This is a genomic window from Cryobacterium sp. TMT2-4, assembly GCF_004402575.1.
GTDB lineage: Bacteria > Actinomycetota > Actinomycetes > Actinomycetales > Microbacteriaceae > Cryobacterium > Cryobacterium sandaracinum.
This window is the reverse complement of record NZ_SOGE01000029.1, coordinates 1-112,566: the sequence shown is the minus strand read 5'-3', so window position 1 is coordinate 112,566 and position 112,566 is coordinate 1. Positions and strand designations below refer to the sequence as shown.

General features: G+C 68.0%; 105 protein-coding genes, 4 tRNA genes and 3 pseudogenes (1 of these 112 only partly in view). 64 read left to right on the top strand and 48 right to left on the bottom strand.

Annotated elements, in window-relative coordinates; all coding sequences use genetic code 11:
- Positions 1-243: the 5' end (the start) of a galactokinase gene (gene galK / locus E3O54_RS08985; RefSeq protein ID WP_134401431.1), read on the bottom strand. The gene continues 918 nt to the left of window position 1, outside the view; the window shows 243 of its 1,161 coding nt (coding positions 1-243); its start codon is at positions 241-243; its stop codon lies off the left edge, out of view.
- Positions 240-1,454, bottom strand: coding sequence for a galactose-1-phosphate uridylyltransferase (galT, locus tag E3O54_RS08980; RefSeq protein ID WP_134401430.1), 1,215 nt, complete (start codon positions 1,452-1,454; stop codon positions 240-242). Before galT ends, galK begins: the two co-directional genes overlap by 4 nt.
- 84 nt (positions 1,455-1,538) lie before the next feature.
- Between galT and E3O54_RS08975 the strand changes: the two genes are divergently transcribed.
- Together E3O54_RS08975 and E3O54_RS08970 are read left to right on the top strand one after the other, a co-directional pair.
- Positions 1,539-2,462 carry a DeoR/GlpR family DNA-binding transcription regulator gene (locus E3O54_RS08975; RefSeq protein ID WP_134401429.1) on the top strand — a complete coding sequence of 308 codons (924 nt, stop codon included), beginning with the start codon at positions 1,539-1,541 and terminating at the stop codon, positions 2,460-2,462.
- 9 nt (positions 2,463-2,471) lie between these two features.
- Positions 2,472-3,455, top strand: coding sequence for an aldose 1-epimerase family protein (locus E3O54_RS08970; RefSeq protein WP_134401428.1), 984 nt, complete (start codon positions 2,472-2,474; stop codon positions 3,453-3,455).
- Between the two features lie 88 nt (positions 3,456-3,543).
- Here E3O54_RS08970 and E3O54_RS08965 read toward each other — a convergent pair whose 3' ends face one another.
- The 3 genes and pseudogenes from E3O54_RS08965 to E3O54_RS08960 all read right to left on the bottom strand — a co-directional run bounded on the left by E3O54_RS08965 (position 3,544) and on the right by E3O54_RS08960 (position 5,898).
- A complete protein-coding gene (locus tag E3O54_RS08965; RefSeq protein ID WP_241976824.1) occupies positions 3,544-4,596 on the bottom strand; it encodes an APC family permease in 1,053 nt (350 codons plus the stop codon).
- Complete coding sequence (locus tag E3O54_RS16905; protein ID WP_241976823.1) at positions 4,557-5,000, bottom strand: hypothetical protein; 444 nt, start codon at positions 4,998-5,000, stop codon at positions 4,557-4,559. The genes E3O54_RS08965 and E3O54_RS16905 overlap by 40 nt, the downstream gene beginning before the upstream one ends.
- A 4-nt stretch (positions 5,001-5,004) precedes the next feature.
- Positions 5,005-5,898: pseudogene (locus tag E3O54_RS08960) on the bottom strand (aldehyde dehydrogenase).
- Here E3O54_RS08960 and E3O54_RS08955 point away from each other — a divergent pair.
- The 3 genes and pseudogenes from E3O54_RS08955 to E3O54_RS08945 form a co-directional block, all read left to right on the top strand.
- A pseudogene (locus tag E3O54_RS08955) lies at positions 5,803-6,057 on the top strand (histamine oxidase); the annotation flags it as partial. The pseudogenes E3O54_RS08960 and E3O54_RS08955 sit on opposite strands and share 96 nt — an antisense overlap.
- A 69-nt stretch (positions 6,058-6,126) precedes the next feature.
- A complete protein-coding gene (locus tag E3O54_RS08950; RefSeq protein ID WP_241976822.1) occupies positions 6,127-7,461 on the top strand; it encodes a DUF445 domain-containing protein in 1,335 nt (444 codons plus the stop codon).
- A 123-nt stretch (positions 7,462-7,584) separates the two neighbouring features.
- Positions 7,585-8,781 (top strand): GAF domain-containing protein, encoded by a 1,197-nt coding sequence (locus E3O54_RS08945; protein ID WP_134401427.1) that lies wholly within the window; start codon positions 7,585-7,587, stop codon positions 8,779-8,781.
- Positions 8,782-8,828: 47 nt separating this feature from the next.
- Here E3O54_RS08945 and E3O54_RS08940 read toward each other — a convergent pair whose 3' ends face one another.
- Together E3O54_RS08940 and E3O54_RS08935 are read right to left on the bottom strand one after the other, a co-directional pair.
- Positions 8,829-9,266, bottom strand: a complete 438-nt coding sequence (locus tag E3O54_RS08940) for a hypothetical protein (RefSeq protein WP_104100163.1) — start codon at positions 9,264-9,266, stop codon at positions 8,829-8,831.
- Between the two features lie 169 nt (positions 9,267-9,435).
- Positions 9,436-9,508, bottom strand: a tRNA-Lys gene (locus E3O54_RS08935).
- A 119-nt stretch (positions 9,509-9,627) separates the two neighbouring features.
- Here E3O54_RS08935 and E3O54_RS08930 point away from each other — a divergent pair.
- The 4 genes from E3O54_RS08930 to E3O54_RS08915 all read left to right on the top strand — a co-directional run bounded on the left by E3O54_RS08930 (position 9,628) and on the right by E3O54_RS08915 (position 12,923).
- Positions 9,628-10,257, top strand: coding sequence for a DNA-directed RNA polymerase subunit beta (locus E3O54_RS08930; protein WP_134401426.1), 630 nt, complete (start codon positions 9,628-9,630; stop codon positions 10,255-10,257).
- A 246-nt stretch (positions 10,258-10,503) separates the two neighbouring features.
- Positions 10,504-11,088: an ECF RNA polymerase sigma factor SigK gene (gene sigK / locus E3O54_RS08925; protein ID WP_104100197.1), complete on the top strand. Its 585-nt coding sequence runs from the start codon at positions 10,504-10,506 to the stop codon at positions 11,086-11,088.
- Positions 11,085-11,951, top strand: a complete 867-nt coding sequence (locus E3O54_RS08920) for an anti-sigma factor domain-containing protein (protein WP_134401425.1) — start codon at positions 11,085-11,087, stop codon at positions 11,949-11,951. The genes sigK and E3O54_RS08920 overlap by 4 nt, the downstream gene beginning before the upstream one ends.
- A gap of 69 nt (positions 11,952-12,020) precedes the next feature.
- Positions 12,021-12,923 (top strand): aminodeoxychorismate lyase, encoded by a 903-nt coding sequence (locus E3O54_RS08915; protein WP_134373871.1) that lies wholly within the window; start codon positions 12,021-12,023, stop codon positions 12,921-12,923.
- A gap of 177 nt (positions 12,924-13,100) precedes the next feature.
- On the opposite strand, the gene pstB is transcribed toward E3O54_RS08915, so the two are convergent.
- The 8 genes from pstB to E3O54_RS08875 form a co-directional block, all read right to left on the bottom strand.
- Positions 13,101-13,880, bottom strand: a complete 780-nt coding sequence (pstB, locus tag E3O54_RS08910) for a phosphate ABC transporter ATP-binding protein PstB (protein WP_104100159.1) — start codon at positions 13,878-13,880, stop codon at positions 13,101-13,103.
- A 41-nt stretch (positions 13,881-13,921) separates the two neighbouring features.
- Positions 13,922-15,028 carry a phosphate ABC transporter permease PstA gene (gene pstA, locus E3O54_RS08905; protein WP_134401424.1) on the bottom strand — a complete coding sequence of 369 codons (1,107 nt, stop codon included), beginning with the start codon at positions 15,026-15,028 and terminating at the stop codon, positions 13,922-13,924.
- Positions 15,028-15,972, bottom strand: a complete 945-nt coding sequence (pstC, locus tag E3O54_RS08900; RefSeq protein ID WP_104100157.1) for a phosphate ABC transporter permease subunit PstC — start codon at positions 15,970-15,972, stop codon at positions 15,028-15,030. The genes pstA and pstC overlap by 1 nt, the downstream gene beginning before the upstream one ends.
- 144 nt (positions 15,973-16,116) lie before the next feature.
- The gene (gene pstS / locus E3O54_RS08895) at positions 16,117-17,205 is read right to left on the bottom strand and encodes a phosphate ABC transporter substrate-binding protein PstS (protein ID WP_370247629.1); all 1,089 of its coding nucleotides are present in this window, start codon (positions 17,203-17,205) and stop codon (positions 16,117-16,119) included.
- A 176-nt stretch (positions 17,206-17,381) separates the two neighbouring features.
- The gene (locus E3O54_RS08890; protein ID WP_104100156.1) at positions 17,382-18,320 is read right to left on the bottom strand and encodes an NUDIX hydrolase; all 939 of its coding nucleotides are present in this window, start codon (positions 18,318-18,320) and stop codon (positions 17,382-17,384) included.
- Positions 18,317-20,491 (bottom strand): RNA degradosome polyphosphate kinase, encoded by a 2,175-nt coding sequence (locus E3O54_RS08885; protein ID WP_134401423.1) that lies wholly within the window; start codon positions 20,489-20,491, stop codon positions 18,317-18,319. The genes E3O54_RS08890 and E3O54_RS08885 overlap by 4 nt, the downstream gene beginning before the upstream one ends.
- Positions 20,492-20,547: 56 nt before the next feature.
- Positions 20,548-21,468 (bottom strand): mycothiol synthase, encoded by a 921-nt coding sequence (gene mshD, locus E3O54_RS08880; protein WP_241976821.1) that lies wholly within the window; start codon positions 21,466-21,468, stop codon positions 20,548-20,550.
- Positions 21,443-22,135 carry a response regulator transcription factor gene (locus tag E3O54_RS08875; protein ID WP_104100153.1) on the bottom strand — a complete coding sequence of 231 codons (693 nt, stop codon included), beginning with the start codon at positions 22,133-22,135 and terminating at the stop codon, positions 21,443-21,445. Before E3O54_RS08875 ends, mshD begins: the two co-directional genes overlap by 26 nt.
- A gap of 74 nt (positions 22,136-22,209) precedes the next feature.
- Here E3O54_RS08875 and E3O54_RS08870 point away from each other — a divergent pair, with 74 nt between their 5' ends.
- The 4 genes from E3O54_RS08870 to E3O54_RS08855 all read left to right on the top strand — a co-directional run bounded on the left by E3O54_RS08870 (position 22,210) and on the right by E3O54_RS08855 (position 25,381).
- Positions 22,210-22,473: a hypothetical protein gene (locus E3O54_RS08870; RefSeq protein ID WP_104100152.1), complete on the top strand. Its 264-nt coding sequence runs from the start codon at positions 22,210-22,212 to the stop codon at positions 22,471-22,473.
- 206 nt (positions 22,474-22,679) lie between these two features.
- Entirely contained in the window at positions 22,680-23,294 is a 615-nt protein-coding gene (locus E3O54_RS08865; RefSeq protein WP_104100151.1) for an FABP family protein, read from the top strand.
- Positions 23,295-23,360: 66 nt separating this feature from the next.
- Positions 23,361-24,548, top strand: coding sequence for a folate-binding protein YgfZ (locus E3O54_RS08860; RefSeq protein ID WP_104100150.1), 1,188 nt, complete (start codon positions 23,361-23,363; stop codon positions 24,546-24,548).
- 80 nt (positions 24,549-24,628) lie between these two features.
- Complete coding sequence (locus tag E3O54_RS08855) at positions 24,629-25,381, top strand: phosphoglyceromutase (protein WP_134401421.1); 753 nt, start codon at positions 24,629-24,631, stop codon at positions 25,379-25,381.
- Positions 25,382-25,467: 86 nt separating this feature from the next.
- Here E3O54_RS08855 and phoU read toward each other — a convergent pair whose 3' ends face one another.
- Positions 25,468-26,124, bottom strand: a complete 657-nt coding sequence (gene phoU, locus E3O54_RS08850; protein ID WP_104100148.1) for a phosphate signaling complex protein PhoU — start codon at positions 26,122-26,124, stop codon at positions 25,468-25,470.
- Positions 26,125-26,304: 180 nt separating this feature from the next.
- Here phoU and E3O54_RS08845 point away from each other — a divergent pair, with 180 nt between their 5' ends.
- Both E3O54_RS08845 and E3O54_RS08840 read left to right on the top strand, forming a co-directional pair.
- Positions 26,305-27,459, top strand: coding sequence for a cell wall metabolism sensor histidine kinase WalK (locus tag E3O54_RS08845; RefSeq protein ID WP_104100147.1), 1,155 nt, complete (start codon positions 26,305-26,307; stop codon positions 27,457-27,459).
- Positions 27,456-28,136, top strand: coding sequence for a response regulator transcription factor (locus E3O54_RS08840; RefSeq protein WP_104100146.1), 681 nt, complete (start codon positions 27,456-27,458; stop codon positions 28,134-28,136). The genes E3O54_RS08845 and E3O54_RS08840 overlap by 4 nt, the downstream gene beginning before the upstream one ends.
- Positions 28,137-28,206: 70 nt before the next feature.
- Here the strand turns inward: E3O54_RS08840 and E3O54_RS08835 are convergent, their stop codons facing one another.
- Positions 28,207-28,683 carry a hypothetical protein gene (locus E3O54_RS08835; protein ID WP_104100145.1) on the bottom strand — a complete coding sequence of 159 codons (477 nt, stop codon included), beginning with the start codon at positions 28,681-28,683 and terminating at the stop codon, positions 28,207-28,209.
- A 165-nt stretch (positions 28,684-28,848) separates the two neighbouring features.
- Here E3O54_RS08835 and E3O54_RS08830 point away from each other — a divergent pair, with 165 nt between their 5' ends.
- The 4 genes from E3O54_RS08830 to rlmB all read left to right on the top strand — a co-directional run bounded on the left by E3O54_RS08830 (position 28,849) and on the right by rlmB (position 33,299).
- On the top strand, positions 28,849-29,331 hold the full coding sequence (locus tag E3O54_RS08830; RefSeq protein ID WP_104100144.1) for a CarD family transcriptional regulator: 483 nt from the start codon (positions 28,849-28,851) through the stop codon (positions 29,329-29,331).
- Positions 29,332-29,536: 205 nt separating this feature from the next.
- Positions 29,537-30,775 (top strand): 2-C-methyl-D-erythritol 4-phosphate cytidylyltransferase, encoded by a 1,239-nt coding sequence (ispD, locus tag E3O54_RS08825; protein ID WP_104100143.1) that lies wholly within the window; start codon positions 29,537-29,539, stop codon positions 30,773-30,775.
- Positions 30,772-32,187, top strand: coding sequence for a cysteine--tRNA ligase (cysS, locus tag E3O54_RS08820; protein ID WP_104100142.1), 1,416 nt, complete (start codon positions 30,772-30,774; stop codon positions 32,185-32,187). The genes ispD and cysS overlap by 4 nt, the downstream gene beginning before the upstream one ends.
- Positions 32,187-33,299 (top strand): 23S rRNA (guanosine(2251)-2'-O)-methyltransferase RlmB, encoded by a 1,113-nt coding sequence (rlmB, locus tag E3O54_RS08815; protein ID WP_104100141.1) that lies wholly within the window; start codon positions 32,187-32,189, stop codon positions 33,297-33,299. The genes cysS and rlmB overlap by 1 nt, the downstream gene beginning before the upstream one ends.
- A 125-nt stretch (positions 33,300-33,424) precedes the next feature.
- Here the strand turns inward: rlmB and E3O54_RS08810 are convergent, their stop codons facing one another.
- Together E3O54_RS08810 and E3O54_RS08805 are read right to left on the bottom strand one after the other, a co-directional pair.
- Positions 33,425-34,753, bottom strand: coding sequence for a DUF4032 domain-containing protein (locus E3O54_RS08810; protein ID WP_104100140.1), 1,329 nt, complete (start codon positions 34,751-34,753; stop codon positions 33,425-33,427).
- Positions 34,754-34,846: 93 nt separating this feature from the next.
- On the bottom strand, positions 34,847-35,944 hold the full coding sequence (locus tag E3O54_RS08805; RefSeq protein ID WP_104100139.1) for an ABC transporter ATP-binding protein: 1,098 nt from the start codon (positions 35,942-35,944) through the stop codon (positions 34,847-34,849).
- 252 nt (positions 35,945-36,196) lie between these two features.
- Between E3O54_RS08805 and E3O54_RS08800 the strand changes: the two genes are divergently transcribed.
- The gene (locus E3O54_RS08800) at positions 36,197-37,111 is read left to right on the top strand and encodes a thioredoxin domain-containing protein (protein ID WP_104100138.1); all 915 of its coding nucleotides are present in this window, start codon (positions 36,197-36,199) and stop codon (positions 37,109-37,111) included.
- 73 nt (positions 37,112-37,184) lie between these two features.
- Positions 37,185-37,257: transfer RNA gene (locus E3O54_RS08795), tRNA-Thr, on the top strand.
- Between the two features lie 16 nt (positions 37,258-37,273).
- On the opposite strand, the gene E3O54_RS08790 is transcribed toward E3O54_RS08795, so the two are convergent.
- Both E3O54_RS08790 and msrB read right to left on the bottom strand, forming a co-directional pair.
- Positions 37,274-37,852 (bottom strand): nitroreductase family protein, encoded by a 579-nt coding sequence (locus tag E3O54_RS08790; RefSeq protein ID WP_134401420.1) that lies wholly within the window; start codon positions 37,850-37,852, stop codon positions 37,274-37,276.
- Positions 37,853-37,855: 3 nt separating this feature from the next.
- On the bottom strand, positions 37,856-38,257 hold the full coding sequence (gene msrB / locus E3O54_RS08785; protein ID WP_104100136.1) for a peptide-methionine (R)-S-oxide reductase MsrB: 402 nt from the start codon (positions 38,255-38,257) through the stop codon (positions 37,856-37,858).
- A gap of 190 nt (positions 38,258-38,447) precedes the next feature.
- Here msrB and E3O54_RS08780 point away from each other — a divergent pair, with 190 nt between their 5' ends.
- From E3O54_RS08780 to groL, 5 genes are all read left to right on the top strand, one after another.
- The gene (locus E3O54_RS08780; protein ID WP_134342235.1) at positions 38,448-38,759 is read left to right on the top strand and encodes a DUF3263 domain-containing protein; all 312 of its coding nucleotides are present in this window, start codon (positions 38,448-38,450) and stop codon (positions 38,757-38,759) included.
- A 62-nt stretch (positions 38,760-38,821) separates the two neighbouring features.
- Positions 38,822-39,400, top strand: a complete 579-nt coding sequence (locus E3O54_RS08775) for a LytR C-terminal domain-containing protein (protein ID WP_134401419.1) — start codon at positions 38,822-38,824, stop codon at positions 39,398-39,400.
- 212 nt (positions 39,401-39,612) lie between these two features.
- Positions 39,613-39,816 carry a cold-shock protein gene (locus tag E3O54_RS08770; protein WP_104100133.1) on the top strand — a complete coding sequence of 68 codons (204 nt, stop codon included), beginning with the start codon at positions 39,613-39,615 and terminating at the stop codon, positions 39,814-39,816.
- 157 nt (positions 39,817-39,973) lie between these two features.
- On the top strand, positions 39,974-40,987 hold the full coding sequence (locus E3O54_RS08765) for a DUF3048 domain-containing protein (protein ID WP_166805235.1): 1,014 nt from the start codon (positions 39,974-39,976) through the stop codon (positions 40,985-40,987).
- Between the two features lie 131 nt (positions 40,988-41,118).
- Positions 41,119-42,738, top strand: a complete 1,620-nt coding sequence (groL, locus tag E3O54_RS08760) for a chaperonin GroEL (RefSeq protein WP_104100131.1) — start codon at positions 41,119-41,121, stop codon at positions 42,736-42,738.
- A 12-nt stretch (positions 42,739-42,750) separates the two neighbouring features.
- Here groL and E3O54_RS17345 read toward each other — a convergent pair whose 3' ends face one another.
- The 4 genes from E3O54_RS17345 to E3O54_RS08740 form a co-directional block, all read right to left on the bottom strand.
- The gene (locus E3O54_RS17345; RefSeq protein WP_370247647.1) at positions 42,751-42,954 is read right to left on the bottom strand and encodes a pentapeptide repeat-containing protein; all 204 of its coding nucleotides are present in this window, start codon (positions 42,952-42,954) and stop codon (positions 42,751-42,753) included.
- Positions 42,955-42,970: 16 nt separating this feature from the next.
- Entirely contained in the window at positions 42,971-43,261 is a 291-nt protein-coding gene (locus E3O54_RS08750; RefSeq protein ID WP_104100130.1) for a WXG100 family type VII secretion target, read from the bottom strand.
- Between the two features lie 142 nt (positions 43,262-43,403).
- On the bottom strand, positions 43,404-45,119 hold the full coding sequence (locus E3O54_RS08745; protein WP_134342238.1) for a cell wall metabolism sensor histidine kinase WalK: 1,716 nt from the start codon (positions 45,117-45,119) through the stop codon (positions 43,404-43,406).
- Between the two features lie 30 nt (positions 45,120-45,149).
- Positions 45,150-45,842 (bottom strand): response regulator transcription factor, encoded by a 693-nt coding sequence (locus E3O54_RS08740; RefSeq protein ID WP_104100128.1) that lies wholly within the window; start codon positions 45,840-45,842, stop codon positions 45,150-45,152.
- Between the two features lie 108 nt (positions 45,843-45,950).
- Here E3O54_RS08740 and E3O54_RS08735 point away from each other — a divergent pair, with 108 nt between their 5' ends.
- The 3 genes from E3O54_RS08735 to E3O54_RS08725 are packed head-to-tail and all read left to right on the top strand — an operon-like array spanning position 45,951 to position 48,842.
- Positions 45,951-47,195 (top strand): NAD(P)/FAD-dependent oxidoreductase, encoded by a 1,245-nt coding sequence (locus E3O54_RS08735; RefSeq protein ID WP_104100127.1) that lies wholly within the window; start codon positions 45,951-45,953, stop codon positions 47,193-47,195.
- A 10-nt stretch (positions 47,196-47,205) separates the two neighbouring features.
- Positions 47,206-48,114 carry a dihydropteroate synthase gene (gene folP / locus E3O54_RS08730; protein ID WP_134373903.1) on the top strand — a complete coding sequence of 303 codons (909 nt, stop codon included), beginning with the start codon at positions 47,206-47,208 and terminating at the stop codon, positions 48,112-48,114.
- The gene (locus E3O54_RS08725) at positions 48,114-48,842 is read left to right on the top strand and encodes a pyrimidine reductase family protein (protein ID WP_134373905.1); all 729 of its coding nucleotides are present in this window, start codon (positions 48,114-48,116) and stop codon (positions 48,840-48,842) included. Before folP ends, E3O54_RS08725 begins: the two co-directional genes overlap by 1 nt.
- Before the next feature lie 19 nt (positions 48,843-48,861).
- Here E3O54_RS08725 and E3O54_RS08720 read toward each other — a convergent pair whose 3' ends face one another.
- Genes E3O54_RS08720 through E3O54_RS08710 form a run of 3 tightly spaced genes read right to left on the bottom strand, consistent with a single transcriptional unit; the run spans position 48,862 to position 52,710 of the window.
- Positions 48,862-50,517, bottom strand: a complete 1,656-nt coding sequence (locus E3O54_RS08720; protein WP_104100124.1) for a DNA repair helicase XPB — start codon at positions 50,515-50,517, stop codon at positions 48,862-48,864.
- 40 nt (positions 50,518-50,557) lie between these two features.
- On the bottom strand, positions 50,558-52,432 hold the full coding sequence (locus E3O54_RS08715) for a helicase-associated domain-containing protein (RefSeq protein WP_134342240.1): 1,875 nt from the start codon (positions 52,430-52,432) through the stop codon (positions 50,558-50,560).
- A gap of 2 nt (positions 52,433-52,434) precedes the next feature.
- Positions 52,435-52,710 (bottom strand): hypothetical protein, encoded by a 276-nt coding sequence (locus E3O54_RS08710; protein WP_134342241.1) that lies wholly within the window; start codon positions 52,708-52,710, stop codon positions 52,435-52,437.
- Between the two features lie 93 nt (positions 52,711-52,803).
- Here E3O54_RS08710 and E3O54_RS08705 point away from each other — a divergent pair, with 93 nt between their 5' ends.
- A complete protein-coding gene (locus tag E3O54_RS08705; RefSeq protein WP_104171911.1) occupies positions 52,804-53,184 on the top strand; it encodes a cold-shock protein in 381 nt (126 codons plus the stop codon).
- Positions 53,177-53,818 (top strand): DUF3027 domain-containing protein, encoded by a 642-nt coding sequence (locus E3O54_RS08700; protein ID WP_134342243.1) that lies wholly within the window; start codon positions 53,177-53,179, stop codon positions 53,816-53,818. Before E3O54_RS08705 ends, E3O54_RS08700 begins: the two co-directional genes overlap by 8 nt.
- Here the strand turns inward: E3O54_RS08700 and E3O54_RS16560 are convergent.
- Positions 53,744-53,914 (bottom strand): annotated as a pseudogene (locus E3O54_RS16560) (DUF2530 domain-containing protein); the annotation flags it as partial. The gene E3O54_RS08700 and the pseudogene E3O54_RS16560 overlap by 75 nt on opposite strands.
- An 8-nt stretch (positions 53,915-53,922) precedes the next feature.
- Positions 53,923-55,041: a phosphoserine transaminase gene (serC, locus tag E3O54_RS08695; protein ID WP_104100120.1), complete on the bottom strand. Its 1,119-nt coding sequence runs from the start codon at positions 55,039-55,041 to the stop codon at positions 53,923-53,925.
- A gap of 73 nt (positions 55,042-55,114) precedes the next feature.
- On the opposite strand from serC, the gene E3O54_RS08690 reads away from it, so the two are divergent.
- The 7 genes from E3O54_RS08690 (at position 55,115) to E3O54_RS08665 (ending at position 60,101) form a co-directional block, all read left to right on the top strand.
- Entirely contained in the window at positions 55,115-55,822 is a 708-nt protein-coding gene (locus E3O54_RS08690; protein ID WP_134342244.1) for a metal-dependent transcriptional regulator, read from the top strand.
- 263 nt (positions 55,823-56,085) lie between these two features.
- Positions 56,086-56,976 (top strand): C40 family peptidase, encoded by an 891-nt coding sequence (locus E3O54_RS16630; protein WP_241976819.1) that lies wholly within the window; start codon positions 56,086-56,088, stop codon positions 56,974-56,976.
- A 363-nt stretch (positions 56,977-57,339) separates the two neighbouring features.
- Complete coding sequence (locus tag E3O54_RS08680) at positions 57,340-57,837, top strand: HNH endonuclease (protein WP_104100118.1); 498 nt, start codon at positions 57,340-57,342, stop codon at positions 57,835-57,837.
- A gap of 242 nt (positions 57,838-58,079) precedes the next feature.
- On the top strand, positions 58,080-58,973 hold the full coding sequence (locus E3O54_RS08675) for a CHAP domain-containing protein (protein WP_241976817.1): 894 nt from the start codon (positions 58,080-58,082) through the stop codon (positions 58,971-58,973).
- 57 nt (positions 58,974-59,030) lie between these two features.
- Positions 59,031-59,105 (top strand) — tRNA-Arg (locus E3O54_RS08670).
- A gap of 116 nt (positions 59,106-59,221) precedes the next feature.
- Positions 59,222-59,533 carry a hypothetical protein gene (locus E3O54_RS16900; RefSeq protein WP_241976812.1) on the top strand — a complete coding sequence of 104 codons (312 nt, stop codon included), beginning with the start codon at positions 59,222-59,224 and terminating at the stop codon, positions 59,531-59,533.
- On the top strand, positions 59,523-60,101 hold the full coding sequence (locus E3O54_RS08665) for a YihY/virulence factor BrkB family protein (RefSeq protein ID WP_370247645.1): 579 nt from the start codon (positions 59,523-59,525) through the stop codon (positions 60,099-60,101). Before E3O54_RS16900 ends, E3O54_RS08665 begins: the two co-directional genes overlap by 11 nt.
- Positions 60,102-60,239: 138 nt before the next feature.
- On the opposite strand, the gene E3O54_RS08660 is transcribed toward E3O54_RS08665, so the two are convergent.
- Positions 60,240-61,025 carry an acetoin reductase gene (locus E3O54_RS08660; RefSeq protein ID WP_134401416.1) on the bottom strand — a complete coding sequence of 262 codons (786 nt, stop codon included), beginning with the start codon at positions 61,023-61,025 and terminating at the stop codon, positions 60,240-60,242.
- A 250-nt stretch (positions 61,026-61,275) separates the two neighbouring features.
- On the opposite strand from E3O54_RS08660, the gene E3O54_RS08655 reads away from it, so the two are divergent.
- From E3O54_RS08655 to E3O54_RS08645, 3 genes are all read left to right on the top strand, one after another.
- Positions 61,276-62,133, top strand: a complete 858-nt coding sequence (locus E3O54_RS08655) for a Cof-type HAD-IIB family hydrolase (RefSeq protein ID WP_166805234.1) — start codon at positions 61,276-61,278, stop codon at positions 62,131-62,133.
- A gap of 114 nt (positions 62,134-62,247) precedes the next feature.
- The gene (locus E3O54_RS08650; protein ID WP_370247614.1) at positions 62,248-66,180 is read left to right on the top strand and encodes a Pls/PosA family non-ribosomal peptide synthetase; all 3,933 of its coding nucleotides are present in this window, start codon (positions 62,248-62,250) and stop codon (positions 66,178-66,180) included.
- An 8-nt stretch (positions 66,181-66,188) separates the two neighbouring features.
- Complete coding sequence (locus tag E3O54_RS08645) at positions 66,189-67,607, top strand: M1 family metallopeptidase (protein WP_134401414.1); 1,419 nt, start codon at positions 66,189-66,191, stop codon at positions 67,605-67,607.
- Positions 67,608-67,776: 169 nt separating this feature from the next.
- Here E3O54_RS08645 and E3O54_RS08640 read toward each other — a convergent pair whose 3' ends face one another.
- The gene (locus E3O54_RS08640) at positions 67,777-68,586 is read right to left on the bottom strand and encodes a 4'-phosphopantetheinyl transferase superfamily protein (protein WP_166805233.1); all 810 of its coding nucleotides are present in this window, start codon (positions 68,584-68,586) and stop codon (positions 67,777-67,779) included.
- Positions 68,587-68,709: 123 nt separating this feature from the next.
- Between E3O54_RS08640 and E3O54_RS08635 the strand changes: the two genes are divergently transcribed.
- Complete coding sequence (locus tag E3O54_RS08635) at positions 68,710-69,726, top strand: magnesium and cobalt transport protein CorA (RefSeq protein ID WP_104099581.1); 1,017 nt, start codon at positions 68,710-68,712, stop codon at positions 69,724-69,726.
- Here the strand turns inward: E3O54_RS08635 and E3O54_RS08630 are convergent.
- Positions 69,704-70,723, bottom strand: coding sequence for an adenosine deaminase (locus tag E3O54_RS08630; protein ID WP_134342416.1), 1,020 nt, complete (start codon positions 70,721-70,723; stop codon positions 69,704-69,706). The genes E3O54_RS08635 and E3O54_RS08630 overlap by 23 nt on opposite strands.
- A gap of 133 nt (positions 70,724-70,856) precedes the next feature.
- Between E3O54_RS08630 and E3O54_RS08625 the strand changes: the two genes are divergently transcribed.
- A complete protein-coding gene (locus E3O54_RS08625; protein WP_241976811.1) occupies positions 70,857-74,708 on the top strand; it encodes an AAA family ATPase in 3,852 nt (1,283 codons plus the stop codon).
- The gene (locus E3O54_RS08620) at positions 74,701-74,982 is read left to right on the top strand and encodes a hypothetical protein (protein ID WP_104099579.1); all 282 of its coding nucleotides are present in this window, start codon (positions 74,701-74,703) and stop codon (positions 74,980-74,982) included. Before E3O54_RS08625 ends, E3O54_RS08620 begins: the two co-directional genes overlap by 8 nt.
- 444 nt (positions 74,983-75,426) lie before the next feature.
- Here E3O54_RS08620 and mscL read toward each other — a convergent pair whose 3' ends face one another.
- The 3 genes from mscL to E3O54_RS08605 form a co-directional block, all read right to left on the bottom strand.
- On the bottom strand, positions 75,427-75,864 hold the full coding sequence (gene mscL / locus E3O54_RS08615; RefSeq protein ID WP_104099578.1) for a large conductance mechanosensitive channel protein MscL: 438 nt from the start codon (positions 75,862-75,864) through the stop codon (positions 75,427-75,429).
- A gap of 86 nt (positions 75,865-75,950) precedes the next feature.
- Entirely contained in the window at positions 75,951-76,340 is a 390-nt protein-coding gene (locus E3O54_RS08610; protein WP_104099577.1) for an FmdB family zinc ribbon protein, read from the bottom strand.
- An 87-nt stretch (positions 76,341-76,427) separates the two neighbouring features.
- Positions 76,428-77,006, bottom strand: a complete 579-nt coding sequence (locus E3O54_RS08605) for a 5-formyltetrahydrofolate cyclo-ligase (RefSeq protein ID WP_104099576.1) — start codon at positions 77,004-77,006, stop codon at positions 76,428-76,430.
- Between the two features lie 34 nt (positions 77,007-77,040).
- On the opposite strand from E3O54_RS08605, the gene galU reads away from it, so the two are divergent.
- The 4 genes from galU to E3O54_RS08585 all read left to right on the top strand — a co-directional run bounded on the left by galU (position 77,041) and on the right by E3O54_RS08585 (position 79,899).
- Positions 77,041-77,934, top strand: a complete 894-nt coding sequence (gene galU / locus E3O54_RS08600) for a UTP--glucose-1-phosphate uridylyltransferase GalU (protein WP_104099575.1) — start codon at positions 77,041-77,043, stop codon at positions 77,932-77,934.
- Between the two features lie 56 nt (positions 77,935-77,990).
- Entirely contained in the window at positions 77,991-78,650 is a 660-nt protein-coding gene (locus tag E3O54_RS08595; protein ID WP_104099574.1) for a GNAT family N-acetyltransferase, read from the top strand.
- 72 nt (positions 78,651-78,722) lie between these two features.
- Positions 78,723-79,745, top strand: coding sequence for a hypothetical protein (locus E3O54_RS08590; RefSeq protein ID WP_104099573.1), 1,023 nt, complete (start codon positions 78,723-78,725; stop codon positions 79,743-79,745).
- 81 nt (positions 79,746-79,826) lie between these two features.
- Positions 79,827-79,899: transfer RNA gene (locus E3O54_RS08585), tRNA-Ala, on the top strand.
- A 214-nt stretch (positions 79,900-80,113) separates the two neighbouring features.
- Here the strand turns inward: E3O54_RS08585 and E3O54_RS08580 are convergent.
- Together E3O54_RS08580 and E3O54_RS17150 are read right to left on the bottom strand one after the other, a co-directional pair.
- Complete coding sequence (locus tag E3O54_RS08580) at positions 80,114-81,001, bottom strand: metal-dependent hydrolase (protein ID WP_134401412.1); 888 nt, start codon at positions 80,999-81,001, stop codon at positions 80,114-80,116.
- A 79-nt stretch (positions 81,002-81,080) separates the two neighbouring features.
- Positions 81,081-81,203, bottom strand: a complete 123-nt coding sequence (locus tag E3O54_RS17150) for a hypothetical protein (RefSeq protein ID WP_255408599.1) — start codon at positions 81,201-81,203, stop codon at positions 81,081-81,083.
- Positions 81,204-81,389: 186 nt separating this feature from the next.
- On the opposite strand from E3O54_RS17150, the gene E3O54_RS08575 reads away from it, so the two are divergent.
- Positions 81,390-81,635, top strand: a complete 246-nt coding sequence (locus E3O54_RS08575) for a hypothetical protein (RefSeq protein WP_134401411.1) — start codon at positions 81,390-81,392, stop codon at positions 81,633-81,635.
- A gap of 27 nt (positions 81,636-81,662) precedes the next feature.
- Here E3O54_RS08575 and E3O54_RS08570 read toward each other — a convergent pair whose 3' ends face one another.
- The 3 genes from E3O54_RS08570 to E3O54_RS08560 are packed head-to-tail and all read right to left on the bottom strand — an operon-like array spanning position 81,663 to position 85,074.
- Positions 81,663-83,009, bottom strand: a complete 1,347-nt coding sequence (locus tag E3O54_RS08570) for a threonine/serine exporter ThrE family protein (protein WP_104099570.1) — start codon at positions 83,007-83,009, stop codon at positions 81,663-81,665.
- Positions 83,002-84,168, bottom strand: a complete 1,167-nt coding sequence (locus tag E3O54_RS08565; RefSeq protein ID WP_233191164.1) for an acyl-CoA dehydrogenase family protein — start codon at positions 84,166-84,168, stop codon at positions 83,002-83,004. Before E3O54_RS08565 ends, E3O54_RS08570 begins: the two co-directional genes overlap by 8 nt.
- Positions 84,169-84,177: 9 nt before the next feature.
- A complete protein-coding gene (locus E3O54_RS08560; RefSeq protein WP_134401410.1) occupies positions 84,178-85,074 on the bottom strand; it encodes a DUF4349 domain-containing protein in 897 nt (298 codons plus the stop codon).
- 137 nt (positions 85,075-85,211) lie between these two features.
- Between E3O54_RS08560 and E3O54_RS08555 the strand changes: the two genes are divergently transcribed.
- Both E3O54_RS08555 and E3O54_RS08550 read left to right on the top strand, forming a co-directional pair.
- Positions 85,212-86,159: an alpha/beta fold hydrolase gene (locus E3O54_RS08555; protein WP_134401442.1), complete on the top strand. Its 948-nt coding sequence runs from the start codon at positions 85,212-85,214 to the stop codon at positions 86,157-86,159.
- Complete coding sequence (locus E3O54_RS08550; RefSeq protein ID WP_104099566.1) at positions 86,114-87,109, top strand: aldo/keto reductase; 996 nt, start codon at positions 86,114-86,116, stop codon at positions 87,107-87,109. Before E3O54_RS08555 ends, E3O54_RS08550 begins: the two co-directional genes overlap by 46 nt.
- A gap of 276 nt (positions 87,110-87,385) precedes the next feature.
- On the opposite strand, the gene E3O54_RS08545 is transcribed toward E3O54_RS08550, so the two are convergent.
- Entirely contained in the window at positions 87,386-88,210 is an 825-nt protein-coding gene (locus tag E3O54_RS08545) for an aldo/keto reductase (protein ID WP_104171888.1), read from the bottom strand.
- A 114-nt stretch (positions 88,211-88,324) separates the two neighbouring features.
- On the bottom strand, positions 88,325-89,533 hold the full coding sequence (locus tag E3O54_RS08540; RefSeq protein ID WP_104099564.1) for an MFS transporter: 1,209 nt from the start codon (positions 89,531-89,533) through the stop codon (positions 88,325-88,327).
- A 37-nt stretch (positions 89,534-89,570) separates the two neighbouring features.
- On the opposite strand from E3O54_RS08540, the gene E3O54_RS08535 reads away from it, so the two are divergent.
- The 4 genes from E3O54_RS08535 to E3O54_RS08520 all read left to right on the top strand — a co-directional run bounded on the left by E3O54_RS08535 (position 89,571) and on the right by E3O54_RS08520 (position 93,364).
- Positions 89,571-90,434, top strand: a complete 864-nt coding sequence (locus tag E3O54_RS08535; RefSeq protein WP_104099563.1) for a sulfurtransferase — start codon at positions 89,571-89,573, stop codon at positions 90,432-90,434.
- A 195-nt stretch (positions 90,435-90,629) separates the two neighbouring features.
- Positions 90,630-91,529, top strand: a complete 900-nt coding sequence (locus E3O54_RS08530; RefSeq protein WP_104099562.1) for an ABC transporter substrate-binding protein — start codon at positions 90,630-90,632, stop codon at positions 91,527-91,529.
- Between the two features lie 3 nt (positions 91,530-91,532).
- A complete protein-coding gene (locus tag E3O54_RS08525; protein WP_104099561.1) occupies positions 91,533-92,567 on the top strand; it encodes an amino acid ABC transporter permease in 1,035 nt (344 codons plus the stop codon).
- On the top strand, positions 92,564-93,364 hold the full coding sequence (locus tag E3O54_RS08520; RefSeq protein ID WP_369827922.1) for an amino acid ABC transporter ATP-binding protein: 801 nt from the start codon (positions 92,564-92,566) through the stop codon (positions 93,362-93,364). The genes E3O54_RS08525 and E3O54_RS08520 overlap by 4 nt, the downstream gene beginning before the upstream one ends.
- Positions 93,365-93,503: 139 nt before the next feature.
- On the opposite strand, the gene E3O54_RS08515 is transcribed toward E3O54_RS08520, so the two are convergent.
- The 4 genes from E3O54_RS08515 to hrpA form a co-directional block, all read right to left on the bottom strand.
- Complete coding sequence (locus E3O54_RS08515) at positions 93,504-94,514, bottom strand: aldo/keto reductase family protein (protein WP_104099560.1); 1,011 nt, start codon at positions 94,512-94,514, stop codon at positions 93,504-93,506.
- A gap of 98 nt (positions 94,515-94,612) precedes the next feature.
- Positions 94,613-95,218, bottom strand: coding sequence for an HNH endonuclease signature motif containing protein (locus E3O54_RS08510; protein ID WP_166805232.1), 606 nt, complete (start codon positions 95,216-95,218; stop codon positions 94,613-94,615).
- 53 nt (positions 95,219-95,271) lie between these two features.
- A complete protein-coding gene (locus E3O54_RS08505; RefSeq protein WP_134401408.1) occupies positions 95,272-95,841 on the bottom strand; it encodes a hypothetical protein in 570 nt (189 codons plus the stop codon).
- A gap of 236 nt (positions 95,842-96,077) precedes the next feature.
- Positions 96,078-99,989, bottom strand: coding sequence for an ATP-dependent RNA helicase HrpA (gene hrpA, locus E3O54_RS08500; protein ID WP_134401407.1), 3,912 nt, complete (start codon positions 99,987-99,989; stop codon positions 96,078-96,080).
- Between the two features lie 120 nt (positions 99,990-100,109).
- Here hrpA and E3O54_RS08495 point away from each other — a divergent pair, with 120 nt between their 5' ends.
- The 6 genes from E3O54_RS08495 to E3O54_RS08470 all read left to right on the top strand — a co-directional run bounded on the left by E3O54_RS08495 (position 100,110) and on the right by E3O54_RS08470 (position 106,433).
- On the top strand, positions 100,110-100,865 hold the full coding sequence (locus tag E3O54_RS08495) for a metalloregulator ArsR/SmtB family transcription factor (protein ID WP_134342430.1): 756 nt from the start codon (positions 100,110-100,112) through the stop codon (positions 100,863-100,865).
- Positions 100,866-101,001: 136 nt separating this feature from the next.
- Positions 101,002-101,685, top strand: a complete 684-nt coding sequence (gene pnuC, locus E3O54_RS08490) for a nicotinamide riboside transporter PnuC (RefSeq protein WP_134342431.1) — start codon at positions 101,002-101,004, stop codon at positions 101,683-101,685.
- 81 nt (positions 101,686-101,766) lie between these two features.
- Complete coding sequence (locus tag E3O54_RS08485; protein ID WP_134401406.1) at positions 101,767-103,779, top strand: thioredoxin domain-containing protein; 2,013 nt, start codon at positions 101,767-101,769, stop codon at positions 103,777-103,779.
- A gap of 52 nt (positions 103,780-103,831) precedes the next feature.
- Positions 103,832-104,206: a DUF488 domain-containing protein gene (locus E3O54_RS08480; RefSeq protein WP_104099553.1), complete on the top strand. Its 375-nt coding sequence runs from the start codon at positions 103,832-103,834 to the stop codon at positions 104,204-104,206.
- Between the two features lie 143 nt (positions 104,207-104,349).
- The gene (locus E3O54_RS16895) at positions 104,350-104,553 is read left to right on the top strand and encodes a DUF1761 domain-containing protein (protein WP_134342433.1); all 204 of its coding nucleotides are present in this window, start codon (positions 104,350-104,352) and stop codon (positions 104,551-104,553) included.
- Positions 104,554-104,702: 149 nt separating this feature from the next.
- Positions 104,703-106,433, top strand: coding sequence for a stealth family protein (locus tag E3O54_RS08470; protein ID WP_104099552.1), 1,731 nt, complete (start codon positions 104,703-104,705; stop codon positions 106,431-106,433).
- On the opposite strand, the gene E3O54_RS08465 is transcribed toward E3O54_RS08470, so the two are convergent.
- Positions 106,363-107,301 carry a phosphodiesterase gene (locus E3O54_RS08465; protein WP_174720204.1) on the bottom strand — a complete coding sequence of 313 codons (939 nt, stop codon included), beginning with the start codon at positions 107,299-107,301 and terminating at the stop codon, positions 106,363-106,365. The two genes, E3O54_RS08470 and E3O54_RS08465, sit on opposite strands and share 71 nt — an antisense overlap.
- 283 nt (positions 107,302-107,584) lie before the next feature.
- Here E3O54_RS08465 and E3O54_RS08460 point away from each other — a divergent pair, with 283 nt between their 5' ends.
- From E3O54_RS08460 to E3O54_RS08445, 3 genes are read left to right on the top strand one after another with little or no spacing between them, the layout of a single operon-like run.
- Positions 107,585-108,436 (top strand): phosphatase PAP2 family protein, encoded by an 852-nt coding sequence (locus E3O54_RS08460; RefSeq protein WP_134342434.1) that lies wholly within the window; start codon positions 107,585-107,587, stop codon positions 108,434-108,436.
- 55 nt (positions 108,437-108,491) lie between these two features.
- On the top strand, positions 108,492-109,745 hold the full coding sequence (locus E3O54_RS08455; RefSeq protein WP_233191158.1) for a type III polyketide synthase: 1,254 nt from the start codon (positions 108,492-108,494) through the stop codon (positions 109,743-109,745).
- 20 nt (positions 109,746-109,765) lie between these two features.
- The gene (locus E3O54_RS08445) at positions 109,766-111,955 is read left to right on the top strand and encodes an FAD-dependent monooxygenase (RefSeq protein WP_370247599.1); all 2,190 of its coding nucleotides are present in this window, start codon (positions 109,766-109,768) and stop codon (positions 111,953-111,955) included.
- The last annotated feature ends 611 nt before the right edge of the window (positions 111,956-112,566 follow it).

Here is a 112,566-nt window from a genome sequence, read left to right as displayed (position 1 = left end):
GTCAAGGGAGAGCTCCACCGTTTCCGCGGCGAACGAGCTCGCCACCCGCAGCTGGCGGTCGCCGCGCAGGCCGAGCCCGACGAGCGTGCGCCGGTTGATCGCGAAGGGAAACACGAACCCGTCGTTGTAGTCGGTGTGCTCGCCGATCAGGTTGACGCGGCCGGGGGCCGACCAGAGTCCGGCCGGGGCCGCGTCGAAGCGGCTCGTGAAGCCATCCGTCACGGTCTGGATGAGATCGGTCATGCGTGGGCCTGCCCTTCGGGTCTGGTGCTGATAGCGGGAACGGATGCCGCGGCGCCGGCCGCCGCTTCGGTCGCGTCCGTCCCGGCGGAGCGTTCGACCGCGCGGCGAATGTTGTCGGCCGCCTGCTCGGGCGTGACGTCTCCGATCCAGGCGCCCATGGCGGCCTCCGACCCGGCCAGGAACTTCAGCTTGTCTGCGGCCCGGCGAGGACTCGTCACCTGCAGCATCAGCCGGATCTCGTCGCGGCGCACCGAGACCGGGGCCTGGTGCCAGGCCGCGATGTACGGCGTCGGGGTGTCGTAGAGGGCATCGATGCCGCGCAACAGCCGCCGGAAGAGCACGGCGAGCTCATCGCGCTCAGCCAGGCTGGTCGCCGCGAAGTCGGGCACGTGCCGGTGCGGCAGCATGTGCACCTCGATGGGCCAGCGCGCGGCGAACGGCACGAAGGCGGTCCAGTGCTCGCCGGTCAGAATGACCCGGCCCCCGGCCTGCTCGCTGGCGAGGATGTCCGCGAACAGGTTTGGTCCGTACTGGTCGAGGGAGGCGATCACGCGCTGGGTGCGCGGCGTGACGTAGGGGTAGGAGTAGATCTGGCCGTGCGGGTGGTGCAGCGTGACGCCGATCGCCTCGCCGCAGTTTTCAAACGGGAAGACCTGTTCCACGCCGGGTAGCTGTGACAGGGCGTACGTGCGCTCGGCCCAGGCCTCGATCACCGTGCGGGCGCGCACGACCGACAGGCTCGCGAACGAGCCCTCGTTCTCGGGGCTGAAGCAGACGACCTCGCAGCGGCCGACCGAGGTGCGGACGCGGTTCAGTCCGATGGTGTTCAGGTCGTCGAGCCCGGCGGGGGCGTCGGCGTCGGTGAGGAGGGGCCCGAACGAGGGCGACTTGTTCTCGAACACGGCCACGTCGTAGTTGCTGGGCACCTCTGACGGGTTCCCCGGCGTCGACGGGGCGAGCGGGTCCAAGTGCGCGGGCGGCAGGAACACGCGGTTCTGGCGGGCGGCGGCGATCGAGACCCATTCGCCGCTGAGCGGGTCCTGGCGCATCCGGGCGGTGGCCGGGCGCGGGTCGAGTTCGCGCAGGTCGGCCGCCCGATCCGGTGGCAAGCTGGACTGCGGGTCATCGAAGTAGATGAGGTCCCGGCCATCGGCGAGGGTGTGGCGGTGACGGATGATGCCGGTGTCGGCTACGAAGTCTGGTGTGTTCATGGCGAAAACAACGTTATCTGATTTGCACATGTGAAACCAGGTCTTTCAAGTTGATAACCAAAGTAAACTAAGTGAAGATTGGGTATGGCTTCTCGCGAATCGACCGAATCGACCGAATCGACCGAATCGACCGAATCGACCGAATCGACCGAATCGACCGCATCGACCGCCACGGCCGACCTCATCGACGTGAGCGACCGGCCCGGCGACCGCGACACGCTCCCGGCCCACCAGCGGCGGGAGCAGATCCAGCGCCTCGTCGGGGAGCGCGGTTTCGTACGAGTGCGCGAGTTGCGCGAGGCGTTCGGAGTGTCCGGCGTCACGGCGCGGGCCGACCTCGACGTGCTTGAGTCCGCCGGGACGGTGCAGCGCGTGCACGGCGGGGCGGTTCCGGCCGCGCCACTCAGCGGCCGCCCGCTGCGGGAGTTCTCCTTCGAGGAGGCCCTCGCGTCATCCGTGCTGCCCAAGCAGCAGATCGGCGTGCTCGCCGCGGCCCTCGTCACGAGCGGGCAGAGCATCCTCCTCGACGTCGGCACGACCACCCTCTCTATCGCCCACGCGCTGCTGGCCCGCACCGATCTGACCGACGTCGTCATCATCACGAACGGGCTCAGCATCGCCCTCGCCCTCGAGCCGGCCATCCCTCGGTTCACCGTGATCGTCACGGGCGGTTCGCTCCGCCCGCTGCAGCACTCCCTGGTCGAGCCACTCGCACGGACGGTGCTCAGCCAGGTTCACGCCGATTTGGCTTTCATCGGCTGCAACGGCGTCGATGCCGGCTACGGGGTCACGAACATCAACCTCCCCGAGGCTGGGGTCAAAACGCTCATGCTGGCCGCCGCGACCCGGGCGGTCGTCGTGGCCGACGCCTCCAAGCTCGGCCAGGTGCACCTCGGGCAGGTCGGCCCGCTGCGCGCGTTCGACACCCTGGTGACGGATGCCGCGGCCGACGAGGTCATGCTCGCGCCCCTCCGCGAGGCCGGCCTGACCGTTCTGCAGCCGGAGTAGGTTGACACTATGCGCGCTGCAACGGGTTTCCAGTATGAGTTGAGGGTAGCCACGCCGAGTGGGCCTGCGCTGGCGATCGTCACCGAGGTGGCCGCCGGCCTCCGGCTGTATTCCGTGGACGGCATAGACCTCGTCGAGCCGTTCGCGGCCGAGGCCACCCCGCCGTGGGGCGCCGGCATCGTGCTGATGCCGTGGCCCAACCGCATCCGGGACGGCCTCTGGCGGCACCAGGGCGTCGTGCAGCGGCTGCCGCTCACCGAGCCGGAACAGCAAAACGCGATCCACGGCCTGCTTCGATATTCGCCCTATCGCATGCTCGACCGCAGCCCGAGTTCGGTCACTCTGGCCGCCACGGTCTTTCCGCAGGCCGGATACCCGTTCCTGCTCGACACGACCGTGCGGTATGCGCTCACCGACAACGGTCTTGCGGTCACCCACACGGTGCGGAACGTAGGCCGGGACGCGGCCCCGGTAGCGCTCGGCGCGCATCCGTACCCGAAGATCGGCGGCGTTCCCACCGAGGACCTCGTGCTCACGATCGCGGCGCGCACCCATATCGACGTCGACGACCGGCAAAACCCCGTCGGGGAATCTTCCGTCGTCGGCACCAGGTTCGACCTGCGCACGGGGTGCCGGGTGGGCGACGTCGATCTCGACGACGGCTTCGGCGGGGTGGGGCCTGAGGCTCCCGAGGTGCGGTCCGACGTGACCGGCGAGGAGTCCGGCACCGCCAGCGTGGCCTCGGTGACCGCGCCTGACGGCCGCAGCGTCACGATCTGGGGCGACCGGAACATCCGCAACGTTCAGGTCTTCACGCCGCGCAACTTCCCCTTCCCGGGGCCGGGCGGCCCGTTCCTGGGCCTGGCGGTGGCGATCGAGCCGATGACGGCCCCTGCGAATGCCTTCAATTCGGGCGCGGGGCTGCGCTGGGTCGAACCAGGGGAGTCCTGGTCTGTGCGCTGGGGCATCCGCCACCAGGGATTCCGCCTCTGACCCGGCATCACCGCGCCCATCACGGTCCGCCGGGCAGAGAGACGGGGTGTCCGCCTCGCGGCGGTCACCCCGTTTCACGGCTTGCCGGCTACGAAAGGACGTCCTTGACCAGGGCCTCGTTCTCGGTGTGCGACCAGAGCGAGTGCAGGTAGCCGACGAGCAGGAGCACGAAGGGCAGGGACACGAGCACCCAGCCGATCGGGCTCAGGCCCCACGATGACATCGTCGGGTCCACGCCCTCGGCCACCGTGCCGGCGAGGAGCCCGAAGCGGCTCATCAGCAGGTACTCGCCGAGGATCAGACCGATGGTGGCCAGCACCGGGGCGATGATGGGCTGGACCACGTTCTCGCTGCCCGCATTGCGGCGGAAGAACGCGATCACCGCGATGCAGACGAGGATCTCGATCAGCACGATCGCCACCACGGCGAGACCGCTGAACCAGTAGAACATGTTGAGCACCGGGTCGAGCCGGAAGACGGCGAAGGTGACGATGACGAGATCCGTGAGGACCGACGTGGCGAGGGAGGCGGTGCTCGGGGCGCCGCGACCGTTGACGTGGCTGAGCGGCGCGGGCAGCGCGCCGCCGCGGCCGAGGGCGAAGAGGTACCGGCTGGCCGCGTTCTGAAAGGCCAGCAGTCCGGCGAACAGGCTCGAGATCACCAGGACGCCCATCACGGTGGCCATCCACGGTGCCACGTACTGGGTCGCGAGGGAGAAGAGCACCGCGGCCGGGTCGGCCAGGGGAACCCCGTCGAGACTCGACAGCTCCACGGTCTTCTCGACGACCGAGGATGCACCCATTCCCGTGACCATGGCGAACGCCGTCAGGGCGAACAGCGCCGTGATCACTCCGACCGCCAGGTAGGTGGCGCGGGGGACCACCGTCTTCGGGTCCTTGGATTCCTCGCCGTAGATTGCGGTGGCCTCGAAGCCGATGAAGGACGCGAACGCGAAGGCGAACGCGATGCCCGCCGAGCCGGCCAGCCCGCCGGCGAGGATCGCGGCCGGGTTGAACGAGGCCCAGAAGTTCAGGCCCTCCGGCCCGCCGTCGGCCAGGATGGCGACCGAGGTGACGACCAGTGCCAGGAGTTCGAGCAGCATCAGCACGCCGAGCACCTTGGCGCCGACGTCCACGCCCACCAAGGGAGCAGGCCGACCTGGGCGCCGAGCAGTCCGCCGAAGAACCCGTAGATCGCGAGCTGGATGGTGAGGTAGGCGAGGATCGAGACGAAGGCCGACGCGCTGCCGAGCTGGTGGCCGAGGCCTCGGCCGATATAGGCGAAGAAGGCTCCGGCATTGGTGACGCGCTGGCTCATCGCGGCATAGCCGACGCTGAACAGCAGCAGGGTGACGCCCACCACGAGGTAGGCGCCCGGGGCGGCCGCGCCGTTACCGAGAACGATCGCGACCGGGACCGCACCGGTCATGCCCACGAGCGGTGCGGCCACCGCGACCACGAAGAAGACGATGCCGATCACACCGAGGCGTCCCGTGCGTAGGGTGGTCTGGGAGTCGGACTGAGGGGTACTGCGAGTGGTCGTCATGGGTTTACTCCTCAGTGAGTTGACGAGTGAGTGAGTCGACGAGTGAGTGAGTCGACGAGTGCGTGAAAACGAACGGATGCCGCGAAAAACCCGTGCGGCTAGCTGCCGTAGTGCATCCCACGCCCTTGACCTGCGTGTACGCGTCGATCGAATCCGGACCCATCTCGTTGCCCCAGCCGCCGGTCTCGAACCCGCCCCACGGCGCGGCCATATCCGGCACCGGTGGCATGTTCACGAAGATCGCACCGGCACGGATGCCGTTGGCCAGGCGGTGTGCCTTCTCGAGGTCCTTCGTTCAGACCGTGGCGGCGAGCCCATAGTCGGTGTCGTTGGCCCGGTTGATGAGCTCCTGCAGGTCGTCGTCATCGTCGTAGGACATGATCGAGAGCACCGGCCCGAAGACCTCGTCGGTCGCGATGGCCATGTCGTCGCGCACACCGGCGAACACCGTCGGCTGGAAGAAGAAGCCGACCTCGCCGGCCCGGGCGCCACCGGTCACGAGTTCCGCGCCCTCGGCACGGCCGACCGTGACCATCCGTTCGACGTGGTCGAGGTGTCTTTGAGAGACCAGAGGACCCAGCTGGGTGCTGAGGTCCATCCCGGCGCCAAGCTTCATGCCGGAGACCCCGGCCGCCATTTTCTCGACGAATTCGGCCTCGCGCTTCTTGTTGACATAGAACCGCGTGTAGGCCGCGCAGACCTGCCCGGAATTGAGCATGACGCCCGCCAAGTTGCCGCCGACGGCCGCGTCGATGTCGGCGTCCGCAGTGATGATGAAGGGGGCCTTGCCCCCGAGTTCGACGGTGATCCTCTTGAGGTTCGAGGCGGCGGCGCCGGCCTGCCTGCCTACATCGAAGCCGACCGCGACATCGACGGCCAGGACATCGTGCTCTGGCACACGTTCGGCCTCACCCACTATCCGCGCATCGAGGACTGGCCGATCATGCCCGTGGACACCGCTGGTTTCAAGCTGAAGCCCGATGGCTTCTTCGACCGCAGCCCGGTGCTCGATGTGCCGCCGTCGACGCCCGTCGAAGAGGGACACTGCCACTGCTGAGTATGCAGCGCGCCGGGGTCGAGGGAAGACGGGTTTCCCTCCCCGGCCCCGATCCGGCAGTCTGGGAGGATGGCCGAGAAGATGAGGCAGAAAGACCAGACCGAGACCGGTCCACGTGCAGCACGGGCGGCAGCCGCCGCCCGGCCGCCGCTGAGCCTGCCGGACGCCGTGCGCCTGACGGCCCTGATCCGCATGAAGCGGCTCGCCATCGGCCTGCTCCTCCTGATGGCGGTAGTGTTCGCCACCTCGTTCGCGCTGCAGGAGAGCTATCCGTGGCTGCAGTACGTGCGCGCCGCGGCCGAGGGCGGCATGGTCGGCGCCATAGCGGACTGGTTCGCCGTGACGGCCCTGTTCCGGTACCCGCTGGGCCTGCGCATTCCGCACACGAACATCATCGCCAGCCGCAAGGACGAGATCGGGGCCAGCCTGGGTGAATTCGTCGAGACGAATTTCCTCTCCGAGGCGGTCATCCGTGGCAAGCTCGAATCGCTGGGCGCGTCCCGTCGGCTCGGCGCGTGGCTCTCCCAGGAGGAGAACGCGCGCCGGCTCACCGACGAGGTCGCGGTGGCGGGCGCCGGCCTGCTCAACCTGCTCAGCGACGACGCGATCCAGGAGCTGATCGAAACCGTGGCCCGCGAGAACCTGCTGAAGCCGGAGTGGGGTCCGACAATCGGGCACGTGGGGGCGCGGCTGGTCGAGTCGGGGCAGCAGCACGCCGCCGTCGACCTGCTGCTGGAACGGGCCGAGGGCTGGCTGTTGGAGCATCCGGAGGCCTTCGGGCGGGCCGTGTCCCAGCGCCTGCCGACCTGGCTCCCCGGTTTCGTCGACAAGCTGGTCGACGACAAGGCGCACCGGGAGGTGCTCGCCTTCGTGGCCACCGCGCGTGCGGATGCCGCGCATCCGCTCCGCCAGGCCATCGATCGTTACCTCGTCGAGGTGATCGACGACCTGCAGCACGAGCCGGCGATGATCGAACGGGTGGAGGCGCTCAAGCTCGAACTGCTCGACAGCGCCCGGCTGCGCGATTTCGCGAGCAAAACCTGGGAGGCCGTGAAGGTCTCCCTGACGGCGGCGCTGAACGACCCCTCGAGCGGGTTGCGCACGGGCATCCGCTCGACCGTCATGGAGGTCGGCGGGAGACTGTCGACCGACCCGGCCCTCGGCGCCCGCGTCGACCGGTGGCTGGCCGACAGTGCAAGCTACATCGTGCGCCGGTACCGGCACGAGATCGCCGAGGTGATCACCGAAACCGTCGCGCGGTGGGACGCGGCCGAGACGGCCGAGAAGATCGAACTGCAGATCGGAAAGGACCTCCAGTTCATCCGCATCAACGGCACCGTGGTGGGCGCGCTCGCCGGCCTGGTCATTTTCGCGCTCGCCCAAGCCGTTGTGGCACTGGTGTGACGCGGCCCTGGACCCTCGCCCCGAATGGGGGATACTTGAAATTCGGTCTTGGATACACCCTTGTGTCTTAGCAACAAAGGGGCATCTGTGCGGGAACTCATACGATGGGCGCTGGCTCCCGCCATGCGCACCTGGGCCGCCGCGTCCGAGCGCGGCTTCGGCGATGTCCCCATGCCCACGGATGCTCCGCAAGCGCACTCCGCGGGCATTGATCCCGACCGGATCCTCATCCTCGGTTCGGGGCTGGCGGTCGGCCGCGGGGTCGTGAGCCACAACCTGGCCCTGCCCGGCTCGCTCGCCCGCGCCCTGTCCGCGCAGACCGGCCGCGGGGTCGACGTCGACCTCATCGCGAATTCCCGCATGACCGTCGCCACGGCCCTCCTCGAGCTGACCGGGGTGCGGCTCACCCGTTTCGAAGCGATCGTGCTGGTCCTGGGCGTGAACGAGGCCGTGAACTTGGTCTCCGCCCGGGCCTGGCGGCGCGATCTGGCGAATCTGCTCCGGTTCCTCACGGCGTCATCGCCCCGCAGCACCCGCATCATCGTGGCGGGAATCCAGCCCATCCGGTCGATCCCGGTGTTCGATTCCAGGCTCGGAAATCTGGCGGACCACCACGGCCGGCTCCTGAACCGGGTGACGGTACGACTCGTCGCCGACAGCAGCGACGGGGTCGCGTTCGTACCGTCCAGTGCGGCGCCGACGCCGCCGCCGGGCCGATACCGGTCCACGGATACGTATGCGCACTGGGCCGACGTTCTCGCCTCCCGGATGGCGCCGCTCCTCGGCGCCGACCGGGTCGCGACCCCTGACGCCGAACCGGTGCCCTCCGACGACCAGGCGAGGGCGAAGGAGGCGCGGCGCCAGCTCGCGGTCGACCAGCTCGGGATCGTCGACACCCCGCCCGAGGAGCGCTTCGACCGCATCGCGGCACTGGCGCGCACCCTGTTCGGCACCCAGTCCGCGGCGCTCACGGTGATCGATGGCGATCGCCAGTGGCATAAGGCCCGCATCTGCGTGGCCGATGCCGAGTCGCCGCGGTCCAATTCGTTCTGCGAGGTAACCATCACGGGCACCGCGGCTATGGTGATACCGGATGCCCTCCTCGACGACCGCTTCCGAGACAATCCACTCGTGGTGGGCGAGCCGAAGATCAGGTTCTACGCCGGATTCCCGATCGAGTCGCCGTCGGGGGAGCTCATCGGGGCCCTCTGCGTGTTCGACTCGGAGCCGAGGGCGGCAGGAACCATCGACCTCGTGCTGTTGCGCGAGTTGGCGCTGATGGTGCAGCGAGAACTCGCAAGCCCGTTCACCGCCGAGTAGCGGACGCGCCCGTAGACGCGCCCGTAGACGCACCCGTAGACGCACCCCTAGGCGGCGTGGGCGACACCGGCGGGTGCCGATCCGGGCGACAGGCGCGTGCGCGGGGCCGCGCCGATCACGGCGTTGTCCGGAACCCGCAGATCGCGTTCGACGACCGCTCCGGGGCTGAGCCGTGCCCCGCGACCGATCCGCACATAGCTGCCCAGCCGCGCTGCGCTGCCGACGACGGCGTCCGCGCCGACGTGCACGTTCTGGCCGATGAACACGTGAGAACCGATGACCGCGTCCTGGTCGATCCAACTGCCGGGGCCGATCCACGCCTCCGCCCCGACCCGCGCGCCGCTCTCCACGTAGGCGGTTCGGGAGACGAACGCCTCGGGGTGCACGCGTGCGCTGGGGGACACCAGTCCGCGTCCGTTGGGGTGACGCCGGTACCGGGTGATGATCCCGGTCTCGATTTCAACTTCTTCATTCACTCTGCCCACGGGGCCTCCTTCTCAGGTCGCCGGCATCGGGCATGCCGGCACCATGTCAGAGAAGTATGGAGGAGCTACCCGAACGCCGCCCGAATCATCGCTGGGTGCTCGCCGGGAGTCCGGAGTCGATGCTGGGCCCACGCGAGACCCGGGTCTGCACCGACGCTGATCCTGTGAGTGGGCCCCGTCGGGCTCGAACCGACGACCCAAGGATTAAAAGTCCTTTGCTCTACCAACTGAGCTAGAGGCCCGCGGTTAATAATGTACAGGGGATTTCGGATCCGTTTTTCTAGGTACCGTGGGAGAGGGTTTTCTGCAGACGAGACGGATGTGCCCACAGCGAACACGAAACCGAGCCCAGGAGGATGCCATGGCCGAGAATTTCCACAAGCCGACCCAGTTCTCCGGCAGCAAATTCGAGTCCTTCCAGGGGGGCGAAGACCCGGCACTGATCAGCCGGGTGGCGCATGAAACCGCGCACGCGCTTCTGGCCCGCGTGCGCAGCGACCCTGACCCCGACATCGTCGAGCGGCTCGTGACCTACACCGACGAGAACGGCGTCGACGCGGTGGCCGAACTCTGGTCGCGGGCAACGCCGCGCAGCCTGCCCGGGGCGCTCTGGCGGATCTACCTGGTGCGGTTGCTCATCCGCCAGGATCCCGAGGGCACGGCGTTCCTCTACCAGCGCGGAACCGAAGTCACGGTGGCGATCGACCCGGTCATTGCCGGGGCCGCGGTGCCCACGGGCACGGCGGAGATCATCGTCCTGGCCGACCAGATCCTGCGGGGGATCTTCACCGGGGATTTCGCCGTGGCACTCGACCGCGCGGCGGCGTTCTGCCGCGTCATCTCCGTCGGCTGCACCAGCGTCGCGGACGACCTGGAGACGACCGAACCGCTCCGGTCCACCGAACTGACCACCCGCGCCCTCCGGTTCTCCACCACCGCCCAGGAGTTCGGCTCCTGCGCCCGGCTCTGGCGCAATGACTCGCTGGACTGACCTGTCTAACTGATCGGCCGCGAGCCGTCCCGCCGGGTGCGCGATCCGCATCCGGGTCGTTTACACTAGAGTCTGGTCGGGCCGCAGTAACCCCGGGCTCCAATATTCGCCGCTGTGAGCGGCCTCGCGCCGAGAGGCGTTCTGCGGTCCGGCCTTCACTCCTTTTCTGCCTGGCGTGACACACCAATCCGATTCGGTCTCCGCGCCGAACCATGGACGTGGACAAGACCTGAGATGCTTGTTCTCATGAGTGCTGAATTCAACGTCAACCGGGAGGGGACTGTTCCTGTCTCCCATGAGGAATTGCTGGGCCGGGTGGCGCAGGGAGACGAAGGAGCATTTGGAGAGCTGTATGACCGGATGGCCTCGCGTGTTCTCGGTCTCGTTCGACGTCTTCTGGTTGACCCCTCGCAGTCGGAGGAAGTGACGCAGGAGATCTTCCTGGAGATCTGGCAGACGGCGACGAGGTACGAGGCCCAGCGCGGCGGGGCGGCGACCTGGATCCTGACCATGGCGCACCGCCGCGCGATCGACCGAATTCGGTCGTCGCAGGCCAGCCGCGACCGGGATATCAAAATCGGCATCCGTGATCTTGCGGTTGCCTACGACGAGGTGTCCGAAACGGTCGGAGTACGAATCGAGCACGAAAGAGTGGAAAAGGCGATGTCCAGATTGACGGAACTGCAACGCCAGGCGATCAGCCTCGCCTACTACGGCGGCCTCAGCCAGAGTGAAGTCGCCGAGCGGTTGCAGATCCCTCTCGGAACTGTGAAAACGAGGCTGCGCGACGGCATGATCCGCCTGCGCGACGAGTTGGGAGTGGCGTCATGAGCGACAACACCCGGAATGACGACACCCGCAACGCCGCCGGGCAGAACCCGGGCGAGCTCGCCGGCGCCTACGCCCTCCACGCCCTGGTCGCGGAAGAGGCCGCCGTCTATGAGGAACACCTCAAGGCGTCCGAGCCGGCCCGCATCGAGGCGGCCGAGCTGAGTGACACCGCGGTGGCGCTGGGCCTTGCCGCCACCCCCGTGCAGCCCTCGGCCGGACTCAGGGCCTCCCTGATGGCCAAACTTGCGGCCACGCCGCAGCTCGCGCCCCTGCCGGCCGATCAGACGGCACCGGCCACCCCCGCGCCGCGCGTCGATCCCGCTCCGATCCGAGGCGCCACTGCAGCGGGCAGCGCCTCCGAGCGCGCCCGCCTGCGCTGGTTCCAGCGGCCCGTCGGCGTTCTCGCGGCGGCCGCCGCGGCCGTCGCCCTCTTCGCGGGCGGCACCTTCGTCGGCCAGTCCCTGGAGTCCGACCAATTCGAACAGGACCAGGCGGCCGGTCTCGTGCAAATCACGGCGGCCGCTGACATCCAGCGCGCGTCGGCGACCACCGCCGACGGTCAGGAAGCCACCCTGGTCTGGTCCGAAGAGAGCGGACTCTCAGCGCTCCTGGTCGACGACCTGCCGGACTTGCCGTCCGACCGGGACTACCAGCTCTGGTACATCGGCGGCTCCGGCCCGGTTCCCGCCGGAATCTTCGACTCGTCCGGCACCGGCACCGGCACCGGCACCGGCACCGGCACCGTCTGGCGCGTGCTCGACGGCAGCCTCACCGCCGGCGACACGATCGGCGTCACGGTCGAGCCTAAGGGCGGCTCGGAGCAGCCCACCAGCGACCCGATCCTCGCCATCCAGAGCTCCTGAGCTGCTTGATCTGAGTCGATCCCGACCTGATCCTGACCTGCTCCTGACCCGATCCTCTATGCTCGTCAAATGACTGTTCGGCGAACGACGCTGCCCTTCACCCTGCTCCTCGACCCGGTTCCCGCCGACGCGCCGCAGACGGAATTCGACGACACGTTCCACGAGGTGGACTCGGATGCCCCGGCGTTGCGGGTGGGGGAGTTGAGCGCCCAGCGGGGCGACGGCGTCTTCGAGACACTTGGCGTGGTCGGCGGCCACCCTCAGGCGGTCGGCCCACACCTTGCCCGGCTGGGCACCTCGGCCGCGACCTGTGAGCTGCCCGAGCCGAACACGGCTCAGTGGCTGGCCGCGATCGCGCACGTGGTCGATCGCGTCCCGCACGAGGGCGAAGTTGTGCTCAAACTCGTCTACAGCCGCGGCGTCGACTCCGGCCCGGCACCCACGGCCTGGCTTCACGCGACCCCCGCGCCCGACTTCGCCGTCGTCCGCGAGGACGGCATCCGGGCGGTCACCCTGGACCGCGGCTACCCGCACGGCGTCGCAGAGCAGGCGCCCTGGCTCCTGATGGGCGCGAAGACGCTCAGCTATGCGGTCAACATGGCCGCCCTCAGGGAGGCCCGCCGCCGCGGCGCCGACGACGCGATCTTCCTCACCCACGACGGCTTCGTGCTCGAGGGGCCCACCTCGACCGTGATGCTCTGCAGGGGCGACGTCTACGTCTCTCCCCTGCCGAGCGGAGCAATCCTGCACGGCACCACCCAACAGAGCGCGTTCGAGCACCTTCGGGCGGCAGGGGAGCGCACGGAATACCGCGACATGAGCGTCGACGAGCTACGGTCGGCGGATGCCGTGTGGCTGCTCTCCAGCCTGCGCCTGGCCGTGCACGTGACCGAACTCGATGGCAGACCAATGCCCGTCGACTCCGAGCGCACCCGCACCCTCAACGCCGCCCTGCTCGCCCGCACCGTCTGACGCCCCACCGCAGCGCGTCGCCCCGCAGCCCGCTTGCTAACCAGTTCGACGGAGATTCTGCTCTAATCGTGCCGTTTCACGCGTAATCGGCGCGTTCAGGGCAGAATCTCCGTCGAATTCGTTCGGGGCGCGGAGCGAGGGCGCACTGCTGTCCGCGCGCCAGGCACGGAACCGGGCTTAGCCGAAGCGGCCGGAGACGTAGTCCTCGGTGGCCTGCTCGCTCGGGTTGGAAAAGATCGTGGTCGTGTCGTCGTACTCGATCAGCTTGCCGGGCTTGCCGGTGCCGGCGATGTTGAAGAATCCGGTGCGGTCGGAGACCCGGGATGCCTGCTGCATGTTGTGAGTGACGATCACAATCGTGTAGTCGGCCTTCATCTCCTCGATCAGGTCCTCGATCGCCAGCGTCGAGATCGGGTCGAGGGCCGAGCACGGCTCGTCCATCAGGATGACGTCGGGGTGCACCGCGATCGCGCGTGCGATGCAGAGGCGCTGCTGCTGCCCTCCGGAGAGGCTCGAGCCGGGCTTGTCGAGGCGATCCTTGACCTCTTTCCAGAGGTTCGCGCCCTGCAGCGACTTCTCGATCAGGTCGTCGGCGTCGGACTTGGCCATCCGGCGGTTGTTGAGCTTCACGCCGGCCAGTACGTTGTCGCCGATCGACATGGTCGGGAACGGGTTCGGGCGCTGGAACACCATGCCCACCTGGCGCCGCACGAGCACCGGGTCGACTCCCTGACCATAGAGGTTGTTGCCGTCGATGAGTACATCGCCCGTGACGTACGCCCCGGGGATGACCTCGTGCATGCGGTTCAGCGTGCGCAGGAACGTGGACTTGCCGCATCCGCTGGGCCCGATCAGGGCCGTCACGGTTCGAGGCTCGATCACCAACGACACGTCTTCGACAGCCAGAAACTTGCTGTAGTAGACGTTGAGGTCGTTGACTTCAATGCGCTTGGACATGCATTCCTTTGGATCAGACGGCCGAGGCCGGGAGGTGGAGCCTAGCGGCCGAGCTTGGGGGAGAAGATCTTGGCGATGACGCGCGCGCCCAGGTTCAATAGCATCACGATCAAGATGAGCGTCAGGGCGCCGGCCCAGGCACGGTCGAGGTAGGACTGGGTGTCTGCGCCCTGGTTGGCGTACTGGGTGTAGACGAACACGGGCAGGGTCATCATGCGCTCGTTGAACAGGTCGTAGTTCATGCTGGCCGTGAACCCGGAGATGATCAGCAGCGGCGCCGTCTCACCGATCACGCGGGAGATCGAGATCATGATCCCGGTCACGATCCCGGCGAGGGATGTCGGCAGCACGACCTTGACGATGGTCAGCCATTTCGGCACACCGAGCGCGTACGCCGCCTCGCGAAGCTCGTTGGGAACAAGCTTGAGCATTTCCTCGCTCGAACGAACGACGACGGGGATCATCAACACTGTGAGGGCGATGGCGCCGCCGAATCCGAAGCGGATGCCGGGGTCGTCGAACAGAAGAGAGAACAGGGCGAACGCGAAGAGTCCCGCGACGATCGACGGGATGCCGGTCATGACGTCGACGAAGAACGTGATCGCCCGAGCCAGCCGACCTCGGCCGTACTCGGTGAGGTAGATCGCTGCCAGGAGGCCGATCGGCACCGAAATGAGCGTGGCCACACCGGTGATCAGCAGCGTGCCGATGACGGCGTGCAAGGCGCCGCCGCCCTCGCCCACGACGTTGCGCTGGGATTGGGTGAAAAAGCTCGGGGTGAGGAACGCCGGCAGTCCGTTGACCAGGGTGGTTATGACGAGCGAGAAGAGCGGCAGAAGGGCGACCGCGAAGGCCACGGTCACGAGGGCGGTGACCAGGCGGTCCTTGGCCTTGCGCACGCCCTCGACGAAGTACGAGAGCAGGTAGATGGCGACGCAGTAGACGACGGTGCCGAAGAAGAGCGTTCCGACGATGTTGAATCCCTCGGCAGCGCCGGAGAGCATCACCACGAAGAAGAACGCGCCTGTGACCAGCCAGCTGGCCAGGAGCACGGCCAGAGAGGTGTGCCGAGGAAGCTTGCCCGCGGTGAGGGAGTTCGTCAGAGGCGCGGCCGTGTTCGAGGTCGTGGTCGTGGTCGTCAGGCTCATCAGTTCGCTCCGGAGAATGCCTTGCGGCGGTTGATGATGACGCGGGCGATCATGTTCACCACGAGCGTGATGACGAAGAGAATGAGACCCGTCGCGAGCAGAATATTGACGCCGACGCCGTGCGCCTCCGGAAAGTTGAGGGCGATGTTCGCGGCGATTGTGGTGGGGTTCTGCGAGGTCAGGAGCTGGAAGATGACGTCCCGGCTCGGTGAGAGCACCATGGCGACGGCCATGGTTTCACCCAGGGCCCGGCCGAGGCCGAGCATCGAGGCGGAGATGATCCCGGCACGGCCGAAGGGCAGCACGGCCATGGCGATCATTTCCCAGCGGGTTGCGCCGAGGGCCAGTGATGCCTCCTCGTATAGCACGGGGGTCTGCAGGAAGATCTCCCGGGACAACGCCGTGATGATCGGCAAGACCATGACAGCCAGCACGATGGCGACCGTGAGCGTCGTGCGCCCGGTGCCGGAAACCGGGCCGGCAAAGAGGGGGATCCAGCCGAACCACTCGACCAGGTTCGTGTAGAACGGCTGCACGAGCGGCGCGAGCACGCCGATGCCCCACAGCCCGAAGACGACGGAGGGCACGGCGGCGAGAAGGTCGATCAGGTAGCCCAGGCCCTGCGCGAGCTTGCGGGGGGCATAGTGCGAGATGAAGAGCGCGATGCCGATGGCGACGGGCACGGCCATGATCAGCGCGAGGAACGCCGCCCAGAGTGTGCCGAACGCGAGCGGCCAGACATACGACCAGAAGTTGGTGGTGTCGCCCTTGAACTCCTCCGGGTCGGCGAGGAAGGCCGGCAGGCTCTGCACAAGCAGAAAGGCCGCTACGGCGGCGAGAATTGCCAGGATGAGGCTGCCGGCCACAATCGTGCTCGTGGCGAAGATGCGGTCGCCGGGGCGTTCCTTGGCCTTGAGCGAGGGTCGCTCTACTGCGGTCGTCATGCCGGGTATCTCCCTGGGAGGGTTGGGGCAAAAGCTAAGAAAGAGAGGTTCAGGTCACAGGCCACGAACCCCAGTCTGCCCGACCCGGTGCTCGCAAGCCATGCGAGTCCCGGATCGGGCAGCTGAGGAACGGCGAAACAGGAGCTACTTGATGGTCTCGAGAACCGCTGCGACCTTGTCCTGGAGTTCGGTCGTCATCGATGCCGCGCCGGCGGATGCTACCGCTTCGGCCTGGCCCTCGGCGCTGGCCATGTAGCCGACGTAGGCCTTGACGAGCTCAGCCTGGGCGGGGTCGGCGTACTCGGTGCAAACGATCGCGTAGCTGACCAGGACCAGCGGGTACTCGGCCGGGTTGTCGGTCATGCGGTTGAGGTCGAACGCGAGGTCGTTGGCTTCGCGGCCCTCGACGAGAGGAGAACCGTCGACGACGGCGGCGGCGGCTTCGGCGCTGTACGCGACGAACTCGTCGCCGACCTTGAGCTTGGCGACCCCGAGGTCTCCGGCGCGCGACGCGTCGGCGTAGCCGATCGTGCCCACGCCGTTGGTGACGGCGTCGACGACGCCCGAGGTGCCCTGCGCACCCTCACCGGTCTGGAACGGGAAGGTGTCGGAAGCCTTCTCGGTCCACACGTCCGGGGCGTTCTGGCCGAGGTAGTCCGCAAAGTTCTTCGTGGTGCCCGAGTCATCCGAGCGGTGCACGGCGGTGATCGCGGTCGACGGGAGCGAGACGCCCTCGTTCAGTGCGACCAGGGCCGGATCGTTCCAGGTGGTGATGGCGCCGGAGAAGATCTTGGCCAGCGTGTCGGCGTCGACGTTGAGGTCGTCGACCCCATCGACGTTGAAGATCACGGCGATGGGGGAGATGTAGACGGGCAGGTCGACCGCGGTGGTGTCCGCTGCGCAAGAACCGAAGGTGCCGGCGAGCTCGTCGTCGCTCAGGTAGGAGTCGGAGCCTGCGAAGTCGGAGCCACCGGCGATGAACGCCTCCCGACCTGCGCCGGAACCGGACGGGTCGTAGTTGATGGTGACGTCCGGGTTCGCGGTCTGGAACGCTGAGATCCAGGCTTCCTGGGCTGAGCCCTGGGAGGACGCGCCACCGGCGTTGATCGTGCCGGTGAGGGCGCTGGCGGAGTCGGACTCCGGTGCAGCGCCCTCGTTCGCGGCGCAGGAAGACAGTGCCAGTGCGGCGACGACGGCGATGACCGCGGGTCGGCCAAAACGCATGAAATTCACAGATATCCCTTTCGAGGGTTGACTTCATAACAAGTGACTGCAGGTTCGAGGCCGGTGCTGGCCTCACCGTGACCATATTCCGCCTGGTTAACGACACCCCTGCGAAAAGGTTAACGGAAGGTGAACGCGGCGGGGCAGGCCGAAAGAAGCAGCGGGGCATTCACCGAATACCGTGGTCAGAGGGCAGGCGAGTGTGTTTCGATCGCGACGATTCCCGCGCTCGGATTGTCGGCGGAGAGGTGCACCACCGAGAACGACCCGGTTTCGAGGGCCGCCGCGTCGGAGATGTACGCACCGTGGGTGGTGCCGGTGGCCAGGGCGATCTCGTGCAGGATCTCGGGGAGAACCGGCCCGTGGCTACAGATCACAGCAGTCTTTCGCGACCGCACCCGCTTGCCGATGCCGGAACGGACATCCGCCAGGCCCTGCTCGAACGCGTCCTGGCTGTAGCGTTCGGTGCGCTTGATCTGGATGCCGGTGGCCGCCGCGAGCGGGGCCACGGTGGTCACGCAGCGGGTCGCCGTGCTCGACACGATCCGCAGGGGCTGCCAGGCGGTGATCGTGGGCACAATGGCGGCGGCCTGCTTGACGCCGCGCTCGGTCAGCGGCCGGCTGCAGTCGGGGCCGTCCCAGTTGCCGGGCTGCACGGTCTTGCCGTGGCGGAGCGCGATCAGGGCGAAGGTGCGGGTGACACCGGTGTCGACGAGCTTGGCGAATGCGTCGATGATCTCCACGTCGGGCGTGTAACTGAGGTAGGTGCGGGCCTTCTTGATGGTGACCCACTCGATCGCCGCGACCTCGCCGTTGGGCACGAAGGTCGAGTGCTGGATGGCCGCGGGCGTGATCTCTGCGGCCCAGTAGTGAACGATCTTCTCGCGGCCGTTGAGCAGCGAGTAGGCGGAGATGCCCAGTGGCACGCCGAGGGCCACGGCCAGGCCGGTCTCCTCCCCGATCTCGCGCACGGCCGTCTGCGGCAGGGTCTCGCCTGGGTCGACCTTCCCTTTGGGAATGGTCACGTCGCCGTACACGGTGCGATGGATCAGGAGAACGTGGATCTTGCCGTCGATCAGGCGCCAGCAGACGGCGCCCGCAGCGTAGATGGCAGGGTCGCTCATCGGCGCCCCGCCGGGCGCTTGCGGAGGGAGATTTGTTGCATGAGCCTGTTCTGCATGTCGTCGAGCGGATGGCCGGAACCGTCCAGGTGGTGGCGCGTCCATTCGCCCGAGCTGTCCAGCCACCACGATGAGGTTCGGTCGTCCATGGCCCGGGTGAAGAGGGCGTCGATTTCGGTCAGGTGGTCAGGGTCGACGAGGCGCACCAGCGCCTCGACCCGGCGGTCGAGGTTGCGGTGCATCATGTCGGCGCTGCCGATGTAGACCTGCGGGTCACCGTTGGTGTGGAACGAGAAGATCCGGGAGTGCTCCAGGTATCGCCCGAGAATCGAGCGCACCTTGATGGTCTCGCTCATCCCGGGGACCCCGGGCTTCAGGCTGCAGATGCCGCGCACCCAGATCTCGATCGGCACGCGCGCCTGGCTGGCCCGATACAGTGCGTCGATGATGGCCTCGTCGACCATGGAGTTCACCTTGATCCGGATGCCCGACGGCTTGCCGGCCTGGGCGGCCGCGGTTTCCGTCGCGATGCTCTTGAGCAGGGCGCGGCGCAGGTGCAGCGGCGCCACCAGCAGGCGCTTGAACTTCTTCTCGATCGCGTAGCCGGAGAGTTCGTTGAACAGACGGGTGAGGTCCTTGCCCACCTGCGGGTCCGCGGTCAGGAGCCCGAGGTCTTCGTAGAGACGGCTGGTCTTGGGGTTGTAGTTGCCGGTGCCGATGTGGCTGTAGTGGCGCAAAACGCCGTCTTCGTTCCGCACCACGAGCGCGAGTTTGCAGTGCGTCTTCAGGCCCACGAGGCCGTAGACCACGTGCACGCCGGCCTTCTCGAGCTTGCGGGCCCAGGTGATGTTGGCCTGTTCGTCGAAGCGGGCCTTGATCTCCACCAGGGCGAGCACCTGCTTGCCCGACTCGGCGGCTGCGATCAGCGCCTCGACGATGGGGCTGTCGCCCGAGGTACGGTACAGGGTCTGCTTGATGGCGAGCACGTCCGGGTCGGCCGCGGCCTGCTCGAGGAACGCTTGCACGCTGGTCGCGAACGACTCGTACGGGTGGTGCAGCAGGATGTCCCGGCGCGAGATGGCGCTGAAGATGTCCGGTTCCGCGTTCGGTTCCGGGGCGAGCAGCTGAACGGCCGTCGTCGGCACGTGCTTTATGTAGCGCAGGTCCGGGCGGTCGATCCGCAGGTCGAACAGGCCGCCCAGGTCGAGCGGGGCCGGCAGGCGGTACACCTCCTGATCGGTGACGTCCAGCTCGCGCACGAGCAGGCCGAGGGTGACCTCGTCCATGTCTTCGGTGATCTCGAGACGGATGGGCGGGCCGAACCGGCGGCGCAGCAGCTCCTTCTCGAGGGCCTTGATCAGATTCTCGGTCTCGTCCTCTTCGATCTCGACGTCTTCGTTGCGGGTGACCCGGAAGACGTGGTGCTCGAGGATGTCCATGCCCGGGAACAGATCTCCGAGATGGTTCGCGATCAGGTCCTCGAGCGTGATGAAGCGTACGCTGTCTGCCTTCTCGCGTCGGTCCACGCGCACGAAGCGGGGGAGCATGGTGGGCACCTTGAGCCGGGCGAACTCCTGCTTGCCGGTTTTGGAGTTGCGAACCCGGACCGCGAGGTTCAGCGAGAGCCCGGAGATGTAGGGGAATGGATGCACCGGGTCGACCGCGAGGGGCATCAGCACCGGGAAGATCTGGTTCGAGAAGTAGTCGCGCAGGGAACGGCGGTCGGCATCGTCCAGGGTGTCCCAGTTGACGATGTCGATCCCGGCTTCGGCGAGGGCCGGGCTGACGAGGTCCTGGAAGGCGTGGGCGTGCCGGGCCTGCAGAACGTGGGCCGTGGTGGAGATGTCGGAGAGGGCGTCCTGCGGGGCGCGCCCGATGTTGGTCGGCACGGCCAGCCCGGTGAGGATGCGGCGCTTCAGGCCGGCGACCCGCACCATGAAGAATTCGTCGAGGTTGCTGGCGAAGATGGCCAGGAAGTTCGCCCGTTCCAGAGCCGGGAGATCGGGGTCCTCCGCGAGCTCGAGCACCCGCTGGTTGAAGGCCAGCCAGCTCAGTTCCCGGTCGAGGTAGCGCTCGGTGAGGAGCGCCGGATCGTTCACGCCGATCAGGGGATCGAAATCATCGTCAAAGTCGCTGCCCAGGCCCGAGTCGGTCTGAATGTTATCGCCGTCCATTCAACCATCTTGACACTGCGGACCGCGCGAATGCGACGATCTTGGATGAACACTGGTCAACGCGGGCTGCGGCGGTACTGCACATCGATCGTTCGCTCGGTGAACCCGAGCGAACGATACAGGGCCACCGCGGCGGCGCTGTCGGCCTCCACATACAGGTCCGCGGTACGGCACCCGCGTTCGCGGAGGCGGTCGAGCCCGGCCAGCATGAGGCGGCGGCCGACGCCGCGACCGGCGGCATCCGGGTGCACGCCGACGACGTAGATCTCGCCCACCGGGGAGCCCGACTCGATCTTCAACCAGTTGTAGCCGACCATCCGACCGGTGCCAGTGCCGGCGTCGCGGGCCACCAGGAAATCACCGGCCGAGAACCACGGTTCGGCACAGCGGGCGGCCAGATCGCTCGCGGTCAGAGCCCCCTGCTCCGGGTGCGCGGCGAACACCAGCGCGTTCAGCGCCACCCATTCCGCGTCGTCCGGCCCGGGCCGGAACGCGTCGATCTGGACGGCGGCACGGATGCCGGTGCGGGCAGGGGCTCCGGGCTCGGCCGGCGCGCTGCCGGCTGTCTCCTTCGACAGGTCCAGCCGCAGCTGCAGCAGGGTGCGCTCGGCCGTGAAAGCGAACCGATCGGCGAGCGCCCGGGCAGCGGGGTGGTCGCCGTGCGACCAGATCGTCAGCTCCCCGGGCGCGTCGGCCAGGATTTCGGCCAGGGCGGCCGCGCCGTACCCGTGCCGGCGTCGGGCCGGGTCGACGACGAGGTCGAGTTCGCCGGCGCCGAGGATGCCCGCACCCACGACGACGTTCCCGTCCTTCTCCACGACCAGGAACGGGGCGCGGTGCCCCGCGGCCACGTCAAAAAGGGACTGTTCGTTGAACGGCGCGTAGCCGTCGCCCTGGGTAGCGGTGGCGCTGACCCGGTGGAACTCGGCCGCGAAGGCGGCATCCGTCAGATCAGGCGCAAACCGGATGAATGCCACGGGTGCCGTCCTGTTCCTGCACATTGAAGCGGTAGCCCACGTTGCGCACGGTGCCGATCAGGGATTCCTGGTCGCCGAGCTTGGCCCGCAGTCGCCGCACGTGCACGTCCACCGTGCGGGTGCCGCCGAAGTAGTCGTAGCCCCAGACCTCGCTGAGTAGCTGTTCCCGGGTGAAGACCCGCGACGGATGCGCGGTGAGAAAGCGCAGGAGCTCGAATTCCTTGTAGGTGAGGTCCAGCGGCCGGCCGTGCACCTTGGCGGAATAGCTGGCCTCGTCGATGATGACCCCGGCGGCGCGGATGGTGGCGGATTCCTCCGTGCGGGGCACGCGCCCGACGGCGAGGCGGATGCGCGCATCCACCTCGGCCGGCCCGGCCGTCTCGAGGATGACGTCGTCGACGCCCCAGTCCGGGCTCACCGCGGCCAGGCCGCCCTCCGTGATCACGAGCAGCAGCGGAACGGTGTTTCCCGTGGTGCGCAGAATCTGGCAGAGCGACTTGGCCGCCATCAGATTGGAGCGGGCATCGACGAGCATGAGGTCGGCGTCGGGCGCCGTCACGAGCTGGTCCGGCTGGGCGGGGATGGTGCGCGTGCCGTGTGACAGCAGGGCGAGGGCGGGAAGAACGTCACTGTTGACCGCCGAGGTCAGGATCAACAACTGGGCCACACTCACCCTCCAAGGATTGTGCGCCCCATCCTAGCGTGCCGCGGAAAGGGTCCCGGGCAGGGCAGAATGAGAGGGTGAGCTGGCAGTGGAAGAGCGTCGTCGTGGTGTGGTTGTTCGCGTTCGCGTGCGCCGTGCTGGCCGGATGGCTGTCCCTGCCCGGCCAGCATCTGATCTGGATGAGCCTCTCCTTCGCCGGCTGCACGATCGGAACCCTGAGCGTACAGCTCGCGACCGGACGCAAGGAAGGTTACGTGGACCGGGTGACGACCAGCCTCGTCGGTGCCGTGGCCGTGCTCGCCGCCGCCACCGGAATCTTCGCTCTCGCCGGGCTCCTCTGACTCTGATCTGAGTCAGCCCGTGCTCGTGTGGTTCTGCTAAGGCGTGCCGAGGGGTTATCGCGCGCGAGCGGGCTAGAGTAAGACGTATGTCTATTCTCGCTATCGAAATCTTCTTCCTGGGGCTGCTCGCGCTGGCGAGCCTGTCGATCGCCTGGGTGTCCGGCTTGGTTCTGTTCAAGCTGTACCGGGGGCAGCGGTAGCCCTCGATGTTTGAGCTGCCCCCTCAGCTCCCCTCCGAACTGGTGCCGCTGTCGTGGCTCCTCGGGGTGTGGGAAGGTTCGGGAATCATCGACTATCAGATCGGCGAAGAGTCCGTCAGCCGGGAGTTCGGTCACCGGTTGAGCTTCAGCCACGACGGCCTGCCGCACCTGAATTACAGCTCCTACACCTGGCTCGAGCCGACGCCCGACTCCGACGGCGGTGAGTCGACGCCGCTGATGACGGAAACCGGGTACTGGCGGCTGAGCCGTGCCCAAGGGCTCGGCGATCCCGGTCCGGGTCTGCTGCCGGCCGTGGGTGAGCATCCGTTCGTCACCGCTGCGGCGGTCGAAACCCTCCGCAACGCCGACAACGGCTTCGATATCGACGTGACCATCGTGCACCCCGGCGGAGTCGCGGAAATCTACCTCGGCCAGGTCAAGGGTCCGCGCATCGACCTGGCGACGGATGCCGTGATGCGCACCCAGGGTGCCAAACCCTACTCGGCGGCGACGAGGCTCTATGGTCTGGTCGACGGCCATCTGCTCTGGGCCTGGGACATGGCCGCCTTAGGTCAGAGCCTGCGCACCCACGCGTCCGGCCGCCTCAAGCGCGTCGAATAAACCGGGCATCCCTGCGCGTCACATCCAGGCGCCCCGGCGCCGAACCGTCCGTTGGAAAGAGTTCCCATGACCGATGCACCCGTGTCCCCTCTCCCGTCCTCGCCGCTCAGATCCCCGCTGCTCGAACTCGACGGCGCGGTGCAGGCCGAGGGCATCGACGCCGGCGTGGCCGCGCACTACGGCGGACCTCTCACGGAGCAGCGCCGGCTCCTCGCCGGCGGAGCCGTCGTCGACCTGTCCCACCACGGCGTGCTGAGCGTCGCCGGACCGGACCGGTTGACCTGGCTCAACTCCATCTCCAGCCAGGAGCTGCGCCGCCTGGCGCCGGGGGAGTCCACCGAGACGCTCCTGCTCGACCCGAACGGCCACGTCGAATACGCCATGGCGGTCATCGACGACGGGGTGGAGACCTGGCTGCTGGTCGAGGCAGCCCAACTGCCCGGGTTGCACGCGTGGCTCGACACGATGCGCTTCACACTGCGGGTGCAGGTCGTCGACCACACTCTCGCCTACGCCGTGATCGGGTCGATGGGTGACCCGTCGGTGTTGCCGCTCACACCGGCCGCGCCGAGCGGAGTGCCTCTGGTGTGGCACGACCCCTGGACCCAGGTCTCCGCGGGCGGATACCAGTACGCGCCTGGACCGGCGCACCCGGCCGCCGCGTGGCACTGGACCGAGACCCTCGTCCCCCGCGCGTCCCTGCCGGCTCTGCGCGACGCCGTGCGGAACGGAGGGGTCGCCGCGGCCGGCCTTCTCGCCGTCGAGGCCCTCAGGATCGCGGCGTGGCGCCCGCGCCGGGCCACGGAGGTCGACGAGAAGAGCCTGCCGCACGAACTCGACTGGCTGCGCAGCGCCGTGCACCTGAACAAGGGCTGCTACCGCGGCCAGGAGACCGTGGCCAAGGTACACAACCTCGGGCATCCGCCCCGCCGCCTGGTGCTGCTGCACCTGGACGGCTCCGACGCGGTGCTCCCCGTGCACGGGGACGAAGTGCAGGCCGTGAAGCAGCTGGCCGACGGAACCACCGAGCACCGCGGGATCGGCCGGATCACCTCCAGCGCCATCCATTACGAGCTGGGCCCGATCGCGCTCGCCACGGTGAAGCGCACCGTTCCCGCCACGGTCACCCTTTACGTGGCCTCCCAGGACATCCTCGTCGCGGCCGCGCAGGAGGTCATCGTGCCTCAGTCGGCGGGCTCGGTGGCCGATATCCCGCGCCTGCCCCGGCTCGGCATCCGCACGCCCGGCCACTGACGCCGGTCACTGACCCCGGCCACTGACCCGGGCCGCCGACCCAGCCCCGGCGCGCTCGCCACGTCGGTAGAGTTGGACTCATGTCAGATGCATACAATCTCATCCTTCTCCGTCACGGCCAAAGCCTATGGAACCAGGAAAACCTTTTCACCGGCTGGGTGGATGTCAGGCTGAGCGAGCAGGGCGCGGGCGAAGCCAAGCGCGCCGGCGAGCTTCTCGCCGAGTCGGGCCTGCTGCCCGACATCCTGCACACCTCATTACTTACCCGCGCCATCCAGACCGCGAATATCGCTCTGGAAGAAGTTGACCGGCTGTGGATCGACGTCAAGCGCTCCTGGCGGCTCAACGAGCGCCACTACGGCGCACTGCAGGGCCTCGACAAGGCGGAGACCCTCGCCAAGTTCGGGCCCGAGCAGTTCCAGCTGTGGCGCCGCTCCTTCGACGTTCCGCCGCCCGTGCTGGCCGACGAGTCCCGCTGGTCTCAGGCGCACGACCCGCGTTACGCGGCGCTCGGCGACGACCTGCCCCGCACCGAGTGCCTCAGCGACGTCGTCGACCGGATGCTGCCCTACTGGGAATCCGACATCACCCCCGACCTGCGTGCGGGCAAGACGGTTCTCGTCACCGCCCATGGCAACTCGCTGCGCGCGCTGGTCAAGCACCTCGATGGCATCAGCGACGCGGACATCGCCGAGCTGAACATCCCCACCGGCATCCCGCTGGTCTACCGCCTCGGCGCGGACATGATGCCGCTTGGCCCCGGCCGCTACCTTGACCCCGAGGCTGCCGCCGCCGGTGCTGCCGCCGTCGCGGCCCAGGGAAACAAGAAGTAGCGTCCAACCCACCAGGAACGAGAAAGCCCCGGAAGCGACTGCTTCCGGGGCTTTCTCGTTCCTGGTGACGCCGGAGCGCCTGGACTCTAGGCGTTCGTGTTCTGCTGCCAGGCGCCGGTGCCGAGGTACTGCACCTTCTTCGCGATCGAGACCGCGTGGTCGGCGAAGCGCTCATGGTAGCGGCTGGCGAGGGTGGAGTCGACCGTGTCGGCCGCCTGGCCCTTCCAGGTCGCCCCGAGCACGGCGTCGAACACGCTGAGGTGCAGCGCGTCGACCTTGTCGTCTTCGTTGCGGATGGTTTCGGCCAGCTTCATGTCCTCATTGGTCAGAAGCGCGGTGAGCATGTGCGCGATTGCCGTGACGAGCGTGCCCATCTCGGCGAAGGTGGCGCGCAGGCTTTTCGGCACGACCTTGTCGGGGAACCGGTAACGGGCCAGCTGGGCGATGTGCGTGGACAGATCGCCCATCCGTTCGAGCGACGCGCTGATGCGCAGGGCGCTGACGACGATGCGCAGGTCGCGTGCGACCGGCTGCTGGCGGGCCAGGATCGTGATGGCCAGCTCATCGAGTTCGATGGTCAGCTCGTCGATCTTCTCGTCTTCGGAAATCGCTTCTTCCGCCAGACCGACGTCGGACTCGTTGAAGGCGCGCGTCGCCTTGTCGATGGAGATCGCCACGAGTCGGGAGATCTCGACAAGGCGATCCTGCACTTCGGCGAGTTCCTGCTGGAATACTTCACGCATGGTGTGTGGTCCTTCCTGGGCGCGCGTAACACGCAGACGCGTGAGACCCACCTGGCCCCACAGAATCATGGGGGAGGGAGGTTAACGGCAGGTGCCGTGGTCTTGAACTCTACCTAAAGTAGCCTGCGCGCCGGGACGGCCCTGTCACCCACCCGGAATAAACGTCAGTATTCTGGATGAATGGAATCGACAGGGCTTGTGCTTCTGGCGCTGGCCCTCGGCCTGACTGTCGGGGCCGGTTTCATGACGCTGCTGCACGTGGCCGAGCGTCACGGTAGGCGCGCCGCCGAGGTCGTCAACCCGGCCGTCCCCGACGGAATCGACCAGGTGCTCGACGCGCTGGAGACGGCCGGTGCCGTCGTCGACCCGTCCAACAACGTGATCAAGGCATCCCAGGCCGCGGTGTCGATGGGACTGGTCTGGAACCGGCAGCTGGTGCACTCCGAGCTCCTGAACCTGATCAGCCAGGTGCGCCGTTCCGGCGAGCCGATCTCGGACCATCTGGTCCTCTCCCGCGGGCCCTTCGGTGATGCCAGCATGCGGGTGCGGGTGCGGTTGGCCCGGCTGGGAACACGGTACGTTCTGGTGCTGGCGGAGGACCGCACCGAGGCCTTCCGGCTCGACGAGGTGCGCCGGGACTTCGTCGCCAACATCAGCCATGAGTTGAAGACGCCCATCGCCGCCGTGGGGCTGCTGGCCGAGGCGCTCACCCAGGCGGCGGACGAGCCGGTGCAGGTGCGCCGCTTCGCGAACCGCCTCACCACTGAGTCCGGTCGCCTCAGCCGCCTGACCCAGGAGATCATCGAATTGTCCCGCCTACAGGCGCAGGATTCCCTGACCGAGCCCGAGATCGTCAACGTCGACGTCATCGTGGCCACGGCGGTGGACCAGAGCCGGGTAACCGCGGAGGCGGACCGGATCACGATCGCCCTCGGCAAGAAATCGGGGGCTGAGGTGAGCGGCGACGAGCGGCTCCTCGTGATGGCCGTGCACAATCTCGTGGCCAATGCAGTGAACTACTCAGCAGAGGGTTCCCGCGTCGGGGTCGGGGTGCGCAAGAACGCCGGAGTCGTCGAGATCAGCGTCACCGACCAGGGCGTGGGCATCGAGGAAGCCGATCTTGATCGGATCTTCGAACGCTTCTTCCGGGTCGACCAGGCCCGCTCGCGGCACACCGGCGGTACGGGGCTCGGCCTCGCGATCGTCAAGCACATCGTTCAGATCCACGGCGGCGACATCCGCGTCTGGTCGCAGCCGGGCAGCGGTTCGACCTTCACCATCCGCCTCCCGGAGGCGCCGCACCCCGCTTCGGCGGCGATAGGAGACACCCCATGACCCACATCCTTCTAGTCGAAGACGAGAGCGCGCTCAGTGAGCCGCTGAGCTTCCTGCTCGAGCGGGAGGGGTACGAGGTCACCGTCGCCGAAGACGGTCCGAGCGCCATCAGCGAGTTCGACCGCACCGGTGCAGACCTGATTCTGCTCGACCTCATGCTCCCCGGCATCCCAGGCACGGAGGTGTGTCGGGAGATCCGCACGCGGTCGTCAGTGCCGATCATCATGCTGACCGCCAAGGACTCCGAGGTGGACATCGTGGTCGGGCTCGAGCTCGGCGCCGACGACTACGTCACCAAGCCGTATTCGACCCGGGAACTGCTCGCCCGCATCCGTGCCGTTTCCCGGCGCCGCACCGACGAGGTCGGGGAGGACCTGAGCCTGCTGTCGGCGGGCACAGTGCGGATGGACACCGAGCGGCACACCGTGACAGTGTCCGGCGAGATCGTGAACCTGCCGCTGAAAGAATTCGAGCTGCTGGAGTTCCTGCTCCGCAATGCCGGCCGGGTGCTCACTCGAGGTCAGCTGATCGACCGGGTCTGGGGCAGCGACTACTTCGGGGATACCAAGACCCTGGACGTGCACATCAAGCGGATCCGGTCGCGGATCGAAGCCGCCCCCTCGGATCCGACCATGCTGGTCACCGTGCGCGGCCTGGGCTACCGCTTCGACGCCTGAGGCCGGGGGCGACGGAGGGCGCCCGCGCGGGAATGCGTGCCGCGATCCGGAGCGGCCGGTCGGCCTCGCCCTACGGGGCGGAGGTCGGCAGCAGCGTCGAGTACTCCTCGAGCGAGCCGTCGAGCACCGGGACGAGAACTTCGACGCCGGTCTCGTTGCCGTACTGGAAGAAGACGGGGAACAGCGATCCCGGCGCGACGTCGGCCGCGACGGTGACGGTCGGGGCATCCGGTGTGCCGAACGTGACGCTGGAGTTCGCGTCCACGTTCACCTCCTGGGTGAACTTCTCGGTGCCGTCGTCGTATTGCACGTTCAGGTTGTGTGCCGAATCGCCCGAGTTGACGACGGTGACCACGAGGTTGGCGATGTTGCCGTCGTCCGACAGAAGCATGGCGTTGCGTATGGCGAGGTCGCCGACATTGCCGCTGACTCCGTCGCTCGCGTCGTATTTCGCGGTCGTCGACTGCGGTGCCAGGAGATTGCAACCGCTGGTCCCCAGAAGGATGCCGGTCGCCACAACGACGGACACGATGATACGAGCTTTCACAACGCCTCCAACAGATCACCGTTCCGCCTGACGGCCAAACGCTGCAAATTTAGCTTTCCCCTTCAGCCTACCGGCTCCCGTCGGGCTGAGCCGCGCGCGCCCGGGCGCGGCGCACCTTACCACTGGCGGCTGTGGTATCCTCGACGTTGCTGAAGGGATACACATATGCTGTTTGAGGTTGGCGAAACTGTCGTTTATCCCCACCATGGTGCTGCGACGATCACCGAGGTGAAGACGCGCATGGTCAAGGGTGAAGAGAAACTGTACCTGAAGCTGAATGTCACCCAGGGCGATCTGACCATTGAGGTTCCCGCCGAGAACGTCGACCTGGTCGGCGTTCGCGACGTGATCGGCCAAGAGGGTCTCGACAAGGTGTTCGAGGTACTGCGCGCTCCCTTCACCGAAGAGCCCACCAACTGGTCCCGCCGGTACAAGGCCAACCTGGAAAAGCTCGCATCCGGCGACGTCATCAAGGTGTCGGAGGTCGTTCGTGACCTGTGGCGCCGCGACCAGGACCGGGGCCTGTCCGCCGGCGAGAAGCGGATGCTGGCCAAGGCCCGTCAGATTCTTATTTCAGAGCTGGCCCTGGCGGAGAAGACCGACGAAGAGAAGGCCTCCACGGTCCTCGACGAGGTCCTGGCGTCCTAACCGGCATAGCCGGAACCGGCAGAATCAGAACCCACGTAACCAGACTTGCTTTCGATGGAGGGCGGCGCCGCGAGGTGCCGCCTTTCGCATTTCGTGCTTCCGACGCCCGCACCGACGCGGTCTTTTGCCGCAGTACCTCCCGCACCACCTCGTACTCACCGTCTCTCGTCCATTCGTCGCCGACCTCACCAGATAGCGTCCAGATATGACTGAAACCCCTGCGCCCCAGGTCGCAGTCATCGTCGTCGCCGCCGGGAGTGGCAGTCGGCTCGGGCACGCCGAGCCGAAGGCGTTCGTCTCGCTGGCCGGACGCACGCTGCTCGAACGCGCGCTTGCCTCTGTGTTCGGGATGCGGGACCCGGTGCAGGTCATCGTCGTCGCGCCCGCCACCCACCTGGCTCACGCCCGCCGGGTCGCCTCGAGGGCGGGCGGGGCAGCATCCGTCGACGTGGTGGCCGGCGGCGCCACCCGACAGGAGTCGGTGAACCGCGGCCTGGCCGCGCTGCACCCCGGCGTGCGCACCGTCCTGGTGCACGACGCCGCGCGTGCCCTCACGCCCGCCGCGCTCTGCGACGCCGTCGTCGACGCGGTGCAGTCAACCGGTCACGGCATCGTTCCCGGCCTGGCCGTGGTCGACACCATCAAGAAAATCTCCGCTGCCGGCGAGATCCTGGGCACGGTGGACCGCGCCGCACTCTCGGCCGTGCAGACCCCGCAGGGCTTCCCGAGGGAGATGCTCACCGCCGCGGCCGCCGCGGCATCCGCCGGCTCGTCGCTCGCGGCGACCGATGACGCGGGCGTGGTGGCCGCCGCCGGCTACCCGGTCAGCGTGATCGCCGGGGACCCGCTCGCCTTCAAGATCACAACCCTGTGGGACCTGGGCCGGGCCGAGGCCCTGCTCGGCGCGCGCGTGCCGGCCCAGTCCGCGCCCCGAACCGACACCGCGCCCCGCGTGGGCACCGGGCTCGATGTGCACGCCTTCGACGACGACTCCGAACTGTGGCTCGCCGGCCTGCACTGGCCGGGGGAGCGCGGACTGTCCGGGCACAGCGATGGCGATGCCGCCGTGCACGCCATCTGCGACGCCCTGCTCTGCGCCGCCGGGTTGGGCGATATCGGTGGTGTCTTCGGCACATCCGATCCGCGCCTCGTCGGCGCCCATGGCGACGTGTTCCTCGGCGAGACCCTGCGCCTGCTGGCGGCCGCCGGATTCCGGGTCGGCAACGTCACGGTGCAGATCATCGGCAACCGGCCCAAACTCAACACGCGCCGGGCCGAGGCGGAGGCGCTGCTCGGATCGCTGCTGAAGGCGCCGGTCGCCGTGTCGGCGACCACGACGGATGCCCTGGGCTTCACTGGCCGCGGCGAGGGCCTCGCCGCCATCGCGACGGCGCTCATTCTCCCCGAACCCCCGGCAGACCCTGACCTAAGCTGGGAAGCGTGACCATGCGACTCTACGATTCCAGGGCCCAGGCCCTCCGCGACTTCATACCCCTCACGCCCGGCGCGGTGGGTATTTACGTTTGTGGACCCACCGTGCAGTCCTCGCCCCACATCGGCCACCTGCGCAGCGCCCTCGTCTACGACCAGCTGCGCCGCTGGCTCACCTACCGCGGCTTCGATGTCACCTTCGTGCGCAACGTCACCGACATCGACGACAAAATTCTGGCCCACGCGGTCGGGGGCACCGAGCAGTGGTGGGCGCTCGCCTACCGCTACGAGCTGGAGTTCACCGCCGGATACCAGCGGCTGGGCATCCTCGCCCCCAGCTACGAACCCAGGGCGACCGCCAGCATCCAGCAGATGCAAGACCTGATCACCCGACTGATCCAACTCGGGCACGCCTACCCGGCCGATGACGCCTCCAGCGACGTCTACTTCGACACGGCGAGCTGGCCCGACTATGGTGACCTCACCCGCCAGCGGCGCGGCGACATGGAACCGGCAGCGGATGCCGACCCGCGTGGCAAGAATGACCCACGCGACTTCGCCCTGTGGAAGGGTCGCAAAGTCGACGAACCGGAGTCCGCCTCCTGGCCGTCTCCGTGGGGAGCCGGCCGTCCCGGCTGGCACATCGAGTGCTCGGCCATGGCGTCCCGCTACCTCGGCTCCCACTTCGACATCCACGGCGGCGGGCTCGACCTGCGCTTCCCGCACCATGAGAACGAGCTGGCCCAGTCCGCCGCCGCCGGCGACGGCTTCGCGAGCTACTGGGTGCACAACGGTCTCGTCAACGTGAACGGACAGAAGATGTCCAAGTCGCTGGGCAACTCGGTCTTCGCGGCGGAGCTGCTCGACCAGGCGCGCGCCATCGTCGTGCGCTACTACCTGGGGGCGGCCCACTACCGTTCCACCATCGACTACCACGAGGGTTCCCTCGTGGAGGCCGAAGCGGCCCTCGAAAGAATCGAGAGCTTCCTCGACCGCGCCGACCGCCGCCTGGCGGACACCCGCTTCGCCGGATCCGGCGTCGAGATCGTCCCGGACGAATTTGCGTCCGCCATGGACGACGACCTGGCGGTGCCTCAGGCTCTGGCCGTGTTGCACGACACCGTGCGTACCGGCAACGCGGCGCTGGACGCCGAAGATCTGCACGCGGCCGCCGCCGCGCGTGGTCACGTGCTCGCCATGAGTGAGGTTCTCGGAATCAACCCGCTCTCACCGGGCTGGTCCGTGGCCACGGACGAACCGGCCATGATCGCACTCACCGCCCTCGTCGAGCGCCTGCTCGACGATCGCGAAATCGCAAGGCAGGGCCGCGACTATGCGGCCGCAGACCGTATCCGGGACGAGCTCGTCGCCGCCGGAATTACCATCGAAGACACCCCCTCGGGTGCCCATTGGAGTTTTGACTGATGAAGAACACAGACCGTAAGTCCCGCACCGGGGCCGTGCGCAAGGGCAGCCGGGGACCACAGGTCGGTTCCGGCGGCCAGGGACGCCAGGCGCTCGAGGGCAAGAAGCCCACGCCCAAAGCGGAAGACCGCCCCTACCACCCCGCCGGCAAACGCAAGCTCGCCCAGGACCGCTTCGTCGCGGCCGGCGGCGGCCGCAGCCGCGGTTCCGCGGGTCCCAAGAGCGCGCCGCGCAGCGCCACCACCGGCAACACCGGCGGCGGCGGAGCGTCCACCCGCCGGGCCAAGCAGATCGACGAGCATGAGGTTGTGACCGGGCGCAACTCCGTACTGGAAGCGCTGCGGGCGAAGATCCCCGCCACGGCCCTGTACATCGCCACGCGCATCGAAATGGATGAACGGGTGAAGGAGGTCCTCACCCTCGCGACGACCCGCGGCATCCCCGTCCTCGAGGTCATGCGCCCGGAGCTCGACCGCCTGGCCGGCCGGGACTCGGTGCACCAGGGTCTCGCGCTCAAGGTGCCGTCCTACGAGTACGCCCAGCCCCTCGAGCTGCTGGAACTGACGATCAGCCGCGGCCACAAGCCGCTCTTCGTCGCCCTCGACGGCATCACCGACCCCCGCAACCTCGGCGCCATCATCCGCTCGACGGCCGCGTTCGGCGGACATGGCGTGATCGTGCCGCAGCGTCGGTCCGTCGGCGTGACCGCGTCGGCGTGGAAGACGTCGGCCGGCGCCGCTGCCCGACTTCCCGTCGCCATGGCCACCAACCTGACCCAGTCGCTCAAGGCGCTCAAGGAGCGCGGCGTGCTCGTCATCGGCCTCGCCGGTGATGGCGACACCCAGCTGCCCGAGCTCGGCATCGGTTTCGCCGAGCGCCCCATCGTGATCGTGGTCGGCAGCGAGGGCAAGGGGCTGTCCCGCCTCGTCACCGAGACCTGCGACGCGATTGTGTCGATCCCGATCAGCGCCTCGACCGAATCCCTCAACGCGGGGATTGCGGCCGGCGTGACACTGTACGAGGTCTCCCGACTGCGCGCGGCTGCCAAGGCCGCCAAGGTCGCGAAGCAGGCAGCCGCCGCGACGGCGGCAGCCGCCTCCGCAGCCTCTTAACCCGACCCGCCGGCCGGGCGCCCGCCAGGCAGGCCGAACCGCGAGAAAAGCCCCTTAATCCCACAATCGGCGGCCTTTTCTCACGGTTCGGCTGGGTACACGGACCAGGCGGAGCGCCGGCCGGATCAGACCTTGAGGCGCCAGTCGGCCGCGTCGTCGGCGGCCGACTCGGCCGCGTCCGCCAGTGCGGCGGTCTCATCGTCGGTCACGTCGATCGGGATCGTGATCTCGCCGGTGGCCGGCTCGATCACGGTGGCCTCGTCGCGGCGGTGCCGGAGCACGTCCTTGACGTAGGAGGTGACGGCTTCGGCCAGCGGGATGTCCCTGGACTGGTTCTGGGCCATGAACCAGCGGTGGTCGAGCAGCTGGTGGAAGACCTCGGCCGGTTCCAGCTTGCCCTTGAGATCGCGGGGAATGGCCCGGATGACGGGTTCGAAGACGCGCACCAGCCACTCGTGCGCCAGCATCTCCTCGTCGGCCTCCGGGTCGCCGTAGGAGACCCGGTAGGAGTCGAGGTCGTTGAGCAAGCGCCGGGCCTGGTTCTCCTCGGCGTCGAGCCCGGTCAGCCGCAGCAGGCGCCGCTGGTGGTGGCCGGCGTCGACGACCTTCGGCTGGATGCGCACGGTCGTACCCGTGTTGTCCGTCTTGATGGCCAGTTCCTCGATGTCGAACCCGAGGTCGTTGAGGCGTTCGACGCGTTCCGTGATGCGCCAGCGTTCGGAGCTGGAGAAGGATTCCGACCCGGTGAGCTCTTTCCAGAGCAGCCGGTAGGCGGCCACGATCCCATTGCTGACCCGAATGGGATCCAGCTCGTCGGCCGCTCGACCGCCGGCCTCGAGGTCCATGAGCTCACCGGCGATGTTGACGCGCGCGATCTCCAGGTCGTTCTCGCGCTGGCCGTTGGAGAGCCCGCCTGGATATAGCTGCCCGGTCTCGGCGTCGACCAGGTAGGCGGCGAACGCGCCGGCGTCACGGCGGAAGAGGGTGTTGGACAACGACACATCACCCCAGAAGAGGCCGGCCATGTGCACGCGTACCAGCAGCAGGGCCAGGGCGTCGACCAGCCGGGTGGCGGTGTCGGGCCGCAGGGTCTGCGAGTAGAGCGCGCGGTAGGGGAGCGAGAACTTGAGGTGCCGGGTGACGAGCACCGAATTCAGCGGCTCGGCGTCGTCATCGGTGCGGTTCGTGATCACGGCGAGCGGCTCGACGCAGGGAATTTCCAGGCCCTGCAGGGTACGGAGCATCTCGTACTCGCGCTTGGCCATCTCGCTGGTGGTCTCCTTGATGGCGACGACACGACCGCTCAAATGAGCGAAGCGCACAAGGTGGCGGGAGATGCCTTTGGGCAGGGCTGCGATGTTCTCGTTCGGCCAGGCATCCAGCGGGAGGTGCCAGGGAAGGTCAAGTAGGGCTGGATCGGCAGTGGCCGATGTGATGTTGAGTGAACCGCTCATCCGTCGAGTTTACCGGTGTGCTCCGCAGTCGGGGAACGACAAAACGGCCGAACGGAGCATGCTCCATCCGGCCGTTCGTTGAGGAGCGGGTGCCTAGTCGGCGACTGCTCCACCGAGGCGCAGGCCGGTCTCGGCGTCGAAAACGTGCATGTGGTGCGGCGTCGGGGTGAGGTAAACGGTGTCGCCGGCGGACGAGTGCGAACGGCCATCGACGCGAGCGACGATATCGGTGCGCTTGCCCTCGACCGTGGAGTGACCGTAGAGGTAACCGTCGGCGCCGAGCTCCTCGACCAGGTCGACGGCAACTTCGAGGCCCTCGCCATGCGTGGTGGACAGGTGGATGTCCTCGGGGCGAACGCCGATCGTGACCTTCTTGCCGGTGGAGCCGGCCAGGGTCTCGCGGGGCACGGGGATCGTTGCGGTGCCGAATTTGACGCCACCGTCGACGGTGTCGGCCAGGAACAGGTTCATGGCCGGGCTGCCGATGAAGCCGGCAACGAAGACGTTGTTCGGCTTCGAATACAGGTCGCGAGGCGTGCCGACCTGCTGGAGCACGCCATCCTTGAGGACCGCGATGCGATCGCCCATGGTGAGGGCTTCGGTCTGGTCGTGGGTCACGTAGACCGTCGTGACGCCGAGGCGGCGCTGGAGCGAAGCGATCTGGGTGCGGGTCTGCACGCGCAGCTTGGCGTCGAGGTTCGACAGAGGCTCGTCCATCAGGAACACCTGGGGCTGACGCACGATCGCACGGCCCATGGCGACGCGCTGACGCTGGCCACCGGAGAGTGCTTTCGGCTTGCGGCTCAGGTACGGCTCGAGGTCGAGCAGCTTGGCGGCCTCGAGAACGCGGGCGGCGCGCTCATCCTTGTTGACGCCGGCGATCTTGAGCGCGAAGCCCATGTTCTCGGCGACCGTCATGTGGGGGTACAGAGCGTAGTTCTGGAAGACCATGGCGATGTCGCGGTCTTTTGGCGGGACATCCGTCACGTTGCGCTCACCGATGAAGATGTTGCCGTCGTTGACTTCTTCAAGGCCGGCGAGCATGCGCAGGGACGTGGACTTGCCGCAGCCGGACGGGCCGACCAGCACGAGAAACTCGCCGTCGGCAACCGACAGGTCGAGCTTGTCAACGGCGGGAATAGAGGAACCCGGATACAGGCGGGTCGCCTTGTCGAACGTGACTGAAGCCATGGTTGATTACTCCTTCACCGGCAGGTACGTGCCGGACGATCCGTTGTGATGGGTTACTACGCCTGCCACACGTCATGTGCCACAGGTCAACTTTCTAAGTATGTCATGTCGGGGGATCGCGGCGACGGCGGGAATTCTGCGGCGGAGCCCGCCTACAGGCCCCGTCTGGACGTTTCCCAGAAAGGGGACCTACTATTTGGGAGGCATTCGCAAATGGCTTGCCTCTGCACTAACTACTCGGAGCGAGCATTCATGACTATTGGCGGATCGGGCGACAGCCGTCCCTCTAAGAATCAGCGACGTGACGCGGTGCGCACCAAGGCCAAGCGGATCCGCGAGGAGCAGAAGAAGAAGGACCGCCGTTACCGGGTCGCCTTGCGCAGCGGAATCGCCGTCGCCGGCGTCGCCATTGCCGCGGTCATCGTCGTGGTCATCATCAACTCGATTCCCCCGGTCGGCCCCGGTCCGGCGAACATGGCCAGTGACGGCGTGCTGATCTCCGAGGGGATGACCCCGGTCACGACCTCCGCGCTCCAGCCCGAGGCCAAGCCGATACCGTCCAAGCCGGATGCGACCGGCACGGTCGCCGACATTCGCGTCTACGCCGACTACCTCTGCCCGTTCTGCAGCGAGTTCGATGCCGCCAACAGTGACCAGATCAGCCAATGGGTCACGTCGGGTGCCGCGACCGTGGAGATCCACCCGGTTTCGATCCTGACCCACAAGTCCTCCGGCACGAAATACTCGCTTCGGGCTGCGAACGCCGCCGCATGTGTGGCCAATTACGCCCCCGCAAACTTCTACGACTTCAACGCCATCCTGTTCCAGGAACAGCCCAAGGAGGGCACTGCCGGTCACGACGACGCGGCCATCAAGGGCCTCGTGAAGGACGCCGGCGTGAGCGACCGGGTGTCGCAGATCAACGCGTGCATTGACGATACGACCTTCAAATCGTGGGTCATCGCATCCACCGACCGGGCTCTGTCCGGTCCGTTGCCGAACACCGAGGTCGAGGCCATCACCGGCACACCCACCGTGCTCGTCAACGGAAAGCAGTACGTCGGCGCACTCGACGACCCGAGGGAGTTCGCGGCCTTCGTGCTACAGGCGGCCGGCGCGACCTACTCCACCTCGACGCCGACCCCCGAGCCGGCACCGGCAGGGTAGTCGCCCCGCTTCGATGGCGGCACAGCACGGGTTCGTCATTTAGGATGATTAGTCAAGGCGTCAATCGCCTCATGCCGGCCTGGCGCAATTGGTAGCGCACCACTCTTGTAAAGTGGGGGTTACGGGTTCAAGTCCCGTGGCCGGCCCTGTTCTCTCATCGCTTCAGATCGTGGTTCTCTCGGTGACGGTTTCCTCGAGGGCGCTGAGAAAATCCGTCGGATCGATCGGCGAGCGCACGCCCGGTTTTGCATCGGCCGGAATGCCCCCGACGTACAGCCAGCCGAGCAATTCTTCCGAGGCCGCGAGGCCGTGGGTTTCGTTCACCGGCTGCGTGCGGGCCAGGGCGCCGGAACGCCACATGACGCCCCAGCCCTGGGCGGCGAGGAGAAGGCTCAGCATGTGGGCGACACCGGCCGCGACGGCGTCCTGTTCCCAGACCGCCACCGTGTCGCTTTCGCGACGGCTCGCGACCACGGCGATCAGAAGTTCGGCGCGCAGCGGCTTAGCGGCCAGCCTGGCGGCTTCGGCGCCGTTCAGCCCGGCGGCCTCGACCATGGCCTCGCCCAGGCGGCGCCGGGCGTCACCGCGCAACTCGATCAGCCGCCACGGACGCAGAGCGCCATGGTCGGCGACACGGGCCGCGACAGCCACCAAAGGCAGCAGTTCCGCATGGCTCGGTGCCTGTCCGGTGACCTTGGAGTGGGAGCGTCGGTGATTGACCGTATCAAGGAGGTCGGGCAACGCTTACTCGACCGGCTTGAAATTGAGCGAGATGGAGTTCATGCAGTACCGGTCGCCGGTGGGCGTTCCGAATCCGTCGTCGAAAACGTGGCCCAGGTGCGAGCCGCACTTCGCACAGCGCACCTCGGTGCGCACAACGCCGAGGGTGCGGTCTTCGAGGAGTTCAACGGCCTCGGGACGCACCGATTCGTAGAAGCTCGGCCAGCCGCAACCGGAGTCGAACTTCGTGCCGCTTTTGAACAGCTCGGCATTGCAAGCCCCGCAGGTGTAAATCCCGGAGCGGCCCTCATCGAGGAGCTCGCCGGCCCACGCCCGCTCGGTGGCGGCGCCGCGCAGTACGGCGTACTGCTCGGGGCTCAGCTCCGCGCGCCACTGCGCATCCGACTTCTCGACCTCGTAGTCCATGTTCCGTTCCTTCCTGCTCGACCCCGGAGAGGCCGAAATCTGTCCGTATCAACACTAAACTCGCCAGACCGCGGTGGTATTCCTCGATCAGGAGCCCGGCAGGATTTTCCACCTTGGACAGCACGGCCAACGGCCCAGCGAGTACGCAGGCGTCGACAATTAGGATTGCAGAGATCGAGGGAGGTGGCACGTGGACGGAGCTCCCGGCTCGTCGACTCCCGCGGAGCCTGCCTCGGAGTCCTCCTCGCCGGCAGGCTTGTCCGCGCGCGACCGGTTGATCCTCGCCTTCGAGCGGCAGTGGTGGAAGCATGCCGGCGCCAAGGAACAGGCTATCCGGGCCGAGTTCGGCCTCTCGGCCGCCCGGTACTATCAACTACTGGGGGTTGTGATCGACTCGCCGCTGGCCCTGGCCCACGACCCGATGCTGGTGAAACGCCTGCAGCGGCTGCGCGACGCCCGGTCGCAGGCAAGGGGCCGCCGGTCGCTACAGTCCACCGATTGACTCCCTGACCTGCACCCTTCCCGTGTCTCATCACCACTACAAAGGATCTGACCAGCCTCACGATGCCGAATTCCTACGCTAAAGACCGCTTCGACCACTTCCCGCACTTCCTGGAGCGGGTGGGGGCCCACCGCGCGCCCGGCAAGAAAGGGCGCGGCTGGGTCGCAGTGTGGTGGTCTCTTGGCGCAACCGTGCTGCTGGTCGGAATCGGAGTCGTCGGCCTGGCCGTCCTGAACAACAACCTGAACTTCGAGTTGCCGGGCACGGCGACGACTGCTGACAGCACGGCCGAGCCGAGCGCCACTCCGAGTGACACTCCGGCGCCGGTTCCGACGCCGGCTGCGACCGTGGACCCTGACTCGACCGTGACCGTTTTGAACGGGACCGCCGGCGAGGGGATCGCCCGGTCCGTTGGCGATCTCCTCGAGGCGGAGGGCTGGACGATCGAAGAGCTGGACAACGCGAGCACGGAGGATGTGCAGACGACGACGGTTTACTACGCCGACGCGGCCCTGGAGGGAGCGGCCCGCGGAGTCGCGGAGTCACTGCCCGGCTCGGAGGTGCTGCTTTCAAGCGATTACGCCGATTCCGCAGCGGACCTGACCGTTGTTGTCGGCGCCGACTACGAGCCGGCCGAATAGCCGTCGCCTATACGTCCGGCGCTCGCGCGTCAACCCCCTTTCGTTCTTCCGGAGCTTCCGTAAATTGGGCGTTGGTCCCTCATTTTGTTTGTCCGGGCGTTCTCGCAGGAGACGTATTCCATCGGTCGAATGCAATGGACGCAATCCTTGCGCCAGGCCCGGTACGGCCAGCGGGCGCGTGTCGACGAATTCACAGCAACAAGGAGTTATACATGGCGAACGGAACCGTCAAATGGTTCAACGCTGAAAAGGGTTTCGGCTTCATCACCGTCGATGGAGGTGGCCAGGACGTCTTCGTCCACTACTCGGCCATCGACATGCACGGCTACAAGGTTCTGGAAGAGGGACAGCACGTCATCTTCGAACTGGGTACAGGAGCAAAGGGGCCCCAGGCAGAAGCGGTTCGTCCGATCTGATCCAGCGGGGGATGTTCCAGCGGTCGACCGCAGGGTCGGGTCGCTCCCAGGCATGTGTGCGCGGCAGTGCAGCCGCGTTAGGGTTTGGGGCGTGACAACGAAAATAGTGGTTCAAGCGCAGCGACGAAGTGCGGCACCGAGAATCCGGTCCATCCGGATGCTCGGGGTCGTCCTTCTGCCGCCCCTTCTGCTGGTCTCCGCATGCGCCAGTGACGCGCCGAAGCCGCCGGCAAGCTCGACCAGCACGCCCTGGAACTCCACCTTCGAGTCGGCCGCAGACCCGGCGGTCGCCCCATTGCGTGGCACGAGTGTGCCGGCCGGGAGCCTCCAGAACCCTGCCCTCTCGGTGAAGATCGACAACCACGAAGCGGCCAGGCCGCAGCTCTCTCTCGAGCGCGCCGACATCGTCTTCGAAGAACTGGTCGAGGGCGGGCTGACCCGTTATGTCGCGGTCTGGCATTCCGACGTGCCTGAACTCGTCGGGCCGGTGCGATCGATCCGACCCATGGACCCGGACATCATCGCGCCCTTCGGCGGAATCGCGGCTTATTCCGGCGGCCAACAGAAATTCATCGACCTGATGGACGCGACGGATGTCGTCAGCGCCGCTTTCGATACCGACGACACCGGCCTCTTCGCGCGTTCGGATGACCGGGAAGCCCCGCACAACGTCATCCTCCAGGCCTCAGCGCTCGTCGCGCGGAACGCCACCGTGCCGCCGCCGAACCAGCAATTTGCCTACTCCGCGACCGTGCAGGGATCGTCCGCGGCCGTCGACGGCGCGCCCGTCGCGGCGATCAACTCCACCTTCTCCACCGCCCGTTGGCCCGGCTGGACGTGGGATGCGGCCGGTGCTGCCTACCTGCGCTCGCAGGAGGGCTCACCTGACCTCGACGCCACCGGTGCGCAGCTGCGGGCGACCAACGTCCTGGTCCTGCGGGTCGCGATCGACGGCACCTACGGAGATGTTCCCACGACGACAATGATCGGTTCGGGGGAAGCCTGGGTGTCGGCCGGCGGCAAGTCCGTGCATGCGGTCTGGTCCAAGGCCGACCAGACCGCCCCCATCCGTCTCGTCGATGACTTCGGCGTGACGATTCGTCTCGCCGCCGGTAACACCTGGATCGAGCTGGTGCCGTCGGACCGAGGCACGGTTGTGCTGGTGCCGTAGCCGCGGCCGCGGCACCTTGCCGTTCACTTGCACTCTCGACCCCAGAGTGCCAGAATCTACTTGGCACTCTCTCTGTTTGAGTGCCAACCCATCACCGTTTTGGTAACGTCCGGGAGGGACGAGAAACACATATGGCAAAGATCATTGCTTTCAACGAAGAGGCCCGTCGCGGCCTTGAGCGTGGCCTGAACATCCTCGCTGACACTGTCAAGGTCACCCTCGGCCCGCGCGGACGTAACGTGGTGCTGGAAAAGAAGTGGGGCGCTCCCACGATCACCAACGATGGCGTGTCCATCGCCAAGGAGATCGAACTCGACGACCCGTACGAGAAGATCGGTGCCGAGCTCGTCAAGGAGGTCGCCAAGAAGACCGATGACGTCGCGGGCGACGGAACCACCACCGCCACCGTCCTGGCTCAGGCGCTCGTTCGTGAAGGCCTGCGCAACGTCGCGGCCGGAGCAGACCCGATCAGCCTCAAGCGTGGCATCGAGAAGGCCACGGCCGCCGTGATCGCTGAGCTCATCGCCAACGCCAAAGAGGTCGAGACCAAGGAAGAGATCGCGGCCACCGCTTCCATCTCCGCCGGTGACGCCGAAATCGGCGCCATCATCGCCGAGGCCATCGACAAGGTCGGCAAGGAGGGTGTTGTCACCGTCGAGGAGTCGAACACTCTCGGCACCGAGCTCGAGCTCACCGAGGGCATGCGCTTCGACAAGGGCTTCCTGTCCGCCTACTTCGTGACCGACCCCGACCGTCAGGAAGCGGTCTTCGAAGACCCCTACATCCTGATCGTCAACTCCAAGGTCTCCAACATCAAGGACCTGCTCCCCATCGTGGACAAGGTCATCCAGACCGGCAAGCAGCTCCTCATCATCGCCGAGGACGTCGACGGCGAGGCCTTGGCCACGCTCGTGGTGAACAAGATCCGCGGAATCTTCAAGTCGGTCGCCGTCAAGGCTCCCGGCTTCGGCGACCGTCGCAAGGCCCAGCTGCAGGACATCGCCATCCTCACCGGTGGACAGGTCATCAGCGAAGAGGTCGGTCTCAAGCTCGAGAACGTCACGCTTGACCTCCTCGGCAACGCGCGCAAGATCGTCATCACCAAGGACGAGACCACCATCGTCGAAGGCGCCGGAGACCCCGAAGCCATCGCCGGACGTGTCCAGCAGATCCGCAGCGAGATCGAAAACACCGACAGTGACTACGACCGCGAGAAGCTCCAGGAGCGTCTCGCCAAGCTCGCCGGCGGAGTCGCAGTCATCAAGGCCGGCGCCGCGACGGAGGTTGAGCTCAAGGAGCGCAAGCACCGCATCGAGGATGCCGTCCGCAACGCGAAGGCTGCCGTCGAAGAGGGCATCGTCGCCGGTGGTGGCGTTGCGCTGATCCAGGCCGGCAAGACCGCGTTCGAGAAGCTCGAGCTGGTCGGCGACGAGGCAACGGGAGCGAACATCGTCAAGGTTGCCATCGACGCTCCACTCAAGCAGATCGCCCTCAACGCCGGCATGGAGCCGGGCGTTGTCGCCGACAAGGTTCGCAACCTGCCGATCGGTTGGGGCCTCAACGCCGCGACCGGTGAGTACGTCGACATGCTCGCCGCCGGAATCAATGACCCGGTGAAGGTCACCCGTTCCGCGCTGCTGAACGCAGCGTCGATCGCCGGACTGTTCCTCACCACCGAGGCCGTAGTCGCCGACAAGCCGGAGAAGAACGCTGCTCCGGCCGGCGACCAGGGCGGCGGAATGGACTTCTAAGTCCACACCGCTTCACCGCTTCACAACACAGGGCGCCTCCGCCGGGAGGCGCCCTGTGTCGTTAATGCAGGCCTCGCTAAAACAGGCCTCGCTAAAACAGGCCTCGCTAAAACAGGCGTCGCTAAAACAGGCGTCGCTAAAACAGGCGTCGCTAAAACAGGCCTCGCTAAAACAGGCGTCGGCAAAACAGATGTCGTCAAAACAGGCGTCGCCAATGCGCAGGCCGTCGCGGCTAACGCAGGAAGAGGCGCGCGTTGGCCTGCTCGATCTCGGCGTACTGCTGGCCGGCTTGGTTCAGGGCCAGATTCAATCCCTCCGCGCTCTGGGCCACCTGCTGTTGGGTGGCACGCCAGTCCGAGACCGCCGCCTGGAACGCGGTGGCGGCCTGGCCCGTCCACGAGCCCTCCAGCGCGGTCAGCTGGGCGATGAGTCCGGCGACCTCGCCCTGGATGCGCCCGATCGTGGCGCGCGCCACGGAGGTGGTGTGGAGCACTGCTTCGCTGTCGACCTGATAGCGGGTCATGGGGGTCCTTTCGGCAGGGGAAGATACCGATCAGACTACGGAGCCGCCTGCAGCCGTTCCCGTTGGCTGCCGTTGTGCCATGGCAAATCATCCTCCCGGACCGCGGGGGAGGAACCGCGGGGGTTTGACGCCGCGGCACGCGCTACGACGTGATGACGGGGGCGACGCGCTGGGGCGCGCTCGGAGAACAGGCCAGTGGGAACCAGACCCGGAACGTTGCGCCGCCGCCGGGGGTGTCCACGACCTGGACGGTGCCGTTGTGGCTGGCGACGATCGAGGCGACGATCGCCAGGCCGAGCCCGCTGCCGCCGGTCTCCCGTGCACGGGAGGTGTCCGCACGCCAGAAGCGCTGGAAGATCTTCTCCCTGATCTGCGGCGGGATACCCTCACCATGGTCGATGACGGCGATGGAGGCGCGCTGGTTTCGGCGGTCGACTGCGACCTCGAGCTCGACCGGGCTGTCCGTCGGGCTGAAGCGTAGCGCGTTGCCCATCAGGTTCGTGATGATCTGGCGGATCTTGTTCTCCTCGGCCATCACCACGGCCTGCACGGTGCCGGGCTCGGTCACCGGAGTCTGTTCCGGAGCCGGCGGCGCAACATCCGCTTTGCGTGGTTTGCGGGTGCGCAGCCGCGCCAGGGTTGCCCCGGCGAAAGAGACGGATCCGCCCGCCGGTTGGTTCGGCTCGTCGGGCTTCGAACCTGGTGCGGCAGCGGAGGGGACTTCTCCCGTTGAGTGAGCGAGGTCGATGGCGGGGCGTTCGGTGCTGTCCTCGATCTCGGCGGGGATCGGCGTGACGACGGTGATGGTGCGACCGGGGGAGGAGGCCATGGCGTCGAGGGCCGCGTCACGGGCGAGCGGCATCAGGTCGACCGGCGCGAGGGCAAGCGGCTTTGTCTCGTCGAGCCGGGCCAGCTCGAGCAGGTCTTCGACGAGGCCGCCCATGCGGATCGCTTCTTTCTCAATGCGCTCCATGGCCAGTGCGATTTCTTCCGGGGCCTGCAAGGCACCCATTCGGTAGAGCTCGGCGTAGCCGCGCACCGAGACGAGGGGAGTGCGCAACTCGTGGCTGGCGTCGCCGACGAAGCGGCGCATCTGGTCGATGGTGCGGGCGCGGTCCTTGAACAGGCGGTCGATGCGGCTCAGCATGGTGTTGAGCGATCGGTTGAGGCGCCCGACCTCGGTGTTGGGCGTGGCGCCGCCGAGCCGCTGGCTGAAGTCGCCATCGGCGATGGCCGCGGCCGTGCGCTCCACCTCTCGCAGCGGTGCAAAGGTGGTGGTCACCAGCAGCCGGGTGAGCAGGGCGCCCACCAGCACGACCCCGAGCCCGAACCCCAAGAAAATGGTGAGGTAGGTGGCCATGGTGTTCTCGGTCGGCCTCAACGAGACCGCCATGACCAGCGTGCCCAAGGTTCCCTGAGGCGAGATCACGAGCGGCACGGCGACCGCCAAGAACTCGGTGTCATGTGCCGAGTCCACCAGAGTCATCGTCTTGCCGTCGAGCTCCATCACGGTCTGCAGGTCGAGCGGTGCGGTCAGGATCGGCAGCTCACTGCGCGGGACATCCCGCCAGGTGTGGTCCTCGAGACTGCCGTGCTCGTCATACAGGGCGACGTAGTAGTCCGAAGAGACCACGGCTGTAGTGCCCTGGCCGAGAGCCGCCGCCGAATAGCTGTTCGAGGCGGACTGGGCGTCGATCTGCAGCTGCGAATCGACCTGCTGGACCACGTATTGGCGAAGCATGGCCATCGTGCCGATGCCGGAGACGAGCAGGCCGAGCGTCAGCATCAGGACCGTGACGCCCGTGATTTTGGAACGCAGGGAAATGCGGCTCCACCGCTCCATAAGTGACTGATGCATAGGAAACCAGTGTATGAGCGCAGCCTGTGTCTACGCCTTGGCGGCCTTGAGCATGTAGCCGAAGCCGCGCTTGGTCTGGATGAGGGGTTCGGTCGAGTGCGCGTCCACCTTGCGGCGGAGGTAAGAAATGTAGGACTCGACGATGCCGGCGTCACCGTTGAAGTCGTACTCCCAGACATGGTCCAGGATCTGAGCCTTCGACAGGACCCGGTTCGGGTTCAGCATGAGGTAGCGCAGAAGCTTGAACTCGGTCGGACTGAGTTCGATGGGGGCGTCGCCGACCAGGACCTCGTGGGTGTCCTGGTCCATGGTGAGTTCGCCGGCGCGGATGATCGCGTCTTCGTCGGCCTGCATGGTCCGGCGCAGGATGGCCTTGATCCGGGCCACAATCTCGTCGAGACTGAACGGCTTGGTGACGTAGTCGTCGCCGCCGACCGTCAGGCCGGTGATCTTGTCTTCGGTGTCGTCCTTCGCCGTGAGGAAGAGGATCGGGGCCGTGTAGCCGGCGGACCGCAGGCGCTTGGTTACTCCGAAACCGTTCATGTCCGGCAGCATGACGTCAAGGATGATGAGGTCGGGTTCTTCCTCGAGGACGGCGGAGATCGCCTGCGCGCCGTTTCCGACGGCTCGCACGGCGAATCCGGCGAAACGCAGGCTGGTGGTGAGGAGATCCCGGATATTGGGTTCGTCGTCGACAATAAGGATGCGTGGGCCGTCAGTCATGAGTTTATTATCTGCGCGTTAGCTGAAGGTTTACTGAAAATGCCCGGTATGCGCGCTGGCGAGTAGATTGGTGATCAAACCAGACTGCCGCGGCGTGGGGAGACCAGAATGACTGTTCCGACTTTTGCGATTGTGGGGGCCGGCTTGGCCGGGGCCAGAGCGGCCGAGGCCATCCGTTCCGAGGGGTTCGACGGGAGCATCGTGTTGCTGGCCGGGGAGACTGAGTACCCCTACGTGCGGCCGCCCCTCTCCAAGGACTACCTGGCCGGGCGGGCCGCCCGGGACACGATCGACGTGCACCCGGCACCGTGGTACGACGAGCGGGGCATCGACGTGCGGCTGGGTGCCCGGGTGACCGGGCTGGCGCTCGACACTCACGAGCTGACCCTGCGGGAGGGCAAATCCGTGCGCTACGACAGATTGCTCCTCGCGACGGGGGCGTCGTCACGGCGCTTTCCCGGCCCGGGCGCAGACCTGGCCGGGGTGTACCATCTGCGCACGGTCGGCGAGTCGCAGGCGCTCCGAGCCGAGCTGGAGCCGGGAAACCGCCGGGTCGTGATCGTCGGGGCCGGCTGGATCGGTCTCGAAGTCGCCGCGGCCGCCCGCGGTTACGGCAACACCGTCACGGTGCTTGGGCGGGACGGCGTGCCGCTGGCCCCGGTGATCGGCGACGAGGTCGGGTCGGTGTTCGCGGAGCTGCACCGCGTGAACGGGGTGGATCTGCGGATGGAAACTCAGGCCGACCGACTGATCGGGACGCAGGGGAGGGTCACCGGAGTGGGACTCCCCGGCGGCGAGGTCGTTTCGGCCGATGTCGTCGTCATCGGCATCGGCGCGGTGCCGAACACGGACCTGGCCCGGGACGCGGGCCTGGCCGTCGACGACGGCATCGTCGTCGACGCGGCGTTCCGGTCTATCGACCCGGACGTCTACGCGGTGGGTGACGTCGCCACGGTCTTCCACCCCGTGCTGCGGCACCATCTGCGCGTCGAGCACTGGGACAACGCCGAGCGGGCCGGCGCCGCGGCCGGCCGCTCGATGCTTGACCAGGCGGTCAGCTACGACGCGATCCCGTACTTCTACACCGACCAGTTCGACCTCGGGATGGAGTACTCGGGGTACGGCGCACTTGCCCGGGATGCGGAGGTCGTGTTTCGCGGTGACCCGGCGAGGCGGGAATTCATCGCGTTCTGGGTGTTGGACGGCAGGGTCGTCGCCGGCATGAACGTCAACGTGTGGGACGTCAACGAGACGGTGCAGCGCTTCATCCGGACGGAGGTGCGGGTCGACACGACCCGGCTCGCGGATGAGAGCATTGAACTGGACGAACTTCTCGCCGGAGCACCCGACTGAAGGACCTGACATGGACAACGCGACCACTCGACCTGGCCCGGCGCTGCCCGACCTGATCCATCCACGGCGACTGATCGGGGAGAGACTGTTCGATTTTTCCCGTGAGGTGGCCGTGATGGCCATCGTCAACCGCACGCCGGATTCCTTCTACGACAAGGGGGCGACCTTCGCTCTTGACGAGGCCGTCACGGCCGCCCGGCGCGCCATCCTGGACGGCGCCGACTGGGTCGACATCGGCGGGGCGAGATTCGCGCCCGGCCCGTCCATTCCGATCGAGGAGGAGATCGACCGGGTCGTCCCGGTGGTCGAGGCCCTGCGCGGCTCGGGCGTCGTCATCTCCGTCGACACCTTTCATCCCGCCGTGGCGCGCGCCAGCCTGGCCGCCGGCGCCCACGTGATCAACGACACCACCGGGGTGCACGACCCGGCCATGGCTGACGTCGTCGCGGACAGCGACGCGACGCTGGTGATCACCCACAGCCTCGCGCCGCCGCGCACACCGTGGCCGGGGCCCACCTACGGCGACGTGGTGCACGAGGTCGCAACCTTCTTGGATGAACGGATCGAGCTGGCCCGGAGTCGCGGCGTCCCGGCATCCCGCATCATCGTTGACCCCGGGCACGACCTGAACAAGAACACCTACCACTCGCTCGAGCTGACCCGGAGGCTCGGCGAGATCACCGCGCTCGGCTACCCCACTCTGGTCGCAGTCTCGAACAAGGACTTCATCGGGGAGACGCTGAACCGTGAGCGGGGCGACCGGATCGCGGGATCGCTCGCCGCCGCCGTCTACAGCATCCTGCAGGGCGCCCGGATCGTGCGGATGCACAACGTCGTCGCCGCGGTCGACGCCGTGCGGATGACCGAGGCGATCCTGGGCTTCCGCGAACCGGCGTACGTGCGCCACAACCTGGCCTGATGATGCTGGATCGTGACGAGCTGATCATCCGTTACCGGGTGCCTGACCGCACTCTGCCGCACCTGCGAGTGAATTTTATCGCCAGCCTCGACGGCGCCGCCACCCGGGAGGGTGTGAGTGGCGGGCTCGGGAACGCCGACGACAGGCTCGTCTTCGATACCCTTCGGATGCTCGCTGACGTGATCGTGGTCGGTGCGGGCACGGTGCGCGCCGAGGGGTACGTCGGCATCCGTCAGGGCCCCGCGGATGCCGCGTGGCGGGTCCGGCACGGACTTCCGGCGCAGCTGCCCGTCGCCATCGTGTCCTCACGGCTGGACCTCGAGCCGAGCCACTCGCTGTTCGCGGACGCCGCCGTGCGGCCGCTGGTCGTGACGCACGCGGCGTCACCGCTGCGGCGACGCGCGGAGCTCGCAGAGGTGGCGGACGTGCTGGTCTGCGGGGAGGACGTCGTGGACCCGCGGCTGATGCGGGCGGAGCTGGCTCGGCGCGGTCTGGCGCAGATACTCTGCGAGGGTGGGCCGAACCTGTTCGGTGCGCTGATCGACGCCGACTGCGTCGACGAGCTGTGCCTCACCGTCAGCCCCGTGCTCGAGGGCGGCCCGGCCGGACGGATCTCCGCCGGTCCCGCCGCCATCACCCGGGAGATGTCCCTGCTGCACGTGCTGACCGCCGGGGACATGCTGTTCCTGCGCTATGCCCGCCGGAAGGCTTCCTCTCCGACCGCCTGACCGGCCGTTTCACCGTCGGTCAGACGGAGACGACCTGCGCGTCCAGATTCTGCGAGTCAAGGATCGTGTAGCTATAGCCCTGCTCGGCGAGGAAGCGCTGGCGGTTCTGGGCGAAGTCCTGGTCGACGGTGTCGCGGGCCACCAGCGTGTAGAAGTTTGCGGACAGACCGGACTCCTTCGGCCGCAGAAGCCGGCCGAGGCGCTGCGCCTCCTCCTGGCGTGAGCCGAAGGAACCCGAAACCTGGATGGCGACGGTGGCCTCCGGCAGGTCGACCGAGAAATTCGCGACCTTTGACACCACGAGCAGGTTCTCCTCGCCGACTCGGAAGGCCTGGTAGAGGCGCTCGCGCTCGTCGACAGGGGTCGCACCGGTGAGCTTGGGGGCATTCAGGGCCTCGGCGAGCTCGTCGATCTGGTCGAGGTACTGTCCGATCACGAGGATGCGTTCTCCGGGGTGCTTGGCTACCAGGCGCTTGACGACGTCGAGCTTCGCGGGTGCGGTCGCGGCCATCCGGTAGCGCTCGTCGTCGGCGGCGGCGGCATAGCTGAGTCGCTCGGACTGGGGCAGGTCGATGCGCACCTCGAAGCAGGAGGCTGGGGAGATGAAGCCCTGGGCCTCGATCTCCTTCCAGGGCGCGTCGAACCGCTTCGGGCCGATCAGGCTGAATACGTCGCCCTCGCGGCCGTCCTCGCGCACCAGGGTGGCGGTGAGGCCGAGGCGGCGGCGGGCCTGCAACTCCGCGGTCAGCTTGAACACGGGGGCCGGCAGCAGGTGCACCTCGTCGTAGATGACGAGGCCCCAGTCCATGGCGTCGAGTAGCTCGAGGTGCGCGTATTCGCCCTTCCGTTTGGCGGTGAGGATCTGGTAGGTCGCGATCGTGACCGGCTTGACCTCCTTGACCTGCCCGGAGTACTCGCCGATCTCGTCGGCGGTGAGGGTCGTGCGCTTCTGCAGTTCGTCGCGCCACTGACGGGCGGAGACCGTGTTGGTGACGAGGATGAGCGTGTTGGTCTTGGCGGTGGCCATGGCCCCGGCGCCGACCAGCGTCTTTCCGGCCCCGCAGGGCAGCACGACCACGCCGGAGCCGCCGTCGAAGAAGCTGGAGACGGCCTTGTTCTGGTAGTCCCGGAGCGCCCAACCGTCTTCCAAAAGACCGATCGGATGCGGCGTTCCCGGCGTGTAGCCGGCGAGGTCCTCGGCCGGCCAGCCCAGTTTCACCAGTTCCTGTTTGAGCTGGCCGCGCGCCCACGGCTCGACCAGGAACGAGTCCGGCGACGGATGCCCGATCAGGAGGGGCGCGATGCGCCGGGCCCCGGCGATCTCGGTGAGCACGGCCTGGTCGTTGCTCTGCAGGATGAGCTGACCCTCGGTGTCACGTTCGATGATGAGCCGGCCATACCGGCCGACCGTCTCGGTGATGTCCACGCTGACGGTCTGCGGGATGGCGAACTTCGAGTACTTTTCGAGCGTGGCCAGCATGTTGGAGGCGTCGTGCCCCGCGGCGCGGGCATTCCACAGCCCCAGCCGGGTGATGCGGTAGGTGTGGATGTGCTCGGGGGCACGCTCCAACTCGGCGAACACGGCCAGGTCGTGGCGCGCATCCTCGGCAAGAGGGTGGGCGACTTCGAGCAAAACCGTACGGTCACTTTGGACGATCAGAGGGCCATCAGACATAGCCGTTAATCCTACGCCCGGTCAGCGTGAAGGCCCGCACCTACGGCGCCGGCGTGATGCTGATAATGCTGGACAGAGGCAGCGTGCGTTCGATGTCGGCGCGACGGTCTCGGGCCCGGAAACGCCCGCCGCCCACACTGGCCGGCTCGAGCAGATAGTCGACCACCACACCGCCGGGCATGGCGATGCTGACGACGACGGTCTGCTTCGCCTTGATTGCCAGGTCGAGCTGGCGGGCGAGCCAGGCATCCGCTGCCTGGCCCTCGCCGCCATCGGCGGCACGCAGCCTCTCGACCAGGGTGACGGCCGGATCCGGGGCGTCCACCGGCACGACCCGAGCGAGCTGGTGGCGGCGCAGGTGCACGATCTCATGGGTGGCGTCCTCCGCGGCGACGGGGTAGCGCGCATCGCTGAGCGCCCAGAAGACCACGTCGGAGGGGAACCGGCTGGTCAGTCGGCTGCCCTCGGCAGGCACAAGGCCGAGGGAGGCGAGCGTCTGGTCCACGGCGATGGTGCTCAGCAGGGCCGCGTCGTCGGACTGGACATAGGCCTGGGCCGGGGACTCCATCGGGTCCGTCGGGCCGACGCGCACGCGCCCGTAGCGGGCGGCGGATTCCCGGATCAGGTAGTCGACGGGCTGTGGGATGCCGGTCAGGGAGACCGTGCGCAGGAAATCGAGCAGTGACTCCGCGCTTTCGCCGGCCGCCAGGGCGCGGTTCACGGAGTTGGCGGTGATGCGGTAGCTCAGGGCGAGTTCCCGGCTCTCCACGTCGGCGAGCCCCCGCAGGCGGCTGTCGATCGAGGGGGCGAGCGGTCCGGGGGACACGATCGACAGGTCGTTCTGCAGGTACACCGCGCCGCCGGTCGCCGGCAGCGCGGCCGCCATGGTGGCGACGGCCGCCTCGAGGTCACCGGCCAGCACCGATGCACCGGCCGGGCTGGTGGTCTGGTGGGCGGTGATGCCGATCAGTTCGGCGTCCTCGGCGAACTCGGTGACCCGGTCGTCCATCCACTGGCCGCCGGCCGGGTAGAGCCAGGCCACGAAGCTGCGCAGCACGTCGCCCCAGGACACGCCGGGCCGGCGGGCGAGTATCCCGCGCACATCCGGCGGCAGGGCCGCATGCCAGGCGTCGGCCAGGGTTGCCCAGCGGCGGGCGGTGCTCTCGAGCAGCCAGGCCTCGCCGGCTTCGGTTTCATTCCAGTAGCCGTCGGAATGGGCGATGAGTTCGGCTCGGGCCGCGGTCGCGACGAAGGAGGGCACGAATTCGAGTTCGACCCCCATCACGGCGGCCAGACGCTTGGTGTCGGGCAGGCCGAGCCCGCCCCGGCTGAGCTCCCTGGCCGGCTCGCGGGCGAGCTCGGTGACCAGTTCGGCGATGGAGGACACCGCGGCGAAGGCACGCTCCGCCGCGAGACGGTCTGTGAAGCGGGTATCGGTGGTGTCGACACTGGCCAGCGCCGCGGGTGCTGGCGTCGAAGCCAGCTCGAGCGCGGTCGGCAGGCCCAGGTCCGGCCAGGTCAGCAGTTGCGCGGCCACCGCCGGGTAGGAACTGAACCGCCCGTCGGTCAGGCGCGCGAGCATGAGGGAGTCCAATTCGGCGGCACGGCCGGCGACCTCGGCCACGTCGACGGGCGAACCTGCCAGTTCGGACAGGCGCTCGGCGAGGTCGAACAGCGACGGCGCGGCAGCCGTGCCGACCTCCGTTCCCTGGCTGAGCTCACCGGCGACGGCGAGAACGGCGAGGGTGGCCCGATCGAGCCGTGCCAGCACCCGTTGGATTGCGGTTGGTTCGAGGAGAGCCTCGGCCAGGTCGAAGAAATCACGGATGCCCGTGGCCGAGACCATGCGGATGTCGATCGTGCGACGCAACGTTGCGTCATCCAGCGCCCGAAGGCGCGAAGCGAGTGTGAGCATTGCTACTCCTTATTCTGTCGTGCCTCACGAGCGCGACGCATGCCGGACATCACCATGAGGACGATGATCAGCACGAATCCGAGAGGCAATCCAAACAGCGGCAAAGCAAGCACCGCCGGCCAGACCCCCTGGCCGAAACCGTTGTCCGCCCCGGCCCCGGCCGCTGTGCCGAGGATGACGGCAAGGAACGCGAGGATGGACAGACCCACCACACCCGCAACCATGTAAGCAAGGATGCGTTCGAGCCGGCTCGCGGCGGGTGGAATTTGATTGGTCACAGACTCAAGGATACGGGGCGGGAACCGGTCCGACCGAATAGGCTGGGGGTGGTTGGCGCGCAATCCGCGCGCCCGGAATCCAGCGAGGTCCAGATGCCCACCGGCAAGGTCAAGTTCTACGACGAGGAGAAAGGTTTCGGCTTCATCACCTCTGATGACGGCCACGAGGTCTTTCTCCACGCTTCTGCACTGCCCGCCGGAGTCACGGTCAAGGCAGGAACGAAGCTCGAATTCGGCATCGCCGACGGCAAGCGGGGCGCTCAGGCGCTGTCCGTTCGCGTTCTCGAGGCACCGCCGAGCCTGGTCAAACTCAGCCGCAAGCCGGCTGACGACATGGCCGTCATTGTCGAGGACCTGGTGAAACTCCTCGACGGCATCGGAGCGAGCCTGCGTCGCGGCCGCTACCCCGACAAAACCCACAGCCACAAGATCGCGGCCATGCTGCGCAAGGTCGCGGAGGAACTCGATGCCTGAGGCCGCTGCCGACGAGCGCCTGCTGTCCGCGGTCGACCAGGCGCGCACCGCGCTGCTGGAGATCACGCCGGCCGACAGCATCGGCGAACCCCTCGGCCACCTTGTCGAAGGCGAGCACGTGCTCTCGCTGCTGTTCGACTGCAACCTGTCCGGCTACCCGGGCTGGCGTTGGACGGTCACCCTCGCCCGGGTGGACAAGAGCTCCGAGCCGTCGGTTCTGGAAGCCGAGCTCACGCCGGGCGACGACGCCCTGATCGCGCCGGAGTGGGTGCCGTGGTCTGACCGCCTGGCCGACTACCGCACGGCCCAGGAACTGGCTGCGGCCGTGGCCGACGCCGAGGCGTTGGGCGATGATGACGAATCGGACGACGACGACGAATCTGACGACGAGGACGAATCGGACGACGACGACGATGACGGCGACGACGGCGACGAGTCAGACGACGACGAAGACCGCGGCGAAGATGTGCTTGACGGGATCGACTTCGGTGCGGCCCTAACGGCGCCGGAACCGTACCCAGGCAATCCCGAGCAGGCCGAGGCCGAGGCCGATGAGGGCAGCCCAGAGCCACCAGCCCACCCCGGCGGCGGCGAGTTCGTCCCGGAAGACGAGCGCGAGCGCGAGCGCCACTAGCCAGCCGGCGGAGCCCGCAAGGAAAGCCTTGCGGGAATTCGTTCGAGCCGGCAGCGGGTCTGGCCGACGCTCACTGTCTCTCAGCCAGAGCCGCATGTCGAGGCCTACTTGCCCAGGTTCTGCACCACGAACTCGATCGAGCGGACGAGCTGGCGCACGTCTCCGGGCTCGATCGCGGTGAAGGTGGCAACCCGCAACTGGTTGCGGCCGAGCTTGCGGTAGGGCTCGGTGTCGGAGATCCCGTTGGCGCGCAGGGTCTTGGCGATGGCGGCGGCATCGATCGCGTCGTCGAAGTCGATCGTCGCGACCACCTGTGACCGGTGCTCCGGGTCGGTGACATACGGCGTCGCGAACGGCACGCTCTCGGCCCAGTCGTAGAGAACGGATGACGATTCAAGGGTGCGCGCGGACGCCCACGCCAGGCCGCCGCTTCCGTTGATCCAGTCGAGCTGGTTCTCGATCAAAAGAAGCGTGGCCACGGCCGGAGTGTTCAGAGTCTGGTTGAGGCGCGAGTTGTCGATCGCGTTCTTCAGGCTGAGGAACTCGGGAATGTAGCGCCCGCTCGCGGCGATCTGCTCGACGCGCTCGATCGCGGCGGGGGAGAAGAGCGCCATCCACAGGCCTCCGTCGGAGGCGAGGTTTTTCTGCGGCGCGAAGTAGTAGACATCCGCCTGGTCGGCCTCGTAGTCGATACCGGCCGCCGCGCTGGTGGCGTCGATCACCGTCAGGGCGTTGGGGTCGGCAACCACGCGGGTGACCGGAGCCATGACGCCGGTCGAGGTCTCGTTCTGGGGCCAGGCGTAGACGTCGACACCCTCGGTCACGACGAACTCGCTGCGCGATCCGGCCGGGGCCTTGACCACGTCGGGCGCTTCGAGGAACGGAGCGGCCGCGGCCGCGGCGAACTTGCCGCCGAACTCGCCGAAGACGAGGTTCTGGCTGCGGCGGAGAATAAGGGAGAACGCGGCGGCGTCCCAGAACGCGGTGGACCCGCCGTTGCCGATAATGACTTCATAACCGGCAGGGGCGCGAAGGAGGTCCGCGAGGCCGGTGCGCACGCGACCGACCAAGTTCTTGACGGGTGCCTGGCGATGGGAGGTGCCCATCACACTCGCGCTGAACTCTAAGAGGTGTTCGAGTTGTCCTTTTCGAACTTTCGACGGGCCGCAGCCAAATCGTCCATCATCGGGCAGAAGTTCCGTGGGAATTATCAGGTTCGACATAGGGCGATTCTAACGGCCGCTCTCGCGGCGATAAGGTTGGGCAGTACGCACCGAGCCGAGAGGAACGCTGGGCATGACGGATCTCATCGACACCACCGAAATGTACCTCCGCACGATTCTCGATCTCGAAGAGGAGCACATCGTTCCCCTCCGAGCACGCATCTCGGAACGCCTCGGGCACTCCGGGCCGACCGTGTCGCAGACCGTGGCCCGGATGGAACGGGATGGCCTCGTAGTCGTCTCCGGCGACCGGCACCTCGAGCTCACCGTCGACGGACGCAGCAAGGCCGTGCATGTGATGCGCAAACATCGGCTTGCGGAACGCCTGCTCAGCGACGTAATCGGGCTCGAATGGGAATTCGTCCACGACGAAGCATGCCGCTGGGAGCATGTGATGAGTGAGCGGGTGGAGCGCAAAATCCTGGAGATGCTCGATCACCCGACCGAGTCTCCGTATGGCAACCCCATCCCCGGCCTCGATGAGCTGGGCGATTCGCCGGCTGTCGCGTTCATGGCCGGGGTGACGAGCCTCGTCGACCTGGTCGCCGGATCTGCCGGTCCGGTCACCGCCGTGGTGCGCCGTCTGGGCGAACCCGTTCAGGTCGACCCCGAGCTCCTGGCCCAGCTGAAAAACTCCGGTGTGCTCCCCGGGGCCACGGGGGTTTTCTCCGCCGTGGGCTCCTATGTGCTCGTGCAGGTGCATGGGTTCGAGGACGGACTGGAACTGCCCAACGAGGTCGCCGGCCACATCTTCGTCGCCACGCCGGCAGCGGTCGCCTAGCCATTCGGCGGTCACCGCCTGCCCCGTCACCATTGATCACTCGCCCCACAATTTTGTTATCAATATGTTAGAAAAAGTAGCCTGCGGCGTGACAAACGGATGAGCGTCAGTTAGCTTGGAGTCGTCCACAGTCCAGATTCCGGTCGACGGACACGGATCAAGACGCCTTTCTTGCCCGTCTCTTGATTCGTTCCTTACACACGCGACGAGCGCAGTGGACGGGGCAACTACCTAGTGTTGTCGAGGCGTCGGAGGTAATCACTTTGGCCGCATTAGGTAAGAAGATCTTCCGTCGAGCCCCGAACTCGGTAGCCACCACCGGATCCATCACCCGCCCTCCCATCACCCGCGCTTCCATCACCAACGACAATGAACACGCGGAGCTCAGCCACTATCGGGCCGCCAGCCCCCGTTCCGGCCGGCGGTCACGCCGCCGAGGCGCCGTGGCGAACATCGTGTTCATGACTCTCGCCGGCGGCCTCGTCGCGACCATGGCCATCCCGGCCTATGCGTTCGCGCCGACCGAAAAGGAGTACGCGTCAACGGCCTCGGCCGAGTTGACCGAATCGGGTGCGCAGTCAGTGGCGGTCGCCGCCGCGGCCGATACCGTGAGCGTCGCGCGCGACGGGTTCACCGCCACCACCCCCGAGGAACTGGCGGCGGCAGCGGCCGCAGCAGCGGCGGCCGTTGCCGCGTCCGAGGCAGCGGCAGCCGAGGGGCGCCGACAGGAAGCCGCGGCCGCGATGACCTCCTATGCCGCGTCGTATTCCGGTCCGTCGTCGGCGGACTACCTGGCTGCCCCGGCATACCCGAATTTCGACCTGGCATCCGTCTACAGTGTCGCGGCCGGCTACCAGGGTGTCCCCTATGTCTACGGCGGGGCCACCCCGGCCGGCTTCGATTGTTCCGGTTTCATCATGTACGTCTACGCGCAGTTCGGCATCTCGCTGCCGCATTCCTCGACCGGGCAGGGGGCGGCGGGCACCCGAATCCCCGAATCTGAGGCTCAGCCGGGTGACCTCGTCATCATGGACGGCCACGACGGGTTCTATGCAGGCAACGGCAACATCCTGCATGCGCCGTATGAGGGGGCGGCCGTGCGCGTGCAGCCGATCTGGACCAGCTCGTACTACATCGTGCGGCTCGGCATCTGAGCCTGCCGGAAGATTCGAGCCGGCCGGCTGCCAGATGAATGTTTCGTAACACCTAGCACATTCGGCGTCCCGCACTTCGCGGTGGCGCCGAATGTGGGTTAACCTGTTGCTCTAATGTTTTGCGAGTTTTCGGGAGAGCCCATGCGCGAGCGGCGCACGATCCACACCATGGATGTGCGCTGCCGCTCCGCGCTGCGGCAGAGCAGTCGAGCAAACTTGAGTTGCGCGTGTCAGGGACACCGTGTGGCCGGTAGGGCGTTGTCATGGTGACGGCGCCCTTTTTGTTTGCCTGTTCGCTCCTTCTCACTGACTGTCGTAGTTCGAATGGCTGGAAGCCGTCCAGCCCTTTTCGAAAGGGAACGCATGCGCACACTGGTCCTCAATGCGGGGTATGAGCCCCTTGCCGTGGTGTCCTTCAAACGAGCACTCGTGCTGGTCATGAATCACAAGGCAACGATCGTGCAGGCCGACCAGGGGCATCCGATCTGTGCCGCCTCCGGTTCCTGGGAGCGACCGAGCGTCATCTTGCTCACGCGTTACGTGCGCATCCCTCGGTCCAGGGCCGTGCCGGTCAGCCGTCGCGGCGTGTTGCGCCGGGACGAGCATCGCTGCGGGTACTGCGGCAAGACCGCCAGCACGATCGACCACGTAATGCCTCGGTCGCGCGGAGGTCGGGACACCTGGGACAACCTCGTGGCCTGCTGCCTGCGCTGCAACAACCTTAAAAGCGACCGGACGCCGGCCGAGATGGGCTGGAAACTCTTGTTCCACCCGGGATTGCCGGTCGGCACGACCTGGGTGGTGCGCGGCGCTGAGCGGCCGTTACCGCAGTGGGATGAATTCCTTGCTCCTGCCGCCTGACCCGCGAATGTAACAGGGATGTAACGCCCGAAGGTGACTTCCCGATCGCCGTCGCCTATGGTTGAGGAGCACCGAACCTCGATCTCGGTGCGTTAGAGGATCTTCTTTTGCCCCAACCCGGCGTACCCGGCACTTCTGGTTCGCCAGAGACCCCGATTTTTCCGCTCTCGCGCCGCGAACTGCGTGCGCAGCGTGAGGCGGCAGAGACCCGAGCCGACGCCACCGTGAACACTCCGGTGCGCATGGACGTGCCGGTGGCTGTGCGCATTCCCGATGCGGTTGCGGTGGCGGAAACCAAGGCTCTGGACCTCGAAAAGGCATCGATCGCGGCGCGGAGCAACCGACTCAATCCGGTCGCTTCCCCGTGGGTCGCACCGGCCGTCAGCCGCCCGGTGCCCCGGTCGCGCCGCCGGCGGCCCATGAAAATCGCCGTGACCCTGCTGGCCATTCCGGGACTGTTCCTCACCGCCGGCCTTCCGGCCTATGCGTTCGCGCCCGGTGCGAGCGACACCGCCTCGACGACTCCGCGGGTTGCCGACACGCAGGATGTCACGGTGGACAGTGGCGCCGCAGCCATCACCGTCGCTCGCGACGGTTTCACGGCGACCACGAGCGAGGAACTCGCCCAGCGGGATGCCGAGGCCAAGCGTGCACTGGCCGCCCAGCAGACCGCCGAGGCAGCCCGATCGGCTGCCACCGACTTCGCTGTATACAGCGTGCGTGCCAAGGGCGACGACTACCCGTGGTTCGACCGGGCCACCGACACCCAGGGCGGCGGGCTGTCTCCGCTTGGCTACTATTACCGCGAATGCGTGGACTTCGTGGCATATCGGCTCAACCGCGACGCCGGGTCGACCGGCTCCCCGTGGACCTGGACCTGGAGCAAGCTCACCCCCAGCGGCGGCAACGCGAGCAACTGGGCCAGCGCCTGGGCTGACCAGGGCTGGGCCACCGGCGACACTCCCGTCGTCGGCGCGGTCGCCTGGTTCAACTACAACCACGTGGCCTACGTGCAGTCGGTCAACAGCGACGGCTCGGTCATTCTCGAGGAATACAACTGGAACGGCAGTCACGCGTACAACACGCGCACCGTGTCGGCCAGTGAGGTTCCGCTCTTCCTGTACCCGCCGACGTAAGCGCGTCGCAGCGGTGCGCTGCGGCGCCGGCAGACAACCACTAAACTTCAGTAGCCAGCCTCTGTAGCTCAACGGAAGAGCAGTTCCGTCCTAAGGAAACGGTTGGGGGTTCGAATCCCTCCAGGGGCACCACTAATCATCGGTCGATGCCGACCGACCAGCACATCGCCCTTGTGTCGACGTGTCCACGGAGCGGTCGACTTCCTCCTTTAAAGTCGGGGAATTTCCCGTTTCGTCACGGAAATAGTGTGATTGACCTGATGTGCAGATTTGGTTTGAATTCCTTCCCGGAGTCAATGAAACTAATCGAACTCACTCCGCGGCGGCGCAACGGATGCGCGCACGAGTCGATCGCTGGCGAAGCCGAGGAGAGCACCCATGGCAAAAATAGCGTGCGCGAAAAAAGCGAGCGAGCACCGTCGCCCGACGATTCCCGCAAACCCGACACGCTGAGCGAGATCGCCAAGCCGTCCTGGCGGTATGTGCTGCGTCAGCAGCCCCGTCCCGTCCCGGTGACGCTTGATCGGGACGTAGACCCGGCCTCGCGATATCCCCAGTGAAAGCGCTGCAGCGTCGACCGCAGCCCTGCCCACAGTTCCCCGCTCGGGCAGTTCAGCTCGTCGCCGGCGGTCGGCGTCGCCCTCGTCGTCGGGATCCTGTTGGCGCTGTGGTCGGCATCCGGGTGCGTCGGCGCGTTCAGCCGGGATCGCAATCCTGTACTGGGCAACCCCCAACGCCCAGCAGCCCAAGTTCCGATGGATCAGCCTGGGTGCGTTACTTGCATTCCTCACTCTGGTGATCTCCTCATTCCTGTTCGGCCTCTACGTCACCATTTTCTCCAACTACGACCGCACGTATGATTCCCTGGCCGGCATCGTGGTGTTCCTGCTCTGGCTGCGGATAGCCAACCTCGCCCTGCTCTTCGGTGCCGAATTCGACGCCGAGCTGGAACAAGGCCGTGAGCTGCAGGCGGGCATCGCCGCAGAAGAAGAACTTCAGCTGCCGCCGCGGGACACCCGCAAGAGCGACAAGGTGGCCGACAAGGTACAAGAGGACATCGCGATCGGCCGACGGTTGCGGCTGAACAGACGAACGAGTGACGACAGCGAGTCGAAGAAGAAGAAATAGGGCGACGGCCGGGAACCGGTTGGGGATTCGAATCCTTCCAGGGATACCCAGCGTCCGCGCACGGATGGCGAGGTCCGGATTGCTCCCAACCTCGCCTCCGGGTGTCACTGAGCGTCGTTCCCCGGGGCGCTTCAGGCCCTAGTTGTAGAGCATCCCGCCGTCGACGAGCAGGACCTGGCCGGTGACGTAGTCGGAGTCGGGGCCGGCGAAGAACGACACGATCTTGGCGACGTCCTCCGGGGTCTCGATGCGGCCGAGCGCGATGCCGTCGACGTTTTCCTTGAGGTTCTGGCCGAGCGGCTTGCCGTTGATGGCGCTGAGCTTCTCGTCGATCAGGTCCCACATGCCGGTGCCGACGATGCCGGGGGCGTAGGCGTTGACCGTGATGCCCCGAGGTGCGAGCTCCTGGGCGGCAGCCTGAGTGATGCCGCGGACGGCGAACTTCGAGGCCGAGTAGGCGCCGAGGATGGGGAAGCCCTGGATGGCAGCGATGGAGGCGGCGTTGATGATCTTGCCGGCGTGGCCGAGTTCGTCGAGCTTCGCGACCGCGGCCTGGATCCCCCAGACGACGCTGTTAACGTTGATGCGGAAGATCTTCTCCAGATCGTCCGCCGTGACCTCGAGCATGGGCGTGACCTGGGCGATGCCGGCGTTGTTGACGATCACGTCGAATCCGCCGAGCTTCTTGGCCGCGGTGTCGACGGCGGCGAACACATCATCGCGGTTGGAGACGTCGGCGGTGACGAAGACGGCCCTGCGCCCGAAAGCCTCGATTTCGGCGACGACACCGGCCCCCTTTTCTGCCTGGAAGTCGAGGTCGGCGACGGCGATGTCGAAGCCGTCCTGGGCGAGGCGGAGTGCGATGCCGCGTCCGATTCCCTGCCCGGCTCCGGTGACGAGTGCGACTTTGTTCGAAACGGTCATGGTGGTTCTCATTTCTGGTTCGGGCATGCTGAGCGCCGTTTGGCGTCGTTGGCCCGCAGCCCTGACGGTGTCGGTCAGACGATCATCCGGACCCCTTCAGGCTAGGCGACAGTTCTGTCGACCGGTTCGCCGATGTTATCCGGTCACGCGGTACACGCCTCAGCAGCTAGCGTCGATGTATACGATCACCACACTCCGGTCGTCTCCGATGATGCACACGTCCCGGAGACCACCTCGTCTGGAGTGCCTCATGATTTCCCCCCGCATCGCGTTCGTCGACGCCGACGGCACGCTCATGGAGACCGGCTCGATGATCGCGGAGTCGGCGATCGACGCGGTGCGCGCCGCCCGGCACAACGGGCACCTGGTGTACCTCAGCACCGGACGGGCGTCCGTGGAGATCTACCCCGCGATCCGCGACATCGGATTCGACGGTTTCATCAGCTCCGGCGGCGGGTTCGCGGAGATCGGCGATGAGCTCGTGATCGAACGCACGATGCCCGAAGCGGCCGTGGCCCGCATGATCAGCTTCTATGAGGAGTCAGGGTACGACTTCTACCTGCAGTCCTTTGACGAGCTGTTTCCGAGCCCCGGCGTGCATGACCGCTTCGCGGACTACTACGCGTCCGGCGAAAAGCGGAAGGCGGGAGCCGGGTATGCGACGGCATCCGTCACCGGTGCCGTCGCACACCCGGCGCTGAAGGCCTTCGCCGATGTGCGCCCCTTCAGCCTCACGGGCATCGCGAAGTCGGTGTTCCTCGCCGGCGACCTCCGGGCGTACGACCGGGTGTCGGACGCGCTCAGCGAAGACTTCCATGTCATCACCGGAACCATCCCGCACATGGGGCGCGGCAGCGGCGAGGTGACGCTGAATGGTGTGAACAAGGGCTCCACGATCCTGCGGCTCCTCGACCGGCTCGGCCTCGACGCGGCATCCGCCCTCGGCATCGGTGACAGCAGCAACGACATCGAGATGCTGCAGGTCTGCGGGGTCGGCATCGCCATGGGCAACGCCTCGGATGCCGTCAAGGCCTACGCCGACGAGGTCACCACCACCGTGCAGGGCGACGGCGTCTGGAACGCCTTCCGCCGCCACGGTCTGATCTGACGCGTCGCGGCACCCGTCGCCGGTGTCACCGTAACCGGACACCTCCCTGTTACCTGCGGGTTCTAAACTGGTGGCGCGCGGTGGCTGGCACCGCGACCTGGACGAGGAGCCTGCGTGACCCTGACCCCGATTGAGCCCGGCCAGGACGTGCTCGAGGCCGGACACCGCGCGGCGCCGGCCCGCACCCTGGTCGACATCCTGCTCGCGACCGCCGGTCGGCATCCGGGCGCGCTCGCCCTCGAAGACGTCGACGGGGCGATCAACTACCGGGATCTGGTGCGCCTGGTCACCGAGCAGGCGGAGCAGCTCAGTCGCCGCGGGGTGCGCCGCGGCGACACCGTTGGCATCCGGATCCCGTCGGGAACCCGGGAACTGTATCTCTCCATTCTGGCGACCCTTCTGGTCGGCGCCTCCTACGTGCCCGTCGACGCCGACGACCCCGAGGAACGCGCCCGGCTCGTCTTCGGCGAGGCCCGGGTCGTGGGCGTGATCGGGGCGGGCGGCGTGTTCGAGGTGCGCACCGGCATCGACGCGGAGATGTTCGCCGAACGGATGCTGGCGCCCGGGGACGACCTGGCCCTCGCCGGCACGATCGGCGCCATGCCGGCCCCCGACGACGATGCCTGGGTGATCTTCACCTCGGGCTCCACCGGGGTACCCAAGGGGGTGGCGGTGGCCCACCGCTCCGCCGCCGCGTTCGTCGACGCGGAGGCCGACCTGTTCCTCCGGTCGGACCCGATCGGTCCCGCGGACCGGGTGCTGGCCGGCCTGTCTGTGGCCTTCGACGCCTCCTGCGAGGAGATGTGGCTGGCCTGGCGGAACGGTGCCTGCCTCGTCTCGGCGCCCCGCTCCCTGGTGCGCTCGGGGGTCGACCTGGGCCCGTGGTTGATCAAGCACGGCATCACCGTGGTGTCGACGGTGCCGACCCTCGCGGCCCTGTGGCCGGAGGAATCGCTGGAGCGGGTGCGGCTGCTGATCTTCGGCGGCGAAGCCTGCCCACCCGAGCTCGCCTCGCGCCTCGCCGTGCGCGGCCGGGAGGTCTGGAACACGTATGGCCCGACCGAGGCCACCGTCGTCGCCTGCGCCGCCCTGCTCGACGGCCGCGGGCCGGTGCGGATCGGGCTTCCTCTGGCCGGCTGGAACCTTGCCGTGGTGGACGCCGCCGGTGCCCGGGTGGCCCACGGCGAGACCGGGGAGCTCATTATCGGCGGGGTCGGGCTGGCCCGCTACCTCGACGCCGGCAAGGACACCGAGAAGTACGCCCCGCATACCGAGCTGGGCTGGCACCGCGCCTACCGCAGCGGCGACCTGGTGCGCTACGAGCGCGAGGGTCTCGTGTTCGTCGGCCGGGCCGATGACCAGGTCAAGCTCGGCGGCCGGCGTATCGAACTCGGCGAGATCGAGGCGGCCCTGCGCGCGCTCCCGGGGGTGGCCGGAGCGGCCGCGGTCGTGCAGAGAACCCCGGCCGGCAACCAGATCCTGGTCGGCTACCTGGCCCAGGTGGAGGGGGCCCTCTTCGACCGGGCGGCCGCCAACATTCGTCTGCGCGAAGAATTGCCGGCCGCGCTCGTGCCGCTGGTGCACGTCGTCGACGAGCTGCCCACGCGTATCTCCGGCAAGGTGGACCGCGGTGCCCTGCCCTGGCCCCTTCCCGCCACCGGGGGTGAGCAGGCGGAGGCCTTCTCGTCGACGGCGGCGTGGCTTGCCGTCGGCTGGGCCGCCATCCTCGGGGTGTCGGCCGACGGCCCCGACGCGGACTTCTTCGCCCACGGCGGCGGGTCGCTCTCCGCGGCCCAGTTCGTGTCGACCGTCCGCGAGCGGTTCCCCGACACCCGAGTCTCCGACATCTACGACTACCCCCGGATCGGTTCCCTCGCCGACGAGCTCGACGGACGCGCACCCGCGGCGGCGAGTATCGTGCGGGAGGTTCAGCCGGTGCCCCGGCGCAGCCGCCTCGCCATCACCCTGCTGGGCGTGCCGCTGCACGTGCTGGTCGGCGCGCGCTGGCTGGTCTACCTCTCGGCGGCGAACAACCTGCTCGCGGGCTGGTCAGGCGCCTCCTTCGCGCCCACCATCTCCTGGTGGTGGGTGGCGCTCGGGTTCGTGCTCTTCGTCACCCCACCCGGCAAAATGGCCATCTCCGTCGTCGCCGCCCGGCTGCTGCTGCGCGGCGTGGAGCCCGGCAACTATCCGCGCGGCGGATCGGTGCACCTGCGCCTCTGGCTCGCCGAACAGGTGGCACTGCTCTCGGATGCCGTGAGCCTGGCCGGTGCCCCCTGGATCAGCTACTACGCCAGGGCTCTCGGCGCCCGCATCGGCACCGACGTCGACCTGCACTCCCTGCCGCCGGTAACCGGAATGCTGGACATCGGTGCCGGGGCAGCCATCGAACCCGAGACCGACCTGTCCGGCTACTGGATCGACGGCGACGTGCTGCGCATCGGGCCGGTGCGGATCGGCGCCGGCGCCACGGTCGGCTCCCGCAGCGCACTGCTCGGCGGCGCCGACATCGGGCGGGGCGCCGTAATCGAGCCGGGCTCGGCCGTCTCCGGACCGGTGCCGCCGGGTGAACGCTGGGCCGGGTCCCCGGCCGCCCGCATGGGCGCCGCCCGCGGCTCGTGGCCGGCCGAGCGCCCGCCGCGCGGGACCCGCTGGCTGACCGCCTTCGCGACCGGGGCCATCGCCATGACGGCCCTGCCCGCGATCGCGGTGCTCGTCGGCGCGCTCATCGTCGGGGCGTCCATCGGCGACGCTGCGACCCTGGCCGACGCGGCCGGGCGGGCCGCCCTGGCCACCCCGCTCGCGGTCGTGGCAGCCGGGCTGGTCTACGCGCTGCTGGTGCTCAGCTCCGTTCGGCTGCTCGGTGTGGGCCTACGGGAGGGGTACTACCCCGTGCGCAGCCGGATCGGCTGGCAGGTCTGGATGACCGAGCGAATCCTCGACGGCGCCCGAACGCTCCTGTTCCCGATCTACGCGAGCCTGCTCACCCCGATCTGGCTGCGCCTGCTCGGCGCTAAGGTGGGCGCCGGCGTGGAAGCCTCCACCGTGCTTCTCATCCCCGCCCTGACGACCATCGCCCCGGCCGCGTTTCTCGCCGACGACACCATGGTCGCCTGCTATGAACTCGGCGGCGGCTGGCTGCACATCGGGCCGGCCAAGATCGGCCGCCGGGCGTTCCTCGGCAACAGCGGCATGGCGGGCGCGGGCCGCACGGTGCCGCGCAACGGGCTCGTCGCGGTGCTCTCCTCCACGCCGCGCAAGGCGAAACGCGGGTCGTCCTGGCTGGGCAACCCGCCCGAACGGCTGCGCCGCACAGTGACGGATGTCGACGAGGCCCGCACCTTCCACCCACCGGCCCGGCTCGTCACCTGGCGGGCGCTGTGGGAGATGCTCCGGATCATCCCGGTCATCGTCACGGTCCTGATCGCCCTCGGCGTGCTCGTCGCCCTTGATGCGCTCTGGCTCACGATCGGCCTGGGGTGGACGATCGCGCTCTCGGGTCTGGTGCTGCTGGCCGCGGGGGCCGTCGCCGCCCTGGTGACCACGGCCGCGAAGTGGTTGCTGGTGGGCCGGATCGACGCTACGGAACATCCGCTCTGGTCGTCGTTCATCTGGCGCAACGAGGTGTCGGACAGCTTCGTCGAGATGGTCGCCCGACCCTGGTTTGCGGCGAAGGCGGCCGGCACGCCGGCGCTCGCCGTGTGGCTTCGCACTCTCGGCGCGCACATCGGGTACGGCGTGTGGTGCGAGACCTACTGGCTGCCGGAGGCGGACCTGGTGAGCATCAAAGACGGTGCGACCGTGAACCGGGGCTGCGTGGTGCAGACGCACCTGTTCCACGACCGCATCATGCAATTGGACCGGGTCACCCTGGCGGCGGGCGCCACGCTCGGGCCGCACAGCGTGATTCTGCCGGCGGCCGACATCGAGGAGGGCGCCACTGTGGGGCCTGCCTCGCTGGTGATGCGCGGGGAACGCGTGCCGGCCGGGTCGGTGTGGTCGGGCAACCCCATTTCGCCGTGGCGCAGTCTGCCATGGCAGACTTGACGCCCACCATGCCTCGCACCCCACCGCCCTCAGGCCCCGCTCAGAGCCCGGCCAAGCGCCTCACCCCGCTGCCGCCCAGATCCGCGCTCGGCCCGGCCGGCGTTCGAGGGGCCGCTCCCACCCACGGCGCCACCACCGCGGGCGACCCGTACCTGCCGGGCAACGGAAACGGCGGTTACCTCGCCCTGCACTACGACCTGAACCTCGACTACCGGGTGACCACCAACCAGTTGCGGGCCACAGCCACCGTGCAGGCCCGGGCATCGATGAGGCTGGACCGGTTCAGCCTCGACTTCGATGGTCTCACTGTGGACCGGGTCACCGTCGACGGGGTGCGGGCGTTGAAGGTGAGCCAGAGCGCGCGCAAGCTCACCATCACGGTGGTGGCGACGATCGAGGCTGGGGCTCTGTTCGAGGTGATCGTGCGGTATCGCGGCGCGCCGCATCCGTTGAAGAGCATCTGGGGCGAGGTCGGCTGGGAGGAACTCGACGACGGCGTGCTCGTGGCCGGCCAGCCGACCGGGTCGGCGTCGTGGTTCCCCTGCAACGACCACCCCAGCAACAAGGCCTCGTTCCGCATCCGGGTCAGCTGCGAGGACCCCTACACGGTCGTGGCGAACGGTACGCTGATCGCGCGCACGACGCGGTCTGGCCGCACCAGCTGGACCTACGAGGTGAAGGAGCCGATGGCTACTTACCTGGCCACGGTGCTGATCGGCCGTTACCGGCGCACCGACGCCGCCGCCGCCCCGGTGGCCCAACGCATCTTCTTCCCGGCAAACCTCGCCCGCGAGGTGGCGGTGGACTTCGCCCGACTTCCGGAGATGATCTCCCTCTTCGCCGACCGCTTCGGTCCCTACCCGTTCGACGCCTACTCGGTCGTTGTCACCGACGACGAGCTGGAGATCCCGCTCGAGGCCCACGGCCTCGCCATTTTCGGTCGCAACCACGTCGACGGTTCGCACGGCAGCGACCGGCTGATCGCCCACGAACTGGCCCACCAGTGGTTCGGCAACAGCCTGACCGTCGTGCGGTGGCAGGACATCTGGCTGCACGAGGGGTTCGCCTGCTACGCCGAGTGGCTGTGGGCGGAGGCCGGCGGTGGACCAACGGCCGATGCGAGTGCCGCCGTGCACCGGACCGAGATCGAGGCCCTGCCGCGGGACATCGTCGTCGGCGAACCGGGGCCGCACGACATGTTCGACGACCGGGTCTACAAGCGCGGCGCCCTGGCCCTGCACGCGGTGCGCCGGTCGCTCGGCGACGACGCCTTCTTCGGCGCCGTGCGCGCGTACACGCGCGCGCGCCGCCACGGTTCCATCACTACCGAGGACCTTGTGGAGTTCCTTTCCGTGCACACCGATAGCGGTGAAATTCGCCGGATCGTCGACCGCTGGATCTATCGGAGCGCCCTGCCCAAGCTCTAGGCGAGGTTGGCTGGTCCAGCCGACCGACCCTCCCACCCGGCGTCGAACTGATTCGACGGAGATTCTCTCGAATGAGAGTCATTTTCCGGTTTTTGAGCCCCTTTCGGCCAGAATCTCCGTCGAATTCGTTCGGGGCGGAGTGCTGTACGGCGGTCTCGGACTCAACCGGCTAGGCCGGACCATTCAGGTGGTGACGGATGTCCGCATTCGACACGATATGCACGGTCGGTCCGTCCGCGGCGCGCCTGCCCTCGCCGAGAACGGCCACCGTGCCGACGAGCGCCGTGCCGACGAGCGCCGTGCCGACGAACGCCGTGCCCACGTACTCGGCACCCATGAGCGCCGCGCCCGGGTCGAAGTCGCGAAGCCCAATCGCGTCGACGTCAACGTCAACGTCGGCTCCGCGCCAGGCGTCGAGGCGCGGCGAGCCCCGGCCGCCGCCGCCCGGCAACGAGACGGTCAGGTTGCGCGGGTCCACTCGGAGCCCGTCGCCCGTGCACTTCAGCACCGCCTCCTTCGCGGTCCACAACCGGGCCCGCGCGCGTGCGGTTTCGGCGGCGCCCGCGGCGGCGCCCGCGGCGGCGCCCGCGGTGGGGGCCGACAGCCTGGCCAGGGCGGTGAGCTCCGCCTGCCCGAGCGCGACCGCATCGAACCCGGCCCGGGAGACGTCCGCGACGCTCTCGATGTCCACCCCGACCGGGCCGAGGAAGGTCAGGGCGAACGCGACGCACCCGACGGCGCGACTGAGGCTGACGTGCAGCGGGCGGGTCCCCGTCCCGGCCCCGGGCGACACCGCCACCAGCGGCCGGCCGTGGTCCCGGCCGCCGCAGTGCGGACAGTCTCGCTCGATGCGCACGAGGCGCGAATCAACGCCGAGCGCCCAGGCAGCCGCGGCCGCCAGGAACCGCCGGTCGTCGGCATCCGTGGACCCGCGGGGAGCGACGACGATGAAGACGTCGCCGGCTCGCTCAGGGTTCACGACCCCCAACCTATCTTCCCCGCGCGTGCCCGGTCAGTGCGTGTGCCCGGTCAGTGCGCGAGCCCGCTCAGCGGGCGGCCCGTCCGGTGCGACACTGGTAGCTGTTAGCTAAGGAGAGCGCGCGTGGCACTGATCGACAACGCTGTATATGTGAAGGGCCGCCGGGCCGCGAACCCGACGACGCTCGACGAGACCTATGAGGTGATGAAGGCCCACCAGGGCTTCGCCTGGATCGGGATGTACCGGCCCTCACCCGACGAGGTGCGCTCGGTCGCGGCCGAATTCAGCCTGCACCACCTCTCGGTCGAAGACGCGCTGAAGGGCCACCAGCGGGCGAAGCTGGAACGCTTCGACGACATCCTCTTCGTCGTGCTGCGTCCGGCCCGCTATCTCGACCAGGAAGAACGCGTCGAGTTCGGCGAGCTGCACGTTTTCGTGGGCCCGGACTTCGTGGCCACCATTCGCCACGCCGAGTCGCCCGACCTCGCGCAGGTGCGCGAGCGCATGGAGAAGACGCCGGAGCTGCTGGCCCTCGGGCCGGAGGCCGTGCTCTACGCCATCCTCGACCAGATCGTCGACGAGTATGGGCCGGTCGTCGCCGGGTTGGAGAACGACATCGACGAGATCGAGGACCAGCTCTTCGACGGCGATCAGGCCGTCGCCCGGCGCATCTACGACCTCTCCCGCGAGGTCATCGAGTTCCAGCGTGCGACGCAGCCGCTCGTGGGCATGCTGGAGTCGTTGCAGAAGGGCTTCACCACCTACAACGTCCCCGCGGAGCTCAGCCACCACCTGCGTGACGTGCTCGACCACACCCTTCGGGTTGTCGAGCGCGGCGATGCGTTCCGCCAACTCCTCGACAATGCCCTCACTGTGCACAGCACCCTTGTGACCCAGCGCCAGAACGAGGAGACCCGGCGGTTGTCCGAGACCAGCCTCGTCCAGAGCGAAGAGGTCAAGAAGATCTCGAGCTGGGCGGCCATCCTCTTCGCGCCCACGCTCGTGGGCACCATCTACGGCATGAACTTCACCCACATGCCCGAGCTCACCTGGGTGTTCGGCTACCCGTTCGCACTCGCCCTCATGCTCGCGATGGGCGTCGGCCTCTACGGCGTCTTCAAGAAGAACGGATGGCTGTAGCCGGCGCCGGCTGGGCAGCACGCCAGGCATCGACCTCGGCAGTCAGGGCCGCCTTCTCCCCGTTCGTCAGGAACGACGCCTCGATCCCGTTCCGGGCGAGCAGGGCCAGCCGGTCCGGTCCCAGGCCGAACTCCGCATCGACCGCGGCCAGGTTGTCGTCGATGTAGCCGCCGAAGTAGGCCGGGTCGTCGGAGTTGATGCAGGCGAGCAGCCCGCGGTCGAGCATCCGCACGATGGGGTGGTCGGCGAGGGTGTCGATCACGCGCAGTCGCACATTCGAGAACGGGCAGACCGTGAGCGGGATGCGGTCCCGCACAAGCCGGTCAAGCAGCACCTCGTCTTCCAGGCTGCGGATGCCGTGGTCGACGCGTTCCACCCCGAGCAGGTCGAGGGCCTGCCAGACGTAGTCGGGCGGTCCTTCCTCGCCCGCATGCGCCACCAGGCGCAAACCGTTCTCGCGGGCCAGAGCGAAGACCTCGGTGAAGAGCTCCGGGGGATAGCCGACCTCGGCCGAGTCCAGCCCGATGCCATCGATCGGCACCCCACCGGCGAGAATCTCTCGCAGGATCTGCAGGGCCTCGGCGGGTGGACGGTCCCGGAGGAACGTCACGATCAGCTTCGTGCTGATGCTCCACTCGTCGACCGACCGGTCCAGGGCGTCGCGCACCCCCGCCAGGGCGGTGACCAGCGGGACGCCCCGGCTCGTGTGCGCCTGCGGGTCGAAGAAGAGCTCCGCGTGCCGCACCCCGGCCGTGCGGGCGCGTGCCAGGTAGGCGCGGGTCAGGTCGGTGAAGTCGATCCGTTCGCGCAGCACGTCCAGGGCCCGGTAGTAGAGGTTCAGGAACGACTGCAGGTCGGCGAAGTCGTACTGGGCGCGCAGCTCCGCCAACGACGCCCACGGCAGAGTCACCGCGTTCCGCGCGGCCAGCTCGAAGAGCAGCTCCGGTTCGAGGGTTCCCTCGATGTGCAGGTGGAGTTCGACGAGGGGGAGTTTCATTGCACCATTCTCGCCGAGGCGAGCCGAATCGCTGACGGCCGCACGCGCATCCGGAAGCCCCGTTTTGAGACAATTCGGGGCTGAATCCGCGCAATTCCGGGCCGCCTGCCGCGGAATCGGAGGGATTTGGCTTATGGTGTCGAGTGTGTGGCGCCTCGATAAGAAACTAGATGACGACGGCATCCTGACGGAGATTCAGGATGCTCCGCCCACCGACCCGCACGATTCCGCGGCTCCGCACGCGGTCAGCTTGGGCGATCCGTCCCTCACCGTGGGCAATGTGGCCGACCCGGTCTGGCAGCGCTGGCGCGACGAACTCGCCGAAGTGGGCGGGCGTTCCCCGCTGCTGCACTTCAGCGACGGACCCCGCACGCGGATCGAACTGAGCGCCACCCATCCGGGCGGTCTGCCCCAGTTCATCACCGGCAAGACGGCTCTGCTCTCCAACCTGATCCGCGACGAGCTCGCCCTGCGCAACGCGCGGCTGGCGGCCGGCGAGATCACCCAGAAGGGCATCGAACTGCGCTCCATGCGCGGCATCGAATCGGTGCACCTGGCCATCGGCCTCGCCGAGTGGCGCCACAACGATGTGGACTACAGCGCTCCCGTGCTGCTGCGCCCCCTCGCCATCCGCCGCTACGGCCGCGATTTCGAACTCAAGCTCAAGGGCCAGCCGTTCCTCAACCCGGAATTGGCCCGCGCGCTGAAGGACCAGTTCGAGATCGTTCTGGATGCGGATGCGTTCGTGGCGCTGGCCGTCACCAACGGCGCCTTCAAACCGCAGCCCGTGATCGACCGGTTGCGCGGCCTCACCTCGCACCTGCCCTGGTTCAACGTGGTACCGCGCCTCGTGGCCTCCGTGTTCGCCGACGTCGGCCGCGCTCTCGCCGCCGATGCGGCCAACCTGGACCATCCGCTGCTCGACGCGATCGGTGGCAACACCAACGCCCGGCGCGCCATCGAGACCGCGTACAACCCGGTCGTCCCGCTCGGCCAGGATTCCCGGCCACCGGCCACCGACATCCTTCTGCTTGACGCGGACTCCGAGCAGGAGAACGTCGTCGCGCAGATCGCGGCCGGCAACTCGCTCGTCGTGAAAACCCTTCCCGGCACCGGCGGCACGCAGACGATTGTGAACGCGATCGGCTCGCTTATCGCTCAGCACAAGCGCGTGCTCGTCGTCAGCGCCCGCCGCTCCAGCCTCGACGGTATCGCGCACCGCTTGGTGCAGGTCGGGCTGCCCGGGGTCGCCGTGACCCCCCGCACCCTGCGCCGGGACCTGATCCAGGCGATCACCCGCAACGAGAAGGCCACCCAGCCCATGGTCGGCGACGTCGACGACGCGCTCGTGCGCCTGCGCAAGGTGCTACTCGACTACCGGTCGGCGCTCACCCGCCGCGACCCGGCGCTCGGGGTGTCCGTTCTCGACGCCCTCGGTGAGTTGGCACGCCTCGCGCAGCTGCCCTCACCTCCCTCGACCACGGCCAGGCTCGACCGACGCGCGCTCGAACGCCTGGCGCAGGGTCGGCCGGCCGCCGCCGCCACCCTGATCAAGGCGGCTGCACTCGGTGAATTCCGCTACGGACCGGGCGACTCGCCCTGGTACGGAGCCTCCTTCTCCTCCACCGCGGACGCCTCGGCGGCGCACCAGCTGGCCAAACGGGTCAACCAGATCGAACTCCCGCGCCTGCTCGAGCGTGCCGCCGGACTCGTCGGCCAGACCCGACTGCGACCGTTCGAGACCATCGCCGAGCTCGGCGTCTACCTGCGGCTGCTGCTCGACATCCGGGAGACGCTCGACAAGTTCCAGCCGGCCGTCTTCGACCGGTCCCTGACCGAACTGATCTCTGCGACCGCGTCCCGCCGGGAGTCGCCCGAGATGACCGGCGCGAACCGTCGCCGTCTGCGCAAGCTCGCTGTGGAATACCTGCGCCCCGGCGTGCACGTGAGCGACATGAACGAGAGCCTGCGCCGCATCCAGCAGCAGCGCACCCTGTGGCAGCGCTTCGTAGTCGCCGGCGTCACCCCCGAGGTGCCCGTGGGCATCTCGGATGTGCACGTGGCCTACCAGCGCGTCTCGGAAGACCTCGCGAGCCTCGACGTTCCGCTCGGAGCGGCCGGAACCACGCGTCAGCTGTCGAACCGCCCGGTGAAGGAGCTCATCTACACGATCTCCGGCCTGGCCGCCGAGAGCGAGGTGCTGGCGAACCTACATGAGCGCACCGCGCTGCTCGCTACCCTGCGCGAACACAATCTCGACCCGCTGATGACCGACCTGGCCCAGCGCCACGTGTCCGAGAGAGACGTCGCCGACGAGCTCGAACTCGCCTGGTGGCAGTCCGTGCTCGAGACCATGCTCAGCGGCGACAAGGCCCTCCTGAACGCCAACACGCAGGTTCTCGACCGGCTCGAGGCCGACTTCCGCCTGGTCGACGAGGCGCACGCCTCGACCACCGGGCAGCTCCTCGCTTGGCTGCTCGCCGAGACCTGGAAGATCGGCGTCGTCGACTGGCCCGAAGAGGCCGACAACCTCAGGCGCCTGCTGCGCGCCGACCGGGCCACCCCCACCCGCCTGCACAAGGCCGCCCCGCACCTGGGCCGCGTGCTCGCCCCGGTCTGGCTGGCCTCGCCCTACGAGGTGGCGGCACTCGCCGACCAGATGAGCTTCGACACCGTCCTGCTCGTCGACGCCGGCGCCACCACTCTGGCCGAGAACGTCGGCGCCATCCGTCGCGGCCGGCAGATCGTCGCGTTCGGCGACCCGGTCACGCAGACACCGTCGTCGTTCGAGACCGGCATCACGGCCGCCGCCGACGACCGCGTCGAGCAGGAGACCAACGTCGACGCCCTGCACGCCGACTCGGCCCTGGCCCGCCTCGGCGAGCTGCTGCCGACCCTCACCCTGACCCGCAGCTACCGCGCTGGCGGCGAAGACCTCGCGGAACTCGTCAACCACCGCTTCTACGGCGGGCGCATCGACTCCCTGCCCTGGGCGGGCAGCTACCTCGGGCACGGCAGCCTCACCATCAACTACGTGGCCGGCGGGCACGGCATGCCCGACGCCGACTCAGGGGCCGTGGAAAGCGTCGACGCCGAGGTGGCCAAGGTCGTCGAACTCGTCATGGACCACGCCGTCAAGCGCCCGAAGGAATCACTCATGGTCATCACGGCCAGCGCGCGGCACTCCGTGCGTGTGCACCAGGCCGTGCTGTCCGCCTTCTCCAAGCGTACCGACCTCTCCGACTTCATCCTGAAAGACCGGGCCGAGCCATTCACTGTGCTCACCCTCGAGCAGGCCGTGGCGCAGAGCCGCGACCGGGTGATCTTCTCCATCGGCTACGGCCGCACCCCGCACGGCCGTCTCCTGACGAACTTCGGTTCGCTCGGTGAACCGGGCGGCGAGCGGCTGCTTGCCATCGGCATGACCCGGGCCCGCCGGGCCATGGACATCGTTTCCTGCTTCCGCCCCTCCGACATCGACGAGGATCGCCAGCGCCACGGCATCCTCGCGCTCTCCCAGGTGCTCAGCGAGACCGAGGCGCGCCGCAACGAGGCCCAGGTTCCCGACGCGAGCGAGGCGATGCTGGTCGACCTGGCCCGCCGCCTGGAACGCCTTGGCCTCACCGTGTCGCTCGGCCACCGCGGCAAGCTGGCCCTCGCCGGCTCGCACGCGGGCCGTGCCGTCGTCGTCGAAACGGATGCCGTCGTCGGCCGGTCGAGCTTGCGCGAGTCCCTGAGGCTCCGCCCCGAAGTGCTGCGCCGCCTCGGCTGGCACTACCTGCGGGTGCACAGCTTCGAACTCTTCAGCAACCCGGACGCGGTGGCCGCCCGCGTGGCGGCACTCGTCGGCCTGTCGGTGCCGCCGGCGGCTGCCGGATCCTCCGCGCATGGCTCGGCCGCGCCTGGTACGACGGGGCGTGGTTCGACGGCGCCTGGTTCGACGGCGCCTGGTTCGTCCGGTCCGGTGCGCCGACCTGGTGCCTGAGCGCGACGTACCCGAGCGGGATGGTCTCGACAAGCTCGACCACCGGGATAAGGTCGGCCACCGGGACGCATCCGTCGTTCCCCGGCAGTCCGTCGTCAAATCGGCCGGCACGTCCCGGCGTGCTCGGCTGACGCCCGCGCCCGACACCGACCCCGATCCGCACCCACCGGTTCTGCGCGAGGAGGGCGGCATCGTGCCCGCCGATCCCGCCGGACCGGGCACCCGCGGCGTCAACGACGAACGGCTCCGTCAGGACCGCCCGCCGCACTGGTAGCCGAAGGGACGGAATCGGTGACTGCCGTGGATGAGTGAGGCCGCATCGTCGTGGGCGATGGGCCCGCCGAGCCCGCGTGTGTGTGGCTAACTCAGGACATCCGCCGGCCGCATTCACCAGCCGCCGCGGAGCAGTGCGGAACCGGCGCGGATGCCCCACCCGGCCGGAGGGATCTCCTGAGTTGGCCACAACGCCTGCCCGCTGTGCAGCAGCGCTTGTGCCGCTCGGTATCCACCACGCGCTCCGCCCGCGGCCCGAACGAATTCGACGGAGATTCTGCCCGTATCGTCCGGAAACAGGCCGAAATCCCGCTCAAACGTCAGAATCTCCGTCGAATTGGTTCGACCCCGGACACGGCCTTCCGCCTGTACTGAGCAGCGTCAACGGGGGCCGGTCAGAATTGGCTTGCCGGGAGCGATAACCAATCGATGAGGCCTCACTCATCTAGAGCGTGTGCTTCGGACCCTGGTCGAGTGTCGCGCCGGCGGCCAGCAGGTCCCGGATCTCGGTCAGGAGGTCGAGTTCCGTTGTGGGGGCGGCGGCATCGGCGGTGGAGGGAATTCCGGCTGCACGGCGACGCTCCTGCGTGTGCTTGAGGTGGTTGAGCGGCATCACGAAGACGAAATAGACGACGGCCGCGACCAGCAGGAAGTTGATGGCCGCGGCGAGGACGAGACCGAACGACAGGCCGCCCCCGCCGGGAAGGCCGATGACCATTGCCTCCGTCAGGCTCTCCGAGTCGAAGATCGCCGCGATCAGCGGGTTGAAGATGCCCGTGACGATCGCGCTGACCACCCCGGTGAACGCCGCGCCGATGACCACGGCGACAGCAAGCTCAATGACGTTGCCGCGCATGATGAATTCTTTGAAGCCCTGGATCATGGTGATACTCCGGTGAGGTCTCGGCGCCGGGACAGGCGAGTGGTGTGCTGAGGTGCTGAGGTGCTGAGGCGGTGAGGTGCTGGGGGCTAGGAGGCCTTCGCGGCGGACGCGGGCGTGTTGCTGGTGCTGGTGCTTGCGACTTTCGTCGGGCCGGAGCTGTCTTTCGCGGGGGCCGCGGACTTCTCGCTGGAGGAGCCGGAACCGGTGCCGGAGCCGGAATCGCCCGACTTCGCGTCTGAGCTCTTGTCTGATTTTTTGTCTGGGGTCTTCGACGAGCGCTCGAGCGAGCGCTTCGCATCCGATCGGGCGTCGTTGCTGTAAAAGCCGGAACCGCTGAAGGTCACGCCGATCGACGAGAAGACCTTGCGCAGCTTGCCGCCACAGGTCGGGCACGTGGTGAGCGAGCTGTCGGTGAATGCTTGCTGGATGTCGAACGCGGTGTCGCACTCGGTGCAGCGGTAGGAATAGGTAGGCACTGGAACTCCGATGGGGGACCGGCCCGTGGGCCGGAATCTCCGATTATGAAATGGCTTTCGTTGAACAGGAAGTAGGGGGAGTGCCGATCAGAACGCGATGATGCGCGTGGGGGTGACCAGGCCGTCGACCGGCTGGTCGTGAACCTCACGGGGCACCTCGTCGACGAATTCGTTGTCGAAGACGACGGCATACACCGGCGGGCACTTCTCCATCGAGCCTAGGGTCTTGTCGTAGTAGCCGCGACCCCAGCCCATGCGCAGGCCGGTCGCATCGACGGCGGCGGCCGGCACGATGATGAGGTCAACGTCGTTGATCGCGATCGGGCCCAGCAGGCTGCCGCCTGCCTCGGGCGCGCCCGAGAGACCCTCGAATTCGGTCTGGTCCTCGCCGACGGTCCAGTCGAGGAGTCCGTCATCGCGGGACACCGGAAACAGCACCCGGATGCCCTGGGCCTCCGCCCAGTTCACGAACGGGCGGGTGTCCGGTTCGTTGCGGGAGGAAAGGTAGCAGGAGATGGACCGGGCCGACAGATCCAGAGTGATGCTCTGCAGATTCTGAGTGAATCCGGCCGTCGCGGCCTCCCGCTCGACCGAGGTCAGGTTCTGGCGGCGCTCCCGCAGCTCGGCGCGAAGCGCGCGCTTTCGGTGACCGATAACGGAATCCATATATCTCATCCTAGATGCCGATATCGTAGGGACCATGGGGACACCAATTACCAAAGCCGTCATTCCTGCTGCAGGACTGGGCACTCGTTTTCTTCCGGCCACCAAGGCCATGCCGAAGGAGATGCTGCCGGTCGTCGACAAACCGGCGATCCAGTACGTGGTGGAGGAGGCCGTGGCCGCGGGCCTGACCGACGTGCTGATGGTCACCGGGCGCAACAAGAACGCGCTGGAAAACCACTTCGACCGCATGACCGAACTCGAGGCGATCCTGAAGAAAAAGGGCGACCACAGCCGACTGGAGAAGGTCAACCACGCCACCGACCTGGCCGACATCCACTACGTCCGCCAGGGTGACCCGCTGGGCCTCGGCCACGCGGTGCTGCGAGCCAAGATGCATGTTGGCAACGAACCGTTCGCGGTGCTGCTCGGTGACGACATCATCGACGCGCGCGACCCGCTGTTGTCGAAGATGCTCGCCGAGCAGAGCACGCGCAATACCAGCATCATTGCCCTGATGGAGGTGGAGCCCTCACAGATCCACCTCTACGGGGCGGCCGCGGTCGAGGCCACCGACGATCCCGACGTGGTGCGGGTCACCGGGCTGGTCGAGAAGCCCAGCACCGAGGATGCCCCGTCGAACCTGGCCATCATCGGCCGCTACGTGCTACGCCCCGAGGTCTTCGAGGTGCTCGAGCGCACCCAGCCGGGCAAGGGTAACGAGATCCAGCTCACCGACGCGCTGCAGGAGATGGCGCTGAACCCGGTCACCAGCGGCGGCGTGTACGGGGTCATTTTCCGTGGCCGCCGCTACGACACCGGCGACCGCCTCGACTACATCAAGGCCATTGTGCAGCTTGCCGTCGACCGCGAGGACCTCGGACCGGACCTGCGGCCCTGGCTGCACGAGTTCGTCGCCACTCTCGACTAAAACACGCGCGGTAGATTAAGGGAACACCATTTCGGCATTGAGTAGACGGGCACACTGTGGCGATCGCAATACCGACGCTTCATGAGGGTCCCGTCACACTGCGACCGATCCGATTGCGCGACGACCGCAACCTCGACCGTTCCCTGATGGAGAACCGGGGCTGGCTGCGCACCTGGGAGGCCACCAGCCCCTATGCGCCGATGTCCTTCGACACCCGCGCCAGCATCCGCAGCCTGCTTGCGCACTCTCGTGCCGGCAGCGGGCTGCCGTTCCTGGTCGAATACCAGGGCGAGCTGGCCGGCCAGCTCAACGTGTCGTCGATCACCTGGGGCTCCCTGTCGTCGGCCACCATCGGCTACTGGGTGGGCGAGGAATTCGCAGGGAAGGCGATCACGCCCACAGCCGTAGCCCTGGCCACCGACTACTGCTTCGGCCAGCTCGGGCTGCACCGCATGGAGATCTGCATCCGACCCGAGAACGTGCCCTCGCTGCGGGTCGTGGAGAAACTCGGCTTCCGCTACGAGGGTCTGCGTCGCCGGTACATTCACATTAACGGCGACTGGCGCGACCATTTTTGCTTCGGGCTGGTGGCCGAAGAGGTGCGCCAGGGCGTGCTGCACCGCTGGCAGTTCGGCCAGGCGCCGGCCGACGCCGCCCGGGTGACGGACGTCGATCGGGCCGCGGCCGCGCATCCGTTGACGGTGAGTGACCGATGAGTGCAAGAATTGCCCGTGACACACCCTCGATAATCATCACCGCATGGCTACGGCCCTCTTACCTTAGAGATTATGAGTAGCGAGATCCTGGGCGGGGGAGTGATGATTGCGGTCGCGGCTGCCCTGTGGGTGACCTACCTCATGCCGACCTGGGCGCGCCGACGCCAGTACCTCACCACCGAGCGCAACGCTGTTCGCTTGCAGCAGACCATGCGCATTCTGGCGGAGACGTCCGAGGTGCCCCAGCAGGTGCGGCTCGAAGCGAATGCCCGAACCGTCCTGACCCAACGCAAGCTGCTGGCCCAGGCCGAAGACGATGCCCGAGCCGAGGCGAAGGCGGTGACGGATGCCGCCGCGTCCGCCCGGCGCTCCGCCGCGGCCCTGGCCGCCACAAACCGCGCCGCTGCCGCCCGAGAGGTCGCTGCCCAGGCTTCCGCAGTGCGTGCCGGCGCAGTGGGCGCCGGGGTCGTGGCCAGATTGCCGGGTCGCGCTCGCGCTCTGCGTCTGCGCCGGGTGCGAGCGCTGACCTCCCTGATCCTGCTCGGGGGCATCCTCTTCTTCGTCTCCGGGGTTCTCGCGGTGGCAGCGGGCGGAGCCTGGACCGCAGTCCTCGCCGGCCTGGCTACGGTCGCGCTCGCTGTCGGGGCGCTGTCGCGCCTCGCCCGCACATCTCGCCGCGCCCACCAGCACGCTGCCGCCGCGAATGGCTCAGAGGTCAGCTACCCCTCCGCCCGTGTCGGGCAGGCCTTCGAGTCCGTGCACCTCGAGGAGACGCCGGTCGTCGCTCCGAGCTGGACGCCGTTGCCGCTGCCTCGGCCGATGCACCTGTCGCGCGGATCCGTCGCCCAGGCGGCGATGGCATCCGTGGATGCCGCCGCCGAGCTGCGGAAGGTAGCCGCAGAGGCGGAACTCGCCCGCCGGGCCGCGGCGCTCGAGGTGGCCGTCACCCCGCTCACGCGTGCGGCGCCCGGTCGCGAGAATGCTCCGGCTGTGCCCGCAGCGAGCCGGTTCGCGTCGATGGGGGTCGTCGGAGACACCGCTCCCGGCATGAGCGACCTCGACGACGTGCTGCGCCGTCGCCGCGCCGTCGGCTGACCGAACCCGGGCACATTCGGGCTCTAGCGGGCGGTTCGGCGAAACTCGGTCGCCGCGCGTGATATTCTGCATAAGCGGTTAGGGGCTATGGCGCAGTTGGTAGCGCGTCTCGTTCGCAATGAGAAGGTCAGGAGTTCGAATCTCCTTAGCTCCACCGAGATAGTGACAATCGTCAGTCGCAGGCCCCTGGGAAACCGGGGGCCTTCTTCTTTCTGTCTTCGTCTTCAGGCCGACGAGCCATTCCGTCGCCGAACTCGGAGATTTCGGTTCATGCGGCGTGGTGCGCCGGGGTGAACAGCGTGTCGCAAAAATCTCCGAAATGGGAGTTTCTGATCCAAGCCGAGTTCACGTGCCGACCTGCGCCGGCCTCAGCCGCCGAGCGCCGATCGGCCGACGAACGTCTCCATCTTGAGCACGGTCGTGCCCTCCACGTCGGTTGTGGACAGCGCCACGCGCACAGCACCGAGCTCGGCCAGGGAGGAAACGTGGGTGCCGCCGCAGGGGATGCGCACGTCGTGTGCCGGCAGCTCACAGACCCAGTACCGGCGGTCGGTCAGCAGTGGGCCGTCCCGGTCGATGCGCACGCTCGCGTCCGTAGCCACCCACCCGGCGAGAGAGGTGTTCAGCATCGATTCGATCTCGGCCAGTTGGTCGGCCAGTTCCTCCGTGACGAAGCCCTTGCGGCGCAGGGATTTGCCGAGCCGGTAGGTGTCCACGGATTCGTTCTCGCCGATGAGGGACACGTCGATCGCGGTGCCGTCGAAGTCGGGGCTGCCGAGAGCGTCGGTGCGCACGTCCTTCTTCCACCGGTTTGCGAGAGCCAGGTTGAGGGCGAGGGAGGCGAGGTGGCACGCGGTGTGGCCCGCGGACATCCGTCGCCGGTAGCCGGTGTCAACGACGGCGTCGACCGGCTGCCCCTCGATCAGGGCGGCATGGGGCTGCACGATGTGGGCCACGACGAACGCCCAGCCGGGCGTTCCCTTCGGCACCGGGATGTCCCGGCCGAGATGCAGCGCCGACCCGTCCGTTGCTCCGACGACGCAGTCCAGCACCGGCAGCTCGATTCCCTGGGCGCGCAGCACGGCCCGGTCGGGACCCTGGTCGGGCCAACCCGCGTCAACCGGGTGCACGGGGGTGGTGTCGAGGAGCACGGCGAGCAGTCCGGTCGGGAGCGGCTCGACGTGCAGCACCGTCGCGGTGCTCTCGGTCTGCCCGGCCGGGTAGCTCACTTGGGTGTCCATGGTGGGAAGGGTCATCGGCAGGTCCTTTCGGAACATAAAAGGGTGTTGCCGCGGCTAGCGCGGCAACACCCTGAGTTTAATCGTGGAGCAGGCGCTAGGCCTTGCGCGCCTTCTCGGTCGTCTCGTTCGCCTTGGCATGCTTGTCGGCACGCTTCTCCTTCAAGGACTTGCCGGCAACCTTTTTGGATGCGTCCTTCTTGGGTGATTTGTCAGCCATGTGTACTCCTTCGAACCGAGCCCCAGCGGCACCGTGACTTCGACCCTACGCGGGTTGCCGCGAAACGGCACCTTCCCGCTCGCACCGGCACCCGGGCCTGTGCAACTTGCGCGCCCGGCCGTAGGCTGAGACCGACGCGCCCCGCCAGAGAGGCAGACGTCTCCACCCGGAGAAAGGGATCCAAATATGAGCGACACGACCACCTACGAGGCCATTTTCTACGGACCCAACGTGATCGCCGCCGGCACGCCCCGGAAACTCGAGTACGTGAACGGCGAGTACCAGCAGGAGGTCGTGCTTGAGGAGACGGAAGACGGCTCAACCGTGCGCCGCAGTTTCCGGATCGGCCACGAAACCGAGGAACCGATCCCTTACCGCTTCGTTGAGGAGGATACCGAAGACATGCAGGGCGAAGCGGATATTCCCAACTAGCCGGAACCGCTTGATTCGTCCACCGGGTCAGATCCGGGTGCCGGGGCCGCGGCCGAGCCGAACGGGCAAAGCCATCAGCGGCCCCACGAAGCGGCGCTGCAGCCTGCGCGCCGGACCCCAGACGAACTGCACCACGTACTGGGCGAGGATGGCGCCCGCCGCCAGCGCGGCGGCCACGGCACCTGCGGTCAGCATGCTGAGCAGGCCGTCGATGTTGCCGTCGGACAGCTGCAGCAGGCCGCGGAACAGGATCAGCCCCGGAACGAGGGGGACGAGCGCGGAAACGACGATCACCAGCGGGGGAGTGCGCACGATCCGGGCCGCGATCGCGGCCAGCAGACCGACACCCATTGCGCTGAGAGCCGACGACCAGACCAGGCCGAAGCCGGCGCTCGCCCCACCCAGATAGAGCAGCTCGGCGACGGCGCCGAGCAGGCAGACCACCCAGAACGCCCGCCACGGCACCTGCACGGCGAGGCCGAAACCGGCGACGATGACCATGGCGGCGGCGAGCATCACGGGCAAGTCGGCCAGAGTCGGCGTGAGGTTGGCATCGACGCGCAATTGGAACCCGAAGCGGGCCACCAGCAGTGACGCCCCGGCCACGCCGGTGACCAGGCCGCCCGTGATCAACAGGGCCTCCATCATCCGTGCCGTGCCGGTCAGGTAGAAGCCCGACAGTGTGTCGTGGACCGCGCCGAAGGTGGTGACGCCGGCCAGGAGCATGATGATGGTCGCGATGACGACCAGGGACGGATTCGCCGAGGTGTCGATGAGTGCGACGATCGCGGCGACAATCGGCCCGATCGCCCCGCCCACCACGTTTTGGTAGAAGACGGGAACCTGCCGGCGGTCGAGCGAGGTCGTGATCAGGTCGATGAAGAAGGTGGCGACGAAGGCGGCGACGCAGACGACCAGGCCGCCGCCGATGAGCACGGCGGCCCCGGCTCCGACGAGGCTCCAGCCCAGCCGGCGGTACAGGGCCGGTACCTGCGGCTTGGCGCTGACAATGGTGGCCAGACGTTTGCGGGCATCGGCGACATCCGGCGGCGAGTCGAGGATCTCGGCGATCAGCTCGGAGGTGGCCGCGAGCTTGCTGTAGTTGAGCGAACGGTACTTGACGTTGCGGCTCCGGGTGATGGACTCGTGCGTGGCCGGGTCCTCGTGGGTGAGCGCGATGATCGTGTGCGTGACGTTGGCCTCGGTTCCCCTCAGCCCGTAGGCGCGGGTGATGGCTTCCATGGCGGCCGTGGCGTCTTCGGCTCCGGCGCCAGCCGCGAAGATGACCTCCGCGAGCCGCATGGTGAGGTCGAGGACCGAGCGGGTGTAGGCGGCGCTGTCGAAGACGTTGATCGCGCGGGTGACATCAGACATCGAGCGGACCCAGCCAGGCGGCAGCCACGGTGGCGTGCGCCGATTCGGCGTCGGACGGGTGGAAGAGCCCGGCAAGAACGTCGCGGTACAGTCGCCCGAGCTCGTTCCCGGCAAAGTACGACGAGCCGCCGCTGACCCGCAGCGCCTGGTCGACGACCAGGCGCGCGGTCTCGGTGGCGCGATACTTCAGGCCAGACAGGAGCGGGAACCACCGCGGGCCGTGGTCGGCCTGAGTGGCGAGATCGTGGGCGAGGGCGTCGAGCTGGGGGTACAGGCCATCCATCATCATCGCGGCCTCCGCGACGCGCCAACGGATGTCCGGGTCCTGCGCCAGGGTTCGGCCGTCGTGCTTGAGCGACGTGCGCCGCTTCGCCGCCAGCACGGCCAGCTCGACCGCGCGCCGGCCGATGCCGGTGTACACGGCCGCCAGCAGGATCTCGAAATTGGCGAAGATCGCAAAGATCAGCGGGTCAGGGTTCGGCCCGGGATCCAGCCGCCGGAAGACCTGCTCCGGGCGGGCGGATGCGCCGGTGAGCACCGTGCTGCGGCTCTGGCTGGCTCGCATGCCCAGGGTGTCCCAGTCATTCTTCTGACTGACGCCCGGGTCGCCCCGATCGATGAACGCCCAGACGATTTTCGGGCCGTCAACGGAGTCCCGGTCGATCCCCATGGTGCCGAGCCGGGTCCAGGCCGGGGAGAGCGTGGTGAAAATCTTGGTGCCGGTGAATCGGTAGCCGCCGTCTGGCTGTGGGGTGGCCGTCGTGATCGAATCGGAGAGCACGAGGTCGTTGCCCGGCTCGCTCACGCCGAAGCCGAAGATCTCGCCCGCGGCGGCGCCGTGCAGCACGCAAGCGAGGCTGTCGTCGCCGCGCTGATGCAGGGTGAGAGCCACGCCCGTCCAGACGAGGTGCATGTTGACGGCGAGGGCCGTGGCCGGGGCGTGGGCGGCGAGCCGGATCTGGTCGTCGGCGACCTGCTGCACGCTGCGCCCGAGGCCACCATGGGAGACAGGCACGAGCGAGCGGAGGTAACCGCAGGCGATCAGGTCGGCCAGATCGTCGGCGGGGAACGTATTGTCCCGGTCATGCTTCGCGGCACGAGAACGGATGCGTTCGAGCAGCTCGTCACCGAGCGGGGAGAGTTCGGTAGACGTGTACACCAAATAAGTTTACGCAGGCGTGCGCCGCTTGCGTGCCAACCGGATCACCAGGTAGACGATTGCTGCGACCAGGCCGAGAGCGAGCAGCCAGGGCAGCGCGAAGCCGATGGCCACGATCGCGGTACCGAGGGCTGTCAGGAGGGCGTTCCAGCCGGCCGCGATGGCATCCCAGAAGTCGTCCGGGGTGCCGGGATCCACTGTGCCGGTCGAGTACAGGTCGAGCGTGATGGTCGAGAAATCAACCTGGTCGGACAGGTAGTCCCGCTGCGCCTGCAACCCCTCGAGCTCGCTCTGCCGCTCGGCCAGCGCGTTCTCGACGGCGATCAGGTCGGTCGTGTTCGTGGCGCTCGTCATCAGGGCGAGTAACCGGTCGACCGAGGTCTGCAGCGAGGTGATCCGGGCATCGAGGTCCTGGGTCCGCTGGGTGATGTCCGAGGCATTGAGTGACACGAAGTTGACGGTGCCGAGCTGCTTCAGCTCCGCGAGCGTGCGGTCGAGCTCATCCGAGGGGATGCGCAGGGTGAGGTTCGCGCTCGCCGGCTGGTTGCCGGTGGCGGGGTTCTCGGTGCGGCTGTCGATCCGACCACCGGCCTGCTCGGTGATGGTGACGGCATCCTGCACGGATGCGATCGGGTCCTTCACGGTGATCGACACCATCCCGGTGGTGATCACGTCGCGCTGGCTGGAGGCGATCTCGCCCGTGCTGCCGTCCGGGAAGGTGCGCGAGTCGAGAGACTCGCCGGGTTCGGCGCCGGGTGTGACGGTCCCCGGATTGACGACGCCCGGTTCGGCGAGGCCCGGGGACGTGGCGGGGCCGCCGGAGTCGGTGGAAGCGCCGGGCACGGAGCATCCGGCCAGCAGCAGTGCACTCAGGAGTACCGCGGCGATCGCGGGCAAACGCTTCATGGCCCCACTGTACGACCGCTGTCGCCGGCTCTGGATCACAATCGAGTCTCGGCATGCGGCGCGCGCTTCGCGTGCATGCGCCGCCTACACCGGTCTCTGAATGGATCGGGGACGCCGTTCACGGCGATACTGGAACCATGACCTGGTGGGCGACCCTCTGCGAACGGCTCGGCTGGACACGCCCGCCGCTGCTGCACATCGCAATCGATGAGGGAACCGGTCCGGTCGTGATTCTCGTGCACGGCATCGCCTCCTCCTCGGAAACGTTCCGGGAACTGGTGCCACTGCTTGTGCCCAGGCACCGGGTCATCGCCGTCGACATCCTGGGTTTCGGCGAATCGCCGATCCCCGAAGGGTGCGAGTATCGGCTCGAGGACCACGTCGAGGCCCTGGCCACCACGATCCGGTCGCTGAAGCTCCGCGAGCCGTTCATCCTGGTGGGCCACTCCCTCGGCAGCCTGATCGCGGCCCGGCTGGCGGCGATGCCCCGCACCCGCGCGTCCCGTCGAACCCAGGTGTCCCGGGTGGTGCTCGTGGGGCCGCCGGTCTATCTGTCGCCGACCGACATCGGTGAACGCTGGGTGCGGGCCCGGGTGAACGCCTACCTGCGCGCCTACGATTTCCTGCGGCTGAACAAGGAGTTCACTCTCGCGAACGCGGCCATCATCGCACGGCTGCTGCCGAAGGGCATCTTCGAGCTGACGGAGCGCAACTGGACCCCGTTCGTGAAATCGCTGGAGCACTGCATCGAATCGCAGACCGTGGTCAGCGACATCGCGGCCGTGCGAGTGCCGGTCGACGTGGTCTACGGTGTGCTGGACGCCTTCATCGCGGCCGGCTCCATGACGGTGATCGAACGGATGCGCCACGTCACCATGCACCGCGTCGAAGCGAACGACCACCTCATCCGGCCGCGGCTCGCCCGGGCACTGGCCCGGGTCATCGACGCGGACGACAGGGTCGGGGCCGGGGCCTTGTCCGCGGCTGCTGCCTCGTCGGTCACTGCTTCCACTTTGACTTCCGTGGCTAGGCTGGAGACATGGACACACGAACCCTCGGAAAAACCGGCCGAATCGTCTCCGTGATCGGGTTGGGCACCTGGCAGCTGGGAGCGGACTGGGGTGACGTGTCGGAGGCCGACGCGACCGCGGTGCTCGCGGCATCCGTCGACGCCGGCGTCACCTTCTTCGACACCGCCGACGTCTACGGTGACGGCCGCAGCGAGCAGATCATCGGTCGATTCCTGGCCGGCAGCGCCGCCGCAGCCGGCATCACCGTGGCCACCAAGATGGGCCGACGGGTCGACCAGCTGGCCGAGAACTATACGCTCGCCAACTTCCGGGCCTGGACCGACCGGTCCCGCACGAACCTCGGCATGGACACCCTGCACCTCGTGCAGCTGCACTGCCCGCCGAGCGACGTGATCGAATCCGACGAGGTCTACGACGCGCTCGACACACTCGTCGCCGAGGGAGCCATCGCCGGCTACGGGGTGAGCGTCGAGACCTGCGACCAGGCTCTCGCAGCCATCGAACGGCCCGGCCTGGCCAGCGTGCAGATCATCCTGAATGCGTTCAGGCTGAAGCCGCTCGAGGCCGTCGTGCCGGCCGCGCGCGCCGCCGGTGTGGGCATCATCGCCCGCGTTCCGTTGGCGAGCGGCCTGCTGACCGGAAAGTACACCCGGGAGACAACCTTCGCGGCGAACGACCACCGCAACTACAACCGCGACGGCAGCGCCTTCGACGTCGGCGAGACCTTCTCCGGTGTGGACTATGAGACCGGCCTGGCAGCCGCCGCGGAGTTCGCGGCGCTCGTGGGCTCCCTGACCGAGGAGCTCACGCCCGCGCAGGCCGCGCTGGCCTGGGTGGCCCAGATTGACGGCATCAGCTCGGTCATCCCCGGGGCCCGATCGGTGCAGCAGGCTCGCGGCAACGCCGCTGCCGGTTCGGTCGCCCCGCTCAGCCTCGGGCTCAACGAGGGCGTGCAGGATATCTACGACCGGATGCTGCGCGAGCAGATCCACCGCCGCTGGTAGCACCTGTCCGGTCGGGAGTGCCCGTTCCGCGGGTCGCTCTCGACCGGAACGGGGACTCTCGCGTGGACCTGTGGGGGCGGCATTGTCGCAAGGCACTGCGGCTCCGGCGAACCAATTCGACGGAGATTTTTGGGTTGAAGCCGGTTTCCGGCTTGTTTGGGCGGGATTCGGTCGAAATCTCCGTCGAATTTGTCAGGGGTGCGGGAGAGGGGTGCGGGAGAGGGGCGCGGGGCCCTCAGCGCGACCCGCGGGCACCGATCCGGGTCGAGCCGAGATTCAGTCCAGGTCGTCGGGATCTCTGCCGGTGCGCTGGCCGGCGTCGATGGCGGCGATGGCGGCATGGTCGCCGGCGTTGAGTGTGAAGTCGAAGACGTCGAAGTTTTCCCGGATGCGCACCGGTGTCACCGACTTCGGAATCACCACATTGCCCAGCTCGAGGTGCCAGCGGATGACCACCTGTGCGGCCGTCTTGCCGTGCCGGGCGCCGATGGCGTCGAGGGTCTCGTTGCCGATCGCGCGGCCGCGGGCCAACGGCGACCAGGCCTCGGTGAGGATGCCGTGGGCCGCGTCGTACTCGCGCACGGTGGACTGCTGCAGCCACGGGTGCAGCTCCACCTGGTTGAGGACCGGAACGACATCCGTTTCGGCCAGCAGACGGTCCAGGTGGTGCGGCTGGAAATTGGACACCCCGATCGACCGGGCGCGACCTGAGGCGCGCAGCGTCTCGAGGGCGCGCCAGGTATCGACGAAGAGGTCCTGGCGGGGTGCGGGCCAGTGGATCAGAAAGAGGTCGACGTAGTCGAAGCCGAGTTTGCCGAGGCTCACGTCGAAGGCGCGCAGGGTCTTGTCGTAGCCGTGCTGGTCGTTCCAGACCTTCGTGGTGACGAACACGTCCTCACGGGGCAGGCCGGAGCGGGCGATACCCTGGCCGACGCCGGTCTCGTTGTCGTAGAGCGCCGCGGTGTCGATGTGGCGGTAACCGGCCTCCAGGGCGACCTGCACAGCGTCGGCCGCCGCGGCATCCGCGATCTTGTACACGCCGAGCCCGAGCTGGGGGATACCGTGTCCGTCATGCAGGGGAAGTAACGGTGAGAGCGTCATTCCCCCATCTAACCTCGTCCTACTGCGCCGAGGCGTGAAACGACACGATTGAGGGGTGCGCGGGACGCTCAACCCCGCAATTGTGTCGGTTCACCGCGCGATGAGCGGAGGCGGCTAGGAGACCTGCACCTGGATCGGTGCGGTGTCGGGGAGCGGGCTCGCATCGCGGCCGCGCAGGTCGGGGTGCCAGCGCCGGCCGAGCGCGGGGATGATCGTGCCGAGCCCCGCGAAGCCGGCTGCGACCAGGATGGCCGCCGTGGCGCCGCTCTGGTCGATCATGAAACCGGCGATGGCGGAACCCAGGGCGGCGCCCATCAGCTGGCCGGTGCCCACCCAGCCGTAGGCCTCCGCGGTGTCACTGAACTTGACGCTCGCGGACACGATGCCGAACAGAACGGCAAAGGCCGGCGCGATTCCGATTCCCGCCAGCAGCAGGGTGGCGGCCAGCCACCAGAAGCTGAGCCCGAGGGTGGCGAGCCCGAGGCCGACGGTGACGATGAGCATCCGTGCGGCCAACGCCCAAGGGCCGATCGGGGCGTGGCCGAGGGCGAGCCCGCCGATCAGCGAGCCGAGAGCGAAGATGCCGAGCACCCAGCCCGAGTCCGCGCTGCCGTGCCCGAATGCGGCCACCACACCCGCCTCGACCGAGGCGCAGGCGGCGACCAGCATGAAACCGACGATGGTGCTGAGCATGACCGCCGGGCGTTTGAGAACGACGCCGAGTTTGCGGCGGCTACGGGGGATGCGCACCCGGCCGACCTCGGGCAGCACCAGAAACCAGACGCCGCCGCCGATGAGGAAGATGGCGGCGAGCAGGATGCCGGCGACCGGGCTGACCTGGATGGCCACGAACGTGGCAATCACCGGGCCCAGCACCCAGATGATCTCCTGGGCCGACGCGTCGAGCGAGAACAGCGGCGTGAGCTGGCGGGAGTTGACGATCTTCGGGTAGATGGTGCGCACGGCCGGCTGAATCGGCGGTGTGGACAACCCGGCGATGAGCCCCACGGCCATCAGAACATAAATGGGCATGCTGACCAGAGCCATTGTCACGATGGAGGTCGCGCAGACGACGAGGGTGGCCGTGATCACCGGACGCATGCCCCAGCGGCCCATCAGTCGGCTGGTGAGCGGCCCGGCGACGGCCTGGCCGATGCTCATGGCACCCAGCACGAGGCCGGCGGCGCCATAGGAGTCGAAGACCTGCTCGATGTGGATCAGGAACGCGAGCGACAGCATCCCAAAGGGGAACCGAGCTGTAAGTTGTGCGGCGATGACGCGAGCAACGCCCGGAGTCTTCAAAAGGGTCCAGTAGCTGCTCACCTACTCAAGTCTACGTCCGCCGAGGTAGCGTGAGCGCGTGCGAATACTGATCACGGCCGACGAATTGGCAGCCATGCTTGAGTCCCAAAGCGACGTTCGGGTGCTGGACGTGCGCTGGAAGCTGGGTGGCCCTCCCGGGCCGGACGAATACCGGGCCGGCCACATCCCCGGCGCCGTGTACGTCGACCTGGAGACCGAGTTGGCCCGGCCCGGCGAACCGGCCGACGGGCGGCATCCGTTGCCCACCCGTGCGACGCTGCAGGCAGCCGCGCGCCGCTGGGGGCTTCGTGACGGCGACACGGTCGTGGTCTACGACGACCTGGGCGGGGTGTCGGCAGCCCGTGCCTGGTGGCTGCTGCGTCACGCCGGGGTGCGCGACGTGCTGCTTCTCGACGGGGCGCTCGCCGCCTGGCGCGCCGCCGGCTTGCCGCTCGCGGTCGGCGAGCTGGCCACAACAGAGCTGAGCGCGGAAACGGTCCGTCCGGGCACGATCACCCTCTCCGACGGGGTGCTCCCTGTGCTCGACACGGATGCCGCCGCCGCGCTCGCGCAGACCGGCGCGCTCCTCGACGCCCGCGCTGCGGAGCGCTACCGCGGTGACACGGAGCCGATCGATCCTCGTGCCGGCCACATCCCCGGCGCGATCAGCGCGCCCACGGCCGACAACCTCACCCTCGACGGGCGCTTCCTCCCGGCCGCCGAACTGCGCGCCCGGTTCGAGGCGCTCGGAGTCACGGCGGGCGGCACGGTGGGCGTCTACTGCGGCTCCGGCGTCACCGCCGCGCACGAGGCGGCCGCTCTGGCCATCGCCGGGTTCTCACCGGCGCTCTACCCCGGCTCGTGGTCGCAGTGGTCCAACCTGCCGGGCCGCCCGGTCGCGACGGGCGACCCGCGGGCGTGAAATCCGCGCGAAACACGCTTCCGGTCATACTGAGACACGGGGAAGCCCGTCCACGCTCAGTAGGGCTGGCCCAAAACGTTATCTGCGCACGGAATCCGCGTGAGCGTGCTGTTATATGCTCGCTTTTGTCGAATTCCGTTAACGGACCTCAAAGACGAACCAGACACATCCGACAACCACGAAAAAGGTTACGCAATGCGCGCTCAATACCTGCTCCCGGCTCTCGCCGCCGTCACGGCACTCCTACTCACCGGCTGCGTGGACAACTCCACGGACACCACGGGCGGAGCGACGGCCGCCTCCTCCGCCAGTGAGATCGCCGTGGACGACGCCGCCGCCGCGATGCTTCCCGCTGAGGTCGCCGACTCCGGCACGCTCGTCATCGGGACCGACCCGACCTACGCTCCCAACGAGTTCAAGAACGAAGCCGGTGAGCCGATCGGCTGGGGCATCGTGATCGCTGAGGCCGTCGCAGCCAAGCTCGGCTTGGAGCCGGAATTCCAGGTCGCGAAATTCGACAACATCATTCCGAGCGTGACGGGCGGCAAGGCCGATATCGGCGTGTCCTCCTTCACCGACAACGTCGAGCGGGAGAAGCAGGTCGACTTCGTCAACTATTTCGTCGCCGGCATCCAGTGGGCCTCGGCCGTCGGCAACGACGTCGATCCGGACAACGCCTGCGGGCTGAAGGTCGCCGTGCAGGCCACCACGTATGAGGACACCGACGAAGTGCCGGCCAAGAGTGACGCCTGCGTCGCGGCCGGCAAGCCGGCGATCGACAAGCTGAAGTACGACACCCAGGACCAGGCCACCAACGCGGTCGTGCTGGGCCAGGCCGACGCGCTCAGCGCCGACTCGCCCGTCACTCTCTACGCGATCGCCCAGACCGAGGGCAAGCTGCAGCCGGCCGGAGAGACCTTCGATGTGGCGCCGTATGGCATCGTGGTCGCCAAGGACTCCGAGCTGACCAAGGCCGTGCAGGCTGCGCTGCAGTCCATGGTCGACGACGGCACCTACGGTGACATCCTCGACGAGTGGGGCGTCGCGGATGGTGCGATCGAGACGATCACGATCAACGCCGCGTCGAACGGATAACGTATGAGCATCACGACTCCACCGAAGGCGGGCGGGGCAACCCGCCCGCCCGGGGAACCGGCCCCATCGGTGCCGATCAAGGCCATCAAGCTGCGGCATCCGTGGAGGATGGTGTTCGCCATTCTGCTCGTGGTGGTCTTCGTCTCCATCGTCGTCGACGCCGCGCTCCGGCCGGCCTACGACTGGCCCGCCGTCGGCAAGTACCTCTTCGACCGCCGCATCTCGCAGGCGGCCGTCGTGACCCTGCAGCTGACCGTGTACTCCATGGTCATCGCGATCGTCCTCGGGGTGATCCTGGCCGTCATGCGGCTCTCGCCCAACCCCGTGGTGAAGAGCCTGGCCTGGTTCTACCTGTGGATCTTCCGTGGGACCCCGGTCTACGTGCAGCTGACGATCTGGGGTCTGATCTCGCTGATCTACTCGAGCATCGACATCGGCATCCCGTTCATGGACCCGTGGGTGTCCTTCTCGACCAACGCGGCACTGAGCACGTTCACCATCGCCATCATCGGGCTGGCCCTGAACGAAGCGGCCTACATGGCTGAAATCGTGCGCGCCGGCCTCCTGGCCGTGGACAGCGGCCAGGAGGAGGCTGCGACGGCGCTCGGAATGAGCTGGTCGCAGACCATGACGCGGGTGATCCTGCCGCAATCGATGCGCGTGATCATCCCGCCGACGGGCAACGAGGTCATTTCGATGCTGAAGACCACGTCGCTCGTCACCGCCGTGCCGTTCAGCTTCGAGCTGTTCACCCGGTCGCGGGATATTTCCGCGGAGACGTTCAACCCGATCCCGCTTTTGATCGTGGCCTCGATCTGGTACCTGTTCTTCACGTCCATCCTGATGGTCGGCCAGTACTTCCTCGAAAAGCGGTTCGCCCGCGGCGTGGGCGACCGGCAGCCGGATCGCAAGGATGCCGTCGGCACCGGAACGGGAACCCTCACCGGGGTCGTCCCCGTCATCGGTTCCGGGCAGCCGTCGGTGATCGCACCGCCGCGCGAGAACGATCCACCAGCCAACCCCGGAGGCGTGAAATGACCGACGTGAACACGCAGGCCGGGGCATCCGTCACGATTCCTCCCATGGTTCTGGCCGAGCAGGTATCGAAGAGCTTCGGCTCGAACGAGGTGCTCAAGAGCATCTCCCTCGAGGTGAAGCGTGGCGAGGTGATGTGCCTGGTCGGGCCCAGTGGGTCGGGCAAGTCCACGTTCCTGCGCTGCATCAACCACCTCGAGGTGCTTTCCGCCGGTCGGCTCAGCGTCGACGGCGAGCTGATCGGCTACCGGGAGACCAACGGCAAGCTCTACGAGATGGCACCCAAGGAAGCGTCCCGTCAGCGACGGGACATCGGCATGGTGTTCCAGCGGTTCAACCTGTTTCCGCACATGACGGCGCTAGAGAACGTGATGGAGGCGCCGATCCGGGTGAAGGGGCTGCCGAAGGCCCAGGTGGAGCGGAGCGCTCTCGATCTGCTGGCCAGGGTGGGTCTGGCCGAACGTGCCGACTACTACCCGGCGCACCTGTCGGGTGGGCAGCAGCAGCGGGTGGCGATCGCCCGCGCACTCGCGATGGAACCCAAGCTCATGCTCTTCGACGAGCCGACCAGCGCGCTCGACCCTGAGCTCGTCGGCGAGGTACTCGACGTGATGAAGGGTCTGGCCAAATCGGGCATGACCATGATCGTGGTCACCCACGAGATGGGCTTCGCCAAGGAGGTCGCCGACTCGCTCGTCTTCATGGACGGCGGTGTGGTCGTCGAAGCGGGCGACCCGGACGAGATCCTGACGAACCCGCAGCACCGCCGCACGCAGGCGTTCCTGTCGAAGGTGCTCTAGAAATGGTGCTCTAGAAATGTTGCTCTAGGAAAACCGCAGCGACCGTCGCCGTTTGTGCCGAGAGTACCCGCCGTTGCGGCGACTCTCGGCACAAACGGCGACTCTCGTTCGGGCCGAGCAGTGTGACGCCGAGCCTGCCCTACGCCGGGCGGCTCTGCGGTGCGGTAGCCGCGGTCATCGCGGAATCGTGCTCCACGACGTCGCCGAGTACCTCGTCGATCTGCCTCATGCTCTCGGCCGGGATCTTCACTCCCGCGGCCTCGACGTTCTCGCGCACCTGCTCGGGGCGGGAAGCTCCGACGAGGGCTGCTGAGACGTTGTCGTTCTGCAACACCCAGGCCACGGCCAGTTGCGCCATCGACAGGTTGAGGTCGGCGGCGATCGGCTCAAGCTTCTGCACCCGGGTGAGCACGTCGTCGTTCATGAAGCGGCTGATCATGTCGGCGCCGCCCTTGAGGTCGGTGGCGCGCGAGCCGGCCGGCGGGGCCTGGCCTGCCTTGTACTTGCCGGTGAGCACACCCTGGGCCACGGGGGACCAGACGATCTGGCCGACGCCGAGCTCGCGCGAAGTCGGCACGACCTCGTCTTCGATGACGCGCCACAGCATCGAGTACTGCGGCTGGCTCGAGATCAGGCTGAAGCCCAACTCCTGGGAGAGGGCGTGGCCGGCTCGCAGCTGCGCGGCGGTCCACTCGCTGACGCCGATGTAGAGCGCCTTGCCCTGCCGAACGATGTCGGCGAAAGCCTGCATCGTCTCCTCCAGTGGGGTCTCGGTGTCGAAGCGGTGGGCCTGGTAAAGGTCGACGTAATCGGTCTGCAATCGGGTCAGAGAACCGTTGATCGACTCCATGATGTGCTTGCGGGACAGCCCGACGTCGTTGTGGCCGCGCGGGCCGGTCGGCCAATAGACCTTGGTGAAGATCTCGAGGCTTTCGCGGCGGTGGCCCTTGAGGGCGTCGCCGAGAACGGACTCCGCCTTCGTGTTGGCGTAGACGTCGGCGGTGTCGAAGCTGGTGATCCCCACGTCGAGCGCGGCATGCACGCACTGCGTGGCGATGTCGTTCTCGACCTGCGAACCGTGCGTGAGCCAGTTGCCGTAGGTGATTTCGGAGATTTTCAGGCCTGATGAACCGAGATAGCGGAATTCCATGCCTACAGCCTAAGCGGAGCGGTCCCACTGTCGCTGGGTGAAAAAGCGAACGCATGTCGAGCCTGTCGAGCATGTCGAGACCAGGGGCCAGGGACCCCCTATCCGTTTTCCCGTTCGGCCGCGTCCGTCATTCGGGGGCGGGACTTGGTCTCGTTCCGCCATTTGAGGGCCCCGGTCTCCAGCCAGGGTGGTGCCATGATCTGCACGGCGCCGCGGACCATCCGGATTGCCCAGCCGGAGGCGGCGAGGTAGCGGTGATGCCACCAGCACAGACAGACGCCGTTGTCGGTGTGCGTCGGTCCGCCCTCGGAGTGCGGGATCACGTGGTGGATCTCGGTCATCCCGGCCGGGATTTTGCAGCCTGGGATGACGCAGGTGCCGTCGCGGAGCTGAATCGCCCGGCGTTGCGCGGCGGTGAAGCACCGTTCGGGTGAGCCGAGGGCGATGATGCGTCCCTCGTCGGTGATGACGACTTTCTGCTGACCGCCGATGCTGATCAGGTCCGTGACGGCGCTGATCGAGATCGGGGTTTCGACGCCGTCGATCCAGCCGACGCCGCGGCCCTGACCGAAGTCCGCGTTCAGGTCCTGTTCCCGCACACTGACCAGAACCGTGGCCGGGGCGCCGCCGATGGTCGGGGCCTCCCCGGCCCGGGAGACGACGNCGGGACCCGTCGGGCGCGAGCACGGCCCTCCAGACCGCACCCTGCAACCGGATCTCATCCGCCGACGCCGGCACCGACGCCGGCACCGGGGTCTCAGAAATGGTGCCGGTGGCCGAGGCGACCAGCTCGCTCTCGGCTGCCTGCACCGAGTCCAGGTCGGTGTACCGCAGCGTCGGCGTCAACGCGGTGAGGATCGCGTCGGCCGTGTCGACGCCGATCGCTCCGGCGGCCAGGCCGATGGCCGTGGCGGGGAAGGTGGGCGGCAGCGGTTCGCCACCCCAAGGAGCGGCCGGTGCGCAGCTGCGTGCCCAACCGCATCCGTCGCCCCGCGGTCGGCCCGGAGACGAGCGTCAGACGCTCGAGTAGTTCTCCGGCGGTGCGGCAGCCCCGCTTCGCCGAGAGCTGCCCGGTGCCGAGCTCGGGCCGGGACCGGTCGGCGACCTCCGCCGCGGCCGCCACCCGCAGCGCGTCGACCCGCCGGCCGAGGACCTCGACCGCCGTGGTCACCTGCAGGAGGCCGTCGTCGTCGAGACCGCGCACCGCCAAGCACCGCAGGGATTCCCCGAGCCCCGCCGCGAGAGCATGCAGCCCCGCGACCGCCCGAGCCGCCGCGGACAGGCCGTGCGCGGCATTCGCTTCGGGCTGTTCCAGGAGGTTGATCACCAACCCGAGTTTATCTCATTGTGAACAAATAAACCATGTTAGCCTAGAAAAAACTAAGAATTTATCGTAGTTATATACGCCTTCCAAGGGAGCCCCGCCAGGAGCCCCGCCAGGAGCCCAGCCCGGACCCGTATCGATGAGGGATCGTTTGGAGGACCACCTCAACGCTGACTTCAAGCAGGTGGGCTACCGATGATCCAGCGCAGCGGTGCCGGATACCGAGAACGACGGAGACCTCAGCCGGTCAGGGCCTTGTGGATCCGCTGGAGGGAAACGGGCTCCGCGGCCTTCAGTTCCTGGGCGAAGAGGCTGATCCGAAGTTCCTCGATCAGCCAGCGCGCACGCACCAGGTTGGCGGCCGCGTTCGCCTGCAGGGGGATCGTGCCGCCGGCATCCTCGAACCGGCCCGTGGCTGCCTGGCTCTCATTCATCCAGACCCGGTCGCGGCTCGGATTGTCGCTGAGCTTCGCGATGCGCGCGGTGATGCCGCCGAGGTATCGCGGCAAGTGCCGCAGCTGCACGAGTCCCGTGGCGCTCACGAAACCGGGGTAGACGAGCCCGGTCAGCTGCGCGCGGGCATCCGTCAGGGCCGGGAGCAGGGCCATGCTGGTGGACGCCTTGAGCGCCTTGTCGGCGGCGCGCGCGGCGGCGAGGATGCGGGCGACGAGGCCCACCGTATCGAACATGGAATCCATCACGACGCCGGACACCCGGTCCCGGATGGTGTCGAACTCGGCGTGCATGAACACCTGGCCGCCGGGCTTCACCCGGAAAAGCACGTCGTCGACGCTCGCCGCGAGGCAGTCGTCGAACAGCGCCTGGGTGGTGCGATACGGGCTGGTGGCCAGGCTGAGCTTCTCTGCCCCGGTGAGGTGCTGCTGCACGTAGGCCACCGGGGAGGGCGTGGCGAGCAGCAGCAGGCGACGCACGCCATCGGGCAGGGTGCGGGCCTGCTCGGCCTCCGTGCTCATCATGCGGATCGCCACCGACGCACCCTCGTCGACGAGGGTCGGGTAGCCGCGGATGGTGTTGTCACCCTGCCTGGTGTCGAGGAACCGGGGCAGCTCCGGGAAATCCCAGGTGGTGAGTCCGGTGCGCTCGATCGCATTGGTGGGGGTGGCAGCGGATGCCGCGGCCACGCTCTCGCGGGCCTGGGTGCCGAGCCGGCGCTGCAGTTCCAGGAGGTCCTTGCCGGAGGCGCTCGGGCGACCGCGTTCGTCCACGACACGGAACGTCATGCGAAGGTGGGCCGGAACCCGGACCAGCTCGAAGTCGTTCGCCTTCACGGACACGTAGGTGAGCTTCTGGATCAGGGCGGCGAGCGTCTCGGTGAAGGGGACATCGTCGCGGTCGAACATGGAGCCGCGGGTGGCTTCGCCCAGGCCCGACACCCCGACCGAGACCTCGCCCGGCGCCGGCGGCAACTCGTTCAGCAGTCGCTTGGCCCAGTCCCCCGCCGGCACCACGTTGCGACGGATGCTCTTGGGCAGCGACTTGATCAGTGCGGTCACCAGGTCGGCGCGGAGGCCCGGTACCTGCCAGTCGAAGCCGGTGGGAGAGAGCCTCGCGAGCAGGGCCAGCGGGATCTGCACGGTCACGCCGTCGTCGTCCGCGCCGGGCTCGAACCGGTAGCTGAGCGCGAACTTCTGGTCGCCCTGGCGCCAGATCGGCGGGAACACGGCCTCGTCGATCTCCGGCGCGTCCTCGGGCACCAGTGCCTCGGCGGTCATCGTGAGCAGATCGGGCGTCTGGGTGCGCGCCTGGCGCCACCAGGTTTCGAACGTGCGCGATGAGCATACGTCGGCGGGAATGCGTTTCTGGTAGAACTCGAACACGGCCTCGTCGTCGAACAGGATGTCACGGCGCCGCGTGCGCTCCTCGAGTTCGGCGAGTTCCTTGCGCAGGCTCGTGTTCGCCCGGTCGAAGGCCGTGACGCGCTGGTCGATTCGGTCAAGGTCCCATTCACCCTCGACGAGCGCGTGCCGGATGAATAGGTCGCGAGCGTAGGCCGGGTCGACCCGGGAAAACTGGATTCGGCGGCGCGGCACGATCGGCACCCCGTACAGGGTGACCCGCTCGTAGGCGACGACCGCGCCCTGCTTCTTCTCCCAGTGCGGCTCGGAGTAGCTGCGCTTGCAGAGGTCGCCGGCGAGCGGCTCGGCCCACGCGGGGTCGACGACCGCGTTCATCCGGGCGAACAGGCGGCTGGTCTCGACCAGTTCCGCGCTCATCACGGCGTTCGGTTGCTTCTTCGCGAGCGCCGAGCCCGGGAAGATCACGAAACGCTGCTGGCGCGCGCCGATGTAGTCCTTCTTGGCGGTGTCCTTGAGACCGATGTGGGAAAGCAGACCGGCGAGGAGCGAACGGTGGATCCCATCGGGATTCACGCTGGGATCCCCGATGTGGAGACCGAGCGGCTTGGCCATCTGGCGCAACTGCTTGTACACGTCCTGCCATTCGCGCACGCGCAGATAGTTGAGGAACTCGTTCTTGCAGAGGCGTCGGAAGGCGCTGGAACCGAGCTCCTTCTGCTGCGTCTCGAGGTAGTTCCAGAGGTTCAGCAGGCTCAGGAAGTCGCTCGTCGGGTCGGTGAACCGGGCGTGCTGCTGGTCGGCCTGCGCGCGGCGCTCGAGGGGCCGTTCGCGCGGGTCCTGGATGGTGAGCCCGGAGACGATCACCATCACCTCGCGGCTCACCGCCTGCGTCTTCGACTCGATCACCATTCGTCCGAACCGAGGATCGATGGGCAGCTTTGCGAGCTGCTGGCCGATGCGGGTCAGTGTGGAGATGCCGGGCTTGGAGATGCCGGGCTTGGAGATGCCGGATTTGTGGCCGGCGGTGAGCGCAGCCACCGCGCCGAGCTCGGCGAGCAGGTCGAGGCCGTCCTTGATGCCGCGCGAGTCGGGCGGGGTGAGGAACGGGAACGCGGCGATGTCGCCGAGGCCCAGCGAGATCATCTGCAGGATGACCGCGGCCAGGTTCGTGCGCAGCACCTCCGGCTCGGTGTACTCAGGCCGGCGGGTGAAGTCCTCCTCCGAATAGAGGCGGATGGCGATACCGTCGCTGGTGCGGCCGCTTCGGCCCGAGCGCTGGTTCGCGGAGGCCTGCGAGATGGCCTCGATCGGCAGCCGCTGCACCTTCGAGCGCACGCTGTACCGGCTGATCCGGGCGGTCCCGGCGTCGATGACGTAGCGGATGCCCGGCACGGTCAGGCTGGTCTCCGCCACGTTCGTCGCCAGCACGATGCGGCGTCGCACGCCGGCGACCTTAGACGGCTGGAACACCTTGTGCTGGTCGGCGGAGGAGAGCCGCCCGTACAGCGGCAGGATCTCGGTGGGGCTGGTGCGCCCCGAGGAGGCGTACTTGCCCTGCAGGGCGTCCGCGGCGTCCCGAATCTCGGTCTCACCGCTGAGGAAGACCAGAACATCGCCGTTGGACTCCCGTTCGAGCTCATCGAGCGCGGCGGAGATTCCCTCGATGTAGTCCCTGTCCACCGTGGGCGCGGCATCCGTCGTGTCGTCGTCGTCGCCGTCCATCGCCTCGACGACCAGCGGCCGGTAGCGGATCTCCACCGGGTAGGTGCGCCCGGAGACCTCGATGATGGGGGCCGGCGTGCCGTCGGGCGTGGCGAAATGCTCGGCGAAGCTCTGCGGGTCGATCGTCGCGGAGGTGATGATGAGCTTGAGGTCGGGGCGCTGCGGCAGCAGCTGACGCAGGTAGCCGAGCAGGAAGTCGATGTTGAGGCTGCGCTCGTGCGCCTCGTCGATGATGATCGTGTCGTACTTGCGCAGCAGACGGTCGCGGTGCATCTCGTTGAGCAGGATGCCGTCGGTCATCAGCTTGATGCGGGTGTCCGGGCCGACCTGGTCGGTGAACCGCACCTGGTAGCCGACCGTCTGGCCGACTTCCTGTCCGAGTTCCTCGGCGATGCGTTCAGCGATCGTGCGCGCGGCGAGACGGCGGGGTTGCGTGTGGCCGATGTTCCCCCGGCCCAGCTCGAGGCAGATCTTCGGCAGTTGGGTGGTCTTGCCGGAACCCGTCGCGCCGGCGACGATGACCACCTGGTTGTCACGGATGGCGCGCGCGATATCCTCCCGGCGCTGGCTGACCGGAAGCTCGGGTGGGAAGGTGACTTCGACGGGGATCATGAGCCTTCCATCGTATGACCTCGCGGTGAACGACGGATGCTGCCCGGGTTCGCCTGTGATCGGCCCGACGGCTGTGGCTGTATCGGCGCGTTTTTAACCGCACGATGTTAGCATCAAAGAATGATCAACGACGAAGGGACGGGGGACCGGCACGCCGCCCTTGCCTCCGACGCGCGCCGCCAGGTGCTCGACCTCCTGATGGGATCGGCCACCCCGCTCGACGCCGCCGCGGTCGCGGCGCGCATCGGACTGCACGTGACGACCGCCCGGTTCCATCTCGATCAGCTCGAGAACGCCGACCTGATCCGGCGCGCCGTCGGGCGCGCGGGGACGCGTGGCCGCCCGCGAATCCTCTTCACCGCTGGACCCGCCGCCCGGGAAGGCGGCGCCCAGCACGATCTGAGCCGGGTGCTGGCCACCGCGCTCGCCGAGGACGCCGACAGCGGGCGGGCCCGGGCAATCCGCGCCGGTGAGACCTGGGCCGAGAGCTACGCCGACGAGCTGCGGGGGAGCGCCGCGGAGGGCATCGCGCCGCTGCTGAGTATCCTCGACCGGCTCGGCTTCGATCCGGAGCTGGTTTCGGCGGTGGAGCCGGCTCCGGCTTCGGAAGCCGAGTCCGCGGCGGACGACGGTGCCTCCGACGGTGTCGCCGACGTTGCCGCCCCGCTGATCACCCTGCTGGCCTGCCCGTTTCGCGCCGATGCGCGGGACGCCCCCGACGTCATCTGCTCGGTGCACCTGGGCCTCGTGCGCGGGGTCGCCCGCGAGCTCGGCCACGACCCGGACCAGGTCGGGCTGCGCCCGTTCGTGGGTCCCGAGCTGTGCCATTTGCACCTCGGAAGCGAGTGGGCCGAGCCGAGCCCGCCGGCCGGGTGAGCGCGCAGCCCGACGACGTGAACTGACGCGCTCCGCCTCGCGCGGTCTCGTTCCGCCCTGCCGCCACCGGGAATAACAGCCCGGGAGGAGGGTTAGGTTGGGGAGGGCGGGAACCGCCCGGCGAGGAAGATGACGGATGAACCCGATCGAGTGGCTTTTCGACGCACAGCTGCAGATCGGAACCCAGACCATTCTTTGGCGCGAGATCATCGGCAACGCCTTCGGCATCCTGAGCGCCGTCGGCGGGATGCGCCGTAAGGTGTGGGCCTGGCCGATCGGAATCGCGGGCAACGTGCTGCTGTTCACGGTGTTCCTCGGCGCCGTGTTCGGCACGCCCAACCCGGTCAATCTGCTCGGCCAGGCCGGACGGCAGATCATGTTCATCGTCGTGTCGATCTTCGGCTGGGTCCAGTGGTCCACCCATCGTCGGGGGAGCGCGCAGGCTGCCGTGGCCCCGCACTGGGCCGGTGCTCGCGCGCGCATCCTGCTCGGATTCGGGCTCGTCGCGGGCACTCTGGTGCTCACGCCGGTCTTCCGTGCGCTCGGCTCGTTCGAGCCCGTCTGGGCCGATGCCTGGATCTTCACCGGCTCGTTGCTGGCCACGTACGGCATGGCGAAGGGCTGGACCGAGTTCTGGCTGATCTGGGTGGCGGTCGACATCGTCGGGGTGCCGTTGCTGCTCAGCGCCGGCTACTACGCCTCGGCCATCCTCTACATCTTCTACGGCGCGTTCACCCTCGCCGGCTTCTTCGTCTGGATGAGCGTGCAGCGCCGCGCCCGCAGGGCCCTCGCGGTCGACCTGGTGGCCGCCCGGCTCTGACCGGCCCTGACCTGCTCCGCTCAGGTTCGTTGAGGAAATACGCAGGGAGCGTCGGGCCGGGGACAGCGGCACAATGGAGGCATGTCCAATCACCTCGCCGACGCAATCAGCCCCTATCTGCGCTCGCACGCCGACAATCCCGTTGCCTGGTTCGGCTGGGGTTCGGAGGCTTTCGTGGAGGCTCGGCTGCGGGATCTGCCCGTGCTCGTCTCGATCGGCTACTCGACCTGCCACTGGTGCCACGTCATGGCCCGGGAGAGCTTTAGCGACCCGGAGCTCGCCGATTACCTGAACCGGCACTTCGTGAGCATCAAGGTCGACCGGGAGGAGCATCCCGAGGTCGACGCCAGCTACCTCGCCGCGGCCAGCGCCTTCGTGGGCGGGCTCGGCTGGCCGCTCAACGTGTTCGTCACCCCCGACGGGCAGGCTTTCTACGCCGGCACCTACTTTCCGCCGCTGCCGTTGCCGGGGCATCCGTCGTTCCGGCAGGTGCTTGAAGCGGTGACGGATGCCTGGACGAACCGCCGCGCCGAGGTCACCGCGAGCGCGTCCCTCGTCGCCGAGACGCTCGCGGCCGCCGCCGCACGACAGGGTGCCGGCGGAGCGCTGCCCGGCCCCGCCGCGCTCGACCGGGTCCAGGCCGAACTCGTGGGCCTGGAAGACCCCCGCTTCGGCGGATTCGGCGGCGCGCCCAAGTTTCCCGTAGCGCCGGTGCTGGGGTTTCTGCTCGGCCGGCCGGGTGTCGTGGGACAGGTCCCGGAAGCGCAGGCCCTCGCCCTGCGCACCCTGAAGCGCATGGGTGCCTCGCCCCTGCGCGACCCGGTGGAGGGCGGTTTCTTCCGCTACGCCGTGAACCGGGACTGGAGCGACCCGCACTACGAGCGGATGCTCTACGACAACGCGCAGCTGCTCGACCTCTACACCCAGGCCTGGCAGCTCACCGGCGAGAAATGGGCGCAGACGGTCGCGGAGGGTGTCGCCGGGTTCCTCACGACCGTGCTGCGCCTGCCCGGCGGCGGGTTCGCCAGCGCCCAGGACTCCGAGAGCACCGTTGCCGGTCGCCGCGTCGAGGGCTTGTACTACACCCTGGACGAGGACGCCCGGCGGCAGGAGGAGCCGCCCGCGCTCGATGAAAAGGTGCTCACCGGCTGGAACGGCCTTGCCATCAGAGCCCTGGCCCGCGCCGGGTTCGCCCTCGCCGATCCCGACCTCACGACGGCGGCCGCGAGGGCCGCCGACCACCTGCTCACGCGTCACCTGCGCCGGGACGGCAGCCTCGTGCGGGCCTCCATCGCGGGGCGCACGTCTGCCGCTCAGGCCACCCTGGAGGACTTCGGGATGTGTGCACAGGGTCTCCTCGAGCTTGCTCTGGCCACGGGCGAGGTGCGCTATGCCACGGCCGCGCGCCGGCTCATCGACGGCACGCTGGGGGGAACGGATGCCAAAACGGTACCGTCCGCCACCGACATCCCCGGCTCCGGCACTCCCGGCACCAATGCCCCCACCGACGCCGCCGGCACGGCCGGCACGGCCGGAACTGTCGCCGGCGGGATGCCGTTTCGCGCTCCCGACGGGCCCGACCCGTTGCTTGCCGCGCAGGGACTCGCCCTGGACGTCGACCCGTCGGAGGGGGCCTACCCGTCCGGGATCACGGCGACCGCAGAGGCGGCGAACCTGCTCTACCTGCTGACCGCCGACGACCGCTATCGCGCGGCCGCCGTTGCCGCGATGGCGGCCCTCGCCGAGCGCGCACTCGAACGCCCGCTCGCCTTCGGGGCGGCCCTGCGACTGTCCGGCATTCTGACCGGCCCCGTGGAACAACTCGTGGTGGTCGGGGCGGACGTGGTCGGGCCGGGGGCAGGGCCGGACGCGGCCGCCCCCGAGCAACCCGCCGCACTGCTCGACGCGGTGCGCCGACGCGGGAGCGGGCTCGTCGCATCCGTCACCGAGGTTCAGGCGCAGGCCTTCGCCGACGCCGGCTTCGAACTGTTCCGCGGCCGGGTCGCACACCAGGGTCTGCCGACGGCCTACCTCTGCCGTGACTTCGTCTGCCGCCTGCCCGTCACCGATCCCGCCGACCTGCCGATGGCCTGACCCGGACGGAGGCTGGTCGGCCCGGTGGCCGCGCCGGGAACAGAATGGACAGATGGGCATACAGATCAAGCGGGTCTACGACGAACTTTCCGCGAGCGACGGGACCCGGGTGCTGGTCGACCGGCTGTGGCCGCGCGGAGTCTCGAAGGAGGAAGCCCGGCTCGACGCCTGGCTGAAGCAGATCGCGCCCAGCCCGGAGCTGCGCCGGTGGTGGAACCACGACCGGGCACTTCTGGATGAGTTCGCGGTGCGCTACCGGGCCGAACTCGACACCGCACCCGAGACGACGGCGGCCGTGCAGGAACTCCGCACGCTCATCGCCCGCGACGAGGAGAAGCAGACGACAACCACGCTGGTCTACGGCGCTCGGGACCCGATGGTGAACCACGCCAGGATCCTGGCCGAGTATGTGATTGACAGGGCCTGACCCGTTCGCCTGACCCGATACCTGAGCGGAAATCGCGCCGGCCGTCGGGCCTCCGAAGTAACTACAAGCCGGTAACCTCAAGCCGGCAACCTCACGCCAGCCGACCTCATCGGTCTGCGCCGACGACCGAACGGACTCCGGCGATGGTTCCCGAAATCACCATCGGGGCCGTACTCCTGGCCACCGCGTCCAGCATGGTCGTCGGCGCGATCGGGTACTCGCAGCTGGCGTTCGGTACCTCCTGGATGACAGCCGTCGGCCACGACGAGGAAAGCCTGCGCACGGGTTCGACCGCGATCACCGGGCGGTCCCGTCACCGCGGCGAGCGGGGGACGCAGAAGACGTAGAATAACAACGGCGCCACCGCGTTCCGCCGGCTGCTTCGCTCCGGTCTCTGAACCGGTCGTTGCTGTCCGGCATCAACGGACGCACTCTCCCCGGCACTGCGTGTGGTTGCCTCGTGAATGAGTGTTCCCAATTCTTCTCGAGGAGGACCATGGCCACGTTCGATCGCCCGGAAACCGAGCGTCGCTCCTCGAACGAACCGGCAGACAACCTGCCCGTGCTGACGCTGAGCCAGGAACCCGAGCTCGTGCTGCTCTCACCCGACCCGCGCACCCGCCGTTTCGACCGTGATGACGTGGTCGTGCGCAAGGGCGAGATCAACTTGATCAACGGTCACTTCACCCCCCACGAGTCGATGGTCAAGGACCTCCTCGCGGTCCGCGACGCGCTCGAACGGGCCGGCATCGACTTCCTGCTCGTGCGCGGCGACGGGGACCGCCCGGTGATCGCGGTCGACCGCAAACGCCGCAAGAACCTCACCCGCATCCTTGCGGAGGCTTTCGCGAACGAGCCCTTCTACGCTAAGCCCCTCGACGGGAATCTGACCCCGGCCCTGCTCCTGGCGGACGGCGCCCTGACGACGCTGCGCAAGTCATCCGTCTTCCGGGTCTACCGACCGCGCATCGAGCCGATCGGCCGCCTGCGCTACGGCGCCGAAACGGCCTTCCAGTTCGAGCTCTGGCACTTCGGCGACGATGAGATCGTCGCGCCCGTCGAGAACTCGCTGATGCGGGCACGTCTGCCGCGTTCGGAGGCCCGCGAGACCACGATCGACCTCTTCGGGCGCACCTGGCGCACCCTGCAACACATGTTCGACGACCTGGCCAGCGACGTCAGTTTCGACATCGACATGGTCTTCTCCTGGGTCGACGGCTCGTCCAGTGATTTCCAGCGTGAACGGGCCAAGCGCATGCAGGCCTATGTCGTCGGAGACGGCGACGATTCGGATGCCCGTTTCCGCCAGATCGACGAGCTCAAGTACGCCCTCCGCAGCGTCTACATGTTCGCGCCCTGGGTGCGCCGCATCTTCATCGCCACGGATTCGCCGGCCCCGGTGTGGCTGGCCGAGCACCCGCGCGTGACCATCATGCGCAGCGAGGATTTCTTCCCCGACCTGAGTGTTCTGCCCACGCACAACTCGCACGCCGTGGAGAGTCAGCTGCACCGCATCCCCGGACTGGCCGAGCATTTCCTCTATTCCAACGACGACATGTTCTTCGGCCGCCCTGTCGGACCGGAGCTGTTCTTCTCTCCGGGCGGCGTGACCAAGTTCATCGAGGCATCCACCCGGATCGGCCTCGGCGAGAACAACACCAGCCGCAGCGGGTTCGAGAACGGCGCCCGGGTCAACCGCGCCCTGCTGCGCGATCGGTTCGGCAAGGTCACCACGCGGCACCTCGAGCACACGGCGGCGCCGCTCCGCAGGAGTGTGATGCAGGAACTCGAAGCGGAGTTCCCCGGCGATTTCGCCCGCACTGCGGCCAGCCAGTTCCGCTCAGCGACTGATATCTCGGTCACGAACTCGCTGTACCACTACTACGCGCTGATGACCGGGCGGGCGGTCGAGCAGACCCAGGCGCGCTCACTGTACATCGAAACCACGCTGAAGCTGGCACTGCGTCAGATGAACGCCCTGCGCAAGCGCCGCGACCAGGACATGTTCTGCCTGAACGACGGAAGCAACCCGGAGATCTCCGACGAGGTTCGCCGCGCGGCCGTGACCGACTTCCTCGAACGTTACTTCCCGATAGTCGCCCCGTGGGAACGCGAGAACCAGCTCGTTCCCGGCCAGGCCGGGCACACGCCGCCGTCTAGTGCAGAACCGGGATCGGTGTGGTCATCGGGGGTTCGCGGAACGTTGGCAGAGTACCCGCGGGCATGATCCGGATGTTGTCGCCGGCGAGCCGTCGCGCACTTTCCGTCGCGTCGACGTAGTCCAGCGCCGGGTAGTCACCCAGCGGAACGACCGAGTGCAGTATCGTGTCAGCGAACACATGCACGAGGTTGAAGGTGCGTGCCCCGTCGCGGCCCCGCGTGCCGCCGACCGGAACATTCAGGTCCTGGGTGTAGCAGGTGGCCGACGCCACCGACACCGGAATGCCCGCGAACGTCGCGGTCGAGGAGTAGTGCAGGTGCCCGGCGAGGATGCTGCGCACATCCGAGCCGCGCAACACCTGTGCAAGACGGGCCTGGCCGCGCAACTCGACCGACACGGCCAGGTCGAGCACGCTCGGCACGGGCGGGTGGTGCATGGCCAGAATGGTGCCGTCCGGCGCCGGAACGCTCAGCTGGCCGGCCAGCCAGCGCAATTGGTCGTCGGTCACGGCGCCGTGGTGGTGGCCGGGAACGGAGGTGTCGAGCGTGATCAGGCGCAGGCCGCCGATGTAGTCGACGTGGTCGATCGGCTCGGTGGTCGCCGGCTCGTTCAGCAGCGTGCTGCGGAACGCCGCCCGATCGTCGTGGTTGCCCATCACCCAGAAGACGCGGGCACCGAGCCGCGCCGCGGCCGGCTCGACGATTAGTTGAGCGGCCCGGTAGGCATCCGGTTCGCCCTTGTCGGCCAGGTCACCCGTGATGATGATGGCGTCGGGTCGGCCGGAGGAGGCTTCGACCTCCGCGAACAGCTGCGCGAGATGGGCGGTGCTGTCGACCTGGTCGTACAGGCGCCCGCCGTTCGCAAGCAGGTGGGTGTCGCTGAGGTGGAGTAGAAAATGATCCGGCTTGGGGTATTCGGCCGTTCGAATGTTCACGGAGCATCCATTCGTTGGGGCTAAGAGCTCTTCGAAGAGTTGGCTGACTCTACTCTGATTATTTGAGCAGCATGAGCTGAACCTTAGGTGAATGCCAGGCGAACACGGTGAAGAACCCGGGTGTTTCGCCTCCGGGCCCGTCGTCACCGCGAGATCAGGACGTGGTCTCCTTCGTACCCTCTTGCGCCTGCAACGGCTGCTCGGCCGAGGTGGCTCACCGAGGGATGGGTCAGGCCCGAGGTCCGAACGGAGTCAACCGCGCCGCCGCGTGCGAAGCTAGAGCGTGCGCACCTCTTCGTCGATCAGCCCCGTTCGCTACCTGGTGGGGGCGTTCGTCGCAATCATCCTGTTCGCCGGGCTCTACCTCTACTTCGTGCGCACCCTCTCCGGCCAGACCATGGACCAGCTCGCCTTCGACGGCGCGGAGTTCGGACGCCGCAGCGTCACCCCGCTCGCGCAGGAGCTGCTGGATGCCGTTCCGCTGGTCTCCGTCATCGCCGGACTGCTGCTCACCGGGGTCGTGACCGTCGTTCGGCGCAACGGCCGGACCCTGATCGTGGCCTGCGGGGTAGCGCTGGCCGCCGTGTTGAGCACTCAGCTGCTGAAGATCATGCTCCTGACCCGGCCGGACCTCGGGGTGGAGGGCTACGACGGCAACTCGTTCCCCTCGGGACATACAACGGTGGCGGCGGCATCCGCTCTCGCCGTTTTCCTGGTCGCGAGTCCCCGCACGCGCGGCCTCGCCGCCCTCGGCGGTTCCGGCTTCGCCATCCTGGCCGGGGTCGCCACGCTGGCGAACGGCTGGCATCGGCCCAGCGATGTCATCGCGGCTCTGCTCGTCGTGGCGGTCTGGGGTTGCGTGGCCGGCCTGGTGCTGACCCGCGGCCCGTGGTCGATGGGCGGTGCACCGCGCGGCGGGACGAACGCCCGCCCGCCCAGAGTCGACCGCCTGCAGCTGCGCATCCTGATCCCGTTCGCCGCGGTCGCGGTCGCCGCGTTCCTGGTCACGTACTTCCGTGCGTTCGGCGATACCCCGGGAACCCTCATCGCGTACATCGGCGGCGTCACCGCGATCGTTGCCGCGGGGCTCGGGATCGGGTTCACGGGCATCCGTTTGTTCGCCCCACTGCCCTGATCTGACGGCATTTACGGGGGTGTGCCGGGCCGTGCCCACGTGTAACACTTGGGCTATGCCCGTCACTCTTAGAGCGCTCCAGACCGTGGTCCCCCCGACAGTACTGATTCAGGATCAGGTGCGCGACATCTTCGCCGCCCAGCCGGGACTCAGCCGCCTGGCCCAGCGCCTGGTGACCGCGTCGTTCAACCTGTCCGGGATCGACACCCGGCACACCGTCATTGACGAGCTCACTCTCGACAAGGCGTCGTCCGATCCCCAGTTCTTCGACGCCGCCACGCAGGAGCTGCTCAAGCCGAGCACCCGGGTGCGCAACGAGCTCTACATCGTGGAGGCGACGAAGCTGTTCGTCGAGGCCGGGCGACGGGCCCTCGAGGCGTGCCCCGGCATCGAGGCCTCGGACATCACGCATGTGGTTACCGTGTCGTGCACCGGGTTCTACGCGCCGGGACCCGACTACATGCTCGTGCGCGAGCTGGGCCTGAACCCCGCGACCCAGCGCTACCACCTCGGCTTCATGGGCTGCTACGCGTCGATGCCCGCCCTGCGCACGGCGAAGCAGTTCGTCGACGCCGACCCGAACGCCGTCGTGCTCGTCGTCAGCGCCGAGCTCTGTTCGCTGCACCTGCGCACCTCGGACGACCCGGACACGATCGTCGCCTCCTCGCTGTTCTCGGATGGAGCTGCGGCTGGGATCGTCAGCTCCCGCGCCCCCGCGGCGGGCGAGAACGCCCTCAACCTCGACCTGTTCGAGACCGTGATCACGCCCATCGGCGAGGGGGACATGGCCTGGAAGATCGGCGACGAAGGGTTCGAGATGATCCTCAGCACCTACGTGCCGCACATCATCGACCAGCACATCGAGGGGGCGCTGGCACCCCTCTTCGCGCGGGACGTCGCGCTCAGCGCAGTGTTGGCGCCGGCGCTTGTGCCTTCTAGGGTGCCGTCGCTCCTGCCTGCCGGGGTGCCGGAGGGTGTCTCGGCCGGGTCGGTCGCAACCCTGGTCGCACCGGTTGACGTCGCGCCGGTCACCACACCGGCCACCGCGATCGCGCACTGGGCGATCCATCCGGGCGGGCGCAGCATCCTGGACAAGACCGAGGCGAAGCTCGGGCTGAGCGAGGCGCAGCTCGTGCCCTCGCGGGAGACTCTCCGCACCTACGGCAACATGAGCAGCGCGACGATCCTGTTCGTGCTCAAGGCCATCCTCGACTCCCCGGCCACGGATGACGGCGAGCGGGTCTGCGCGATGGCGTTCGGCCCGGGGCTCACGGTCGAATCCGGGCTGATGACCGTCACCGCCGGGTAGCGGAAGTGGGCATCCCGTCGATGCATTTCCCTTCGGCGCGCCGATCGTCGCGGAGTCGTCCCTTCCTCGGCGTCTCGTCGCTGGGCGTTCCGTCGCTGCGCCGGCGCGCGAGTGACGCCGTCGAGCTCATGGACGACCCCGACTGCGACCCCGTCAAACTCGCCAGCACCTACGCGAACTTCCGGTTTGTGAACGGCGTGGTGTCGGGGTGGCGCGGGATGTACCGCCGCGATATCCGGCCATTGCTGTCGAGCACTCGGGAGAGCACCCTGCTCGACGTCGGCTGCGGCGGCGGCGACGTGGCGCGGGCGCTGGCCCGCTGGGCCGCCCGGGACGGCCTGCGCCTGCGCATCACGGCCGTTGACCCGGATGCCCGCGCGCACGCCTACGCGATGAGTCTGCCCCCACTGCCCGGACTGACTTTTCGGCGGGCGCTCAGTTCCGATCTCGTCGCAGAAAGGCGCCGGTTCGACGTCGTCGTCTCCAACCATGTGCTGCACCACCTCACCGGCGAACAGCTCGGCGGACTGCTCGCCGACTCGGAACGGCTCGCCGCGCACCGGGTGCTGCACGCCGACATCGAACGCAGCCGGTTCGCGTACCTCGGCTTCGGGCTCGGCACCTGGCCGCTCTTTCGCCGGTCGTTCATCCGCGACGACGGGCTCACCTCCATTCGCCGCAGTTTTACGGCGGCCGAGCTGCGCGAGGTGGTGCCGCCCGGGTGGCAGGTGACGCGGGAACATCCGTCGCGCCTCGTGCTGCGCCGGGTGGTGCCGACCGGACCGGCGTCTGCCGGGCTCGCGTCGGCTGTGTCGGCGTCGGCTGTGTCGTCGGCTGTATCGGCGTCGGCTGGGTCGGTTCTTGCTGAGACGGTGCCGGCGAGCGTGTCCTTTCCGGTCAAAAGTGACCGGCGCAACGGGCACTCTCGACCGGAAAGGGAACCTGAACGCGTGCACGTGCACGAGCGGGGGCAGGCGAACGACAGCGGGGCACGGGTTCGGGACGTGATCGTGGTCGGCGGGGGACCGGTGGGCATCCTGCTCGCTGGACTGCTGGCGGTGCGCGGTGTCGACGTGGAGGTGGTCGAGCAGCGAGCCAAGCCGTCGCTGCGATCCCGGGCCATCGGCATCCACCCGCCGTCGTTGCGGGCTCTGGAGCAACTGGGCGTGGCAGAAGAGGTGCTCGCCCGGGCGGTGCGCATCCGCGGCGGTGTGGTGCGCTCGGACGGGCGCACGCTGGGCCGACTGGCGTTCACCGAAACCGTCGGCCGGATGCAGAGCGTGATCTCTCTGCCGCAGTTCGAGACCGAGGCCGTGCTGCGCGCGCGCTTCGCCGAACTCGCGCCCGGCCGGCTGCGCGGCGGCGTAACGGTGACCGGGGTGTCCGAGCGCGGTGGTCGGGTCGCGGTCGAGACGGCTAAGACAGTCGAGACGGCGAAGCCAGGCGGGACTCACGGGACGGTCGAGGGGATCGGGACGGGCGGGACGGGCGAGGGGGGCGTGTCTGCTGGCGAAACTCTCGAGGCTCGCTACGTGGTCGCCGCCGACGGCGCCCGCAGTCTCGTGCGCGACCTACTCGGCATCCGCTGCACCGCGCGCACCGGCGGCGAGACGTATCTGATGAGCGACTACCCCGACACGGGGGAGCATCTCGGGGAGGCCGTGCTCTTCTTCGAGCGGGGTGGTGTGGTCGAGTCGTTCCCGTTGCCGGGAGGCCGACGCCGCTGGGTGGCCATGACCCCGACCCTGCAGGCCGATGCGACGTCCGACGACCTGGCTGCGCTCATCCGTGCCCGCACCGGCACGCAGCTGCCTCCGACGACCGCGGAGGCCAGCGCCTTCTCGGTGCAGCAGCGCCTCGCCACGAGACTTGTAGCGGGACGGGTCGTGCTCATCGGCGACGCGGCGCACCAGATCAGCCCGATCGGCGGGCAGGGCATGAACCTCGGGTGGCTCGACGCGCTGCAACTGGCCCCGGCGCTGGAGCGGGCGCTGCGGGATCCGGAGGCCGCTTCAGGCGTGCTCGGGGATTACGACCGCCGCCGCCGGCGCAGCGCTCGGATGGCCGCCCGGCAGGCCGACTTCAACATGGCGATGGGCGGACCCGTGCAGGGGCTTCGCCTGCGCGCGCGGAACGGCCTCGTGCGCGCCCTCGCGGCGCCGCCCGCCAGCGCCGTGCTCGCCCGCGCCTTCACCATGCGCTGGCTGTAGCTCGCCGCCGCCGGCGCGCCCGCTCGACTCGATCGGCCCGGTGCGCTGGGGCTAACTCAGGAGAAACGTGCGGATGGTGTGGCCGACTCGCAGAACTCCGCGTAAACATGCGGAAATTTGCGGGGGCTCGGCCGCCACTCGCCGGAATCTCCTGAGTTGGCCACGACGTATGCGCGGCGGCTGCTGCTGCCCGATTCGGGGTGCAGGTCGGTCCGTGCGCACAACTCCTCCAATTCGGCGGAGCTGCGGCACGGATGCCCGGGACGCTTGGGCGGTTCCGGGCACTCACCGGAATTGGCAGGAGTTATGCGCCGGGGCGATGGATGACCCGGGCCGGCCGGGTGGTGCGGGCTGGGCGGGGCTGGCCCGGTCGGGCAGGTCGTTGGGGCTAACTCAGGAGAAACGAGCGCACGGTGCGGTCGGCCCGCAGAATCATGCGAAACTTCGCGGGGCTGGGACCGCTGCTCGTGGAATCTCCTGAATTAGCCACGGAATGGAAGGCTCAGCTGGGTGTGCACGGTGAGATGGGTCGGCCGACGGGCCGCGGCGAGCCGGGCCGGGCCGCGACTAGCCGACGCGGGCCGGGCCGCGGCTAGCCGGCGCGGGCCGGC

Excerpts from the sequence above, each read along its gene's own strand:
- E3O54_RS08455 (WP_233191158.1), top strand. The coding sequence starts at position 108,492 with ATGCCCGTCACTCTTAGAGCGCTCCAGACCGTGGTCCCCCCGACAGTA.
- E3O54_RS08690 (WP_134342244.1), top strand. The coding sequence starts at position 55,115 with ATGACGGATCTCATCGACACCACCGAAATGTACCTCCGCACGATTCTC.
- E3O54_RS08575 (WP_134401411.1), top strand. The coding sequence starts at position 81,390 with ATGAGCGACACGACCACCTACGAGGCCATTTTCTACGGACCCAACGTG.
- E3O54_RS08800 (WP_104100138.1), top strand. The coding sequence starts at position 36,197 with ATGACTATTGGCGGATCGGGCGACAGCCGTCCCTCTAAGAATCAGCGA.
- E3O54_RS08950 (WP_241976822.1), top strand. The coding sequence starts at position 6,127 with ATGGCCGAGAAGATGAGGCAGAAAGACCAGACCGAGACCGGTCCACGT.
- E3O54_RS08470 (WP_104099552.1), top strand. The coding sequence starts at position 104,703 with ATGGCCACGTTCGATCGCCCGGAAACCGAGCGTCGCTCCTCGAACGAA.
- E3O54_RS08775 (WP_134401419.1), top strand. The coding sequence starts at position 38,822 with ATGCCGAATTCCTACGCTAAAGACCGCTTCGACCACTTCCCGCACTTC.
- E3O54_RS08740 (WP_104100128.1), bottom strand. The coding sequence starts at position 45,842 with ATGACTGACGGCCCACGCATCCTTATTGTCGACGACGAACCCAATATC.
- groL (WP_104100131.1), top strand. The coding sequence starts at position 41,119 with ATGGCAAAGATCATTGCTTTCAACGAAGAGGCCCGTCGCGGCCTTGAG.
- E3O54_RS08735 (WP_104100127.1), top strand. The coding sequence starts at position 45,951 with ATGACTGTTCCGACTTTTGCGATTGTGGGGGCCGGCTTGGCCGGGGCC.
- hrpA (WP_134401407.1), bottom strand. The coding sequence starts at position 99,989 with ATGATCCCCGTCGAAGTCACCTTCCCACCCGAGCTTCCGGTCAGCCAG.
- E3O54_RS08840 (WP_104100146.1), top strand. The coding sequence starts at position 27,456 with ATGACCCACATCCTTCTAGTCGAAGACGAGAGCGCGCTCAGTGAGCCG.
- E3O54_RS08525 (WP_104099561.1), top strand. The coding sequence starts at position 91,533 with ATGAGCATCACGACTCCACCGAAGGCGGGCGGGGCAACCCGCCCGCCC.
- pnuC (WP_134342431.1), top strand. The coding sequence starts at position 101,002 with ATGAACCCGATCGAGTGGCTTTTCGACGCACAGCTGCAGATCGGAACC.
- E3O54_RS08715 (WP_134342240.1), bottom strand. The coding sequence starts at position 52,432 with ATGCTCACACTCGCTTCGCGCCTTCGGGCGCTGGATGACGCAACGTTG.
- E3O54_RS08445 (WP_370247599.1), top strand. The coding sequence starts at position 109,766 with ATGCATTTCCCTTCGGCGCGCCGATCGTCGCGGAGTCGTCCCTTCCTC.
- msrB (WP_104100136.1), bottom strand. The coding sequence starts at position 38,257 with ATGGACTACGAGGTCGAGAAGTCGGATGCGCAGTGGCGCGCGGAGCTG.
- E3O54_RS08765 (WP_166805235.1), top strand. The coding sequence starts at position 39,974 with ATGCTCGGGGTCGTCCTTCTGCCGCCCCTTCTGCTGGTCTCCGCATGC.
- E3O54_RS08855 (WP_134401421.1), top strand. The coding sequence starts at position 24,629 with ATGTCAGATGCATACAATCTCATCCTTCTCCGTCACGGCCAAAGCCTA.
- E3O54_RS08580 (WP_134401412.1), bottom strand. The coding sequence starts at position 81,001 with ATGACCCTTCCCACCATGGACACCCAAGTGAGCTACCCGGCCGGGCAG.
- E3O54_RS08660 (WP_134401416.1), bottom strand. The coding sequence starts at position 61,025 with ATGACCGTTTCGAACAAAGTCGCACTCGTCACCGGAGCCGGGCAGGGA.
- E3O54_RS08590 (WP_104099573.1), top strand. The coding sequence starts at position 78,723 with ATGAGTAGCGAGATCCTGGGCGGGGGAGTGATGATTGCGGTCGCGGCT.
- sigK (WP_104100197.1), top strand. The coding sequence starts at position 10,504 with ATGAGTGCTGAATTCAACGTCAACCGGGAGGGGACTGTTCCTGTCTCC.
- E3O54_RS08625 (WP_241976811.1), top strand. The coding sequence starts at position 70,857 with ATGGTGTCGAGTGTGTGGCGCCTCGATAAGAAACTAGATGACGACGGC.
- E3O54_RS17150 (WP_255408599.1), bottom strand. The coding sequence starts at position 81,203 with ATGGCTGACAAATCACCCAAGAAGGACGCATCCAAAAAGGTTGCCGGC.
- E3O54_RS08945 (WP_134401427.1), top strand. The coding sequence starts at position 7,585 with ATGCGCACCTGGGCCGCCGCGTCCGAGCGCGGCTTCGGCGATGTCCCC.
- E3O54_RS08975 (WP_134401429.1), top strand. The coding sequence starts at position 1,539 with ATGGCTTCTCGCGAATCGACCGAATCGACCGAATCGACCGAATCGACC.
- E3O54_RS08860 (WP_104100150.1), top strand. The coding sequence starts at position 23,361 with ATGACCGATGCACCCGTGTCCCCTCTCCCGTCCTCGCCGCTCAGATCC.
- E3O54_RS08700 (WP_134342243.1), top strand. The coding sequence starts at position 53,177 with ATGCCTGAGGCCGCTGCCGACGAGCGCCTGCTGTCCGCGGTCGACCAG.
- E3O54_RS08495 (WP_134342430.1), top strand. The coding sequence starts at position 100,110 with ATGATCAACGACGAAGGGACGGGGGACCGGCACGCCGCCCTTGCCTCC.
- E3O54_RS08630 (WP_134342416.1), bottom strand. The coding sequence starts at position 70,723 with ATGAAACTCCCCCTCGTCGAACTCCACCTGCACATCGAGGGAACCCTC.
- E3O54_RS08545 (WP_104171888.1), bottom strand. The coding sequence starts at position 88,210 with ATGACGCTCTCACCGTTACTTCCCCTGCATGACGGACACGGTATCCCC.
- E3O54_RS08890 (WP_104100156.1), bottom strand. The coding sequence starts at position 18,320 with ATGAGCGACCCTGCCATCTACGCTGCGGGCGCCGTCTGCTGGCGCCTG.
- galT (WP_134401430.1), bottom strand. The coding sequence starts at position 1,454 with ATGAACACACCAGACTTCGTAGCCGACACCGGCATCATCCGTCACCGC.
- mscL (WP_104099578.1), bottom strand. The coding sequence starts at position 75,864 with ATGATCCAGGGCTTCAAAGAATTCATCATGCGCGGCAACGTCATTGAG.
- E3O54_RS08920 (WP_134401425.1), top strand. The coding sequence starts at position 11,085 with ATGAGCGACAACACCCGGAATGACGACACCCGCAACGCCGCCGGGCAG.
- E3O54_RS08480 (WP_104099553.1), top strand. The coding sequence starts at position 103,832 with ATGGGCATACAGATCAAGCGGGTCTACGACGAACTTTCCGCGAGCGAC.
- E3O54_RS08770 (WP_104100133.1), top strand. The coding sequence starts at position 39,613 with ATGGCGAACGGAACCGTCAAATGGTTCAACGCTGAAAAGGGTTTCGGC.
- E3O54_RS08645 (WP_134401414.1), top strand. The coding sequence starts at position 66,189 with ATGCCTCGCACCCCACCGCCCTCAGGCCCCGCTCAGAGCCCGGCCAAG.
- E3O54_RS08705 (WP_104171911.1), top strand. The coding sequence starts at position 52,804 with ATGCCCACCGGCAAGGTCAAGTTCTACGACGAGGAGAAAGGTTTCGGC.
- E3O54_RS08865 (WP_104100151.1), top strand. The coding sequence starts at position 22,680 with ATGTTTGAGCTGCCCCCTCAGCTCCCCTCCGAACTGGTGCCGCTGTCG.
- E3O54_RS08555 (WP_134401442.1), top strand. The coding sequence starts at position 85,212 with ATGACCTGGTGGGCGACCCTCTGCGAACGGCTCGGCTGGACACGCCCG.
- E3O54_RS08570 (WP_104099570.1), bottom strand. The coding sequence starts at position 83,009 with ATGTCTGATGTCACCCGCGCGATCAACGTCTTCGACAGCGCCGCCTAC.
- E3O54_RS08830 (WP_104100144.1), top strand. The coding sequence starts at position 28,849 with ATGCTGTTTGAGGTTGGCGAAACTGTCGTTTATCCCCACCATGGTGCT.
- E3O54_RS08720 (WP_104100124.1), bottom strand. The coding sequence starts at position 50,517 with ATGTCTGATGGCCCTCTGATCGTCCAAAGTGACCGTACGGTTTTGCTC.
- pstA (WP_134401424.1), bottom strand. The coding sequence starts at position 15,028 with ATGAGCCTGACGACCACGACCACGACCTCGAACACGGCCGCGCCTCTG.
- serC (WP_104100120.1), bottom strand. The coding sequence starts at position 55,041 with ATGTCGAACCTGATAATTCCCACGGAACTTCTGCCCGATGATGGACGA.
- E3O54_RS08745 (WP_134342238.1), bottom strand. The coding sequence starts at position 45,119 with ATGCATCAGTCACTTATGGAGCGGTGGAGCCGCATTTCCCTGCGTTCC.
- E3O54_RS08550 (WP_104099566.1), top strand. The coding sequence starts at position 86,114 with ATGGACACACGAACCCTCGGAAAAACCGGCCGAATCGTCTCCGTGATC.
- E3O54_RS16905 (WP_241976823.1), bottom strand. The coding sequence starts at position 5,000 with ATGACGACCACTCGCAGTACCCCTCAGTCCGACTCCCAGACCACCCTA.
- E3O54_RS08805 (WP_104100139.1), bottom strand. The coding sequence starts at position 35,944 with ATGGCTTCAGTCACGTTCGACAAGGCGACCCGCCTGTATCCGGGTTCC.
- E3O54_RS08970 (WP_134401428.1), top strand. The coding sequence starts at position 2,472 with ATGCGCGCTGCAACGGGTTTCCAGTATGAGTTGAGGGTAGCCACGCCG.
- E3O54_RS08530 (WP_104099562.1), top strand. The coding sequence starts at position 90,630 with ATGCGCGCTCAATACCTGCTCCCGGCTCTCGCCGCCGTCACGGCACTC.
- E3O54_RS08845 (WP_104100147.1), top strand. The coding sequence starts at position 26,305 with ATGGAATCGACAGGGCTTGTGCTTCTGGCGCTGGCCCTCGGCCTGACT.
- pstC (WP_104100157.1), bottom strand. The coding sequence starts at position 15,972 with ATGACGACCGCAGTAGAGCGACCCTCGCTCAAGGCCAAGGAACGCCCC.
- E3O54_RS08885 (WP_134401423.1), bottom strand. The coding sequence starts at position 20,491 with ATGGACGGCGATAACATTCAGACCGACTCGGGCCTGGGCAGCGACTTT.
- E3O54_RS08930 (WP_134401426.1), top strand. The coding sequence starts at position 9,628 with ATGGCCGAGAATTTCCACAAGCCGACCCAGTTCTCCGGCAGCAAATTC.
- ispD (WP_104100143.1), top strand. The coding sequence starts at position 29,537 with ATGACTGAAACCCCTGCGCCCCAGGTCGCAGTCATCGTCGTCGCCGCC.
- E3O54_RS08485 (WP_134401406.1), top strand. The coding sequence starts at position 101,767 with ATGTCCAATCACCTCGCCGACGCAATCAGCCCCTATCTGCGCTCGCAC.
- E3O54_RS08515 (WP_104099560.1), bottom strand. The coding sequence starts at position 94,514 with ATGGAATTCCGCTATCTCGGTTCATCAGGCCTGAAAATCTCCGAAATC.
- phoU (WP_104100148.1), bottom strand. The coding sequence starts at position 26,124 with ATGCGTGAAGTATTCCAGCAGGAACTCGCCGAAGTGCAGGATCGCCTT.
- E3O54_RS08605 (WP_104099576.1), bottom strand. The coding sequence starts at position 77,006 with ATGGATTCCGTTATCGGTCACCGAAAGCGCGCGCTTCGCGCCGAGCTG.
- E3O54_RS08655 (WP_166805234.1), top strand. The coding sequence starts at position 61,276 with ATGATTTCCCCCCGCATCGCGTTCGTCGACGCCGACGGCACGCTCATG.
- pstB (WP_104100159.1), bottom strand. The coding sequence starts at position 13,880 with ATGTCCAAGCGCATTGAAGTCAACGACCTCAACGTCTACTACAGCAAG.
- E3O54_RS08725 (WP_134373905.1), top strand. The coding sequence starts at position 48,114 with ATGATGCTGGATCGTGACGAGCTGATCATCCGTTACCGGGTGCCTGAC.
- E3O54_RS08680 (WP_104100118.1), top strand. The coding sequence starts at position 57,340 with ATGCGCACACTGGTCCTCAATGCGGGGTATGAGCCCCTTGCCGTGGTG.
- folP (WP_134373903.1), top strand. The coding sequence starts at position 47,206 with ATGGACAACGCGACCACTCGACCTGGCCCGGCGCTGCCCGACCTGATC.
- E3O54_RS08750 (WP_104100130.1), bottom strand. The coding sequence starts at position 43,261 with ATGACCCGCTATCAGGTCGACAGCGAAGCAGTGCTCCACACCACCTCC.
- E3O54_RS08675 (WP_241976817.1), top strand. The coding sequence starts at position 58,080 with ATGGACGTGCCGGTGGCTGTGCGCATTCCCGATGCGGTTGCGGTGGCG.
- E3O54_RS16895 (WP_134342433.1), top strand. The coding sequence starts at position 104,350 with ATGGTTCCCGAAATCACCATCGGGGCCGTACTCCTGGCCACCGCGTCC.
- E3O54_RS08810 (WP_104100140.1), bottom strand. The coding sequence starts at position 34,753 with ATGAGCGGTTCACTCAACATCACATCGGCCACTGCCGATCCAGCCCTA.
- galU (WP_104099575.1), top strand. The coding sequence starts at position 77,041 with ATGGGGACACCAATTACCAAAGCCGTCATTCCTGCTGCAGGACTGGGC.
- rlmB (WP_104100141.1), top strand. The coding sequence starts at position 32,187 with ATGAAGAACACAGACCGTAAGTCCCGCACCGGGGCCGTGCGCAAGGGC.
- E3O54_RS08520 (WP_369827922.1), top strand. The coding sequence starts at position 92,564 with ATGACCGACGTGAACACGCAGGCCGGGGCATCCGTCACGATTCCTCCC.
- E3O54_RS08915 (WP_134373871.1), top strand. The coding sequence starts at position 12,021 with ATGACTGTTCGGCGAACGACGCTGCCCTTCACCCTGCTCCTCGACCCG.
- E3O54_RS08560 (WP_134401410.1), bottom strand. The coding sequence starts at position 85,074 with ATGAAGCGTTTGCCCGCGATCGCCGCGGTACTCCTGAGTGCACTGCTG.